Genomic DNA, 115,099 nt, shown 5'->3' with positions numbered 1-115,099 from the left:
GTCGGCGGCGTCGACCGCGTTGGTGCCAATGCCGATCGTCCATCGACCGCCGACACCCCCGCACAGATCGTCGGCCAAGACCGGCCCCAGGAAGGCGACGTCGACCAGACCACGCGCGAATTCCTCTGCAACGAGGGCTATTTCGACCCCGGAGGCACCATCGGAACGCAGGTCACGCCACCCCGCGGTCACCACCGCCTTCTCGAGCCGGGCGATCCGGCTCGCATCGTCGAGCTCGGCGACCGAGCTCGGACCGAGCTCATCGGCCAGCCGCGCGGCGGCCGCCCGCAGCTGACGCTGCTCACTGGTCAGTCGGACGTCCATGACGCTCCTCGAGTACTCGTCGGAGCACCTTGCCCGAAGGCAGGCGCGGGATCTCGGGTACGAACACGATGCGGCGGAGCCGCTTGTAGGAAGCCAGCCGGTCGCCGACCAGGGTGATCAGTTCGTCGGCGGTGACGCCGTCGAGCACGGCGACCGCGGCCACCACGGCCTCGCCGTCACGTGGGTCAGGGGTGCCGAACACCGCGCAGTCGATAACCTTGGGATGGCCGTGCAGAATCGCTTCGATCTCGGCGGGTGCGACCTGGAAACCGCGCACCTTGATCATTTCCTTGGCCCGGTCAGTGATTCGCACCCAGCCGTCGGCATCGATGTGCCCGACATCGCCGGTCCGGTACCACGCGCCGTCGAAGGCGTCCGCGGTCGCCTCGGCAGGCAGGTAGCCGGCCATCAACGACTGCGACCGGCACTGGATCTCGCCGGTTTCGGTCGGCCCCAACGGTTTTCCGGTCTCGAGGTCAACCACGCGCAGGTAGACTCCGGGTGCCGCCTTGCCGACCGAGTCCAGCCGCGCGCCTTCGAGCGGATTGCACGCGATGACCGGCAGTTCGCTGGCACCGTAGGCTGGCAGCCACCGGACCCCACTGCGCGCGGTCACCGTTTCGGCGACACTCGCCGTCACCGGGGTGGCGCCCCACATGATGTAGCGCAGCGAACTCAGGTCGTAGCGTTCGAGATCGGGGTGCGACGCGAGGGCGATCGCGATCGGCGCGACGGCCATCTCGATGGTGATGCGGTCGTCCTGGATGCAGTCCAGCATCGTGTTCAGATCGAAGCGCCGATGCAGCCGCATCCAGGCCCCCGCCCGCAACGCGGTGAGAATATTGAGCAGGCCCAGGATGTGCGAGGGCGGGGTCGCGACCTGGATCCGGTCGGTGCCGGACAGGCCGAGCACCTCGGTCCACTGCCGCACGGCAACCGCCACCGAATCGTGGGTGTGCCGCACCGCCTTTGGCAACCCCGTGGTGCCGGAGCTGAACACGAGCACCGCCTCGGACGCCGGATCATGCTGGACCGCACCGGCTTTCGCCGGTTCGATCGGGTCGCCCAGATACCGCATCGGCAGCAGCTCGCCGAGCACCGCGCAGTCACCGAGTGCGTGCGCGGCGCCGGTGACGGCGAGCGCGTGCGCGACCTCGTCCCGTTTCCAGGCGGAGCTGATCAGGACGACGCAGGCGCCGAGCCGCCACACCGCGAGGACCGCCACCACGAATTCGGGCCGGTTGGACGACATGAGCGCCACCCGCTCGCCCGCCCGGACGCCGCGACCGGTGAGCTCGTCGGCCAACCCAGCTGCCAGCTCGTCGAGTTCGACCCTGGTGTAGGCCCGCCCCTCGAACACGAGCGCGCTCTGCACAGTGTGGGACATCTTGGAAGGTTCCCGTCTCATGAGAGAGAATACTATTCTCATTTCGATAGAATCTTAATACCAGGAGGAGGTGGACCATGGCGACACTCTCGTCATTTCTGCGCGCGACAGTGACCAGGGTCGTGACCGAGAGCGCGGACGCACGGACCTTCGTGCTCGATCCGCACGACGGGCCACTGCACTACCGGGCCGGGCAGTTCTGCACCTTCCGGGTCACCGTGGACAGCACCGTGCTCTTCCGGTCCTACTCGATGTCGAGCGCACCGGAGACCGACGGCGAGCTCATGACCACGGTCAAACGCGTGCCCGGTGGTGCCGTGTCCAACTGGATGCTCGACACCCTCACCGCGGGCGACGAGGTGGAGCTGTCCAAGGCCGCGGGGCGATTCTGCCTGCGCGACACCGATGTTCCGCTGCTCGGCTTCAGCGGTGGCAGCGGCATCACACCGATCCTGTCGCTCACCAAAGCGGCACTGGCCGGAACCACCCGCCGGGTCCGCCTGCTGTGCGCGGACCGCGACCCGGCGTCGGTGCTGTTCGACGACGCGTTCACCGAGCTGCTCGCCCGCTATCCGGACCGGCTCGAGGTGGTCCGGCATCTGGACAGCGAGCGCGGATTTCTCGACCGCGCGGCCGTTCGCGCGTTCGTCGGCGCCGATGCGCACGGCGACCACTACCTCTGCGGCCCAGAGGCATTCATGGACCTGGTGGAGCAGTCACTGCCCGGTCCCGGCATCGTCTTCAGCGAGCGCTTCGGCACACCCGTTGACCCGCCGATATCGGCGAACGACCTAGAACCCGAGGCGGATTCGGGTGGCACCATCACGGTGATCCTGAACGGCAAGAAGAAGTCGGTACCGCGCAAGGCCGGTGAGACACTGCTGGAGAGCGCCCGACGCGGTGGCCTGGCTCCGCCGTTCTCCTGCGAGCAGGGAAACTGCGCGACCTGCATGGCGAAGATGACCTCGGGCAGCGCGACCATGCGCCACAACAACGCCCTGACCGACGACGAGGTCGCCGACGGCTATGTGCTGACCTGCCAGGCTGTCCCGGACTCCGACGGCGCCGTCGTCGAATACGAGTGAACCCGGCGGCCGCGTCCCGCCGGGATGCGGCCGTCAGCGCGCCAGGTCGGCGATCATCTCCCTGGTTCGCCGCTTGGACGCGACCAGGGCGTCGCGATCGTCGCCGATCGGCAGCAAGCGCACGGAGATGTCGGTGGCACCGGCGTCGGCGTAGCGGCGCAGTCCGGCCGCGATCGCCGGCTCGTCCCCCGCGATACACAGATCGCCGATGGTGCGCGCGTCGCCTTGATCGAGCAGCCGCTGATAGTTGGGCGAGACCTCCGCCTCGCCGAGAATCCGGTTCGCCCGCGCCCGCGCCTCGTCCACCTGTCCCGCCGTGCACAGACACACCGGCAACCCGACGACCACGCGCGGCGCGGCCCTGCCCGCATCGGCGGCGGCCTTGGTGATCTTCGGGACCACATGCTCGGCGACGGCGCGTTCGTCGGCCATCCAAAGCACGGTGCCGTCGGCCTGCTCCCCCGCGATCCGAAGCATCACCGGCCCCAGCGCGGCGACCAGGACCGGAACCGGCGCCACCGGACCGAGATCGAGCGGATTGTGCACGGTGAAGGTGCTGTTCTCGACGTCCACCGAGCCGGTGCCCGCGAGTCCGGCGGCCAGTACCTCGAGATAATCGCGGGTGTAGGCCGCCGGCTTCTCATACGGCAGACCGAGCATGTCGCGGATGATCCAGTGGTGCGACGGCCCGACACCGAGCGCGAGCCTGCCGCCCGCCGCCGCGTGCACCGACAGTGCCTGGCGCGCCAGCGCGATCGGGTGCTGCGCCTGCAGCGGGACCACGGCGGTACCCAGTTCGATCCGCGACGTGGCAAGTCCCATCGCCGTAATGGTGACGAGCGCGTCGAAGTCGTTGGGCACCTGCGGAATCCAGGCCGTGTCGAGCCCCGCACCCTCCGCCCACGCGATATCGCGCAGCATCCGTTCGAGCTTGCGCCCCGAGTCGCCCTTCTCCGGGCCGATCATCACGCCGATGCGCACGGTTCCTCCAAGTAGTTCGAAGTCGGATTCGGATATGCTACTTGCGTAGAATGAGAACACCAATACCATCTGCAGAGAATGAGCCAGTTGCCGCCCGTCGGCACGCGAGGAGCACCATGCCCGACCAGGACCACCCGCTGCGCGATCGCACCGTCCTCATCTCCGGCGCCAGCCGGGGTATCGGCGCGGCGATCGCCGTCGCCGCCGCCGAGCAGGGCGCCAACGTCGTCCTGCTGGCCAAGACCTCCGAACCACATCCGCGGCTGCCCGGCACCGTGCACACCGTCGCCGCCGAGGTCGAGGCCGCCGGTGGCCGAGCCGCCGCGGCTGTCGGCGACGTCCGCAGCGAGGACGATGTCGCGCGGGCCGTCGCGATCGCGATCGAGCGGTTCGGCGGGATCGACGTGTGCGTGAACAACGCGGGCGCCATCGCCACCGATCCCACCGAGAAACTCGGCGCCAAACGCTTCGACCTCATGCAGGACATCAACATTCGCGGCACGTTCCTGCTCACGGCGGCGTGCGTGCCGCACCTGCGCGACTCCCCGAATCCGCATGTGCTCACCATCTCGCCACCGATCAACCTCGACCCCCGCTGGCTCGGCGCCCATCCGGTCTACACCCAGTCCAAATACGGGATGACCTTGCTCAGCCAGGGCTGGGCGGCCGAATTCGCCGATGCCGGAATCGGATTCAACTGCCTGTGGCCGCAGACGTACATCGCCACCTCCGCCGTCGCGGCCCTGCTCGACGGCGACAACCAGCTCACGACCGCGCGCAGCCCCCGGATCATGGCCGACGCGGCCGTCGCGATCACCGCCCAGCCGGCCAGGAAGGTGACCGGCAACTGCTTCATCGACGCGGACGCGGTCGCGCGGTTCGCCGGGATCGACGACCTCTCCCGCTACGGCGGTGGCGACAACCCGACCCCGGATCTGTTCCTGGACTGACCTGCCCCACTCACCTTCCGCGACAAGGACCGACCATGGCCTACGTCATCACGCAGCGCTGCTGCAACGACGCCAGCTGCATCGCCGAATGCCCGGTCGACTGCATCCGACCGCTACCCGGTCAGCCGGAGTTCGCCACCGCCGAGATGCTGTACATCGACCCCGAAACCTGCATCGACTGCGGCGCGTGCGTCGATGCCTGCCCGGTGGGCGCGGTGTTCTCCGTCGAGGATCTCAGCGCCTCCTTGCAGCGCTACAGCGCGATCAACGCCGACTATTTCGCGCACCATCCGCTCGAGCCGGAGTTCGCCCCGCCTGTCGTGACCCCGCGCATCCCGAAGGAACACGGCACCCTGCGGGTGGCGATCGTCGGAGCGGGCCCCGCGGCCTGCTACGCGGCGGACGCGCTGCTGCGCCGCGGCGACACCCAGGTGGAGCTGTTCGACCGGCTGCCGACGCCGTGGGGTCTGGTGCGCGCGGGAGTGGCGCCCGATCACGCGGAGACCAAGGCGGTGACATCGATGTTCGAGAGCGCGTTCCGCCGCGACACCCTGCAGTTCTACTTGAATGTCGACATCGGCAACCACCTCACCCACGACGAACTCCTGCGCCACCACCACGCGGTGATCTACGCGGTGGGCGCCTCGGCCGACCGGCGGATGGACATTCCCGGCGAGGATCTGCCCGGCAGCCATTCGGCGACAGAGTTCGTGGCCTGGTACAACGGGCACCCCGACTTCGCCGATCGAGTCTTCGATCTGTCCGGCGAACGCGCGGTGATCGTCGGCAACGGCAACGTGGCACTAGATGTCGCTCGAGTACTCACCATGGATCCTGACGAGCTGGCACGCACCGATATCGCCGATCACGCACTGAATGCTCTGCGTGACAGTCGGATTCGCGAAGTAGTCGTACTCGGTCGCCGCGGGCCGCTACAGGCTGCGTACACCTCGCCGGAGTTCCTCGCCCTCGGACACCTCGACGGCGTGGACGTGGTCGTGGAGTCCGCTGACATCGAACCCGACGACATCAGCAGCACGGCGTTGGCGGACCCGGCCCTCGAACCATCGGTTCGGCTGAAATACACCCTGGCCCAGGAATACGCCACGGCACCGCGACAATCGGGCAACAAACGAATCGTCTTCCGATTCCTCGCTTCACCGACCGAGATACTCGGCGAGCAGCGCGTCACCGGTCTGCGATTCGCCCACACCGTACTCACCCAATCCGACGGCCGGGTGATCGCCGAAACCACCGAGCGCACAGACGATATCGCCACGGGGCTGGTCCTGCGGTCGGTCGGCTACCGGGGCGAGCCGGTCCCGGCACTGCCGTTCGACGAGCGCAGCGGGATCGTCCCGAATCACGAAGGGCGAGTGGTCGATAGCGCAGGCACGCCGATGACCGGGGTCTACGTCAGCGGCTGGATCAAACGCGGTCCGCGCGGAGTGATCGGTTCGAATCGCCTCGATGCCGAGCAGACAGTGGAACACCTGATCGCCGATTTCGTCGCGGGCACACTGACCCCACCGCACGCGGGCCGAGATGCCTTGCGCGAGTTGGTCGTAGCACGACAGCCCGACATGGTGGACCGCGACGGATGGAAGGCCATCGACATCGCCGAGAAGGCAGCGAGCGCGTCTTCCGGGCGCCCACGGATCAAATTCACCACCAACGACCAGCTCACCGCCGCCGCTCAGGGGACCGATCTCGCGGTGCGCTGAGCTCCGCCGGCACAGGAGACAGCGGCGGCGGAGCTGTCCGCCGCTGATCCCGGCAGTCTCAGAGCTGAGCCCAGACCGACTTCGACTTCATGTACGCCTCAACACCTTCGCGCCCGAACTCATGGCCCCAGCCGGACTGCTTGTACCCGCCGAAGGGCACCCCGTGGTCGAACACCAGCTGGCAGTTCAGCGACACCGTCCCGGCCTGCAACCGCTTCGCGAGCCGATGCCCGCGGCTGAGGTTGGTCGTCCACACGGTGGCGGCCAGACCGTAGGACGTGTCATTGGCCATCGCGATCGCCTCGTCCTCGTCGTCGAACGGCAGCACGGTCACGACCGGGCCGAAGATCTCCTCCCGGTAGAGCCTGCTCGTCGCGGGATCCACATTGGTCAGCACCGTGGGGTGGACGAAGTAGCCACTGCGGTCGAGACGGTGTCCACCGGTGACGACTTCAGCACCGTCGGCCTTACCCTCGTCGAGGTAACCCATCACCCGCGTCAGCTGTTTGGCACTGATCAGCGGGCCGATCATGGTGCCTTCTTCCTTGGGCCCACCGAGCTTGAGGTTGTCCGCCACGGTCGCGATGCCCGCAACAACCCGCTCGTACGCGCCACGCTGCACGAAGATCCGGGAGCCACAGACGCAGCCCTGCCCGGAGTGGATGAAGATGCCCATCGACGCCATCATCACCGCCATATCGAGGTCGGCGTCGTCGAAGATCAGCACCGGCGACTTGCCGCCGAGTTCGAGCATCACCTTCTTGAGATTGCCCGCCGAGGCCGCCACGATCAGCTTGCCGACCTCGGTGGAACCGGTGAACGCCACCTTGTCGACGTCGGGGTGCGCGGTGATCGCGGCACCCGCGGTGTGTCCGAAGCCGGTTAGCAAGTTCACGACACCCTCCGGCACGCCGGCCTCGGCGATGAGCCGCGCCAGCAGCAGCGCCGACAGCGGTGTCTCCTCGGCGGGTTTCACCACGGTGCTACACCCGGCGGCGAGCGCGGGGGCCAGCTTGGCGCAGGCGTTGAAGACCGGCCCGTTCCACGGGAAGATCAGCCCCACCACACCGTAAGGCTCCTTGAGGGTGTAGGCGTGCATATCGGCGTAGGCGCCGGAAACGCCACCGGTCATCTGTACCTCGTACGCCGAGCCGTTGAGTTTGGTACACCAACCCGCGTAGTAGCGGAAGAACTCTGCGCATGTCGGAATGATCATCTTCGCCTGAGCGAGTGGCATTCCCGTATTGAGCGAGTCGAGTTCGGCGAGCTCGTCGAGGTGCGCATCCATGAGGTCCGCGATCCGCCACATGATCTTGGCTCGTTCCCGCCCGGGCAGACCCTGCCAGACACCTGCGTCGAACGCGGCCCTCGCCCGGGCGACCGCCTCGTCGACAGCCTCGGGTCCACAGTCGGTGAACTCGGTGATCTGTTCTTCGGTTACCGGGTCGATGATCGGGATGACCTCGCCTTTTCCGGGCCGTTCACGGATTTCATCCAGAATAGATTGCAGCGTCATCGCGCATCCCCTTCAACGTCAAGGTCGTCGTGCCTACCAGTCCTCGACCTGCTCGGCACCAGACCCGGAGCGCGGTCAAGAGCCTCATTCTAATATGAGGTAATCACATTCTCGCATCCGAGAACAGAAAATGACACCCGACGAGCCTGTCTCGTGCCGCCGCTACCCCGTCGCGTGGCTTCGGCAACTTCGCCGCGCGTCGAACGCGGTTGTAGTAGGACTGCTGATAACGCTTCGATCTCTCGGAATGGACATCTCGTGAATGTTGCCCAGGACGCTGGTCTGGTCACCAATTGGTGGGCCTACGCACACCAACACCCGTTGCGGTACCGGCTGGCAGTCCTGGCGACGAACGCACGCGAGGTCGTCGAGTACGCGGGCGGCTGGTTGTTCGACCGCTCGATGGCCGGGTGGGACGTGAACGTCGTCCTGACCGATGTCACCGACCTGGTGCCCCTGCAGATCCTCGGCGTGACCGTGCTCGAGCTCGAAGGCCCGCTCGCGGTCCCCGTCCACCACACCTGGCCCGACGCCATCGCGGTCGCACCCGATCTACTGCTGTCCGACAGCCGAGTGCGCGACGGCGTCCTCAACTGCCTCGAGAACGATCTGATCGAAGTCGTCGTGTGGGGCAACCCGCTGCCCGCGGAGTTCGAGAGCCGGGTCGACGGTATGGATCATCGCCTCAGTGCCGCGGCGCACGCGTTCAAGGCACGCGCGCTGGCCGCGACCGACGCCATACCCCACCCTGTTTCGCTGACCGAAGGTTTCCGCTGCAACGCCAGATCCCTGGCCGCGGCCGGGCGCGAGGTGAATCTGTCACGCAGACGGTGAATGCGGGGTCGCGTTGCGTTCGAGCCACTGGGTGAGCGAGCGGCCCGCGTCCAGTACGTGCCGCTCACCGATCTCGCGGGCCCGTGGCGCGTCCCGCTCGGACAGCGCGTCGATGAGCTGGTCGTGATCATCTAGGGAGTGCTGCTCGTGTTCGGGGAACAGCCGCAGGAAATTCGATGGGACCACCCGGACCGCTTGCTTGATCTGGGTCAGCAAGCGCGGTGAGTGCGCGGCGCGATGGACTTCCTGGTGCAACCGCCAGTTGGCCTCGCCGATGGAGTCCTCACCGGATCGCGAGGCGACCTCGGCGGCGAGCTCGCGCAGCCGCTGCAGCTCGGGGGTGCTGGCCCGCTGCGCGGCCCAAGCAGCGGCCTGCCCGGTGAGGACGCCGAGGATGGTGAAGCTGTCCATGATGTCGGCGGGGCTGATCCCGATCACCGTGATCCCACTGCGCGGCGCGACCCGGACCAGGCCCTCATAGGAGAGCTCCAGCAAGGCCTCACGCACGGGCGTGCGACTGGTGGCGAACTCGTCGGTGATCGCGTCCAGGTCGATGCGGGCACCCGCGGGCAACGCCCCGGTGAGGATGCGATCGCGCAGTTCACGTGCGGCCCGTTCGCGAACGGTGCCTGCGACGTCGACCGAGTTGGTTGCCATCGGGGAAGTTTAGCAGGCCAGAGGTACCAGGTTTGAAATCTGATATGTCAGATGCTAGATTCCAATTATGGCGATGAGGAACGGCGACCGAATGACGTTGGTCGCATTCATGCAAGCGGGCAACACCTCGGTCTACTCGGGTTCCTGGCGGCACCCGGCCACCGAGCACGGATATCTCGACGCGTCGTACTACGCGAAAGTCGGGCGGCAACTGGAGGAGGGTTGCTTCGACCTGATGTTCTTCGACGACCGCCTGGCGATGCCGGGGATCTACGGCGGCTCCGTCGCCGAGGCGGTGCGCCACGGCGCCCGACCGGTGAAGCTGGATTTAGGGGTGGTCCTCGGCGTCCTCGCGCAGAGCACCTCACGCATCGGTCTCGGCGCGACCTACTCCACGACGTACTACGCGCCGTTCCACGTCGCGCGCACCTTCGCCACCCTCGATCACCTGTCCGCAGGCCGGGCCGCCTGGAATGTGGTGACCTCGGTCAACGACAGCGAGGCACAGAACTTCGGCATGGACGCCCACCTCGGCCACGACGAACGCTACGACCGCGCCGACGAATTCCTCGATGTGGTCAGCGGCCTCTGGGACACCTGGGACGACGACGCGATCCTGCACGACCGCGCCGCAGGCATCTTCGCCGATCCGGGCAAGGTGCACGAACTGCGCCACTCGGGCCGCTTCTTCTCCGCCCGCGGACCGCTGACGGTACCGCGGACACCGCAGGGCAGACCGGTGATCATCCAGGCGGGCTCCTCCGGCCGGGGACGCGAATTCGCCTCGCGCTGGGCGGAATTGATCTTCACCGGCGACCCCGGCCTGGAAGTGGCCCGCAATCACTACGCCGACCAGAAGGCCCGCATCGCCGACGCGGGCCGCGATCCCGCCTCGGTCCGCATCTGCCCGATGGCCTACGCGGTCGTCGGCGAATCCGAGCAGCACGCCAAGGAGCGCGAGGCGATGCTGCTCGAGGATCTGGTGCACCCGATGGCGTCTCTGACCTTGCTCTCGGAGTTGATGAACTACGACTTCGCCCAACACGATCTCGACGACCTCGTCACCGACGAACTGATCGCCTCGGTCTCGGGCATCCGCGGTCTGGTCCAGAACCTGCGCACCCACATCGGCGGAAACGTCACGGTACGGGACCTGGCCGGACATCGCGCCACCCTGCTGCAGGGTCCGCGGTTCGTCGGCACCGGCGACCAGGTCGCCGACCAGATGGCCGAATGGTTCCACGGCGACGCTTGCGACGGATTCGTTCTCGCCGCGACCCACATGCCCGGCTCCTTCGAGGACGTCGTCCGGATGGTGGTGCCGCGGTTGCAGCAACGCGGGCTGTTCCGCACGGCCTACGAGGGCACGACCCTGCGCGAGCACCTCGGTCTGTCGCGGCCGTCGCCGGTCCGCGGCGCCGCGCACACGGGCACCGTGGTGTGACATGAGCGCAGCCATGCTCGAGGGCCTACGAGTGCTCGACTTCGCCACCCTCGCGGCGGCGCCACTGGCCGCCACCTATCTCGGCGAGTTCGGCGCCGAGGTGATCAAGATCGAACAGCCCAACGGTGGTGATCCGATCCGCACCTGGGGTGCGCAGCGCGACGATGTGGGTCTGATGTGGAAGTCGGTGTCGCGCAACAAGCTTTCCGTCACCCTGGATCTACGCCTCGCCGAGGGTCAGGAGCTGCTTCGGCGGCTCGCGGCGACCGCGGATGTCGTGGTGACCAACACCAGGCCACAGACATTGCGAAAGTGGGGCCTGGACTACCCGAGCCTGCGCGCGGTCAACGAGCAGATGGTGATGCTGCACATCACCGGCTTCGGGCTGACCGGCCCCAAGAGCGAGCGGCCCGGTTTCGGCACGCTGGGTGAGGCGATGAGCGGATTCGCCCACATCACCGGCGAGGCGCACGGTCCACCGACACTGCCGCCGTTCATGCTGGCCGACGGTGTCGCGTCCCTCAACGCCGCCTACGCCGTATTGATGGCGCTCTACCACCGCGACGTGCACGGCGGGCCCGGGCAGTTGATCGATATCAACCTGGTCGATCCGCTCACGCGGTTGCTGGAACAGACCCTGCTCAGCTACGACCAGCTCGGCATCGTCGCGCAGCGAGCGGGCAACCGCTGGGATATCTCCGCGCCCCGCAACACCTATCGCACCGCCGACGACAAGTGGCTGGCCATGTCGGGCAGCTCACCCGCGCTGGCGCTGCGCGTCTTCCGCGCGATCGGGCGCGAGGACCTGGTCACCGACGCCGAGTTCTCCGATCCGCAACGCCGGCTGGCCCGGGCCGCCGAAGTCGACGACGTCGTCGCGGCGTGGGTGTCGAAGCAGACCCTCACGGAGGCGATGGCCGTATTCGACGCCGAACAGGTCGCCGCGGCACCCGTCTACGACATCACCGACCTGCTCGCCGACGAACAATTGCGCCACCGCGAGGTGTTCGTCCCGGTCGCCGACGACGAACTGGGCGCCATGACGGTGCAGGCACCGGTGCCTCGCTTCTCCCGGGCGCAGGGCCGCGTAGCCCACCTAGGCCCCCGCCTCGGCGAACACAACGCGCAGGTCTACGGACAAGTACTCGGCCTCAGCGACAACGACATCGATGACCTCCACAGGCGCGGCGTGCTGTGAACCTCCTCCCCCACCGAAGGATTCGACGATGACCATCCTGATCCGGCGCTCCGAGCTCGCGCTGCCCGCCTGCAACGACCACATGTTCGCCAAAGCCCTTGCCAGCGGCGCGGATCTGGTGTTTCTCGACCTCGAGGACGCGACACCGGACGCACTCAAAGAGCCGTCGCGGGAGAAGGTGATCACCGCGCTGACCACGATGGACTGGGGAAACACCGTCCCCGCGATCAGAATCAACGGCCTCGACACCCGCTGGTGCCACGACGACATCATCGAGGTGGTCTCCCGCGCCGGGTCGCACCTGCATACGATCGTGGTCCCCAAAGCCCGCACCGCGCGCGACGTCTGGTGGGTCGACGTACTGCTGACCCAACTCGAGGAGAAACTCGGCCTCACCCACCGCATTCGCCTCGAAGTACTGATCGAGGAAGTGGAGGGACTCGCCAACGCCGAAGCGATCGCCGTCGCCAGCTCGCGGATCGACGCGCTAATCTTCGGTGTCGGCGACTTCTCGCTGTCCCAGGGTGCCCGGGTGGACACCAACTTCGAACCGCTCGGCGACTATCCCGGCGACTTCTGGCACTACGCCCGCAACAAGGTGCTGGTCGCCGCGCGTATCGCGGGCATCGACGCCATCGACGCACCCTTCCCCGACTACGGCAACCTCACCGGCTACGAACGCGACGCACGGCGCTCCTCGCTCCTCGGCTACACCGGCAAGTGGGCGATCCACCCGAACCAGGTTCCGATCGCCAACGCCGTCTACTCCCCCACTCCAGAGGAAATCGCGCTCGCCGAACGCAATATCGCCGCGTATCGCGAAGCCGAAGCCAACGGACGTGGTGCCGTCGGCGTCGACGGGGTCCTCGTCGATGCCGCACACATCAAGATGGCGCAGGCAACACTCGCCCGCGCCACCGCAATCGACCCGCACCATCGCGCGGACCACGCGATATCTGCCCGGAGCTGATCGGCCATGACGCTTTCCGCATCTCCGCAAGGATTCACCGAGGTCCCCACCGATCCGCCGTCGCTTCGGCAGGCGTTCGCCACCTTCCCGAGCGCCGTCGTCGCAGTCTGCGCACAGGTGGGCGACACGGCACACGGGATGGCGGTCAGCACCTTTGTCCCTGTCTCCTTGACTCCACCCATCGTCTCCTTCTGTGTGCAACGAACATCGCAAACGTGGCCGCCGTTGAGCAGAGCGACCCGACTGGGGTTGAGCCTGCTCGGCGTCGACCAGACAAGCGCCGCTAGGTCCCTCGGAACCAAGCATGGCGATCGCTTCCGGGACCTGACAATGTTCGCGGGCACTGACGGGGCGCTCTTGGTCGGCGGAGCCTCCGCGTGGCTGGAAGCGACACCGTCGGCCAGCGTCCCTGCAGGGGACCACCTGGTAGTGCTGGTTCACCTCACCCGCGTCGCGGTCGGAACCGAGGCGGAACCGCTGGTCTTTCACGACAGCCGCTTCCGCCGCCTACACGACGCACATGAGGGGACCGGCGGTCGGCACCCGTAACCGCACATCGATGCCGTCAATTCGACTTAGGTCCGTGCATCCACCTCATAGCTCGAGGGCCGCGAGGTCGAGTTCGTAGGTGTGGGCGTGGCTGGTTCAGTTTCGCGAATAGGCGCAAGGCGTCATCGTCACCGCTGACAACGGCCTTCGGTTGTACTCGCCCTTGAGCAGGCGGCGTTGAGAGTGGCCAGCTGTAATTCATGCCCCAGCGACGATGTTGCGGGGCAGAATCAGTGGCAGGTCGTTATAGGTTGCGATACCGGGCGCGGCCGCGACGACCACTGGTATCGCGTGGATGGGCGGCATCGCGGTCATGATGTGGCCCAGGACCATGAAATCGGCGATCGTCTCGGCCTGAAAATCGGGCGGCGGGAGGAAACCGACAGCCATGTTCACGGTCGGCCGGCCCGCGACGGTGATCTTCCAGCCGTCGCCGTCGAGTTTCCAGTCCGGATCCAGCGTCTGGCCCTTACACCAGCGGACATTGATGTCAATGACGACACGATCGCCGACGCGGCCCTGCCAGCTCGCAGCCACGCCGGCCACGCAGCCCTTGGCAATGGTCCACGACCCGAGGTCCAGATCCTCGGTTGTCTGAGTGTATTCGGCCTGGCACACGACATCGTCGAGTTCGACTTTCAACGAATCCGCCACCAGCCGAACGGCTTCGGCGAACACGGCGGTACCGCGGGCGGCCATGCCGGGCAGGTCCGGATCATCGATCGGGGTGCCGAAGCCCACCGGACGTTCGGTGGCCGGGGAGTCGTAGAACGTGGTGTCGGCGGACTCGGCGATGGTTATCTTGTCGACCCGGTCGCACACGTTCGCCGCGACGATCGCGAGCAATTGCGCGAAGCCCGGACTGACGCCGGAGCCGAATATCGTCGACCCGCCGCGGCGGCACGCCTCTTCCAGCCGTTCGCGCCCAGCGCCCAGGTTGTGGCCGGTGATGAACGACGCGGTGGTCACGACGTTCGCACCCGAGGACAGGATGCGTACCGCTTCGTCGACGTCGAACCACATCGGGTTGTAGACAACGCAATCGGGTTCGAGCGCCAGGAGTGTCTCGACGTCGTCGGTGGCAGTCACACCCAGCGGTTCGCCGCCTGCGAGCTCACCGGCATCGCACCCGACTTTCTCGGGTGACCACGCGAAACATCCCACCAGATCGATAGCGGGATCGGCGGCGAGCGCTCGTATGGAACTCGTTCCTACGTTCCCGGTTGTCCACTGGACGACCCGGTATTCGGTCGATGACATCGGTACCTCTTCCGTGCTGAGCGTGCCGCGACCAGGCGCGACGGTGGGCGATGAGGCCCGTCGGTATACATCGCTGCTCGTACGGGTCTTGTCTACTCCGGCGATCGCCTGCGCGGAGCGTTTTGGACCAATATTTTCCCTGAAACGGGAATAATCATTCTCACCTACGGGAATCAGGATCATGAAGATTCAGCGCAGCATTCTCGCTTGCGTAAGGGTTGGAGCGCCCTGCGGTCGGTCGTCGACTTCGTGGGGGTATCTAGGCTGAGCCGGTGAGCGGAGAAAAGTTCGGTGTCCCCCGGGCGAACGAACGATCAGGGCAGACTCGGGGCCGTGGCCGACCGCATAAGATCAGCCGCGAACAGATCATCGGCGCTGCGCGGGGTTTCGCACCCGAAGCGCTGACGATGCAGGCCGTCGCTGACGTGCTCGGGGTCGATCCCACCTCCCTCAACTATTACGTTGACGGCAGGGAGGGCTTGCGCGAACTGGTTGCCATGGATGTCTTCGAGTCCGAGCTGCGTCGCATCACGCTGCCGGCGGAGGGAGATTGGCGCGACATAGCCACCCTATTCGCGACGGCGTTGCGTGATGCCGTCGTGATGGTGGGGGCTCTGGTGCCCTATTTGCAGCCCCCACACGCAGGCGGCTGGGATATGTTGGCTCCGGTCGAGCGCGTCCTCCAGGAATTGGTGGACGCGGGCTTTTCGATCGAAGAAGCAAGAGGCGCATTGATGTTTATCACCGACACCGCCGCCTCGGCTGGACGCGCCGTGCTCATCAGTCGACGCGGCGGGGATCCCAGTGTGGCGGAGCTGGCAGCAACGCTGAACCGGGTCCCCGACACGGACTTCCCGATGCTCCGCGAAGTGGTCGTCGCCGCCAGCCAGGGTGCTGACGAGGATCGGCTCCGGTTCGAGCTCACGGTGATCATTGCTGGACTGCAGCAGATGCTCATAGCCAAGACGTCCTGAGCGGCATTGTTATCGGTAACACCGACAGGTTCGCAGGGTTCGAAGAGTCACGCGCGCCGAACAGCATCACGTGGACCAGACCAGCTATCGGTCGACGATGATGACAGGCTTGATAACGCTCTGTTCGCAGCTGCGCATCAGTTCGAGGCTGTCGCCGACCTTGCCCCAGCCATGTAGCACATGGGTGGCAAGGGGCGCGGTGTCGAGTTTACCGTTGGCAATTAGCAGTAGCAGGCGTGCCATGTAGTCGCGGCCCTGCGTCGCCTGAGCGGCGGTGAGGAACTTCTCCATCACTCCGTAGTTCCAGACCACCATGGGGATGCTGACGGTCTCGTCGTCGAAAAACCCAGAGACGCAGGAGACCTGTCCGCCGAACGTCCCGTGTTGATTTGATGGGTCCGGTCAGCGCGGCGAGATGATGACGGTGGCGGCCTTGGGTCCGTCGCCTGTCATGATCGGGACCGCAGAGCTGCCCGGGTACTTAGCCTCGTAGGCGGCGTCGATTGCCGCCGCCGGGGAATCGTCTGCCGCGGCGAAACTCACGTCGTAGAAGCTGCCGCCGATGCGGACGCGGCCGGCCTTCTGAGTGATCGCGGCCTGGTACCAACTGGACTTCTGGCCGTTGGCGGCGCGGACGTACACGTTGCCGTCGACTACGAGTGCCCATGTCTGGGTGGGGTTCCGAAGGTCTTGCCATCCTCGTGGAAAGGCGAGACGAACAGGTCGTCGGTGTCGGCAATCTTCTTGAGCTGGTCAGCAGACCAATTGGGCATGATTTTCTCCTCTGTGATGCGAAACGAATGGGTGGTGATGGTGGCGGGCGGCATCCTCGCCGGCGCCAGGGTGGGATCTATTCCCGGTGAGCTGGATCAACCACATAGATATGAACGGCGTTGTACCACCGGCGACAGTGTTGGCAACATTGTTTCCAATGCAATCCCCCTGTGTCAGCTCAAGAAAACACCTCGGCCACAAACGAATCCAGCTGGTCATCCGAGCCGACGTCGGTCACGGAAATCCATGCCCGCATCGTTTGGAGGGTCGCAACCGAACTCGAGCGGCACGCCGACCTGGCAAACTACTACCAGATGCTGACTTCACTCAGAATTTGAGGACGAACCGTCCTCTTGTGCCACCTGCCTCGAGCCGACGGTGCGCTTCGGCGGCAGCGGCGGCCGGTACTGCTTAAGCCAGCCGAGGCGTTAGGACGCACGCCTCGACGAGCGCGCGGAGTGTGTCGAGTTTGCCGGACGAGTGGTACTCGGTGTTCACGAGAACGGCCTCGAACCGGATCCGCCGTGTCGGTGCACCCTTCCGCAGTCGCACCGACACGAAAACGCCATCGTCTTTGACAGCGGGCACGACCCGCTCGTGCAGGAGCGCAGCGTCAGCGAGTGCGTCGTCGCCGTCAGGGAAGATCGCGCGGATGTTGTCGGCGACGTCGTCGCCTCGAGCGACGATGTGGTCCGCACCGAGCGACTCGACGAGTGGCACGTCGTCGCGAACGGGTGTTGTGCTGCTCATCAGATGATTTCGGAATACGGGTCGAGGAAGGGGAACGGCCAAAGTTCGCTGGATGCCTCTGCTGGATGACGTCCCCCGACTACGACCACGCATGCGATCGACGCAGTGCGGTGCGGTGTCTGGGCGGCGCGCTCACCCACCAACAGCGACTTGGAGCTGGGTCGCGCAGCCACCGCTGTTCAGCTAGCGCGGGAACGCTACTCGACAATCGCCATGTTCGCCGGGTCCATGCGCTCGCCGTGCACAGTGATGGTGGAGAACTCCCTGTCGATCTCGCGGAGATCGTCCGAGGACAGTTCGAGGTCCAAGGCGCCGTGGTTCTCGTTCAGATGATCGATATTGCGGGTGCCCGGAATAGGCACGATCCACGGCTTCTGCGCCAACAGCCAAGCCAGCGCGAGCTGTGCCGATGTCACGTTCTTCCTGTCGGCCAACCTCTTCACCGCATCGACCACGGGCCTATTTGCTGCCAGCGCCTCAGGAGTGAAGCGCGGGAAGCGGGAGCGAAGATCGGTCGCGGGGTCGAACCTGGTTTCCGCCCCGATTTTGCCGGTCAGAAATCCCTCGCCCAATGGCGCCCACGGAACGAACCCGATCCCCAACTCTCCACAGGTATCGAGGACGCCGTTGCGTTCGGGATCTCGTGTCCACAGCGAGTATTCGCTTTGAACTGCAGCCACCGGTTGCACCGCGTGCGCGCGCCGGATGGTTTGCGCCCCCGCCTCCGACAACCCGAAATGCAGTACCTTCCCCTCACCGATCAGGTCCTTGACCGCACCTGCGACGTCCTCGATCGGCACGTTCGGGTCGACACGGTGCTGGTAGTACAAATCGATCCGGTCGGTCCGCAACCGCCGCAGAGACCCCTCGACCACAGTCTTGATGTGCTCGGGTCGGCTCAACGGCGCACCGGAGCCCTCGACATCGAACCCGAATTTGGTGGCGATCGCTACGGAGTCGCGGAACGGTGCCAATGCTTCTCCAACCAGTTCCTCACTGGTGTGGGGCCCGTATACCTCGGCCGTGTCAAAGAATGTGACACCCCTGTCGTGTGCCGCACGCAGCGTAGTGATCCCCTGGCCCTTGTCGGCCGGCGGACCGTAGTTGGCGCTGATGCTCATAGCGCCCGCCCCCACCTGTGAGACTTCCAAACTTCCCAAACGTCTTGATCGCATGCTGGTGCCCTTTCCACTGTGTTCTTTCGGCTCATCCGAACAGGCGGCTAGCAACGTAGGGCCGACGACCAATCCCGCGCCGATCAGAGCGGTTCGTGTCGCGAAGGCGCGGCGGCTGATACCTCGGACAGATCGGCTGTCTGACATGTGGTCGTCCTTCTGTTTGCTGGGCGGCGACGTCGGTGAATCGTGATGTCGTTCGTCGGGGAATCCCGACGGTGACCTGAACAGGCTGATGCCGCATCGGCAAAATCTGACGTCACGATCCGTTTGGCGTCGGTGACTGGTTCCAGCGCTTCGGCGGCTGATGAAGAGTCTTGTCATGGTCGGCCGTCGGAGCGTCGACCCGCCGCGAGTTACGACCGTAGAAGCGATCAGCGGTCGATACTGGACATATTCGCCTCGTCATGGCGGGCGCCGACGGCCGGTGCGAGCCGGTCCAGCCGCGCGAGTTGGTCGGTGGACAAGACGACACCATCGGCGGCGGTGTTCTCCTCGACGCGGGCGACGCGACGGGTGCCAGGAATGGGAGCGATATCGTCGCCTTTGGCCAGCAGCCAGGCCAGCGCAACCTGCGCGGGTGTGGCGCCGACCTCGTCGCCCACAGCCCTGACCTCGGCGACCAGCCGCAGGTTCTGGTCGAATGCCTCCCCGACGAATCGGGGATTGGTCTTGCGCCAGTCGTCGTCGGGGATATCGGCGGGCGACCGCAGCTGACCGGTCAGGAATCCGTGGCCCAGCGGGGAATAGGGCACGAACCCGATACCGAGGGTGCGCAGCAGGGGCAACAGCTCGTCCTCGGGGTCACGTGTCCACAGCGAGTATTCGGTCTGCAGTGCCGCCAACGGGTGCACCGCGTGGGCTCGGCGGATGGTCTCCGGCGACGCCTCCGACAACCCGATGTGCAGTACCTTGCCCTCAGCGACCAGTTCGGCCAGCGCGCCGATGGTCTCCTCGATCGGCGTGCCCGGGTCGACGCGGTGCTGGTAGTACAGGTCGATCCGATCGGTGCCCAGTCGCGTCAGGGAACCTTCGACCGCGGCCTTCACACTTGCCGCGCTGCTGTCGATAACGCCGGGCCCGCCACCGGAGTGCGAGACCAGCCCGAATTTCGTGGCGACGACGACCTCGTCGCGACGGCCCGCGATGGCCCGGCCGACGACTTCTTCACTGTGGAAGGGACCGTAGATCTCGGCAGTGTCGATATGGGTGACACCCAGATCGAGCGCGCGGTGGATGGTGCGGATCGACTCGGCGTCATCCAGACCGCCGCCGGAGGTATAGGTGCCGGCCATGGTCATGGCACCCAGACCGATCCTGGACACCTCCAGAGTTCCAAGAGAAGCGTATTTCATCAGCTGACTCCTTCTTCGACGATGGTGGCGGTGGCGGGAACGGCCAGATCGGTCGGCTGAGGATCAGTTGGCTCGGTGTTCCCTGACTCCAGCGAACACCGTTTCGTGCGTGCTAGACAGGGCCTGCCAAGAGGAGGTACTGATAGTGACCCTTTAAACGCCTCACCGGTGTCTACGCTCGATGTCATGGACGACAAGGAGGCAGCGCGTACAGCGGTCCGCGAATTCCTCAGCACACGCCGCGACCGAGTCTCACCCACCGACCTCGGTCTTCCAGCGACCAGCACCCGACGACGCGTGAAAGGGCTGCGGCGCGAGGAGGTAGCTCTGCTGGCAGGGGTGAGCGCGGAGTACTACATCCGCCTAGAGCGCGGCCGAGCCACCGGCCCTTCGCCTGCCGTTGTGGAGTCCATCTCCGCGGTTCTGCGACTCGACGACGACGAACGCGCGCACCTCGACCGACTCCTCGCGGCACTCACCCCCGAGGCCCGCAAACGTCGCACTGCCGCGCCGGTCAAGGACACCGTCAGTCCAGGCATCCGAGTGCTGCTGGACTCGATGGGTCACCTGCCGGCCGTTGTATTCAACAGCCGTCTCGACGTCCTCGCCGCCAACGATGTCGGACGAGCCCTCTACGCGACCATGTTCGACACCCAGGGCCCGCACAACACAGCACGCTTCATGTTCCTCGACGAACACGCGGCCCGCACACTGTTCCCTGATTGGGAACGCATCGCCAACGACACAGTGTCGATGCTGCGCATCGCCGCCGGTCGACACCCCGACAACCCGGAGTTGGTCGCCTTGATCGGTCAACTGTCCACCCGCAGCCAGCCATTCCGCACCCTCTGGGCCGCCAATGATGTCAAAACACACCGGGCAGGCGCAAAAGTGTTCCGGCATCCCCTGATCGGGGAACTCACCCTGCCGTTCGAGAACTTCACTGTCGACGCGGCTACGGATCAGTTCTTGACCGTCTTCACCCCGTATCCAGGCTCACCGGAACACGACGCGATCCGGCTGCTTGCCAGTTGGACCGCTCACGTCTTGAGCCCCGTGGAAATCGAGAGCTCCTCAGATATCTGAGCCGCATCACGAAATGATTCGAGTCGGACGCGGCCGCGATATGCGCGACCTACAGCGCGCGGAGCGCTGACATAGCGCGCGGCGAGGCAGCCACCGCGAGTCGATCGCGCCTATTGCGGCTCAGGGGCAGAACGGCGTAACGAGCGCCGCTGCCGCGCCGTTCAGAACGAGCGATAGGACTGCTCACTGTCACCAACAACAAGCATCCAAATTTGCAGTGCCACAAGACTTTCCAGCAAGATCGCGAGACTGAACTCCGCGAACAGGCCAGCAGAACCAGACAGCGGGGACTGAGTCAGGTTGCAGTATGGGGTATGAACCGCTGTTGGCAGGCGGCCCAGGACGCGAGGATCCGCAGCGCATCATGGGATGGAGTTCCCGGGGCGGCAGTCAGTACGACAAGTCGCTGCTCGGGGTCGATGCTCGAGCTGAGTGTCTCCCATTCGAGGGTGAGCTCGCCAGCCACAGGATGGCGAAAAGTCTTGGTGCCCATCGTATGGGCCGCGACATGGTGGGCACCCCACCATTGCCGGAAGTTTGGGTCCCGCACGGACAACTCACCGACAAGAGCGACCAACCGGGGGTCGTCCGGATTTTTCGCGGCTTGCATGCGCAGCTGTGCCACGGCCGTCCGGGCGACGCCGTCCCAGTCCTTGTACAGCGTCCGCATCGCCGGATCAGTAAAGAGGATCCGCGTGTTGTTTCTTTCCTTCTCCGGAATGTTCGCGTAGTCGGTAATCAGGGCTGCGGCCAGAGAATTCCAGGCGAGAATGTCCGAGCGGCACCCCACAACGAGTGCTGGCGTATTGGACAAGTCGTCGAGCAATCGCTGCAAGGTGGGCTGGACCTTCTGGACCGCGCGCCGTCGAGGCTTGGAATGTACCTTGCCCGCGAGTTCGAAAGATAGTCACGCTGGTCGTCATCCAGATGCAGAACCTGCGCCAGGGCGGTCAGCACCGGCGCGTATACCTGCATGCGCCCCTGCTCGATGCGGGTGTAGTAGTCGGTGCTGATAGCCGCGAGCTGGGCAACTTCCTCACGTCGCAGACCGGCCACCCTCCGCAGACCTCCCGAGTCGGGCAAGCCAACAAGCAAACGTGGGAATCGGTCAGTTCTGGTGGCAGCTCCGCGGATGTTTCCGACCCGCGAATAGTGTCGCGTCACGCCGTCCATCGGTAGAAATAGCCGGATGCGCCCAAGCCTTGCTCGATGGCCCCAGACCTACAGTCGCAACGGAGGTTCGGGCCGAGGGTGACGTGGCGAGGATCCTGCAAACGTAGCTATACTCGATAGCGGAAGAGCCGCTGACCGGGAACCTAGCATGTAAGTGACCCGTGATTGCTGTGCAGCCCCTCCATTCATTCTCGACTTTCTCGTCGCCTTGCGTGGTTCACACGCTCCATCACATCAAGCTGTTCAGATGGGTGAGGCGCCGGATTCGACTCGCGCTCAACAACACTCATCCCGATACGCCGCTGACAGAGATGTCTCGGCATGCCGGATGACCCGTTGGCCCGGCAACATCGTCCCGGCGATCCCTCCTCGCTCGAAATCATCTGCCCGAGCGCGCCACCGGAGCTCAACAGGTCGGCCACGCTGACGTTCCTGCGCCTGCTCGCTCACCACTCACAAACTGGCCAATCGCTGGAAGCACCCGACAGCAAGGAGTCCTGATGTCGTCCGATCAGACCGAATGGGCCGTCCTCGACGATCTCCTCGGATTGGAGAAGGCCACCACGTTCGACACGAGCCGCGAAGATCTGGCCTTCTACGGACGTTGTTCCACCGAAGACAACCAGGACCCCGAAACCTCGTATCAATGGCAACTCGGCAACGCCGAGAAGTTCGTCGACGGCACGATCGTCACCAGCTACTTCGATGTCGGACAATCACGTTCGGTCCCTTGGCATCGCCGCACCCACGCGAACCGACTGCTCGAGGAGCTCCGCAACCCCGACCGGGGGTGGACCGGAGTCGTTGTCGGAGAGAGCACCCGCTGCTGGATCGGCAACCAGTTCAGCCTAGTCGCTCCCCGCATCCACGCCTACGGCGTCTCGATCTGGGTGCCCGAACTCGGCGGCAGGTTCGACCCGAACAACGTCACCCACTCGACGATGATGAACATGCTCGGCGGGCTCAGCAAGTCCGAACGACAGCACATTCAGCTACGCACCCGCGCCAGCATGGATGCCCAAGTCCTCAACGAGGGACGCCACGAAGGCGGACGTCCACCCTACGGCTACCTCGTCGTCGACGGCCCACCACACCCCAACCCGAACCGGGCCGCTGACAACCTGAAACTGCGGATCCTGTCCATCGACGCCGCCGCGGCACCGGTGGTCCAGCGAATCTTTCGCGCCTATCTCGACGGGCGCGGCGACAAATCCATCGCCAACGAACTCAATCGCGACGCCATCCCCTGCCCCTCCGCACACCGGCCCGAGCAGAACCGGCACCGCAGCGGCGACGGCTGGCGGGCCTCCACCGTCGCAGCCATCCTGCAGAACCCCCGCTATACCGGCTACGCCGTGTTCGGGCGCTGGACCAAGACTAAACAGCTCCGCGACCCCGACGATGCCGCCGCAGGCAGAATCGTCAAGTTCAAACGCTCACCGCCACAACGCATCATCAGATCGCGCAGACCCGCTCATCCCGCGATCATCTCCGTCGAAACGTTCACACGGGCCACTCTGCAGCGCCAGGAACGCGGCGGGAGGAGCACCGCAGCGCATCCCACGCCGGCGCGCATCCGCTCAACGCCCAACGCCCAACCTCGGCTGTTCCGCGGCCGCATCCGCTGTGCTCTGTGCAACCGGAAGATGCAGGCCGAAACTATCCGGGGATCCGTCTACTACCGCTGTCGCGCCTCGACCCTGCCACCCGGCAGCCCGCACCGCGAACAACACCCGGCCACGGTGAACCTGCGCGAGGACCATCTCACCAAACCTGTCGACGACTGGATAGCAACCATGTTCGATCCCCAACAGCTCGACGCCACCGTCGCCACACTGCTCGAAGCAAGCAGCGACGAGAACACCGATACCCGACGGTCCGCGCTGCGCCGACGGATCCACCAGTCTCAGACCAAGGTCGACCGCTACCTCGCCGCAGTCGAAGCCGGAGTAGACCCTCAGGTCATCGGCGCGGCACTCGATGCTGCTCAGGCAGAGAAGGCTGCCGCGCAAACAGAAATCACCGTGCTGCCCGAGATCGAGCAATTGACCGCGACCGAGCTCCGCGAGCTCATCGAATCGCTGGGCAACTTGCGGTTCGTCCTGGCCAACCAGACACCGGAAACCAAGCTGGAACTCTACGAAGCGCTGACACTCCAGGTGAGGTATTCGCACGTGGAGCGTCGGATCGTACTAGCACAACATAGTTCGAGATAACGCTGAAGTCTGGGGACCCATCCGTTCTCCCCTACCGCAGGACTTGGGCCGCTGCATGGGTGGCGCCGATTCCCCTGAGAATCGCTGCGGCAGGCCAAGGACGCCGCTCGCCGATGCCACCCGATCAGCGTGGCGACGGTTCGACGGAACTGATGAATGGCGCAGTCTCCGAGATCGTCACTGCGGGTATCCCCCGGAGGTCGCAGCGGGGACTGCGGCCTCTGGGGGAACCTCCCCACCATCGAGGCCGGTCGGCCTCAGGGCTGAGATCGCTGACAGCCTCGAGTTATTCGGGTCGTTTCGGTGCCCATGGGTGCGGCCACGCGGTGAAGTCTTCGACGGGAGTAGTCAGTAGGGGCCATGATTTCGAGGCTTGGCTGCGTCCAGCAGCTCCCGCGCACAGGCCAGGACTGTCGTACCGGAGGGACGAAACGGGTCCGTGGCGGCCACGACCCAGGTCCGGGCGACCTGGTGGCCGGGTCCCAGTGACGGCAACGCGATGTCGACGTCGCGAACCACGACCACGCGTGCACTCCACAGTTGAGCCACCACGGCGGGGTCGCCGATCGGGTGCATGTCGGCCCGGATGAGGTAGGACCATGTTCCGGCGCGGGGTGGCCGATGATCGGGCACGGTCCCACGTTGCGGCGGTGCACTTCGATCTTGACCCGTTGGGCGAGATCGGCGGGCATCATGACCGCCCCGGTTGATCCGGCCGACATCATGATTCGTCCCGTTGCCGGGTCGACGAAGGACGGCAGGCCACAGACCTTGCGGTAGAACAGGCTTCGTGACTCCAGCGAAGCCTGCGTGGCCGCTGGCGTGTGCGCGTGCGTCACGACCTCACTCCTGCGATGAGGTGTGGCCGGGGATCGCGGTAGCGAGCCCGACGATCCGGTGGATGTCGGTGACCTCGCAGCCGAACCCGGCGGACCCCAGCAGGTCGGTGAGTTCGCCGATAGTGAGCGGCCATTCGCCGTAGGTCGACAGCAACCCGACGGCATCGGCGTCAGGCAGGCGTGGGTAGAACGTTTCCGCCACGGCCGCACGCATCGCCTCGACCGACAGGAGCGGGTCGGGTTGGATCTGGTCGGCCAGAATCAACCGGCCGTCCTCGGCCAGGACGCGTCGGAATTCGGCCAGCACTACCAACTGTTGGGTGGGTGGAACATGGTGGAGTGTGAACGTCGACACGATTAGATCGAACGCGTCGTCATCGAACGGCAAGGCGCACAGTCGGCGTAGACGAACGCCAACCGGGTCTGTGCCGACACCAGGTTGTAGATGTCGACGAGGGGGTTGATGCGGGGCAGTCGACCGCCGCGGTGCAGCAACCGCAGCAGCGTTTCCGGCGCGGCGACTTCGCTGTTCGCTGCCTTGCCGAGTTGGGCGTGGACGGCGAGGAAAGCTTTGAACTCGGGTTCGTTCTCGAGGGTCTTCGGGTCCGTCGCCGCCACTAACGCCTTTTCGGCGGTCTCGATGATTTCGTCGAGCTCGGGGCTCGATTCCTTCGGGACGGCGATACCACTGGCGACTAACGCGATGGCCTGGATACCGAGGTCACTGACCTGTTGATCGATGCTGAACGCGGTCACTACATCTCCTGACTGGGTTGGACGAATCACCGAAAGAGGCTCGCTCAGGTTCGGTTGATCCGACTGGCACGCGGGGTCCACGGCAGCCGATACAGACGGTCGAGCACCGAATGTTGTTGTGGTGCAGTGGCCGTAATGGTGATCCATGGCGGCAGCAGGACGGAGGCCGCGCCGGAAGGCATTGGTTCGTCGGACCTGTCGTGGTGGTCACCGATGCCGGGAGACGATTCATCCCGGCACCGGGACGGTTGTGTGGCCCATTCGCGGACAGCGGCGGCGACTCGGGACAACTCCTGCTCGGGAGCACCGATGTAGCCGGATGGGGCGGGACCGAAACCGGCGAGGTGGCGGCCGGGATCGCGCTTCGGCAGCAGGTCTGAGTGGATCAGTCCGAGGCTCTCGAGGTCTGCGAGCGCCGAAGCAAGCTCGCATGCGGCTGTGGATCCGGCTGATTCGTCGGAACATCTCATCTGCGGGTCCTCCTGGTGGCGCACGTTGCAGCGGTGCGGGGTCTCGATCGACGGAGTGCGACGGATTCCCCTGTGACGGGCTCTGATTCACATCGTGGCTGTCCGTCGGCCCCGCTAGGAACCGCGTAGTGGTGGGGTAGCGTGGGCGTATCGTGTGCATTTCCCAGGTCAGAGGTGCTGAGAAGCAGGAAGCGGCGATGATACGAGGGTGGGGCTGGACCGGATTCGAAGCGGCTGCGCTTCAAGAGGCGATGCGCCTGTCGATACGGGATTACGCGGGATTACTGGGTGTCGAGACGACCACTGTCACCAATTGGCGCGCAGGCCTCACCGGCGTGAAACCCAGGTCCGCGGCACAGTCGATCTTGGATACGGCTTACTTACACAAGGCGACCCCAGAGGACCGAGCCCGATTCGATCAGATTGTGGCTGAAGGAGAAGCCGCTTGGAGAAACCGGCATCTCCCGGCACCGCGTGCGACTCCGGAACCACCGCTGGACTCACACGCCGGCCGCGCCGATGGTCGGATTCTGTCTGAAATCGGGAACGGCGCGGACCGATTGCCGGAGCTCGATTCCCTGCCGGCCACATCGCTGATGCGCTCGCGAGCGGCGTCGGAAAGGTCCATTGCCGGTTTCGCGGCCGTCACGGATCTGTTGGCCGGCCAGCGCCAAAGCATCGCTCCCGGCGCGCTGATCGGACCGATCGAAGCTCATCGAGATGCATTAGCGGCCCTGTTCCGTGCTGCATCGGACGAGCGCAGCAAGAAGCATGCGGGAGCGCTCCTGGGCGAAACATCAGTGGTGGCGAGTCGGGTTTGGAGTGCTCTCGGTGACAGGTCGATGGCTCTCACACACTGCGCATTCGCCCGAAAGCTTGCAGATCAGTTGCAGGACAAGACGATGGGCGGGATCGCGCGCATCTTCGAAAGCAACTTGCGATCCGATGCCGCAACGCTGATCAGTTCGGATGGCGATGTCGTTATCGGGCTCCGGATACTCAAGGAAGCTGCCGACGTCACCGATTTCCTGCCACCCGCCGCGCGAGCGCGCATCGGTGCCGAGCAAGCCCAAGCCTTCGCGGTGCTGGAACTACGGGAGGAATGCGAGAAAGCGCTCCTACGTGCGCAGCGCGCCGCGGCAGAGATCGATGACAGCGATCGCTCGGGATTGTTCAGCGACTGGAACACCTCCCGCATTCAGGTCTATGTCGGCACGTGCCAACTCCTTCTCGGTCAGCCCAAACGCGCGATCGCAGCACTCACCGAGGCGTTGAACGCCTCGGACAGCGACAGTCCCAACGTCGCCCTCGCCGCGAGAGTCGATCTCGCCAGCGCCTACGCGCTGTCCGGCGAGTTGGAAGAGGGATGTCGAATCCTCGGCGACACCTACGACGCGCTGGCAGCTATGCAGAACCATCGCGGAATCGAACGCGCACAACGAGCCATCGAAAGGATGGCTCCCTGGCAGCATGAACGTCCTGTCCTCGCGATGCGGGAGCGGGTCGACAGTATCGAGGGCTATTGATCGGCTCTCGACCTCATGGTTGCGTGGATCGCCTTCAATACCGTGTCCGGGTCGAGTCGATCGACAATCGCATCGGGTGAATGCTCCGCCAGCTCTTCGGATGTCAGTCGGTGCGCTACGGCGACTACCCCGAAGTCCGCATGGCGAGCGGTTGCGATGTCGTTCGGAGCATCGCCGATGATGACGGTTCGTGCCGGATCGAGCGGATACCCGAACCTCGCTTCGTATCGGTCTGCCACGAACGCGGGCAGACCGAACCTGTCTCGCGCGTCTGAGCCAAAGGCGCCGATGTCCAGGTCGAGCTGTGAATCGAGACCTGTGACAGCAAGTTTGAAGGCAGCTGAAACCTTCAGATTGCCGGTGAGCGCGGTCTGAATGTACCCGTGTTCTGCCAGCGCTGCGATCGTACGAGCGGCACCTGGGTAGGCGGCTTGGTCGCGGACGAGCTCTGCCTCACCGCGTGACATGACATCCATCAGCACGTCCGGGTAGTGGTTGAGTCCGTCTTCTGCCGCTTCTTCGGTGACGCCGGATGCGATGGCGGTGTCTATCACGATGGATTCGTCGGTGTAGCCGTGTACGCGCGACGTCGGGAAGACGACTGCGGACTCGTCGAGCTGGTACGTCCCGGCCACGGCCCTCCGCAACCAGCGCAAGTCCGCGGGGATCAATGTGCCGTCGACATCCCAGACAACGAGGCCTGCGTGCGTCTCACCCATGCTGTCGGATTCTTGCAGACCGTGTTGCCGTCCGCACTGCGCGCGCCGATATCGACAGCCTTCTCGACGGACATGGCGTCAAGGCCACCGCGCAGTCATCGGAGGTCGTCGAGAGGTCGCGGCCGGTCGCCGAGAACCCTTCACCCAGTTCGTTCGCCATTTGCCAGTGATCCTTCGCGGCGCCCTTCCGCGACAATCAAAACCCTTTGGAGGCAGCATGACCCACCTCAAATTCGCATTCGCCGGCCGCGTGTCGACCGAAGACCACCAAGATCCCGAGGCCTCACGCAACTGGCAACTCGCACGTGCCAGGACCCTGATCGAACGCGAAGGTGAGATCGTCACCGAATTCTTCGATATCGGTCAGTCACGGTCGATCCCCTGGAAGCGCCGACCCGAAGCGAACCGATTACTCGCCCAGCTCGCCGACCCGAACCGAGGGTTCGACGCCGTCGTCATCGGCGAACCCCAGCGTGCCTTCTACGGCAATCAGTTCGGACTCACTTTCCCCGTCTTCGTCCACTACGGCGTCCAACTCTGGGTTCCCGAGGTCGGCGGACCGATCGATCCCGATTCCGAAGCTCACGACCTCATCATGTCGGTGTTCGGCGGCATGTCCAAAGGCGAACGCAATCGCATCAAGATCCGCGTCCGCGCATCGATGGCAGCCCAAGCCCAGGTCGAGGGCCGGTACCTCGGTGGCCGTCCGCCCTACGGCTACCGGCTAGCCGACGCCGGACCCCACCCGCACCCCGGCAAAGCCGCCGACGGCAAACGACTCCACCGCCTCGAACCCGATCCCGTCGCGGCACCGGTCGTCCAGCGCATCTTCGACGGATATCTCTCCGGCGTAGGCATCTTCGCCATCGCCCAGCAACTCACCGCCGACGGAATCGCCTGCCCGTCCGCGCACGATCGCGCACGGAACAGCCACCGGAAAGGACTCGCCTGGTCGAAAAGCGCCATCCGGACGATCCTCACCAACCCTCGGTACACCGGCTACGCCGTCTGGAACAGGCAGCGTAAGCAGGAATCGCTGATCGACGTCGAGGACGTCGCCCTCGGACACCAGACACGCCTCACGTGGAACCCCAAGTCCGAGTGGGTGTTCTCCGATCAACCCGCCCACGAACCACTCGTTGACCGCTCCGACTTCGACCGGGTTCAGCGTCGTCTGGCATCTCGCGGACCCGGATCCAGCGGCCGCGCAGTCCGAAAGCGCAAACACCCCTACGCCTACAAAGGATTGATCACCCACGAAGGATGCGGTCGACTCATGCAAGGAACGTGGAACCACGACAGAGCCCACTATCGCTGCCGCTACCCCTCCGAGTACGCCCTCGCCAACCACATCGACCACCCGCCCTCGGTCTACTTGCGAGAGGACCATCTCACCGAGCCGATCGACCGATGGCTGGCCCAGGCCTTCAGACCGGACCAGATCGAGCAGGCAATCACTGCGCTCGAAACTGCGCGCACCGATCGATCGGCAGAACTCGTCGCCGCAAGGGAGTCGATCGGCGAACTCGATCGACGACTGGCCCGCTACCACGAAGCTCTCGACGCGGGTGCGGATCCGTCGACAGTCGCTGGCTGGACTCTGCAGACCCAGGCTGATCGCCGACTTGCCGTGAGCTATCTGCAAGATCTGGAGGAACGAACTGATGGACAGGACTCTCGGCCGACTCGCGAGGAGATCTATGAGATCGTCGAGGCGGGTGAAGAAATTCTGGCGGCACTTCGTGGAGCCGACCCGGAAGAGAAGAACCGGCTGTACCGGCAGCTCGGCCTCACAGTGATCTATGCAGATAAGACTCGGGAGATAGTTGTCGAAGCAACCATCTCCCGTGGACGTCCCGTTCGTGTCCGGAGCACCCGGCCTCTGCTGGTGGCCGACCGGCCGGTGACCTGTTCACGCCGCTCCCAGCGGAAACCGTCATCGCGGATGCAGAGCCAACGCTTTGCCTCTCAATGGTGCCCGCCAGCGGCCACGAAAGGTGGCCAGAATTCGTATCGCGAACGCCAGGCCGATGCCATGTTGTGTCGCCAACCCGACTTGAAGATCTTCCGCAAAGACATACGCCCACGGGGTGGTATCGCTGAAGCGATACCACCCCGTGGGCGTACTGTTTGTGTCCGGAGGGGGACTTGAACCCCCACGCCCTAATACGGGCACTAGCACCTCAAGCTAGCGCGTCTGCCATTCCGCCACCCGGACTTGCTGGTGTGCCAAAAGATTATCCGACGCACCGTCGGAAACCAAATCGCCTAGCTGACCTGCTGTTTGTTCAGGTTCTGCATCCCATCCCGCATGGCTCTACAGCACTCGCGTAGTTCATTGAGCGCGTCCCGAAGCCGGTTGAACGGCACCGCATCTGTGGATCAGCACACGGGTCAAGCCGGCGGCTATTTCCCCGCAGCTACCGGCAGGCTGAGGCTGGTGACGGCGACCGCGACCTCGCGCGGCACCAATCCACTACGGAAGCCTCGAGCGGCCCCAGCTACCTCGACCCGCACGCGGTGGCCCGGCTCGAAACGGTGCACGGCAGCGGGCACCGTCACCTCCACGGTGGCGTCGGAGTTGATCCGCGTAGGAACGGTGTTGCCGATGCGCGTTGCGGTGCCGTCAGGGGCGAGGTCGTACACGGTCACGAACAGCACTGGAGCTTCGGCAGCGGTCGCCGCCGCGGCGCCGGACACCGTCAGGGTTACTCGTGGCGCCCCTACCTGCACGAGGGTGTCGGTGAGCGGCTCGCCGGTCCAGGCCGCCGCGACCTCGGGCGATGCACCGGGGCCTGAACGTAGGGACACGACACCGGCGCTGAGCGGAAGATCGGTGCGAGTGGCTGCCTCGTCGAGACTGGGTGCGGTGGCGTACGCGGGTTCGGCGTTGCCCGCGTAGGAGACCCAGTCGCGGAACCAGGAGAACTCGGGAGCCGGTGCGACGGGTTCATCTTTGAGGTGGCGGTCGAACCAATCCAGGTAGCGCGAGACCAGGTAGTCGGAGTCACGGCTCGGCGCCAGTTCGTTCAGCTCACCAGGAATCGGGTCGGCGCCGTGTCCACGGTAGTGCCAGATCATGCTCACCTCGACGCCGCGCTGCTTCAACCCGTCGTAGGTGGCGGTGGCCTCTTGCAGATCGAACAGGGAATCACGTTGCGCCTGCATGAGCAGCACCGGCACCCGCACCTTATCGATGTAGTCAGCGACCGAAGTCGACTGCAGATACTCGGCTTCTTCGGCCCCGGCATAACCCTGGGCGAGCGAGACACTCAGTGCCGGACATACCGAGTCGGAGAAATTGGGGCACGGGAATATCCGCGACGGGTCAGCGAGGTAGCCCTCGACACCGGGAGACAACACCCCGATGGCCGCAAGGCCGGTCACCCACGTGGACTTGGTGGCGCCGGTTCCGCCCCTGCCATGTCCGCCGGGGCCGACAGCGCCGTCGGGTGACAGCGCGTAACTCAGATCGTTCCAGGTGATCATCGGCACGATCGTGTCGATGCGCGGATCGGTCGCGGCCGCGGCGAACTGCACTGCGCCACCGTACGATCCGCCCAACATCCCCACCCGCGGGTCGTGAGCGAGCGTTTCGCCCGACGCGCCCCGCCGGTCGGTCTGAACGAAGTCGACAGCGGCCGCCGAATTCCTCAGCGCCGGATCGGTATACGCAATCCCCGCCGCGCCACCCAGAAAGCTCACCAATTGCTGCGCGGCACGGCCGTCCCACTCACGATTGTCGAGACCGACTTCGCAGGTCGAATCACCGAATCCCAGACCCGAATACATCAGCGCCGCGTATCCCTGCTCAGCGAGCATCGCCCCGGTTCCCGACAGACCTTCCTTGGATAGACCGAAGCCGTTGGTCGAGAGAACGGCCGGGACCTGCGTGGCGGTCGAAGCACTGGACGGCCGGTATAGATCACCCTCGATCGTGCACCGCTGGGCGCCGTCGGGACCGGTCACGATGTCGAACCACAGCGGTGTCACGCTGATATCGCCAGGCGCAGCGACCGCGGCCCCCGGGACTACCGCAGCGGACAAAGCCAACACCGATACCACGACCGCGGTCAGCGCCCTCGCAACCCGAACCCGCTCGAATTCCACGTCCCATTCCCGCCTCTGCTCACAACAAGATCCGATCGAGTGTGGCATAGGCGACGATGCAAGGCAAAGCTGGCTTAATTACCGTTAAGTAAGCTCCTGGTTCAGGCCGGTGGCATCGAAAGACCGAATTGATTGGCAAGCAGGCCGGTGAATGTTCGCATGCCCGCGACCATGTCGAAGTTCTCGTCCAACAGCCACAGATGTTCCAGCCCGACGAGAGTCGCGATGATCAGATCGGCCATTCTCGTGATGTCCGCCGACTCGACTGCCGCCACCTCGCCGTTGCGCAATGAACGCTCGGCCACGACCTCCGAAGCGCTGCGCAGTCGGTCCAGCCGCAAGCGCGACCATTGCGCGGCCATCTCCGAACTGTCACCGGGAGCGAGCGCGCACAGGTGCTCCAAGCGAATGACCGCGCGGTCGTGCACGTTTTCCGCAACGGTGCGCACCATGAGTTCGAGCGCGTCGGTCAGGGTGAGGTCCTCGTAGCTGATGTCTTGCTCGTCCGCTACCAGCCTGCCCCGATCTTCCAACACCGCCATCAGCAACGTCTGTTTGTCCGGGAAGTGGTGCAGGACACCAGGTGCGGAAAGTCCGGCCGACTTCGCGACAGCGGTGATCGAGGTCCCCGCGTAGCCCCGCTCGGAGAACAGTTCGAGCGCTGCCTTCAGGATCCGTGCGCGAGTCTCGCGGCCGGCTTGATCGGAGACCAAGGTACGTGCCATCTCAGGCCCCCTTTCTCGTTGTCGCGGCCGCACAATCGTACTGGCGGCCGAATACCCCCGTCACCAGCCTGTCGAGCGCTCAGTAGGCAGGCCAGGTACGGGATTGACGTTTGCGGTGCCTCCCCGATCCGGGCATCCCCCGGCACCAGCGACCTCCAGCCCCTCTCCAACCTTCAGTTACACTGAAGGTTGTGAAGCCTCTCCCCCTGCCTCGCCTCCGTGTCGCGCCGGGCGCCCCTCTCCTACGAGAAGAGAGGTGCTGGGCGTGAGCTTCCGTCATTACCTACGCCGGCCCCCGGCCATCAGTGCCGCCGAGGCGGTGCGCCTGGTCGCGGAGGGCGCGGTCATCGTGGACGTCCGCCGTGACTTCGAGTGGAATCGAGCGCACATCCCGGGTGCCGTGCACATGCCGCTCGAGGTGCTCCCCGCGCGCTACCTGGAACTCCCCGAGGACCGGCTGCTCATCACCTTCTGCACCGGCGGTCTTCGTTCCGCGGGCGCGGCGAACCTCTTGGTCGAGAACGGCTTCGAAGCCGTCAACATGAGCCGTGGCCTGATCGACTGGCGCGCCGCCGGTGGGCCGCTCACCCCGTGAGAACGGCGCCCCAGCACGTGCTCATCGTCATCAGGGGGTCAGGGCGGCCGGCTCGGCTCGGCGCGTGCGGTAGGCCTTGTCGCTGCGGATTGTCGAGCCGGAAAGCGAGTCGGGCGTGATCAGCGCGGGCGGGCATCCAGCACACAGTCCGGCGCGGCCGTGGGCACCGTCCGCAGCAGCGTGAAACCGCCGCGCGCGAGCAGCTCGCGGAACTGTGCCTCGGTGCGTTCGTGGCCGCCGTCGGTATTGACCAGCATCTCCAGGTCGATGAACTTGCCCGCGTGTGGACGCTGATGATCGGGCAGCACCAGTTCGACCACCAGCAGCCGGGCAGACGGGTCCATCGCGGCGTGGATCGTGCGCAGGATCTGCTCGGCCTTGGCGTCGGACCAGTCGTGCAGGATGTGTTTGAGCAGGTAGGCGTCACCGCCTGACGGGACCTCGTCGAAGAACGACCCATCGCGCGCCGCGCAGCGCCCCGCCAACCCGTGCGCCGCGAGTTCGCTGTCCAGGTTCGCGACCACGTCGGGCAGGTCGAACACGATGCCCTTCGCGTCCGGGTAGCGGTCGAGGATCTCCACCAGCAGGCTGCCACGACCGCCGCCGACATCCACCAAGGTATCGAACTGGCCGAAATCGTAAGCGGCCAGCAGCGGTTCGATGGACAGCGTGCTGATGCTGGTCATCGCGCGGTCGAACAGGTCGCCGGTCTCGCGGTGCGTCGCGGCATACTCGAAGAAGCTCGCACCGTCGAGGGCGGGGCCGACGGCTTCGCCGGTGCGTACCGCGTCGGTCAGGTGGGTCCAGTGGTTGCGGTGATACGGCGAACCGAAGAACAGCGACGTATCGCGCAGCGTCACCGCGCTGTCGGAGCGCAGCGACTCGCCCATCCTGGTGAGCCCGTAGGAACCGTCGCGGTGCTGAGCGAACACCCCGAAACTCACCAGCAGGCGCATCAGCCTGCGCACGCCGTCCTCGTCGGCGCCCACCGCCGCGGCCAGCTCGGCCGCCCCGCGCCGCCCACGGGCCAGTTCGTCGGCGATACCCAGCTCGGCCGCGGCACTGATCGCCTGCGAGAGGAATCCGGCGATCTGTAGTTCCAGTAGCGCGATATGGCCGGGAACCAGTCGGCGATGCAGCGCCGAGAGCGCGTCGCGCACTCGTTCGATGGCTCGCAGAACCGGTGTGGGTGGTGGCTTCTTCGGTGCTGTGGACGTCATGGCGGCTCCATCGTCGGCCGGTTGACCTGCACGTACGCGACGAAGCTTACGGGAATCACGCGTCGGGATACCGGAACCGGGTCAGGTCGGGGTTGCCAAGGCGAACGGCAGGACCCAATAGCGCCTGATACCAAGTTCTTTCGCGAAACGACTCTCCAGGAGGAGCTTTTCGCATCCCATACCGCGCCAGTTCGACCGCCTCAGTCGGTAGGCCTGGTCTGCTGTCGATTTGGCATCGACCGTCGCGGTCGGCTCCCCATCGTTCATGAGGGACAACGGCAAAAGCTTCGATGCCGACCTCACACAGCACTGCTGTCGTCCGATCACGCTGTTGATCGCGGTCAGTGACCGCGACGACGTCGAGCACGACCCGGCGCAACCGGGACTGCTCCCAACACCGACGGCACGATTTGGGGGGTGTGTCGGCCGGTGTCGCGGTTGAGGTCGGTGCGAGTGAAGCCGGGTTCGCCGGCGTTGATCCGTACGTGCGGGAACGCTTTCGCAGACTGGTCGGTCACCATGTTCAGGAGGTCTTCGAGCGGCTGTGATCAGGCCATCGTCGTCTTGCTACCGTGGTGCGACAGTTGCCGTACGCGAGCGAGGTTGCCCGATTGTTCTTCCGAGCTTTTCACCCGGCCCCGCGGTCCCCTGACCGCGTCGTCCTCGAATGCTTCGGAGAGTGCCATGCCAACCCAGATCACCGCGCTCGCGGTCAGCAAGTCTTTCGACGGCGATCCCGTTCTCACGGATGTGACATGTTCGCTTGACGTCGGCGAGCGCACCGGGATCATCGGCGAAAACGGCTCCGGCAAGACCACTCTGCTGCGTTTGTTCGCCGGTCGGGTGCAGCCCGACAGCGGCGAGATCGTCGTCCACGCCGAGGGTGGCATCGGCTACCTCGCGCAAGACGAGCAACTCCCCCAGCACCTCACTGTGCAGCAGCTCATCGACCAAGCTCTCACCGAGCTGCGAGCGGTCGAGGCCCAGATGCGCCGCCTCGAGATCGCGATGGCTGACGGCGACGAGTCCGGAATCGACGAATACGGTGATCTGACACTACTTTTCGAACATCACGGCGGATATGACGCCGACGCGCGAGTGGAGCAGGCTTTCCACGGACTGGGGTTGGGCCTGGTAGCTCGCGACCGCACGATCGGCGAGCTATCGGGCGGTGAGCAGGTCCGACTGCGCCTAGCCGCGGTGCTGGCGGCAGCTCCGGAACTGCTGTTGCTGGACGAACCGACCAACCACCTCGACGACGTCGCCCTGACCTGGCTCGAAGACCACCTGATCAGCCGGCGCGGCACGACGGTGGCGGTCTCCCATGACCGGGCCTTCCTCGAACGGGTGACAACCAGTCTGCTGGAGGTCGACGCGGACCGGCGGCGCGTCGTCCGCTACAGCGACGGTTACCCAGGATTCTTGGCGGAAAAGGCGGCCGAGCGAGCGCGATGGGTGCAGGCGCACGCGCAATGGCTGGCCGATACCGCACGATTCCGCGAGGCCGCCGACACCACCGCCCGCAGGGTCGCACCGGGCCGGGCGATGGCCGACAACAACAAGATGGCGTACAGCCGGGCTGGTGGACGGGTGCAGCAATCGGTGGCCAGCCGGGTTCGCAATGCGCAGGAACGGCTGCGGCGCCTGCTCGCCAACCCGGTGCCGGCACCGCCGCAACCCCTCCGATTCGCGCCCACCCTGGCGACCGCCGGCGGAGACGGGACCGGGCTCGAGGCCACCGACATCTCCGTCGCGGGCAGACTCGAGCCGACCAGCGTGACGCTCGCCGCGGGCGACCGCCTGCTGATCACCGGCCCGAACGGCGCGGGCAAGACCACCCTGCTACGCGTGCTGGCCGGTCAACTCGCACCCGACACCGGCACCGTCGCCCGGACCGGCAAGATCGGCTACCTCGCGCAGGAACCACCGCCCGCCGTCCGCGGACGCATGATGTTCGTCGCCTTCGCGCGCGATCGCCCGGGTGACCCAGAATTCCACGGCGACCAACTGCTCTCACTCGGTCTGTTCGACGTCTCCCAGTTCACGACGCGTGTCGAGGACCTGTCCACCGGCCAGCGCCAGCGCCTCGCCTTGGCGCGCTTGGTCACCGAACCCGTCGACGTGCTGCTTCTCGACGAGCCGACCAACCACCTGTCACCAGGTCTGGTCGAAGAGCTGGAAACCGCGCTCACCCATTTTCCGGGAGCCATCGTGGTCGTCAGCCACGACCGGCGACTGCGGAGCCGCTGGGAAGGCACCCACCTCGCCTTACAGGCGTCCGCCGCCGTGTGAACGACGTAGCCCATAAACCAGCCACCACCCTATTCATCGCAGCCGATGCGAGAACGTCAGTTGACCACGACGCGCAAGAGCAGACCACGACCACGGCGGCACGGGTGCGCACGAACATGGAGCGAAACCGGAACGGCCCCTGGCTCGGGGCCGCCGAGCTAGCTCGCGCCGCTTATCGATCAGCGCACCGTGTATGCGGCAGCTGCTGCGCGGCGAAGGCACCAGTCAGCGCCGGATCCAGGAGGAGATTCTTCGCGACCGTGCCGTCGGAGCGTTGGGTGCACGGCGACGAGTCGATCGCGGCTCTCGCCGCCCGCCTCGGTTACTCCGAGACCAGCGCTGTTCGCCGGGCATTCAGTCGAACCTGATCGCGCGAGCGACGACCTCCTTCCCACTCGCCTACCTGACCTTCACCATCGCCCGCGACACACTCGCCTCGGCCTGGTACCCCCTACCTCGCGGGCTCGGGGACTTCGGATGGCAGCGGCAGTGGTCGAATCGCCCTCCGGACACGCGAAGAAGGCCCCGATCAATGATCGGGGCCTTCTCTCACTTCGACCCGCGCCTCGCACGCTGAACTCGGCCGGGCATCGTATTCGCGCGGGTGAGGTCGCCGTCGTAATGCGCCAGGACCCGGTGATCCATAGTGCGCCGCCACAGCACCGGCACCGACGCCACGACAATCATGGTGGCATAGCCTGCGGGCAGCTGCGGCGCCTCGGGCACGGTGCGCAGGGTCTGATATCGGCGCCCGGGATTGGCGTGATGATCGCTGTGCCGCTGCAGATGAAACAGGAAGATATTGGTGACAAGGCGGTCGGAGTTCCAGCTGTCGGCCGGCGAGCAGCGCGCCCATCGACCGTTCGGCAATCGACCTCGCAGCAGGCCGTAGTGCTCGACGTAGTTCACCGTCTCGAGCAGCCAGACGCCGATCACCGCCTGAACGGCGAGATAGGGCAAAATACCGGGCCCGAACGTCGCGACGAGCCCGCCGAACAGCACCAGCGTCATAGCCCACGACTGCAGAATATTGTTGCGCGGGCTCCACCACGAGCGTCGCTGGCGTCGCAACCGTTCCCGCTCCAGTTCCAGCGATGACCGAAACCCCCCGATCACGCTGCGGGGCAGGAATTCCCACAACGACTCACCGAACCGCGCGCTAGCCGGGTCCTGCGGCGTGGCGACTCGAGCATGATGGCCCCGATTGTGCTCGACGTAGAAATGCCCGTACCCCGATTGCGCCAGCGCCGTCTTCGCCAGCCACCGCTCGAGTCGCTCGACCCGGTGACCGAGTTCGTGTGCGGCGTTGATACCGATACCCGCCAAGAAGCCGATAGTCACGGCCAGGCCCAGCTTGTCGACGAATCGAAGTTGGGTATCGGCCCACAGGTAGCATGCGATCACCAGGGCAGCGACCTGCACCGGGAGGAACAGGTAGGTACACCACCGATAAAAGCGGTTGGCACCCAGCTCTTCGTAATCCTCGTCGCGGGGATTGTGGCCGTCTTCACCGACACATCGATCCAACACGGGAATCACGAACAGCACGACAATCGGTTCGATCCACCAGAAGACCGTCAGCCCGGTACGCATCACCAGCTGTGAGGGAAGTAGCGCGCAAACCGGCGCCACTAATCCGAATACCCAGAGAAATCGTTTCGGATCTGCCGACGGCACCAAGTACCGCTCGAGCAGGTGCCGCGGCCGCGGCACCCGCATCGACATCCTCATCGAAAAGTTGGGGATCGGCGCGGCTAGGGCAGCGCCGCGCAGTTCACCGGAGCGGGCACACCGGCGAGACGATCGGCCATCCAGGGCTGCGAACTCGTCAGCGACGGGAAGAAGGCCAGATTGTGGGTGCCCAACAAGCCCGACATCGCGGGCACCGTGCTGTCCGCATCCAGTTGTACCGCCGCGCCGCCGCCACACCATCGCGCGACCAGATCGCGCGCGGCGGGGTAGGTCGCCTTCTCGTCGGCCCTGGCCGAGTAGACGCGCACGGGCGCCGCAGGAGCGGCCCCGCCGAGCCGCTGCTCGTCGAATGCCCGCTTCAATTCGGGGGAACCGTCGATCACGGCCGTGAGCGGCAGTCCGCTGGTCGTCCACCGCGCCGTGTCCTGGGGCTGGACGAAAGTCTCGGAGAGACCGCCCCCGCAGCCGCCGACGGAGTCGTGCAGGATCGCCTTACCGGTGTCGTTGAGCGCGGCGTCGAGTACCGGGCGGGTCTCGGGGTAGTCGGCGGCGATTCCGTTGAGCACCCACGCGATGGCGGGCGCGACGCCGGGGTTGCCGTCGCTACGCGCGATGAAATCCTGTGGCCCCGCCACCGGCCCGCCCACGTGCGCCCCGCGCACGTCGAGTTCGGGTGCGTACTCGGCCTGCAGTTCGGCGGCGGCAGCGGCGGCCGTCCCGCCCTGGGAGTAGCCGTAGATGATGACCGGTGAGTCCGGGCCGAGCCCCGAATTGGGCAGCCGCAGCGCGGCCCGCGCGGAATCCAGCACCGCGTATGCCTGCGTCCTGCGGTTCAGGAAGTTGTGCACTCCCGGTACCCCGAAGTCGTGATAGTCGGTCATCACCACCGCCATCCCGCTCGCCAGGAGCTGATAGATCGCGACGATGTCGTATTCGAAGATCACGTCGGCAGGCGGCTGGTACCGGATCACCTGCGCCAGCATCGCCGACGGCGAGCATTCGGCGCTCTGCCCCTGTGCGCCGCCCGCGTATGCCACCAGCGGTCGCGGGCCCGGGCCGGTCCAGGGCTGACTCGGCTCCAGATAGGTGCCGACCACCGTGTTCGGCGCGCCGTGGGTGTCGTTGCTGGTGTAGACGAGGCGGGTGGATCGTGCCGGTATCGGCCCGGCCTGGCCGGGAATCGTGACCGCCGTCGCCGAACCTTCGGCATGGAAAATGTCACCCCCCGCCACCTGCGACTGCGGCGGCTGGGCCCCTACCGTCGGTGTGGCCACGACCCCAGCGCCGACGACCACGAGGGTTCCCGTGAGTGCTGCGATCCACGCGCGTTTTCCGTTCTTCATACCGATCCTTCGTGCGAGGTTGTCTGTCCAGGGCAGCTATCGAACCGAACAGCACAATCGCCACGGATGGAGCGCAACACCGCTTGTCAGCGGATCGTGAGCAGAAGAGCGTGATGTTCGACCCGAGAGATCTAGATCAAAACTGCGGGCATCTCCGTCGAGCACAGAACCAGGCACGGATAGATATCACGGTGCCGGGGCCACAGCTTATGTCATGAGGCCGACGGCGGTGCAGAGGGTGCTGTTTCGGCGTGACGACTTCGCGATCGGGAGGCTTCCGTCTGTTCCTGATTCGGTGTAACTCCCTGTAGGACAACTGATTTCGCACACTGCGTTGCCGGATGGCCGTCGCGTCGCGGGCGCCGGGTCGACCTTCATGCCATCGGCCACGAACTACGGGCTGGTGCGGGGCGCTGACGGGCTCGGAGCGGTCGCGACGGGGTTCTCGCCGGCACACGCCACCATCGAACAGATCAACGCGACCCCCGCCAGCACCGGAAAGCCTTTCCGTGCTGAAATCATCTACGGAGACCAACAATTCAGACAGAACTTCATTCTGCCGCGTTGCCCGCGAGGCAGCGAACACGTGGATTTCCAGATCGACGCCCGGCCCGAGCAACCGGGGTTACCGTGGAGTGAGGTGTCCAGGAAAGGACCGTCGCCATGTACCCGCCCGGCCCCCGACTACCCGCGATCGCGCAGACGATGCGGTATGTGCAAGCGCGGGAGCGGTTCTTGACCGCCACCGCTCGCCGTTACGGCGACACCTTCACCCTGCGCATGGTGCCGCCGTACGCCCGCCATCTGGTCGTGTTCACCCGCCCCGAACACGTCCGCGAGATCTTCGCCGCCTCCCCCACCGACCTGCACGCCGGTGAGAGCAACGGCATCCTGCGTCCGCTGCTGGGCGATCATTCGGTGCTCATCACCGACGAGGCCGAGCACGCTCGCGCCCGCCGCCTGCTGATGCCCGCCTTCACCGGGCACGCTCTGACCGGTTATCGCAAGATGATCGAGCAGATCGCCGCCACCCATGTGGAGACCTGGCAGGCTGGGTCGACCATCCGCAGCCTGGACGCGATGACCGGGATCACCCTCGATGTCATCGGCGAGGTGGTGCTCGGTGTCGCCGATCCGCGCCGCCGCGACCTACTCGGTCCACCCATGCGCCGCATCACCGACATCGCCCCGCTCACCCTGCTCGGTTCCCGCTACCCGGCCCTACAACACCGCGGACCCTGGAAACGGTTCCACCACGACCGGGCCGGTCTGGACGCCCACCTCTACGCCGAGATCGAGCAGCGCCGCGCCGGCAACGACGCCACGGGCGCAGATGTGCTGTCGCGACTGATGGCAGCGGGCAGCGGCAACTACACCCCGCTCACCCCCGACGAACTCCGCGATCAGTTGGTCACCCTGCTCGCCGCCGGGCACGAGACGACCTCGGCCGCACTGTCATGGGCGCTACGCGAACTGGCCGCCAACCCCATCCAGCAGGACCTCGCCCGCCGGGCCGCGCTCGACGGCGACACCGTCTACCTCGAAGCGGTGATGAAGGAGGCACTGCGCTACCACTGGGTCATCGGAGGGGTCGTGCGAAAGCTCACCCGCGACATGATGATCGGCGGCCACGACCTGCCCGCTGACACCGTCGTCGCGACCTCGATCCTGCTCGCACACAAGCGGCCCGAAGCCTTCCCTGACGCGGTGTTCCGACCCGGTCGCTTCCTCGACGGCAGCGTGGCGCCGAATACCTGGCTGCCGTTCGGCGGTGGTGTGCGCCGGTGCATCGGCGCGGGTTTCGCACTGATGGAGGGCGCGGCGGTGCTCCAAGAGATCCTGCGCCGCCACGTCCTGTCCCTGCCCGCGGCAGCGACGACGCGGGGCCGGGTCCGCAATATCACGCATGTGCCGTCCGACGGAGCACCGATTCTGATCAGCTGAACAGCGCACCACCCACCACGAAACGCGAACTGCCCTCTTACATGCATGTCGAATTCGGGCGACAGAACCATCAATCCGTCGTGCTGGCGTGTGCTGCGATAATCCGCCAGCCATGCGTATCGTCGTGCAACCAGGAACGGGTGTAACGCATTCTGGCTCCGAAAGGTTCGCCGTTGACGGTCCCCTCGACGGTCCCGAGAAACCAGGTCACCCCGGCACGCCCGTCGGTAAGTACGCTCAGTTCTTCCTCGACCATGGCCGTCACCACCTGCGTCCGGGTGCGGTGAAGCTCCAGGTCATCCGTCTTGGTGTAGACGTCTGCGCCGAAGGTGAAGATCAACCGGTCATCGAGCAGACGATCCAGCGCCTGCACATCCCCAGCAAGTTGGGCGGCCTGCAACCGCCGCTCAGCGTCCCGCAAGTTCTCCATGCGCCTCACCCTGCCAGCCGATGTCGCACTCACGCCACGATGTTCGCGTTCGGCTGAGACTGTCAGGATGCCGACCGGCGCGTGAAGGGGGTTGTGGCCGCGGGCGGGCGCGCTCCGTGAGCCCACCGAGGAACGCACCGACACCCGCCGCGACGCCGACCGCGAAACCAAGCCTCAGGAGTATTCCCAGCCACGACCGGTAAGCCAGGAGCCCCTCCGAGGTGAATCACATCAGGGCGAGACCGAGACTCGCTCTTCTTTGGAGTCGATCGGCGCGTTCACTCACGGTCACGCCCCGACGCTAACAAGCGCCCGACCGCGGGTGCACACACTGCACTGGATCTCTGATGAAGCTCCACACGATCTCCACACGCCGTGGTGTCCTTGTCGGCGGCAGGATTCCCTGATCTGCGTTGTCAGATTCTGGGGTGACTCGGCAGTGTGTCGAGCGCGTCGCGCAGTGCTGCCCGTGAGCTGATGCCGAGTTTCGGGAACGTGCGATACAGGTGGGCTCCCACCGTTCGGGGCGAGAGATAGAGCCGTTCACCGATTTGTTTGTTGGTCAGACCCGCCGCGGCGAGATCGGCGATTTCGCGCTCTTGCGGAGTCAGTAGCGCGGCGGTTGCCGCGGATCGGTGGGCGGTAGGTGTCCCGCTCGCACGGAGTTCGGCGCGACATCGGTCCGCCCAGGGGACCGCGCCGAGCCGGTCGAACGTGTCCAGGGCTGCCGTCAGTTGGAGTCGGGCCTCGGGCGTGGATTTCGCCCGGCGCAGCCGTTCGCCGTACGCGAGTTGGATCCGCGCGTGGGCGAAAGGCCAACGGCTCGCTCCCGGCGTCGCGAGCGCAGCGTCGAACGCAGCGCGGAAGGTGTCCGCCGGCGCGGTCATTCCGGTCGCGCCGGCGGTGATCATCGCCAGCCGCGGTGACAGGGCTGCGACCGCCGACTGTTGGATGTCGGCGACATGCGTTCTCGCCTCCGGCATCCGCTCGGCGCGCACGGCCGCCTCGACCAGATCCAGCAGGACCCACAGCGCCGTGGGCTTGTGGGCAGGCACCGTCTCGGGCGAGCAGATCGACAATGCGTGCTGGTAGGCGGTCTCGAATTCCCCATGCCCGAGTGCGTCGACGGCCTTGGCGTGCGCGGCGAGTTGGAGCACGAAACCGATGCGGTTCGGCGCGGCCCACCCCACCAGTTCGTCGGCGAGAACCCGCACGGTCCGGCGGTCGCCGCGACCGGCAGCGACCATCGCCTGGCTGTACTGCAAGAAGCCGCCGAGCAACCGGTAGTGATGGCGGGTCGTGAACCCGAGACCTTCGTCGGCGAGGCTGCGTACGCCGTCCCAGTCGCCGCTGAGCACGCCGTCGAAACCCAGCAGCGTGAAGGCCTTGATCGCCGACGCGACCGCTCCACCACTACGGCCGTGCTCGACCACCCGCCACAGGGCCTCGCGGCACCCGGCGACCCGATCCACATACAGCGCCGCGATGGCGAGCCGCACCGCGTGGACGTGGTCGGATCGGCCACCGATGCCCGCAATGGCCTCATCGAGCCGAGGCAGCGACATCCGTGCCGATCGGGCAGGTTCGAGAAATGTTGCACCGACCAAGGTCATGATCTCGGGCGGCTCGAGGCCGAGACCGTCGACCGCGGTCCGGTAGTCGTCGAGCAACTGGGCACGGGAGCCGAAAGCGCAATTCGCCTGCAGCACATAGACGATCTCGCTCAACGGCTCGTCCCACTCGGTAGTCGGCCGAGCCCGGTTGCGTAATACACCCAGCAGCAGCCGGTGGATCGTGTCGATATCGCCGCCACTGTTCACCATGTACGCGGCCGCGGCGACCGCGGCGGCGGCTGTCGCGCCCTGCCCACCGCGCTCGGGATCGATAGCCCGAGGGTCGGTGAGATCGCCTGTCACGTCGGCGCCGAGATAGGTCGCGAACATGGCCCTGCGATCGTGGTCGGCGGGGTCCGGGCTGAGCTGGGCCGCCCGCAGCAGCAGCTCGATGGCGCCGATCGGGTCACCACGCCCCTTCGTCTTCAGCGCGGCGTCCTCGAGTAGCTGCGCGATCGATTCGTCCGGCCCCGATGCCGCCTCCGCGAGGTGGCGGGCGCGACGTTCGGAGTCGCCCGGATATCGTGCCGCCAGCTGTCGATGCGACTCACGACGCTCGTGATCGGTCGACAATTCCACAACGGCGGAGCGGGTGAGTGGATGCCGGAACTGGATGCCACGGGTGACCGGATTGACCCGGATCAGGCGGGCGCGCTCGGCAGGCTCGAGCTCGTCGATCGAGACCGCGGGGAACCGCTCGCCGGTGCCGTCGAGCGCCGCGAGCAGTAGCTGGGCGCGAGTGTTCACGGGGAGCGCTTGGATGCGTCGACCGAAAGTCAGCCGCAACCGGCGACCGACTGGCGTGCGACCGAGGCCGGGATCAGCGGGTCCGTCGTGCGTCGGAAGCTCGATCAGCGCGAGCGGATTACCCTGAGCCTCGCCCAGAACCTGACGGGCCTCCCCAACAGACAGTTCGGGAAAGACCTCGAGCAACAGCGTCGCCGCGGCCTCGTCATCAAGCGGCCCGATGACGAGCTCGCCGAGTCCGGCCTCTTCGAACACGCTGCCCTCGCCGGTGCGCACGACACCGAGCATCCCGATGCCGGTGTTGGCCAGCCGTCGCGCGAGGATGCCGAATATCGTCGCGCTCGCGCGGTCGAGCCACTGCAGGTCATCGACCACCACCAGCACCGATGCCTCGCGAGCCGCTGCGGACAGCAGGGCGAGCAGGGCATTGGTCAGTGCGAGCTGATCGGGTGCGGGCCCCTGCGTGAGGCCCACGGCGACGCCGATCGCCCGCCGGTAATCGGCCGGGATCGCTGACAGCTCCGCAGCGAGCGGGGCGACCAATTCGTGGACTCCGGCGAAACTCACCTCCGCCTCGAACTCGACACCGGCAGCCCGCAACACGCGGGCACCGAGGTCGGCCGCGTGGGTGGCCGTCGCGCCGAGCAGGGCGGTTTTGCCGACCCCTGCCTCGCCGACCACGAGCAACGCCCCGCCGTCGACCATCGCCGTGTCGACGAACTCCGCCAGCAGGCTCAGCTCGCGCGCACGTCCCACCAGCCGTCCGATCGACGCCCAATCCCGCACACGCAGACTTTACTCCCGGCATAACCCCTCCGACGGGAAGAAAGCAGTCATTTGACTGATTCGTCGCGACCTCGCGAATCCGTAGATTCGCTGGTAGCCAACAGATCTAGAGGAGAAATACATGAGTGCCACCATCGTTCTCGTGCACGGCGGCTTCGTCGACGGCGCCGGTTGGCGCGGGGTCTACGACGCGCTGACCGCCGATGGTTTCGACGTCCGCATCGTGCAGAACCCGACGAAGTCCCTCGCCGACGACAGCGCCACGACCCGCGACGTCCTCGACACCATCGACGGTGCGGTCGTGCTGGTCGGCCATTCGTACGGCGGTGCGGTGATCACCGAGGCGGGCAACCACGAAAAGGTCGGTGCGCTGGTCTATGTGACGGCCTTCGCGCCCGACCAAGGCGAGTCGGTCGAAACCCTGCTCGGCACCTTCCCCACCGACGGGCCACAGCCGCCCATCCTCCCGCCGGTCAACGGCTACCTGTTCCTGGACCGCGCCGAGTTCGCCGATTCGTTCGCCGCCGATGTTTCCGCGCAGGAAGCCGCGTTCATGGCCGACTCGCAGGTGCCCTGGGGGCTGGAGGCACTCGGTGGCGTAGTGACCAAGGCCGCCTGGCACGCGAAGCCCAGCTGGTACCTGCATGTCACCGAGGACCGGATGATCCCGCCGGTCGCGCAGGCCTCGATGGCACAGCGCATCGGCGCGACAGTCGCCGAGACGCCGGGCAGCCACGCGATCTACGTCTCCCAGCCCGGGGTGGTCGCCGATCTGATCAAGAAGGCCGCCGCGACCCTCCAGTAACGACTGGGTGTGCCGCTCACCCCGCGCGGGCGGCACACCTCGGTCCGACGCTGCGTCGCGGGCGCACTCGGATCGACTGTCCCGCAGGCCTGATCGCTGCTACCGCATGACGCCCGTGTGGCCGGTGGAATAGCGGCCGGGCTGCGGCCACACCGTCAGCCCGTGTGGTCCATGGTCAACGGGGATGCGCGCCAACAGAGTCCAGTTGACGATGTCGACCGCGTACACCTCGTTGTTGTATCGGCCCGACACCCAGAACACCCGACCGTCAGCGGTGATGTTGCCCATGTCGGGGCTGCCGCCCCCGGGAACGAACCACTTGTGCACCAACGCGTTGCCGGCGAAGTCCCAGACCGAGATACTGCCCTCGTGGCGGTTGGTGATCAGCATCTGCTTCGAATCGCGGGTGACGTAGAGGCCGTGTGTCCCTTTGCCGGTGGGGATGAAGCCGGTGTTCTCGAAGGTGTGCGCGTCGATCGTGTAGACGCCGTCGGCCATCATGTCGGCGACGAAGAACACGTGTCCGTCGGGTGAGAGTTTCACATCCTGCGGCATCCCACCGCGCCCGCCCGGTAGATCGATCATCTTGATCAACGTGCGCTGCGCGACATCGAAAACCGCCATGCGGCCGATGAATTCACAACTGGCCACCGCGAAGCGACCATCGGCGGTGAAGTCCATGTGGTCGACGCCCGCGCACTCGGGCACCGCGAGCGCGTGCAACTTCTGCCAGGTCACCGGATCGTAGAAGTCCAGCGACTTGTCCGCTTCGGCGACGACCAGAGCGAACTTCCCGTCGGGCGTGTAATACATGTTGTAGGGGTCTCGGACCGGAAAGGACGGTCCCGCGGGCGCTCCCGAGCGCGGGTCGATCGGCAGCAGGCTGCCGCCGCCGATCGGCAGGTCGTTCGTGGCGTACAGCGTCTGCATGTCGTAGGACGGCACCACATGCTGCGGCTCCACACCGCCGGTCGAGTAGTTGTCGACGACCTGGAAGGTGTTCTGGTCGATCACCGTCACCGTGTTGGACTTGCTGTTGGGCACGTAGACCAGCGGCCGGTGATCGGCGACAGCGGGGCTGAGTTTCCGGTTGGCGGCGTAGATATCGGTGGGCGAGAGCGGCGGCGGCATGCCGGGCAGCAGATCGGTCATGTGTGCGGGCATGACGGTAGGCGAGGCCGTCGGCGGGGGCGCGGTGGTCTCGACTGTCACTGCCTCGCTGTTCGCACAGCCCGCGGTGACGGCGATCAGCAAGGACGCAGCAACTTTTCCGATGCGCGACATTCGGTGGTTCACCCGCAGCACGGTTCCACCCTCAGGTGTCATCCGAATGACATGCTTCGAAAGGCTAGAACCCAACCTGGCTAAAAGCGGGCAATCCCGCCTCCCCACGTCTTTCGGCCAGACGCTCCCCCCACCTCTCCGCGCACGTTCGCCGAGCCGCCGTTCGATGCCCCCGCGTCAGCCTTGCAGCCGCCGTAGTGGATTGCACGTCGACCGAGCAATCTGTCCGAGATGAATCACGAAACGCACGAACCGAGACCCTCGAGTGCGCAGGTTCGCGGACTTGTCCGCTATCGAACAGAGTTCGCGGCCTCGACGATGGTCTCGGCGACGGTGACCGGCTGGGACACCAGGGAGGCGTGCGACGAACTGATCTCCCTGGTCGTACCCGCAGCGGCGCGACTGGCCATGAATCGTTGTGCGGCAGCGGGAATGACGCGATCCTCGCCCGAGACCAGATACCAGCTGGGCGTGGTCGCCCACGACGGTGAGCCCGAGGGTTCCAGATTGGCGTTCAGTGCAGCCGAGAGTTGATGGGCGTACATGTCCGCGGCAGTCTCGATACTCACATCCTGGGCGAAAATCGTGCGGAAGTACGGCGCGTCGATGTAGCCGTCGACATTGCGGCCCGCGACGCCGGTGGGGTCGTCCACGACCCGAACCTGCAGTGCGGGCGGCAGGAGTTGACTGCCGGGGAAGCGGATGGGGTCGAGCAGTCCTTGTACGAATTCGCCCTGCGCCGGCGCGAAGGCCGCGATGTAGACGTTGGCTTTGACCTTGGGGTTGTGGGTGTTGGTGATGACGGCCCCGCCGTAGGAGTGCCCGACGAGCACGACCGGCCCGTTGATGCCGTCGAGAACACCTTGCAGGGCCGCCGCGTCGTTGCGAGGTCCGCGCAGCGGATTATTCACTACGACAACAGGATAGCCGCGGCCACGCAGCTCGGCGGCGACTGCGTCCCAGCTGGTGGCGTCGGCGAAAGCGCCGTGCACCAGCACCAGTGTGGGTTCGCCGGGATCGGCGGTCGCGATTGCCGGGACCACCGCTGGACCGACCGCGACAAGTGTCGCGGCCAAGATGCTCAGCGACCGACGCCGACGCGGATTCGGGACGTGAATAGACGACATGATCGATCACCTTTTCGGTAATGCTCAAGGCGCGAGCGGTGTAATGGGAGCAGGGAATTCGACCGGCTGTCCGAGCGGAAGCCACCGCACCCGGTGGTGCACGCCCTCGGACTCCTCGAGCAATCGCACGCGAGCCCGGTCGTGGCTTTCACTGAAGTGGGTCCAGCCTTCGTAGTGCACCGGCAGTGCGATGCGCGGTTCGAGGAGCCTGATGAATCGGGCAGCATCGCGGGCATCCATCGTGTATTTCACCCGCCCGGTGAGTCCGAACCGGACCGCGCCGATATGTACGAGCGCGATATCGACGTCGAGGCGGCGAGCGACTTGCTCGAGTCCGCGGAAGTAGACCGAGTCTCCCGACATCCACACCGCCACATGCGATTCCGCCGGACGCTGGATAGCGAACCCCAGGTTCTCGCCCACGAGCAGCCGACTGAGTGGCGGCCCGTGACGGCTCGGTGTGGCGATCACCGTGAGCGGTTGCCGGCCTGGTTCGGTCAGGACGGTCTCCTGCCAAGGCACCATCGGCTCGGCGTGTGCGAGACCGAGCCGACGACTGCCACTCGCCGTGGTGATGACCCGCGGCACGGTGCGCAGCAGTGCGCGGCCGGCGTGATCCAGGTTGTCGGCATGGTGGTCGTGGGATAGCAACACGACGTCGATCGCAGGCAGGTCGGATACTCGCACCGCCGGGCCGATCGTCTTCACCGACGAGGTACCGAGGGCGAAGTCGTAGCGCTGTCCCGGATCGTCGAAGGTCGGATCGGTGAGGATGTTCCATCCGTCCACCTCGACGAGCACGGTCGGCCCACCGATGTGGGTGATTCTGACGCCCGCCACGGTAACCGCTACGTCGCCTGGGGAAATCGGGTCGCGGCGTGCCGAAGCGACCAGTCGAGCGCGTAGTCGGCGATCTCCTCCCAACCGTCCTGGCTCACGAGCCGGTGCGTGCGGTCCGGGAACTCCACCCGCTCGACCAGAGCGGTGCCCTGCGCGTACTTGCGCAGAGCGGCCTTCTGAATCGCGGGCGGCGCGACGTGGTCGATGCCACCGGAGATGAGCAGCAGTGGTGCTCGGTCGGGCTTGCGGAAGTCGACGGCGGTGATGCCCGACTTCTTCGGCAACGACAGCACACCCTCGAAGAACACCCGGTTGGACGAATTCACCGCGCTCGCAGCCCATTCCACGTCCGAATCGGCGCGGCTGAGATCGTTTCCGAACGTGTAGTGGAAGTGGCGCTTGGAGATCGGGCTGGCTTTGCCGAAACGGAACGGGTTCGACAGCACCGGCAGTCCCGTACGCAAGGTCGAGAACGGCAGTGTGAGAACGCCGGCCGGTTGCCCTGGTGCCACGCCGACACCGGCGATGCCGAGGCCGCGATCGAGCAGCATCTGAGTGAAGATCCCGCCGAACGAATGGCCCATGATCACGGGCTGCTCCGGCAGCGACGCGATGAGATCGGCGTAGAAGTCCACGATCTCCACGATGCCGACACCTTCGAGCGCGCTCGGATCCTCCCTGACATCGGCCGGGGCGCGATCGCCGATGCCGGGCCAGCCCGCGGCGACGACCTCGTGTCCGAGGTCACGGTAGCGCTGGGCCCAGGTGTCCCAGCTCCGGGGTGTCATCCAGAGGCCATGGATGAGGACGATGGGCGGCTTGGTGGTGTGTTTCGGCTGGTTCATTTCGGTGTTCTCCGTTCCGGCGATCACGACTCGATGAAGTCGAGCAAGTCCTGGGAAAGTCGCTGTTTCTCGGTGTCGGGAAGCGCGTGACCAGCGCCTTCATAGACCTTCAGTGCCGCACCGGCGATGAGCTTCGCCGAGCGCAGGCCACCGACTTCGATCGGGACGATCTGGTCGTCGTCGCCGTGGATGACCAGCGTCGGCACGGTGATCTCGGCGAGATCGCCACGGAAGTCCGTGGCCGAGAACGCGGCGATGCACTCGTAGGCGCCGCGATGGCCCGACGCGAGTCCTTGTAACCAGAACGCGTCACGCGTGCCCTGGGGCACGTCGCCGCGCCGGTTGTGTCCGAAGAACGGGCCGTCGGCGAGGTCGCGGTACAGCTGCGAGCGTGAGGCACGTTCGCCGGCGCGGATCGCGTCGAACACCTCGGCGGGCAGGCCCTCGGGATTGTCGTCGGTGCGCAACATGAATGGCGGCACTGCCGAGACGAGAACCAGTTTCGCGACGCGCGCGCAGCCGTGGCGGGCGGTGTAGCGCACCACCTCGCCGCCGCCGGTCGAGTGCCCGACCACAGTGACGTCGGTCAGGTCGAGGGTGTCGAGCAGTGTCGCGAGGTCGTCGGCGTAGGTGTCCATGTCGTTGCCGTTCCAGGCCTGCGTGGAGCGGCCGTGTCCGCGACGGTCGTGGGCGATGACACGGCATCCGTGCTCGGCGAGGAAGAGCGCCTGGCTCTCCCACCCGTCGGAGTTCAGCGGCCAGCCATGGCTCAGCAGGACCGCGTGCCCGTCGACCGGACCCCAGTCCTTATAGAAGATCTGTATCCCGTCATCTGCGGTGATCGTGGGCATTGCGGCCTCCTCGCGGGCGGGTGCGGAGCACTGTGTTCACGATGGGCCATGAAGGACTACGTGCGAACCACGTATCGCACGTAGTCCTTCAGGTCAGCGCGTCATCGGCGGCAGGTGCTCGCGGAGCTGGCGGCGCGAGGATATGCCCATCTTGCGGAAGACTTTGCGCAGGTGATAGTCGACGGTGTTGGCGCTGAGGAACATGGTGGCCGCGATTTCGGCATTGGTATGGCCCGCCGCCGCCAGCGCCGCAACCTCCGATTCCTGGGCGGTCAAATCCACCGTGGCGGCCGGGCCGCTGACTTGCGCCCGCTCGCCGCACGCGCCGAGCTCGCGCGCCGCGCGCTCGGCGAAGGCCACCGCGCCGAAGCGAGTGAATCCGTCAGCGGCAGTGCGCAATTGGACCTTGGAATCGGCACGGCGACGTTACCTGCGAAGCCACTCGCCATACAGGAGGTGGGCGCGAAACAGATCGATCGGAGTGTCCGTTTCGGTCAGCGCGGCGAGAGCGGCCAGGTAGAGCTGCTCGGCGTCCTGGGCCGGTGCGATCAGCGCGCGGCACCGCACCGCGACGCCACGTGCCCAGGGCGAGCCGATGGCATCGGCGAACGCGACGAATTCGATCGTGACCCGCTCGGCGTCGGCGGCGTGGCCTGCGCGCGCAGCCGCTTCGATGTATTCGGGGAGCTGGTGCGGAGTGACTTGCATGAATCGGTCGGCTTCGTACGGCGTCAGCAGGTCGTAAGCGTCCTGGTAGCGCCCCTCGGCCATGTTGCGGATGGCGAGCGCGTTGATCGTGGCGGTGTGCGCGCCGCCGAACCCGCCGGCCAGGATGAGCTCGGCGACCTGGTTGATCGCCGGCGTCGGTGCCCCTGTCCAGGCGAGATAGGCGCCGTTGACGACATGTTCGGCCGGATATCCCATCGCTTGCCGCAGTTCCCGAACTCGCGCTATCGCCCGGCCCGCGGCGGTGACATCGCCTCGATCGAGATCGGTCAGCGACCGCATCCACAGCAGCGAATCCAACTCTCTGAGTGCGCCCGCCCGTGCGGCGATGCGCTCGCTGCGGTCGAGCCAGTCGTTGCGGGCCCGTTCGTCCCAGAGGGCGCTGGTGAGCACCACCCCGGCCACGGTGAAATCCAGCACGTGCCGATCGTCGAGTTCGGCCAGCATTCGCACTGCCGCCCGATTCGCGGCCGCCGCCTCGCCACATGGTCGAAGGATCAAGCCGCACAGACCCAAGAACACCGCGCGAATGCCCGGTTCAGCGTCGGTCGCCGCGACACGCATGCGTAACCCGAGCTCAGGGAAGGTACCTCGGGCGACCGAGCGTTCGGCCGCGAGCGCCGCGTCGAAGGCGCGGAGCAGTGCGAGGTGCTCGCGGCGCGAGTCGTGGCCGTGGAACAGCTCCGCCGCCGCGCTCAGCTGATTCGATGCGAGCGGAATCGCCGCTGGGTCGCCGAGAAACATGGCAAGCGACGCACGCACGAACAGGCGACGCCCTGCGGCGACCGGCGCGAGGACGGCCGGGTCAGGGATGCGATCGGTCAGGTCGAAGGCGAATCGCGCGGCGCCTGCCGCGGCGGCCGATTCGGCACCGGCGAGCAACCGATCGTCGCGCAACCCGGGGTCCTCGCTCAGCTCCGCGGCACGTGCCAACAGGCTCGCGCCGGCTATGAGACCACCGCGGCGTGCTGCCCTCTCCGCGGCGTTGGCCAAACGCTGCGCGACCGACGCGTCCGGGCGTGCGGTTGCCGCGGCGGCGTGCCACGCCTCGACATCGATCAATCCCGAAGCCTGCGCCGCTTGTGCGAGCGCGCCGTGCACACGCCGCCGCGCGGCAGCCGTCGCGCCACCGTAAACAGCCGCGCGGACCAGCGGGTGCCGAAACCGCACCGCTGCGTCGATGACAACCAGTCCGGCGAAGTCTGCCGCCTCACCAGCGCTTTCGTCGATATCGAGGAGCGCGGTCGCCCGATCCACCAGCTTCAGGTCTCCCGTGGACTCCGCCGCCGCCACCAGAATCCATTCTCTGCTGGCATCTGGCAGCGACTCCAACGTGCGTCGATAGAACTGCTCCAGCCGGGAACCCGCACCGAGCGGTGAGGGAACAAAGCTCGAATCCATGAGCTGCCTGGCGGTGAGTTCGCGAGCCAGGTCGGTCAGGACGAGCGGGTTACCCCCGACCTCATCGACAACGTCGGCGGCCACCCGCGGCTCGAGCACCCCGTCGACCCAGTACGTCAGCAGCTCGATGGCAGCCGGACGCGCCAATTCCTCGACCGGCAGCACCGGCACTCCGCCGAGCCGGATATCGACATCATCGTCGGCTCGCGCCGCGAACACCACCACCGCCGCTTCGGCGTGCAATCGGCGCGCCACAAACCCCAACGCGTCCAAAGACTCCCGATCCAACCACTGCGCGTCATCGACCGCGCACAGGACCGGCCTCCTGCGGCCGACGATCGCCAGCAGGCCGAGTACCGCCCGACCGACCAGGAACCGGTCCGGCGCCGCACCCACCGAGATACCCAGCGCGACCCGCAGCGCATCCCGCTCCGGTTCGGGCAGCTGCGTGGCGTCGACCTCGAGCGATCCGACCAGGCGCTGCACACCTGAGTACGGCAGGTTGGCCTCGGCCTCGTAGCCGTCCGAACGCAAGACCCGAAACCCGTGAGCCGACCCGATCATGGACTCGATCAGCACCGATTTACCGACTCCCGGCTCGCCCCGCAGCACCACCGCGTGACCTAGACCGTTGCGTGCGGCGGCGATGAACCTGTCGAGGCGGTCGAGCTCATCCGCTCGTCCCAGCGGCTGGACCACGGAAACCTCCTACCTCGGGGCCCACGCACAGGCACTCCGCTGAGCGTAAGGCGCTCCGACCAGGCAAACTGGACTCGGCGTGCACGATTTCTAGGCTGATAGTGCCACCCGGATCGTGCGATCCGACGGAGTATTTCCGGTCGAACTGGAGGGCGGGATTGTGGCTGTTGTTTTCGATACCGGCGCGGTCGCAACCAGCGAACGAGCCGACGCGATCACCGCCGCTATGCAGGAAGCATCCGCGCCGTGCAACGTGGTGCACGAGAACCCGGATGGTCCCGCACACGCCCAGTTCGATGTGTGGGAATTCGGAGATGCCAACATCTTTCGCGCGGATATGTCCGGCATCCAGCTGATCCGTACGCCGAAGCAGGTCCGGACGAGCCCGTCGCCCATGCTGGCCATCGCGGTGCACCGCAAAGGCGCGGCCCGCTACGAGCAGGGCGGTCTCCAGCGCGAACTCGCCGTCGGCGACCTCCATCTGATGGACCTCAACGCACCGTATGACTTCCGATGGGACGGCGATGGCGGGTCGACCTGCCTGCACGTCCCCCTCGACCACCTCGATCATCCGGTAGAACGCATCCGCAAGGCCGCAGCGCATCTGCATCGCAGCCCGTACTACCGGCTCGTCGCCGGTCACATCACCGAAATGACCCGGCAGGCAGATGCCCTCAGCGCCCATCCGACCGCGCGCCTGACCGGCTCGGCCAGCATCGACCTGATCCGGGGGCTGTTGCTGACGACAACCGAACCCGATCACCACGACGGCGCGGTTCTACCGGCGGAGATCATGCTCGCCGAGATCCGCAGCTACGTGCACCGCAATCTCGCCGACCCCGAACTCGACGCCGCCCGCATCGCCGTCGCCCTCAACATCTCGGTACGGCATCTGTACAAGATCTGTGCCGCCGCCGACTACAGCCTCGCCCAATGGATCATCGGTCAACGGCTCGACCGCATACGCGACGATCTCGCCAACCCACAGCTGCGTCACTGCTCCATCGCCATGATCGCCCTTCGGTGGGGCTTCCGCGACGCCTCGCACTTCACCCGACGATTCCGCGTGACATACGGCATCACGCCCCGCGAATGGCGCCGCACCACCGCCGAAGACCGCGGCCCGATGTTCTCGGCGACCCTTAGATCTGACCGGCGCTCGGGATCCGTTCGATAGCTGACACCGTCCGAGCGCGCTGGCACGACCTCGGCATCGATCAGCAGGTCCCAGATCTCGGCCTGCTCGACGACCTGGAGTTCTCAACGCCGGGTCCCATCCTCTCGTTGCGTCTCGTCAAGCAGAACTCGCTTTTACATTCCAGCTCTGCCGGAGGGAGACGAACTATGCCTATGTGGTCGTTGCTCTCCGTGAACTTCCAGATTGACACTTCGTTTCGATACACATTGCGCCTGAGGGTGGCCACAATTCTATGCCCTTGTGGGGGCATCCACACAGTGGGACGATGTGGATGATGTCGCGTTGAGCGAGGGACGGATATGAATCAAACATCGGGTGACGGACAGGAAAGTGGCGCCAAGAAGAAGGGTGAAGGGTCTCAGAAGAGGCCGAAGAAGGAGCCGTGGAAGCCTCTCGAATGGAAGCCGGACACCATCCTCAGAAAGGAAGCGATAAAAGACCTCGCAGACCGCATTCTGCGCCGAAAAGGAGATGCGGGATCTCAGGCAACCGTCGAGTCCAATGAGTGACCAGGGTACCGAGTGGGCAAAGTTCGTTCAGAGTCAACTCGAGCACGAGTACGCCCGTCGAAACGCGGCGGACACCCGCGCAGCCGCCACCGTTACGGGTTCAACTGGGCTGGTCACAGTAGTTTTGGCAGTGATCGCCATATTGAGGGGGAAGGATTTCGTCCTGCCCTGCGTGGCCGCAGTCGCACTCGTTATCGCACTGAGCGCACTTCTGTTGGCGGCTTGTTTCGGCGTTTGCGCCGGCTGGGCTCGGGGAATCGAGGTGCAGGGGATCACAAATTTGAGACGTCTATCCGAGGACGCCAACTGGGCCCGTAACGAGGAAGACAGCCGGCGAAACGCAATGTTTTGGAATATCGATACCATCGATTCATTGCGGAGCGACACGGGGACGAAGTTTCTCTTCCTACGCCTCGGCGCCCTAGCGCAACTAGTTGCGGTAGTAGCTCTCGCGGCTTGCGCATTTTCCGCCATTTGACCAAATAGCTTACAACCCGTACAGAACCTAGAAGCAGCGGCACCAGGCCGAAGCCCTCGGCCGATTCCTGCGATGGTACGACATTGACCATTCCCGCCGCAGATCCCCGGCTCCGCAGAGCTCGCCGCTTGACCAACGTTCCCGGTCGAGCTGCTCGATGCCGTCATCCGCAGCGGCGGCACACCGATCTCCATGATCCGACGGCGGTCGGGACCTCGCCGCCCCCTGAGGTCGCGCACGCCCATCCCGGCCACGCCCGCCTCATCCTTACAGGCCGGTCCCCCACTCGAATCCCTCGACCCGCCAGACTCTTTCGTTTTACTAGCGAAATTCAGCCCGCCCTGACCAGCACCTGTTCAAGCCAAGCCCCACCCGCACCGCCGGATTGATAGAAGAAAACAATACCTTTTCAGTAATTCTGCGAAAACACGACAAACGTGACAAATCGCCAATACCGTCCACACCATTCGGCGGCCTGGGTTGGCCGTCGCATCGATGTGGGAGCGGCATGCTGGAAGTTCGCAACCTGGAAGTGGTGTACGAGGACGTCATCCTGGTCTGTAAGGGAGTGAGCCTCGACGTGGCTCCCGCACAGATCGTGACCCTCCTCGGCGCCAACGGAGCAGGAAAGACCTCGACACTGCGGGCCATCACCGGCCTGCTCGATACCCATCGCGGCCGCATAGCCGCGGGCACGATCAGCGTCGACGGCACCTCGATCACCGACTTCGAACCTGCCAAAGTGGTTCGCTCGGGCATCGGACAAGTCATGGAGGGCCGAAGAATCTTCGTCGACTTCACGGTCGAGGAGAATCTGCTCGTCGGCGCGCACACCCGCAAACGGTCGGCGATCGCACCCGATCTCGAACGCGTCTACGCCATGTTCCCGATCTTGAAGGATCGCCGCACCGGTCGTGCGGGGTTCCTCTCCGGTGGCGAGCAGCAGATGCTGGCGATCGGGCGGGCGCTGATGGCCCACCCGCGCCATCTGCTGCTCGACGAACCGAGCTTGGGGCTGGCGCCGCTGGTGGTGGCGCGGATCCGCGACCTCATCGTCGAGATCGCGGCGGCGGGCACGGGGGTGCTGCTGGTCGAGCAGAACGCCGCGATGGCGCTCTCGATCGCCGATCACGGGTACGTGATGGAGAACGGCAAGATCGTGATGGACGGGCCCGCAGCGCAATTGCGCGAGAACTCCGACATCCAGGAGTTCTACCTGGGACTGGGTTCGGAGTCGGGCAGCTACCGAGACCTCAAGCGCTACAAGCGCAGGAAGCGCTGGATCGCATGAGCATCCTGACTGTCGAGAACCTGAGCCTGCGCTTCGGTGGCACCCACGCCCTGACCGGCGTCGGTTTCGAGGTCACCGAGGGTGAACTCTTCGCGGTGATCGGCCCCAACGGCGCGGGCAAGACCTCCATCTTCAACTGCCTTTCCGGGGTGTACCGCCCGCAGGAAGGCTCGATCACGCTGGCGGGCACACCGCTGCTCGGTCTGCGGCCCGATGCGATCGCCCGCCGCGGGGTAGCCCGGATGTTCCAGAACATCGAGCTGTTCGACAACCTCACGGTGCTCGACAACATCAAACTCGGGCGCCATATCCACTTGCGCTACAGCACTTTCGAGGCCGCCCTGTTCCTGGGCCGGGCCCGCCGCGCCGAGCTGGCGGCCCGGCGCTTCGCCGAGGGACTGATCGAGTTCCTGGAACTCGAGTCGGTGCGCCACCACCCGGTCGGCATGCTGCCCTACGGCATCAAGAAGCGGGTGGAGCTGGCGCGCGCGCTGGCGATGGAACCGTCGCTGCTGCTGCTCGACGAGCCGGTGGCCGGCATGAACGTCGAAGAGACCGAGGACATGGCCCGGTTCCTCTGCGACATCCGCTCCGAGATGGGGATCTCGATGATCATGGTCGAACACGACATGCGGCTGGTGATGGACCTCGCCGACCGAATCATGGTGCTGGACTTCGGCAAACGCATCGCCCTCGGCACGCCCGAGCAGGTACGCCGCGATCCGGCGGTGATCGCCGCCTACCTCGGCGGCGCCGACACCGACAGCGCCGCCGAGGCCGAAGCCCTGCTGGAGAGCCGATGAGTACCCCACGCCGCCTGCCCCAGCTGATCGCGGCCCGCGCCGCCGCCACCCCCACCACGGTGGCCCTGCGGGAGAAACAACTCGGTGTCTGGCGTCAGATCACCTGGGCCGAGTACGACACCCGGCGCCGGGTCGTCGCGCACGCGCTGGCCGCGCTCGGCGTCGGCGTGGGCGACCGCGTCGGCGTGCTGTCGGAAAACCGGTGCGAATGGCTCTACGCCGATCTCGGCGCGCTGTCGCTGCGGGCGGCGAGCGTGGGTTTCTATCCCACCAGCCCGGCGGCCGAGGTCGAGCATCTGCTCACCGATTCCGGGGTGAAGGTGCTCGTCGTCGAGAATCAGGAACAGCTGGACAAGGCCGTCGCGGTCTGGGATCGCTGCCCGGCCCTCGAGGCGATCGTCTACCTCGACGGTCGCGGCCTCGCCGACTACACCGACGAGCGGCTGCTCTCGTGGGAGCAGCTCTACGAGCGCGGCACCGCGCATCTGGCGGGCAATCCGGATCTTCTCGACGAGATCGCCTCGGGCACAAGCGATGACGACCTCGCCACGCTGGTCTACACCTCCGGCACCACCGGCCCGCCCAAGGGCGCGATGCTGACCGTCGCCAACATCGACTTCTTCCTCGCGCAGTCGGGCGAGGGCATCGGGTTGTTCACCACGATTCCCAGCGAGCGCGATGTGACGCTGTCGTACCTGCCGCTGTGCCACGTCGCCGAACGGGCGTTCACCGTCTGGTACAACGCCGGGCACGGTGTGGTCGTGCACTTCGCCGAATCGTTCGACACCATCTCCGCCGACCTGGCCGAGGTGCAGCCGACAGTGTTCTTCGGCGTGCCGCGGGTGTGGGAGAAGATGCAGGCCACCGTCGAATCGAAGATGGCCTCGGCCTCGCCGATGAAGCGGCTGGCGTGGCGGATCTCGCGGCGCATCGGTGACCGCGTCGCCGCGCGGCGGCTCGACCACGGCGGCTCCCACACACTCAGCTCCCGGTTGTGGCATTCGATCGCCTGGGTTCTGGTGTTCCGTGCGCTACGCGAGCGGCTCGGCCTGCGCCGGGTGCGGACCGCGCTGTCGGCGGCGGCGCCGATCTCGCCGCAGGTGCTGCGGTTCTTCCTGGCGATGGGCGTACAGGTCACCGAGGCCTACGGCATGACGGAGAACACCGCGCTGGCCTCCGCCACCCGCCCCGGCAGGCAGCGGCTGGGCACCGTCGGTGAGGTCCTCGACGGCATCGGCCTGCGCCTGGACCCGCAGACCCAGGAGATCCAGACCCGCCACGCCGGCAACTTCGCCGGCTACTGGGGCAATCCGGCCGCCACCGCCGAGGCCTTCACCGAGGACGGCTGGTTGCGCACCGGCGATCTCGGCGAGTGGGTCGGCGACTCGCACCTGCGGCTGATCGGGCGCAGCAAGGACATCATGATCACCGCGGGCGGCAAGAACATCTCGCCCGCCGAGATCGAGAACGAGCTCAAGACATCGCCCTTCGTCAACGAAGCCGTGGTGATCGGTGACGCCCGCCCGCATCTCACGGCGCTCATCGCGATCGACTACGCCGTGGTCGCCGACTGGGCCTCGCGCCACAACCTCCAATACACCACCTACCACGACCTCTCCGGCAAGCCCGAGGTGGCCGAACTGATCCGCGCGGCCGTCCTGGCCTGCAACGACAAGTTCGCCCGCGCCGAGCACATCCGCAAATTCCGGATGCTGCGCAAGGAACTCGACCATGAGGACGGCGAGCTGACCGCGACTCGAAAGGTCAAGCGGGCGGTGATGATCACCGCCTACGACTCCCTCATCGGCGACATGTATGCCAACACCACCGACCACGCGGGCGGCGACCTGCTGTCGGTGCACACAGAGAAAGCGGACGCATGAGCCAGCCATCCTCGCGCACCCGGCGCGCGCACCGAGCCGGGGCGGTGCACCGGTGATCGAGTTCGTCGAATCCCTGGTCCGCGGAACGGGTCTGGGCGCAATGTATTCGCTCATCGCGGTCGGCTTCGTCATCATCTTCCGGGCCACCGGCGTGATGAACTTCGCCCAGCCGGTGTTCATGATCCTGGGCACCTTCATCAGCTACACCCTCGCCGGCGCCGCCGGGCTGCCGTTCGCGGTGGCCGCTCTCGGCGCGGTCGTCTCGGTGGCCGCGATCGCGGCGGCGACCGAGCGGATCGCCATGCGGCCCATGGTCGGGCGGCCGCCGTTCTCGGCGACGCTGGTGACCGTCGGGCTGTTCGCCGCCGGACTCGTCGTAGCCAACAAGCTCTTCGGGCCCGATGTCATCACCTCCGGTGACCCGTGGGGCCTTGGCAGCTTCTGCCTCGGCGGCACCCGCGCCGAGACCGGCACCGTGGCCGGGCTGGCCGCGCCGTGCGTCGGTGGCGTCACTGTCGGCTACGTCGACATCTTCAAAGTGGTGGCGGCCGTGGTGATCGTCGGTGCGCTGCTGCTGTGGCTGGACCGCTCGCGCTACGGGCTGGCGATGCGGGCCACCGCCGCCGACCAGGAGACCGCGATGGCCCAGGGCATCAGCGCCGGCACGATCTTCTCCCTGTCGTGGGCACTGGCGGGCGCGCTGGCCGCCTGCGGTGGGATCCTGCTCGGCACCGCGCCCGGTGGCGTCGCGGCCGCGGCGGCACTGGTGGCGTTGAAAGCCTTGCCCGCCACCATCATCGGCGGACTCGACTCGGTCAAGGGCGCGGTGGTCGGTGGGCTGATCGTCGGCTGGGCCGAAGCGCTCACCAAGACCTACCAGCCCGATCTGGCGCCGTGGCTGGGCGCCAACTTCGACGTCGTCATGCCATACGTACTGATGTTCGCCGTCCTGCTCGTGTCCCCGCACGGGCTCTACGGCACCAAGGAGGTGCAGCGAGTATGATCACTACCCGCGAAGATTCGCCCCGCAAGGTCCTCGCGCCCCGCACGGTGCTGCGCGGCAGGCCCCGGCTCTACACCACCTACGCCGCCGACCAAGCCATCTGGAACACCCCCGCCAAGGCATGGTGGACCGGCGGCCTGCTGGTGCTGGCGGTGCTGGCACCGTTCCTGGTCACCAGCGACGTCACCAATCTCCTCGCGCTGGTGGCGGTGTACGCCATCGGCGGGATCGGGCTCAACCTGCTCACCGGGTTCGCCGGGCAGGTGTCGCTGGGGCACGCGTTCTTCGTCGGCGCCGGCGCCTACACCGCGGCGGTGTTCGGCGGCACGCAGACCCGCACCGTCATCGGCTTCGGCTGGGACATGGCGCTGTGGCTGCCGATGGCCGCGCTGGTGCCCGCGTTGCTGGGACTTGTCGTGGCGCCCTTGGCATCTCGGGTGCGCGGCCTCTACCTGGCCACCCTCACGCTCGGCCTGGTGATGCTCGGTGAACACGTCTACCAGGAGTGGACCAGCGTCACCGGCGGCGCGGGCATCGGGCGGCGCCCGGCCGAACCGACCCTGTTCGGCGTGGACCTGACCAAGAAGTACAAGGTGGCCGGCGTGATCGTCGACGAGACCATCACCCTCTACCTGGTGTGCCTGGCGATGCTGGTCCTGGCGGCCCTGGCCGCGCGCAACCTCGCCCGCTCCAAGGTGGGCCGGTCCTTCGCCGCGGTGCGCGACCGCGACATCGCCGCCGAGGTGATGGGGGTGCCGTTGCAGCGCACCAAGACCCTGGCCTTCGTCATCTCCTCGGCCTACGCGGGCGTGTGCGGCGCGCTGCTGTCGGTGGTGGTCGGCCAGATCAGCGCCGAACGCTGGAACCTGCTGCTGTCCATCGACTTCCTGGCCATCGTGCTCATCGGTGGCATCGCCACGCTGTCCGGCACGATCATGGGCGCCGCGTTCGTTGTGCTGCTGCCACGCATCCTCGAAGAGCTCACGCGGGCCTTCCCGTTTCTGGTCGATGCCGAGGGCGAGATCCTCGGCGTCACCCTCGAGCAGTTGCAGCTGATCCTGTTCGGCGTGCTCATCGCCGCCGTCATCGTGCTCGAGCCGCGCGGCATGTTCGGGCTGTGGCTGCGCGCGCGCAACTACTTCAAGGCTTGGCCCTTCAGTTACTGAGCCTTTCCACTGCACGTCCGCCGACCTCTCGACCCTGGATTCACCCGCTCAAAAGGAGATTCACATCATGAGTGCCGCACTGCGCCGCCCTCGGGGCGCCTACCGTCGGTTGGTCCGCGTGGCCGCCCTACCCGTCTTGGCAGCACTGCTGCTTTCGGTGGGCTGTTCGAGCGTCGAGGAGGAGACCGGCGCCGGTTCCACCGGCCCCGGTGTGACCAAGGAGCCCTGCCCCAACGCCATCGACAAGGCCAAGGGCTGCATCTACCTCGGCGCGCTCAGCGACCTCGAGGGTGGGCCCTTCGCGGTGATCGGTCAGGCCGTCAACGCGGGCCAGACCGATTTCTGGAAGAAGGTCAACGAGTCCGGCGGTATCGGCGGCAAGTACGAGGTCGACCTGGCCACCAACACCAAGAACACCTCCTACGACGCGCAGAAGCATGCCGCCGGGTACAAGGAGATCGAGCCGAAGATCCTCGCGCTCGCGCTGAGCCTGGGCACCGTGCAGACCCAGGCCATCCTCGACGACATGGATTCCGACAACGTCGTCGCGGCCGCGGGCACCTTCTGGTCGGGCTGGCAGTTCCCCGAGACCGACAAGGGCCTGGTGCTCGAGTCCGGCTACTCCTACTGCACCGAAGCCGTGATCGGCCTGGACTGGCTCGCGGCCAATAAGTCCAAGCCCACCAAGCTCGCCTCCGTCGGCTTCCCTGGCGACTACGGCGGGGACTACGCCGAGGGCGTCAAGCGCTGGGCCGACGCCAACGGCGCCCAGGTGGTCGCCACCATCAAGACCGCCCCCAACCAGGTCGCCGGTAACCAGGACGGCCCGGTGCAGCAGATCGTCTCCGCCGCACCCGATGTCGTGACGCTGGCCACCGGCCCGGCCGAGACCGCCGAGATCATCGGAAAGGCCGTCGCGGCCGGCTACAAGGGCCGCTTCATCGGCGCGGGCCCCACCTGGAACGGCGCGCTGCTCAAGACTCCGGCGGCGCCCGCGCTGAAGGCTCTCTACAACAGCACCAGCCCGTTCGACGGCTGGGACGGCAGCAGCGCGGGCATCGCCGAGGCCAAGGCTGCCACCGCGGGCAAGGTCCCCTCGAATTGGGCCTACATCGCGGGCTGGACGATCTCCAAGCCGATCAAGCAGCTTCTCGACAAAGCCGCCGAGCAGGACAAGCTCAACCGCGTCGACATCCGCAAGCTCGCCAACTCCCTCGAGGTGAACTTCGACGGCCTGGCCCCCAACCAGATCTACGGCAAGGCGCCGGTCGCCAAGTCGTTCACCGGCAGCATCGCCGTGCCCGACGATGCCGCCCCGATGGGTACCAAGACCGTGGAGGCCAACTACAAGGCGCCGACGCTGGAGAAGATCAAGTACGACTCTCCCTGTGTAATGCCCTGATACGCAACAGCTCTCGGCCCCCGCATCGAACTTCGGTGCGGGGGCCGAGTCGTCTCCGGGCCCGCTTGATCGAGGAGATCGCTCGATGTCATGGCGGGCCGGCAGCCCCTATGATCAGCGCCCCTGTGCAACCAAGATGCCCTCCAGGTTCGGACGGGTGGCGATCAGGAGCGTTGCGGTACAGCGTGTCCGTCGGCACCAGCACTGCCCCAGACAGAGAATCCGCACATCCGGCTGACAGGATTCGGATCTGGAACTTCTGGCCCTTCCATCGACAGATCATGCATCAAATCGGCGACGAGCGACGCGACACCTTGCTACAGTCCCAGACAGCTGACTACGGGTGCGTAGATATGAGGTATACATCCGTGTAGATCAGGGGTCAGATTCGGTCGAGCAGCTCGGCGACCGGCATTGAACACGGGGTGATTGCCATGACGTCGATAGACAACAAGATAACTGCACCAACCGATTTCGAACTCGTAGTCAGCTTCTGCCTCGACTGGTGGCGCGATCATCCGCGACAGTCGGTCGAGACCGCCGGCCGACAGGTCACCATGGCGTGGCAGGCCATGGCCGAGTTGGTGCGTTCCTTGATCCACCGCCGCTTTCCACTGACGGAGTTCCTTCGCCAGGCCTCATTCATGGCGGGTGTCTCAGTCACGCCCACACTGCTTGTCGCCATCCCGATCGCCGCCATCGTCTCGATCCAGATCGGGTCACTGGTCAGCCAGGTCGGCGCAACCACCTTCATCGGCGCGGTCAACGGCCTCGGCATCATCCGCCAGGGCGCACCATTGGTCACCTGCCTGATGATCGCCGGCGCGGTCGGCTCGTCGATCTGCGCCGATCTGGGATCGCGGACCATCCGCGAGGAGATCGACGCGATGCGGGTGATGGGAGTGGATCCGGTGCGCAGGCTGGTCGCTCCGCGGCTGCTCGCCGCGGTGCTGGTGAGCATTCTGCTGTGCGGGTTCGTGGTGTTCGTCGGGTTCGCCACCGGCTACATGTTCAACATCTTCGTCCAGGACGGCACACCGGGCTCGTACATCAGCACCTTCGCCTCGTTCGCGGTCGCGAGCGATCTGGTAGTCGCGCTGGTGAAGGCCGCCGTATTCGGCGCGCTCACCGCGATCATCGCGTGCGACTGCGGCCTGAACACCAAGGGCGGCCCGGGCGGCGTCGCCAACTCGGTGAACTCCGCGGTGGTCAGCTCGGCGATCGTGCTGTTCGCGGCCAATATCGCGCTGACCCAGATCTACAACACTCTGTTCCCGTCCAAGGTGGTCTGAGATGTCGAACTATCTGCCGCCAGTGCTGCGCCCGCTTCGCGCCGTCAAGGCCGCGACCGACCCGCTCACCGAGGCGAACGCGAGACTGGGACATCAGGGCGTCGTCTTCATCGAAGCGTTGCTGGCGATCCCGTTCGTTCTGCGGCACTACCGCAAAGAGCTGGCCCGGCTGATCGTCGATGTCACCTGGGGCAACGGCGCGCTGATCGTCGGCGGTGGCACCGTCGGCGTCGTGCTGATCCTGTGCGGATTCGGCGGCATCACCGTCGGCATGGAATCGCACACCGCGCTGGATCTGCTCACGATGAGCCCGCTCACCGGCGCGATCTCCGGCTTCGCCACCACCCGCGAGCTGGCGCCACTGCTCACCACGATCGCCTTCGCGGCGCAGGCCGGATGCCGGTTCACCGCGCAGATCGGATCGATGCGGATCGCCGAAGAGATCGACGCACTCGAGTCGATGGCGATCCGGCCACTCCCCTATCTGATCACCACCCGCATGCTCGCCGCGGCCGTCGCGATCCTGCCGCTCTACAGCATCGGCATGGCCAGCGCGTACCTGTCCACCAAGGTCACCGCACTCTTCCTGAGCGGCAACGGAATCGGTACCTACGACCACTATTTCCACCAGTTTCTCGACCCGGGCGACATCGTCTATTCGGTGCTCAAAGCGGTCGCGTTCGTGCTCGTCGCCACCTTCATCCAGTGTCATTTCGGCTATATCGCCGCGGGCGGGCCGGAGGGTGTCGGGGTCGCCGCCGGTCAGGCTATCAAGATGACGATCATTGTCGTCGTCTTTCTCAATCTGCTTCTCACACTTGCGATCTGGGGCGTCGACTCCGGCATCCGGATATCGGGATAGGAGGACCGGCATGTATCCGGACCCCAGTGGGCGCGGCTGGTCGCGCGGACGACTCAATCTGGCCGGAGTGGCCATGACGATGAGCCTGTCAGGTGTCGTCGCCTTGCTCGGGCTGCGTTATGCGGGCCATTTCGACGACACCGTGCCGGTGACCGCGCTCATGACGAGCACCGGCGACGGGCTTCCCGCCCGCGCCGATGTGCGCTTTCGCGGACTGCTGGTCGGTGCGGTCTCGGCGGTGGAAATCGCCGAGCAGGGCTTGCGCCAGCGCGTGGAGCTCGAGCTGAAACCCGATGCCGCGGCCGCGATTCCGGCGTCGGTGACCGCGCGCGTCGTCCCGGCCAACATCTTCGGTGTCACCGGGATCGAGCTCGTGGACAACGGTTCGGCCGCGACATCATTGCGACCGAACGCGGTGATCGAACAGGATCACAGCCGCGCCACGGTTGCCTTGCAGACCACGCTGACCACCCTGCGCGATGTCCTCGACCGCATCCAGCCCGCCAAACTCGCTCGTGTGCTGGCCACCCTCGCCGAGGCGCTCGACGGCGACGCCCGGCTCCCCGGTTCCACGATCGAACGCCTGGACCAGTGGATCACCGAGGTCCGCGCCCTACCCGGGGTCGGCGACCTGCTCGGTGATCTCGGCGCGGCCACCGCGGCGGTCAATCAATCGGCGCCCGAACTGGCCGACGCCCTGGGCAGATCAGTGCAGACGGCGCGCACTATCACCGAGCGCCGGGCCCAGGTGATCGAACTGCTGACTTCGGCGGGAACCGCCACCGATGCGACCCAGGCCCTCTTCGCCCGGAACCCGGATGCGGGAAAGGAGCTGGTGGTCGGACTGGACGAGACATTCGGTGCGCTCGCGGCAGATCCCTCCGCACTGAGCGACACCGTCATCGGGCTCGGCGAATCGCTGAGTCGCCTTGCCACCGTTTTCAATTGGGGGTCCAGCAAACAGATGCAATGGGATGTCACTGTCTCGTTCACTCCGTTCCGCCAGTACACCGCAGCCGACTGCCCGCACTACGGCGGCCAGGCCGGTCCACGCTGCGGCACCGCCAGTGTGCCGGATTCGCCCGCACCACAGTCATATCCGGCGCAGCTGATACCCGGCTGGCTGTCCGCCGCGGGCCCGAGCCCCGTACCCACCCTGCCCGGCCTGCCCGCCCTGCCCGGTATTCCGTCGTTGCCGAACATTCCGGGGCTGTCCCTACCCGGCCTGGTCGTTCCCGGTATCACCATCCCCGCGAATTCCACTCCGCAACAGACTGTTCCCCACGTACGACCGATCGCGCTGACCGGCCCGGACGCGGTGGCGGCCTTCCTCGGCACCCGCCCGAACACCACCCAACTGCTGCTGCTCGGCGCCGCGCTCACCGGCGCAACCGTGACCGCAGAGCCCACTCACACCGGGGGGCACTGAGATGCGCTCGCGCACTGTCTATTTCGGCCTGTCAGTCTTCGTCGTGCTCGCCCTGATCGCGACATACACGATCTGGTCGACCCTGCAACGCTCGGTCCCCGGTGACACTCACCGCTACAGTGCGACCTTCACCGATGTACTCGGCCTGCGCACGGGCGATGACGTGCGGATCGCCGGGGTGCGCGTGGGCCGGGTCGACGCGATCGAACTGGTCGACCGACGGCACGCCGAAGTGACTCTGTCTGTGCAGTCCCGTCAGCACCTGAGCACCACCACGAAAGCACTGATCCGGTATCAGAATCTGATCGGCCAGCGCTACGTCGCACTAGCGCTGGGTGACTCGGTGGGTGAACCCCTGCCCGCCGGCGGCTCGATTCCCCTCGAGCGCACCGAATCATCGTTCGATGTCTCGACGATGCTGTCGGGGTTCGAGCCGCTGTTCAGCCTGCTCCAACCCGACGAGGTGAATTCGCTGTCGGAGACCCTGGTACAGGCGCTCCAGGGCGACGGTGTGTCACTGTCGGCCTTGATCACCCAGGCCGCCGCACTGGCCACGACCTTCTCCGAACGCGACGAGATCCTCGGCGCGGTGATCAGCAACCTCAGCGACGTCATCGCGAGCTTGGCTCATCGCAGCGGTGAGCTGGAGACCCTGATCACCCAGTCCCGCGCCCTGGTGAGCGGCCTGTACGAACAGGGCGCGGTGCTGCAGGGCGCCGTCACCGGGATCGCCGAGTCCACAACGAAACTCACCGACCTGATCGCCGAGGTCGCGCCGGGAATGGCGCAGGCACAACAGCAGGCCGGTCAAGGAGTCGAACTGTTGCTCGCGAATGGGGAGCGCCTGGACCGGTCAGCAATCGAACTGCCCCTGATACTTTCCGGGCTGGCCCGGATCAGCGGCAACGGCACCTACGTCAACACCTATATCTGCAGCCTGGACATCTCGTTGTGGGGCGTGATCTTCCCCCGCGACGTCTTCTCACAGGTCGGCGGCAACGTGCACTCGGAGGTCTGCCGATGATCAGGTTCCTGTTCTCCCTCGTCCGCACGACTCTGAGCGATGCGTTCCGCAACCGGAACTTCGCCCTCGGCATCGCGGCAGGTGTCACTGTGCTGGTGCTGGTCCTCGGGTCGGGGGTGCTTTCCCGAGTACATCTCGGCGAGGACACCCTCCACGCGGAGTTCACCCAGTCGGCAGGACTGCGAACCGGCAACAGTGTGGACGTGGCCGGGATCGAAGTCGGCACAGTCACCTCGGTGCGGCTCGAACGGGACCGCGTCCTGGTCACGATGAGTGTGCGACCCGACCTCAACGTGGGTCACGACGCGAAAGCGGCGATCAAGATGTCGACCATCCTCGGCAAGATGCACGTAGAACTCGATCCCGGGACCGATGGCGAGCCGCCCGGTGGCCGAATACCGCTGACGGCCACCACTGTTCCCTACAACCTCGCCAAGGTCGTCAACGATCCGAAGTACCGCAATTCCTTCGAGCACCTCGAACGGCTCGATCCGAACGCGCTGCGCGCGAGCCTGGACGCGGTCAGCACTCAGCTCGGCGATTCGCCGCAGCTCACCGCCCAAGCGCTCGACAGTGTCGGCGCATTGGCCGGAGTGATCGCGTCCCGGCGTGAGGAGGTGGACCGGCTGCTCGCCGGCATGGATCAGGTGTCGGGATTGATCTCCGACAACCAGAACAGCGTGCTGGTTCTGCTGACCAGGGGCGAAGCGATCGGCGACGCCGTCGTCAAGCGCCGCGACTTGATCAGGGAACTGCTCGACAATATCGCGGCCGCCTCGAAGATCCTGCAGGACATGGGCATCGACGACGGGGGCAGGCTGGGCCCACTCATCCAGAGCCTGAACACGATGTCGCAGGGTCTCGAGAAGAACCGCGAACACCTCGACGCGCTGTATCAGGTGATGCCGGTGGCCGTGCGCCAATTCAACAACTCCTTCGCGCAGGGGCCCTACGGCGACATCTATATGCCGTGGCTGTTCCCGGACAACTGGCTGTGCCTGGCAAACGCGGTAGAAGGGTGCAAATGATGCGCAGATTGCTCCAGTGCCTCGCGTTGGTGATCATCACCGGCATCGGCGCGGGCTGCTCCTCGATCCCGGTGTCTCTGCGACCCGATGCCATTCACCTCTCCGCCGACTTCGAAGGCGCCGCGGGCCTGTTCGTCGGCAACGACGTCGCGGTCCTCGGAGTCCCGGTCGGCCGGATCGACGCCATCGAACCCAAGGGTGCATTCGTCGAGGTCAGGATGACCATCGAGCCGGGCATCGAGCTGCCGGCCGACGTGATGGCGGCACTGGTCTCCCCACAGCTCATCACCAACCGCCACGTCGAACTGACCCCCACCTACACCGGCGAGGGGCCGACCCTCACCGACGGCGCCCACATTCCGCTGGCCCGCACCAGAACCCCGGTCGAACTCGACCGCATTCTGCGCAATTTCGAACAACTCGGTGAAGCGTTGAAGGGCGACAACGCGAACGGCCCGATGGCCAGCCGGGTGCTGTTCCCGATGCTCGACGGCAACGGCGACCGAATTCGCGAGTCTCTCGCCGCGCTCTCCACCACGCTCGAGGTGTCGCTGGCCAATCGTGACCAGATCTCGCGCACCATCGTCGAACTCAACGACCTCACCACGATGATCGCCGGAAACGACCAGACCGTCCGAGATTTCAGCGGTCGACTGACCGAACTCGTCGCCCTGCTCGGCGAACAGGCTCCCGGCTTGGCCGCGGTACTCACCCAGGTGAACGACTTCATCGCCAACACCTCCACGGTGCTGGACGAGAACCGCGCACCACTCACCGACGCGGTGAACCGTCTGGTCACCATTACCGGCCAGATGCGCGACAACGCACGCGGCCTCACCGAGATCGTCGACGTGACACCGCTGCTGGGCGACAATTTTGCCCGCGCGGTCAACACCGACCAGCGGGTCCTACGACTGCATCTACTGACCGACAAATCGTTGCTGGACAACGAAACTCTGTCGTTGCTGTGTTCGAGGCTGGCATTGCGCGCCGACGGGTGTCGGACGGGAAAACTCATGGACTTCGGTCCGGACTTCGGTCTGACCGCCGCACTGCTGGGACTCACCGAATGAAACGGACCACCCAACTCACCGTCACCGCACTGACCGCACTCAGCATCAGTTCGTGCACGGTGACCGTCGACAATGTCCCGCTGCCCCGCCCCGGCGTCGACGGGCCGACCTACCGGTTGCGCGCGGTGTTCGACGACGCGCTCAACCTGCCCGAGCGAGCCCGAGTCAAGATCGGCGGCACCGATGTCGGGGTCGTCACCGGTATCGATACGACGAACTTCCTCGCCGATGTCGAGCTGGAGGTGAGCCGCGACGTCTCGCTACCCCGAGGCACCCGTACCGAACTGCGACAGCCGACCCCGTTGGGCGACATTCACGTTGCGATCATTCTGCCCGAGCACCGTCCCGGCACGCCACTACTCGCCGACGGCGATGTGATCGACCGCGAACACACCTCGGCGGGTGCCTCGGTGGAGGAGCTCATGACGGCCATGTCGATGTTGCTCGACGGCGGTGCGATGAACCAAGTCGCTCGCATCACCTCGGAATTGAACGCGATCGTCGGCGGACGAGGGCCGCAGCTGTCGCACCTGCTGACCGAACTCACCGCGGCCCTGAGTGCGTTGAATCAGCGCACAGGGCAGATAGATTCGGTCCTGCACGGGCTCGACGGACTCACCGCGACGCTGCGCTCCCGCAAGGCCGAACTCGGACAGGCCGCCGACACCTTCCCTGATCTGATCGCGGTGATCGCCGAGAACAATCGTTCCATCACCGATCTCACCACCAAGGTGTCCACGGTGACCGCAGCGCTCGGCGACTTCACATCGACCACCGGTCCCGAGTTTCTCAGCCTCTTCGACAGCGTGCAAGGCCTGATGACCGGATTCACTCGGATGGGCGACAACCTGGGCACCACCCTGGATCGGCTCAACACCTTGAGCCCGACGGTTCGGGCGACCATGGAGGGCTCGAGTCTCGCAGTCGCGGCGCGGATCTCGTATCTGGACATCGGCGCACTCACCGATGCGCAGGGCAGCAGATTGCCCGACGGCACGGATGCCACCGCGTTCATCGGCAGTCTGGCCCAAGTGCTGGCCAGGGTCCTCGGCCGACTGCAGGGAGGGCACCGATGATCGGGCGCGCCGCCACACTCGTCGTCCGGCTGGCACGCTGGGCGTACGGCCACCGCACCCTCGGGGCCATGCTCGGCATGGTCGGGATGCTGGTCATCGGAGCCGGCTACATCGCAGTCGACGTCGTCGGAGTACGACCACTGCGCACGACCTACACGGTGCAGGTCCAGCTGAACAGCTCCGGCGGATTGCTGCCGCACAGCAACGTCACCGTGCGCGGCGTGCGGGTAGGCATGGTCCGCGCCATCACGCTCAACAGCACGGGCCTCCTCGCCGACGTAGAGATCGACAGCTCGACGAGGATCCCCCTCGGCACGCCGATCGCGGTGGGGCGCCTGTCCGCCGCTGGCGAGCAGTATCTGGACTTTCGGCCGACCGGCAGCGAGGGCCCCTACCTCGCGGCAGGTGCGACCGTGCCCGCCGATCAGGTGAGCGCGCCGGTGACGATCAACTCGTTCTTGGACAACACCGGCGCACTGATCGCCGGGATGAACCCGGATCGGCTCACCGTGATCGTCGACGAACTCGACCGTGCCCTCGCCGGCGGCCCCGAGGTGCTGCGGAACGTGATCAGCGGTCTGAGCCAGGCGATGACCGGACTCACCGGGCTGCTCCCGCAGACCACAGAGCTGATTCGCAATCTGCGGGTCATCGCCGATACCACCTCGCACGCCCAACCCGACCTCACCACCCTCGTGCGCGGGTCGAGCGCGCTGTTCGATCAGATGAACGCTGCCGATCACGAGGTCCGTGAACTCCTCGACCTCGGACCGGGTCGGCTCGCCACCCTCGGTGGAGTACTCACCGAGACCAGCGATCCGCTCACGAACCTGGTGACCAATTTCGTCGCCATCACCCGCGCGGCCCGTCTGCGGACTCCGGCCATGTCAGCACTGTTTCCCGCGTTGCGCGCAGGAGTGGTCGCGCTCGGAATTCCCGCCCACGACAACGCCTTCCACACCATGGCCGACATCTGGCCACGGCCCACCTGCGAGTACGAGACCATCCCGGTTTCTCCCGCCCAGGTCTCCGACGGCCGTAACCGCCTCTACAACTACTGCGTCACCAGCCATCCGGACCTTCAGATCCGCGGATCAGCCAACGCACCACGCCCAGCGGGTCCAGACAACGGATCAGGTCCGCCACCCGGCGTCACCGGCGACGAGCTCTCAGTTCCGTTGCCCGCCAACTGACTCGAACCTACCCAGGAGATACCGATGAGCACCGAACTCGAACCATCGCACGCCGACTCCGACGACGCCAGGACCGAGACCGCCGAACCTGCGATCGCCGCGACACGACTCCCACTCCGCCGCATCACGATTCCAGCAGCCGTAGTGGTCACCATCATCGCCGTGGTCACAGCGAGTCTTCTCGCCGTGGACAACCACCGGATCCGGTCCCGCGAGCAGGCGCGCGACGCCGCGCACCAGGCCGCGTGCGCCTACGCCCCGACTCTGGCTCGCTACGACGCCAAGGATCTGGACACCTATTTCGCCGCGGTGCTGGCGGGTGCCACCGGCGAATGGAAGACCGAGTTCGACGCCACCAGCAGGGATCTGCGCGATGTACTCACACAGGGTCAGGTGGTCTCCACCGTCGGCAATGTCAGTTGCGCCATCGAGTCAGCCGACGAGACCTCCGCACGGGCGGTGGCCGTCATCAATCAGACCATTACCAGCCTCGGCACCAAGGGCGCCCCGGCGCCCGGACAACTCTCGGTGAGCATGACGCTGCGCAAGGACGCCGACCGCTGGCTGGTCAGCGAGGTCAGCACCCCGTCACTTTCCCACTGATCGGCAGGATGCCCGATGACCGACCAGACTACGTTCCCCCGCACCGACTCCGAATCGCTCCTGGTAGGCGCGCTGCGCAGCTCCGCCGCGCGCCGAGGCCGACGCAGGGCCGCCCGCCTCGCGACCGCGCTCGCGGGACGGTTGCGACTCGCTGTCGCGGCCGGGCTCGCGGTGGCCGTAGCGGCCGTGACCTCAACTCTCGGTGGAGTATTCGCCCTGGCGGCTCTGGTCCGTGGGCTCGAACAGCTGCTGCCCGTCTGGGCCGCCTACGCCGTAACTGCCGCGCTCCTACTGACCTGTGCGGCGGTAGGGCTCGCGACCTGCGTGTGGTTACTCGCCCGCGCGGTACGCGCTGTCCATTCCTAGCACGCCTCGAGAATGTGGGTCGCGCAATTCATCGGGCATCTTCTTTCGTTCGGATTCCGGCCGCAGATACCGCGATAGCCGTAGCGGTTCAGGATAGGCACTGCTAATATCTTACTCAATATCTACACGCGCGTAGTAATTGACAACACGGATCGTCACAGCGACCCGACAGCACGAATTCTGGGGAGAAGCGCATGGCAACATTACGCACATGGTTGTCGCTACCGGAGGTGGCGCCCGCCGAGGACTACGGGTTCTTCGGACCCGATTCCGTCGCGTGGCGGGTATGGAGTTATCCGACCGGGCTGACCATCGGCTTCCAGCGAGCGGTCGTCATCGAGGAACTCGACCCCGCGTTGATCGCGGCGGTGGACACCACGAGTGCGATCTACAGCCGGCCCCGCACCCGCTACGACCGCACGTTGCGATACTTCGCGATGGTGATGTTCGCCGACAGTCGGTCGACGGCGAACGCGGCCGACATCCTGGTCAAGATCCATTCCAAGGCCGTGGGAATCGATCCGGTGACCGGCCGGGACTACGACGCGAACGATCCGCAGTCACAGCTGTGGATCCACCTCACCGCGTGGCATTCCTTGCTGGTCGCCTACGAGAAGTTCGGACCCGGGCGACTCGGCCCGGATGAAGAATCGCAGTACTGGCACGAATGCGCCCGCGCCGCCGAGCTCCAAACCTGCGATCCTGCCGATGTTCCCCGTACCCGCGAGGGTGTCGCGCAGTACTTCGAACGCATGCGGCCCCAACTCATCGGATCCGATATCGCCAAGAAGGCGATGAATCACCTCCTCGACGCCGAGGTGATGCTGCCACCGATGCCCCTCGTGCTTCGACCACTGTTCAAAATCGTCGCCGCATTCCTTCGGCGCGGAACATTGGCCACGATGCCGCGCTGGATGCGGGAAATGGCCGGGTTGCCGACCGGGCGGGCGCTGGACATCCTCGTCATCCCCTGGTTGAGCGCGGCGATGACATTGGTCAGCTTGAACACCCGGCTGCAATTGCTACTGCTGCAATTGATCTCCCCCACCACCGTACCGGTAGCGGCGCCTGTGTTGCTCGGAGTAGTGCCGAAGAACCCGGTGACGACGACGCCCCGGCAGGCACAGAAAACATATGGGTACGACATCCCGTCGCAAGCCCATCACGCACTCCGCGAGAAACAACGCAACCGCGTTTTGGGCGAACGTCTACCCCCTTCGGACGAGGGGCTCATCGAGTCGCAGCCGATCCTCGGCGACATCGCCTGAACACAGAATAGAGAGCAAGAATGTTGACAAAGCTCATGGAACGACAGATCAGTATCCGTCAGATGATGTATCTGGCAATCGCCGGTGGTGTCCCATATTTTGCGATCGGTGTGATCTGGTTGATCACCCACGACAGCCATCTGGGCGAATTGCACGGGCTCGACCGATTGTTCTCCACCATCGGCGAGGTGATCGCCTGGCCGGTATTGATTATCGCCGACATCGACCTTCGGTAAACGACCGGCACGATCCGCTCACCGCATGCGGTGAGCGGATTACCGTCGGTTAATCGATACGCAGCCCAGCTGGGCCGAACACCGTTGTCTCCGTCCCCGCAGTTGCGGCGCCCGGCTCGTTGGGCAAGGTCCGGACCATGGATCGGACGGTGGCGCGCAACCTTTCGGGCGGAAAGCGTTGCGGATCCGACAACACCATCCGTCCCAGCACTTCGGTGAATCCGAGCATGACGTGGGCGATCAGTTCGACATCGGCCTCATGCGGGCCGCCGCGCACAGCGAAACCGGCGGCCAACAGCTCGACACACTGATCGAGGAGCTTGTCGCGGGCAGCGCTGAGCAATTCGCGATAGTCGGACGGCGCACCGTCACTGTGCAGCAGGATCAGACGCCAGCGGGTCGGTGCCGCGGCGACAGATTCGAGAAAGGCCATCACCGCCGCGACGTACTCGCGATCAGGGTCAGATTCGTGCAGGTCACGCGGCATAGCCGTGAAGACCTGCCCCATTCCGCGTGAGTGTTCCCGGTGCAGCAGGTGCGCCACCAGCTCCGGCGCGGTGGGATACATCGCGTAGAGCACCGGTTTGGCGACGCCGGCTTCCTTGGCGACTGCCTGCATTGTCAGGTTCGCGAGCCCGGCGTCCCCGACAACACGGAGCGCGGCGTCGAGCAACTGCGTTCTACGCTCGTCCGGCGGTAGTCGGGGCCCGTTGCGGCGCTTCGGGCGAACGTTCGCCGGCATGCTCTCGGTACTCACCACTACATCATCTCCCATTCCGGTAGCGGTCGTCAGCGATCCCCTGTAAGAAGTTTTCCGATTCTCGCCGCCTCAAATGTCGTCAGTGCCCCGATAATTCGTATCGCAACCCGCCCGGACATTCGTCAGCGCGCAATCCCCGGTTCAGTTCCGCGCAGTACCGACTCAGCAGATATTCGAGGGACGAATCATGAGCCGAGATGTCCGTTAGAATCAAAGGGGGTGCGAGGAGTAGAACGATGAGTACCACCAGTGTGATTGTGATCATCATCGTCGCGGTCGTTGTTGTCATCGCGCTCGTGGCCGGCGCTGTGGTGTTGATGCGTAAACAGCGTGCGCACCAGCGGGTCGAGGCCGAGGGCATCCGCGCCCGCGCAACGGAACAGGAATTCGAGGTCGGTCAGCGAGAGGCGCGAGCCGACGAGATCGCCGCCCGCAGCCGCGCCGCCAAGGCCGAAGCCGAGGCCAAGGCCGCGCAGGCCGAGCAGCTAGCCCAGCAGGCACACGTGCACCGCGGTGATGCCGCGGATTCGCGAGCCGACCTGGACAAGGAATGGGAACGTGCGGACAAGGTCGATCCGGACACGAAATCGGGTCACGCATCCGAGTGACCCGGACCGGCCGACCCGGGGACGCCGCTATCGGCCTTCGCCAAACGTCACATATCGAGGACGACCGATCCACCGCAAGGCGCGTCGCCACGGCATCGCGGTGCGAACAGTCGTGAGCACGATGGCAGTCCCGGTAACAGCCATCCACGCCGGGAGCGGGTAGAACACGAGCCGTTCGGTCACGCCGACCCGAAGCCCGATCATCAGCAACACCGTCCCGGTCAACCCAGCAGTAGCGCAGAGCCCTGACCAGATGGTCGCGAGGCTGTCGTCGAACATCGCCGACTCGGCGGCATACCTATGCGAGACTTGGCAATTGCTCGTTCCGACACGTAGACGAACCTGCACATCGGTGGATCGAGGCCGAGTCTGCGGACTCGGCGGGACGGTTCACACCGCTCATCGGCTTCGGACATACATTCGTGGAGGGAGTCCGACATGGACCGCACGCTCAAAGTAGTCGCGAGCAAATCTGAGCAGGCCGCGCTCGCGCAGGACCACACCGTGACAGCCAACTACGACGCGTTCGCGTTGGTACAGGTCAATGAGGCCGAAGTTCGCGAGTTGAGCCGGCGCTATCTCGTCGAAGACATCACCGCGCAATACGAGATTCCACTCGGACCGACCTCGACAGACTCGATCGACACCGATCTGCCTCGGATCACCGGCGCACGGCGGCCTTCAGCTCATCCCGCCTACCAGCGCACCCGGCGCCTGGACGCCGGACCGCACCACTACCTGATCCAGTTCGTCGGTCCGATCAAGCCGCAATGGCGCTCAGCCGTGGAGAAGGCAGGTGCCTCGATCGTCGATGCCCGTTCTGGTTTCACGCTGGTCGTGCGCGCGACGGCCGAGCAAGTCGCGGCGATCGCGGCGTTGCCGGAGGTGCGCTGGGCCGGTCATCTGCCCGACCGCGCACGCCTGGACGTGACCACCGAACCCACACTGCCCCGAACAAAGTTGCTCCCCGACGTCCTCACGGTCGAGTTCTTCACCCCGGCCACCGCACGCGCCGCCAAGGCGAAGATCCGCAAACTCGGACTCGAGATCATCGGAGACGGCCCGGCGACGCTCATCGTCAAGGCACCCGAAGGCACCGATGCCGCTCGGCGCAAGCAACTGGCCGCCCTGTCGGCTGTTCATGGTGTGCGCATGGTGCGCAACCGGCCGATCAATCGCATCAGCAACGACGTCGCCGCGACGATCATGCGCGGGACCCCGACCACGCTGGGTGGGGTTTCCACTCTCGACGGCGACGGTGAGACGATCGCCGTGTGCGACACCGGATTCGACACCGGCACCACCTCGCCCGTACACCCCGATTTCAGCGGCCGCGTCAAAGCAGTCATGAGTTTTCCGATCACCTCGGAATTCGCTCCCTACATCAACAACGCCGGCGGCGATGACGGAGCGTCCGACCTCGATTCCGGCCACGGCACCCACGTCACAGGATCGGTGCTCGGCGACGGCGTCGCGAGTACGGCGGTGCCGGGGCAACCGGCGATCCGCGGTCTGGCCACCAAAGCGAAGTTGGTGTTCCAGGCCGTCGAGCAAGCCCTGGACTGGAAGAACCCCGCATTCGTCGCGAAGTACGGGCGCTATCTGCTCGCGGGAATTCCGGTGGACCTCGCCGACCTGTTCACACCCGCGTACAACAAGGGCGCGCGCATCCACACCAATTCGTGGGGTGGGGGCGACCCCGGGGTCTACGACGACCAGTGCCGTGCCGTGGACAAGTTCATGTGGGAGCACCCGCCGTTTTGCATCCTGTTCGCCGCGGGTAACGACGGCAGCGACTCCGACGGTGACGGCGAGATCAACCGCGGCTCCGTCACCTCGCCCGGCACCGCCAAGAACTGTCTGACGGTCGGGGCGAGTGAGAACCTGCGGCGTTCCTTCGACAGCGAGCGGTACGGCGACTGGTGGCCAGGCGACTACCCGGCACCGCCGTACAAGAGCGCTTCGATGGCCGACGACCCGGATCAGGTGGTCGCGTTCTCCAGCCGTGGTCCGACCGCGGACGGGCGCATCAAACCCGACGTCGTTGCCCCGGGCACATGGATCCTGTCGACGAAGTCGACGATGCTCAGCCCCACCGCAACCGGCTGGAAGCCGTTCCCTGGCTCCTCGAAGTACTTCTACATGGGCGGAACGAGCATGGCCACGCCGCTGACCGCCGGCGCGCTCGCGCTGCTGCGCCAGCACCTCCGCCGCGACCACGGCATCGCGACGCCGTCGGGTGCGCTCCTCAAAGCGGTGGTGATCGCCGGTGCTCGTCGCCTGCCGGGCACGGCGCCCGCAGCCACCGTGGCCGACGACCACCAGGGCTTCGGCTGCGTCGACGTGGCTGCGGTCGTTGCCCCGACAGCGCCGTCCACGCTGCTGGTTCGCCAGGGCAAGAAGGCGTCGACGGGACAACTCCACACCCTCGAGATCGAGATAACCTCGGCAGCTGTTCCGTTGCGGGTCGTGCTCGCCTACAGCGACTTCCCCGGCGAGACATTGGTCAACAACCTCAATCTCGTTGTCCGGGGACCGGACGGAGCACCCCGAGCCGGAAACAGCGGGCAGGGTGCCGGGCTCACCATGGACTCGACCAACAACGTCGAGGTCGTCGAAGTCGGCACACCCACAGCCGGTACGTGGAAGATCGATGTCATCGGCTCGAACGTCCCGCAGGGACCCCAGCCTTACGCGCTGGCGATCCTCGGCGCGGCGGCCGACTAACAACGAAAGGTCGAACGGTGCCGCGATCGATCCGAACCGATCATTCAATCACATTGCGATGCTTGCCTTTTCAAGCAAGGATGCGCAGATGTCTCGACGTCGACGGTGAACCCTGCTACGCGCCGCTGTCGCTGTCCGCGTTGGCCGAGTCGATCTCGGCCATGTGCACCTCGGCCCAGGCGCGCAGCGCGGCCAGCGGGATCTCCAAGGACAAGCCGAGTTCGGTGAGTTGATAGTGCACGCGCGGCGGCACGGTCGGCTCGACCCGGCGAGTGGCCAGGCCGTCACGGATGAGGCTGTGCAGTGTCACCGACAGCATCTTCTGCGAAACTCCCGGCATCCGCCGCCGCAAGTCGGCGAACCGCACTTCCTGCGGCGCGGCATCCGCGAGCACCTTGACCGCCATCGACGTCCACTTCGTCCCGATGCGGTCCAGTAGCTGACGCGTCGGGCATTGCGGATCGAACACGTCGCCACGCTCTGATCGGGTGGTCACCTCGACCTCACCACCTTTCGAGAAAGTGCCCTCTTGGCACCCCAGCAAAGGTTTCCTACCGTTTCCTGGTAACTAATCGTAACCAGGGAGGCCTTCATGCTCGACACCCCGCCTACAGGCATCGCCCTCCACAAGATCCCCACCAACGGCATTTACGCCAACGTGGCGACAGCGGGTTCCGGTCCGGCTGTCGTACTCCTGCACGGATTTCCACACACCTGGCAACTGTGGCACCAGATCATCGGCCCGCTGGCCACAGACCATCGAGTCATCGCACCGGACCTGCGAGGGTTCGGCGACAGCAGCCAGGCGACGAACGGGTACGACGCGGGCACCCTCGCCGCCGATATCGACGGAATCCTCGATGCTCTCGACGAACCGTCTGCTGCCGTCGTCGCCATCGACGCAGGCACCCCGGTCGCATTCTTGCTCGCCATGCGACGCCCGGACCGGATCCGACGTCTGATCCTCATGGAATCGCTACTCGGCCGCCTTCCGGGCGGCGAGGGATTCCTGGCAGCGGGCCCACCGTGGTGGTTCGGCTTCCACGCCGTCCCCGGCCTCGCCGAGTCCGTGCTGACCGGAAACGAAGCCGAGTACATCGACTGGTTCCTCGACACGGGAACACGCGGAAACGGCGCGCCACAACATCTTCGGGAGGCGTTCGTCGACGCTTTTCGGCGACCGGAAGCCCTGCGCTGCGCCTTCGAGTACTACCGCGCACTCCCGATCAGTGCTCGACAGATCGACGAAGCCGCGGCCACCGGCCGACTCGTGGCACCGACGCTCGCGATCGGCGCGCACCCGGTCGGTACCACTCTCGAACGTCAACTCCGCCCGATTGCTGACGATCTGACCGGCCACCTCATCCCCGACTGCGGGCACATCATCCCCTTGGACCGGCCTGCGGAATTGCTCCGTCTCGCCGCGCCGTTCCTCGCCCTCGACTGTCAGCGCCCTGGGCTCTCGCGCGGTTACCGATCAGACGCCGAACACAATGCCTGACACAACAGGCCTGGTGACAGTTGATCAGTCGGGTGGTTCTTGCGCGCCCTCGGTTTCGGCTATCTCCGGGGCGAGTTCCCGGGTCGCCATCCCGCCGTCCCTTCCCTGATCGCTGGGGCCCGGTCGACCACCCTTCGGTTCGGTGGATTCTTCGTCGTCGTGATTTTTCGTTGCTGACATGAAGTCCTCCTTTGTTCTCGCTTCGCAATACCCATTTCCGGCCGATCCATCGCGACAAAGGCGCGCTCGACCGCACCGACTGATCGATGGTCGGGTAGTTGTCCGAAGTCAGAAAACGAGGAAAACTGCGAGCGTGCCCACAGATGTCGAGTTCCAGGAGCTGCTGCGGGGAGTTTCGGTGCGCGTGACGGCGCCGCGGGTGGCCGTGCTGAGGGTGGTTCACGAACACCCGCATGCCGACACCGATTCGATCATCCGTGCCGTGCGGTCCCGCCTGTCGGTGGTGTCACACCAGGCCGTCTACGATTCATTGCGCACCCTCACCGCCGCAGGCCTGCTCCGCTGCATCCAACCTCGCGGCATGCTGGCCCGTTACGAGACCCGAGTCGGGGACAACCACCATCACCTCATCTGCCGGACGTGCGGGTTGATCGGCGATGTCGACTGCCAACTCGGCGAAGAGCCCTGCCTGACCGCTTCCGACGACCTAGGCTTCGCGATCGACGAAGCCGAAGTCATCTACTGGGGCTTGTGCCCTGACTGCGCGAACTGAACGCCCACCGAACACAACGCCGCTCGCAGCCCGTCCAGGAAGGAACATCGTGACCTCCGATAGCCGCCCGCCTGCTCCTGACAGCGACACGCACAGCACCAGTGAGAGCGAGAACCCGGCGATCCCCTCGCCCACTCCGAAGACCGACCAGCGCCCCAGGACCAACAAGGACTGGTGGCCGGAACAGATCGACGTCTCGGTCTTGCACGCGCACTCGTCCAAGTCCAACCCGCTGGGCGAAGACTTCGACTACGCATCAGAGTTCGCCGGGCTCGACGTCGAAGCCCTCAAAGCCGATATCGCCGCGGTGCTGACCGATTCGCAGGACTGGTGGCCCGCTGATTACGGCAACTACGGTGGCCTGTTCATCCGGATGAGCTGGCACGCGGCGGGCACCTATCGGATCGCCGACGGTCGTGGCGGCGGCGGTCAGGGAGCGCAACGTTTCGCCCCGCTCAACAGCTGGCCCGACAACGCCAATCTCGACAAGGCTCGTCGGCTCCTGTGGCCGGTCAAGCAGAAGTACGGCAACAAGATCTCCTGGGCCGACCTGCTCGTTTTCACCGGCAACGTCGCCCTCGAGTCGATGGGGTTCCAGACCTTCGGTTTCGGCTTCGGCCGACCCGATATCTGGGAGCCGGAGGAAATGTTCTGGGGGCCGGAGGACACCTGGCTCGGCGACGAACGCTACAGCGGCGAGCGTGAGCTGTCGGGACCACTGGGCGCGGTCCAGATGGGTTTGATCTACGTGAACCCGGAAGGGCCGAACGGCAGGCCGGATCCGGTGGCCGCGGCCCACGACATCCGCGAAACCTTCGCCCGCATGGCGATGAACGACGAGGAGACCGCCGCCCTGATCGTCGGCGGTCACAGCTTCGGCAAGACCCACGGCGCGGGCGACGCCAGCTCGGTCGGCCCCGAGCCCGAAGCCGCCCCACTGCAGCAGCAGGGTCTGGGCTGGAAGAGCGGCTACGGCACGGGTAAGGGCAAGGACGCGATCACCAGCGGCTTGGAAGTCGTCTGGACCGCCACCCCGACCGCCTGGAGCAACGGCTTCCTGCAGAACCTCTACGGTTTCGACTGGGAACTCACCAAGAGTCCCGCCGATGCCTGGCAGTGGAAGCCGAAAGACGGTGCGGGCGAAGGCCTCATCCCCGATCCATTCGGTGGTCCCGCCCGAACCCCGACGATGCTGACCACCGACCTGGCCCTGCGCGAAGACCCGGTCTACGCCGAGATCACCCGCCGCTGGCTCGACCACCCGGAGGAGCTGTCCGAGGCGTTCGCGAAGGCCTGGTACAAACTGCTACACCGCGATATGGGTCCACTCAGCCGCTATCTCGGCCCGTGGGTACCCGAGGCGCAGCTGTGGCAAGACCCGGTTCCCCCCGTCGACCACGCACTGATCGACGAGCAGGACATCGCCGCGCTGAAGAGCACTGTCCTCGCGTCCGGTCTGTCGATCGCGCAACTGGTCAAGACAGCATGGGCGTCGGCGGCGAGCTTCCGCAGCACCGATAAGCGCGGCGGTGCGAACGGCGCCCGGATCCGGCTCGAGCCCCAGCGCAACTGGGATATCAACGAACCCCCCGAGCTGGCGAAGGTGTTGCCGGTCCTCGAGCAGATCCAGCAAGACTTCAACGCCTCGGCCACCGGCGGCAAGAAGGTGTCACTGGCCGACCTGATCATCCTGGCCGGCTCGGCGGCGATCGAGAAGGCGGCAGGCGACGCCGGTCATCAGGTCACCGTGCCGTTCTCCCCCGGGCGCACCGACGCCACCCAGGAGAACACCGATGTCGACACCTTCGATGTGCTCGAACCTCGGGCCGACGGGTTCCGCAACTACGTGCGCCCTGGCGAGAAGGCTCCGCTCGAGCGGCTGCTGCTCGACCGCGCGTACATGCTGGACCTGACCGCGCCGCAACTGACGGTGCTGATCGGCGGCCTGCGCGCGCTCGGCGCCAATTACGGTGGCAGCGCGCACGGTGTCCTCACCGACCGGGCGGGCGTGCTCTCGAACGATTTCTTCGTGAATCTGCTCGATCAGAACACGCAGTGGCAGGTCTCGGAGTCGTCGGAGAACGTCTACGACGGTGTCGACCGACGTTCCGGTCAGAAGCGGTGGACGGCCACGGCCAACGATCTCGTCTTCGGCTCGCACTCGGTGCTGCGCGCGGTGGCCGAGGTCTACGGGCAGCAAACCGCAGGCACGAAGTTCGTGAACGATTTCATCGATGCCTGGGTCAAGGTGGCCGACAACGACCGGTTCGACCTGCACTGAGCTGTCTCGCACCCCGGTCGATCATCGGATCGGCCGGGGCTCGAACCGTTTTCAACCTTCAACAAAAACCTATCGTCGCAAACTTGAGGCTATCTTCTATGCGGTCCGGGCGAGCTGACCGAGCAACTGAAAGTCGCGCTGACCAATCGCATTACCATCGAACAGGCCAAAGGTGTACTCGTACACGCGAGAAACCTTGATATGGACCAGGCATTCCAAGCATTGCGCAACTACGGCCGTCGACGAAGCACACGCCTCTCCGATATCGCTCGTCAACTGGTCACCGGCGCGACCACAGCGCGCACAGTTCTCGACGATTGACACTCGGCCGGACAGCCTCAGCGACCCGGGCGAGCGACCGCGATGAGCAGGCCGCGCAAACCTGGCACGTAGAGACCTCCGGACTAGCTGCGTGGTCCGGCCTCGTGCCCAGGACGACCATGGGAGCGGCGGGCCTCTTTCATCTCCGCCTCGTACACGTGGGTGCGGCCGTCGACGAGTTCGTCGCGGATCTCGCGCTCGATCTGCCGGAACTGCGCGTAGTAGCCCTCGTCGTATTCCTCCACGATCTGGAAGGTCCACCGGTCGGGCAGCACGTTGCGGCCTACCAGCTCGACGGCCAGCTTCTCGGCGAGCTGATGATGACCCGCGGCGCGCAACATGTCGACCGCCTCGCCGAGCGCGAGATCGGCGCCACCGGTGAGCTGGTGGAAGCTGTAGAGGTGCCCGCGAGCACGTTCGGTCGTCTCCAACGCCTCCGACAGTTTGCCGACCGCTGCCACTGTCGAAGAGTGGACGCCGACGGGCCGTCGATGCCTCTCGGCAGGCTGATCGTTGTCAGTCATACTCCGAGGCTATCGCCAAACGCTCCCGCACGTCGATTTCGGCGATTGTCTGATTGCCTGCGCGGCGCCGGGGTATGCCGCTGCCGAGCGCCCGTACCGGATGCTCGCCAGCACATTTGAATGATAGGAGTAGACCATGCTCGGTCTCGGCATTCTCGGATGGATCATCATCGGCGGACTGGCCGGATGGATCGCCAGCAAGATCATGAAGACCGACGCCCAGCAAGGGATTCTGCTCAACATCGTCGTCGGTGTCGTCGGCGGCCTCCTCGGCGGATTCCTGCTCACATTCCTGGGTGTCGATGTCGCAGGCGGCGGACTGTGGTTCAGCTTCTTCACCTGTATCGCCGGCGCGGTCGTCCTGCTGTTCCTCGTCGGGTTGGTCACCGGGCGTCGCGGCGTGTCGCGCTAGCCGCTACCGGACGGGCACGACCCAGTACACGGCCCGAAGCCTCCATGGCTTCGGGCCGCTTCTGTCTCGACGTGTTTCATACTCGAAATTCGCCGCTGCATAGCTGTCACAGCAAGGTGTTTCGACGTGCGATATCCGATTCGTCTCCGAAAACGCGGGCATTCGAACAATGACACCGCCGTGTTCCAGATCGAAGGAGAGCCCCCTGTTCTCGAGACGACCGCGCCACCGCATGGGTCGCGTCGCGTTGTTGGGTGCTCTCGTATCGGCGGGTGTTATTGCCTTCGTGACGACTACCGAGTCGCGGGGCCTCGGTGGGGGCGCTGCTTCGGCGGACGCACTTGTCATCGGTCCAGCCGCCGGTGCGCAGTTGTGCGAGACGATGTGGGCCGATCTCGATAGCTGGCGCCGACAGGGCAGCGCCATTGCTCGCGTGAGGTTCAACGGTGTCGTCCACATCTGGGCGCTGCGCAACGGTGCGATCAATATCGCCCTCGCCCGTCATCGCGATGCGATCGACGTGGTCACTCGCGACCAGTGTCCCAACGCACGCCGGCAGACCACACAAATCATCGACACCGTGGATCTGGCGTCGGGGCTCGTCGGTTTCTGATTCCGCGAGCACGGCTGTTCAGGAACTGGTTTCCGCGGTAGCACCACAGTGGCGGCCCACCCACGGCCACCGACCAGCCCGGCCCCGGAACGGAGAACCATGTCGATGCAGGTAGCGGACTACGTCCTTGCGCGACTGCGGGGATGGGGTGTCCAGCAGGTCTTCGCCTACCCCGGGGACGGCATCAACGGCTTGGTCGCCGCTTTCGGGCGAGCCGAGAACTCGCCGCGGTTCGTGCAGAGCAGGCACGAGGAGATGTCGGCCTTCCAGGCCTGCGGCCTCGACGACCGGCCGATTGAGGCACGACGCAATGGGTATGGCCCAGCAATACCCACTCGAAGGGAGATATCCAATGGCATATTCGGATCGACAGCGTGGTGCCGTGCAGCGTCAACCGGACCAGGCCAGTGGTGAATTCCCCGATCACTCCCGAACGACGCGCAGTCACGCGGGCGAAGGCCTCGAGGACGGATACAACTTTCCCGGAATCATCCTGTGCGCCATGGGAATCATCGCGCTGGGCTTGTTTCTGACCGCCACCGGCTACGGATTCGGCGGCTGGGCAGTGATCGCCGGCATCGCGGCGGTCGTGCTGGCCGGTGCCGGTGTCACCTGGCTCCTGCTCGAACATCGACGCGTGAAAGCCAAGGAAGGGCTGAAGCTCACCGATCAACGCGGACACTGAGCGGGAGCCGGTGGGTGGCAAAGGTTTCCACGCCGAGCGGGTCGTCATCGCCCAGCAGCGGCATGATGTCCTCGGCCCATCTAGTCCTCGATCTGGGGATCGATCTCCACGACCCGGCCCTCGCACCGGGCGTCATCACCTCGGCAGTCCGGCGGCGGTCCCCGCCCTGCGTGGGCAGCGAACCCGACGCCCTCAGACCAAGCCCTCGACCTCGGCCACCGAGGGGGGATCCCGAGTCGTCGCCGCGAACACATCGATGAGCAGATCCGCGTCGTCGTAATGGGCCGAGGCTGACAAGCCAACGGTCCGGTGGGCGATTGCGTGGACGTCGTCGCCGGTCAGTGGGTAATCCGTTACGACGTGGCGCCAGTGCGCGCACAGCAGGGTGCCCCCTGGCTCGAGGTGCGCCACCGCTTGTTCGAAGACGTCTCGCAGACGCGCGGCGTCGAGGTAGTAGCAGACTTCACTGAATACGATGAGATCGAAATCCTCTGTCTCCCATGGCTGTCCCAGACCCCACAGCCGGAATTCCACCGGTGCGTGGAGCAGGCGCGACCGCGCGGCGTCGAGGGCACGCTCGGCGATATCGGTACTCACCAGGTGATCGCAGCGACCGGCGAGTTCCTCGGTGAGCACACCGATGGAGCAGCCGGGCTCGAACCCCCTTCGATAGTGCGCCCTCGGCAACATCGCCATCGTCAACGCGCGTTTGCGCTGTTCGTACCAGCGGGTGGTGAAGCGCCACGGATCGTCGTCGTTGGCATACATCCGATCGAAATACCCTGGCGGCATCGACATTTCGTTCACTGGAAGAAGACCTCGTCCGGTGCGGTGAACCGCTGGAGGACATGCGCGGGCAGGACAGGCCGGTCGGCTGGATGATCCGACAGCGGGCTGATCTGGGTGCGGTGTTGTGCCATCGCCCGCGCCTTGGCCGCGACTGCCGACGGCGACAGTGGCAGTGCGAAGGCATTCTCCGGGGTCACTCTCGGATGCTCCGGATTGCCCCAGTGCCACATCCACACCGGGTACTCGAGCAGCTCGGTCGCGGTGTTCCCACAGGCCGCGGCGGCGGCGCGGCCGACGGCTTCGTGGTCGGGGTGACCGTCGTGGCGCCAGGTGGCCGCGCACCGCACTCCTGGACCACCGAGGCGGCACAAGACATAGCTGAGCAGATCGGTGAGCTCGATCTCCCGCTCGGCGATACCGCCGTCAGGCATGCCGAGCCGCATCGGCGCTCCGGTGGCGAGTTCGTAGGCCGCGTTCTGCGATTCCTCGATGCGCAGAGCGGCCAGCTCAGCAGGAGCGTGGGTGGGTGAGCCCGGATGCGATGCTTCACCGTCGGTGACCGCGATCAGCGTGACCGGGATGTCGGCGGACCGCAACAGCGCGATGAGCCCGCCCGCTCCGAGCACCTCGTCGTCGGGGTGCGGCGCGACGACCACGAGATGGCGCCAGTCCTGGATCCGCAGTTCGGGTCGACTCGCCCGCCACTGCGCCCAGACACCTTCGCACGCGCCGGGACCCTCGGTATCGATCAGCGGCTGAGCAGCCACGAGAACTCCTTTTCCGCCTGGTCACGGCCGAGGTCGGCCAGATCGCGTTCGGCATGGCTCTGGCGCAAGTACACGGTCAGATCCGCGACCCGGCGAGCATGGGCACTATCGCCGCACAGCGGCCCCGCGCCGAGCGCGCGCCCGACCCGATCCAAGGTCTCGGTCGCCGCGTTCTCGACCACCGCACGGACGGTCCGGGCACGGACCCGACCGTCACCGGTGATGTCTCGCGGATCGGCGTCGATCGCGTGCGCGGCGGCGGAAAGGCTCGCGTGAGCGGCGGACAGCACTGCGGTGACCGCGCCCAGGTGAGCGAGCGCATGGTCGTCGGCGCGTCCGGCGGCCGCGTACCGATGCAGCGCTGCGGCGACCGCGCACGCGCTGCCGTACCAGCAAGCGGCCACACCGATGGCACCGTGCCAAAATCCGGGGCGGCTCAGATACTCACCGGGGACACCGACCATCCGCGCTGCGGCGTTGTCGAAATCGACCGCACCGGAGTCGGATTCGCCCATACCGACCGCAAGCCAGGTCCCGGGCACCGGCTGGGCGACAGCACGGTCGAGCGGCACCGCGAACAACGCTCGCTGCTCATCCGCGACCGCCGTGACCAGCGCGTGCGTGCACAGGCTCGCACCTGAGCACCACAGCTTGCGTCCATCGAGCACCCACCCACCGGAGACCCTGCGTGCTCGCAGCACAGAGGAAGGCGTTTCCGCGGCCCACACGCCCCAGATCTCGCCGGGCGCTGCTGTGAGACGAGCGTGGGCGTCAGTCGGCAGCTCCGGGACGCCAGAAGGGGGCGCGGCGTCGCCACTCAGCTCGGCCACAATCGCTGCGGCATCGGCGTGCGCCTCGGCCAGGCGGCCGAGAACTGTGTCCTCGTAGGCGATTTCGGCCAAGGCACGCCATCGCTCGAGAGTTCGTCCCGAGCCCGGCAACGGCAGATCCAGTCTTCCCGACCTCGCCAGCGTCGTCATGGCGACCGCGATCGGCGTCTCGGCTTCCGCACGTGAGCCGACGACGGAACTGTCCACGGACGTCACGAGACCTCCTGCGGCTCGTCACGTCCCAGCCTGCGCAGATGCTCGGCGAATCCGTGCGGCGCGCGACCCCTCCGCCGGGCAGAGGTGGTGACACGGACGTCCTCCGCCCAGGCGATCCTGGCGCCGGCGGCTAGCAGCCGATCGGCCAGGTCCACGTCCTCGCCTGTGCGTAGTGCGCGAAAACCACCGATTCCCCAGTACGCGTCGGCCCGGAAGCCGAGCGCGGCGCCGTGGAGATGGCCGTGACCGTCGGGCCCGTGGATGCGGTATTCGTGCTCGTAGATCCGTCGAGTCTGCGCCGAGTGTGCCGACCATCGGCGCACCCCCACCACGCCCGCTACCACCTCGAAACCCCTCCGCGCATAACTGAGCTGGGCGGACAACCAGGATTCGTCGACCTCGGAGTCGGCGTCAGTGGTCGCGAACCAGGTTCCGGCATCACAGCCCGCGCCCGCGTGCTCGAATCCTCGCCGCCGGGCGGCCCCGACATTGCGCTCGCAGACCGTCAGTACCTCGGCTGTCGAAGCGATCCGTGCCGAATCATCAGTGCAGGCGTCGAGCACGAGTTGCACACGTACCGGAACATCGACACGACTCACAGCGCGTTCCAGAGCTGCGAGACACCGAGGAAGCAGTCGCTCCTCGTTACGGGCGGGGACCACCACGACGACCCTGTCGATGTCACCGATCATGACCGGGCACTGCACGTCGCGACCGACGACTGATTCATGAGGTACGCCTACCCGCCTCTACTTCTGGCAAACAGCCACGACGAGTTCGCCGGTGCTCCTCGAGAACCCCAGCCTCCGGCCGTGTCGCCGCGAGGCGGCGATACGGCCGCGCGGGCAGGGACCTCCCGCGGCTCGTTGCTTAGCACAAGTAATGTAATGTATAGTTGCATTCTGCAAGTAAATATTCTCGTCTGGGAGTAGTCATGGCAGTGTCACCCGATACGGCTCAGAGCCTGATCAGAGAGCTCTATTTCATGGGCCGAGCCATCCGCGCTGCCCTCTCCCATCCAGACGAAGGGGACCTGCTCCCCGGCGGCATCGGCGTGCTGGGCTCGCTCGAGGCCAGGGGTCCGTGCCGACAGGTGGATCTCGCGGTGGACTTGTGCATCAGCCCATCGACGCTGAGCAGGCATGTTGCCGAGCTGGTGCGCTCGGGCAACATTGCCCGCCACGCCGATCCCAGCGATGGCCGGGCCACTCTCATCCAGGTCACCGACAAAGGAAGCGATCTGCTGCGGCGCGTCCGGATATCGCGAGCACGGGGATTGCAGACCGCTCTCGCCCATTGGAGCGAGGACGAAGCCGAACAGGCCACCTCGGTTGTTCTGAAGCTCAGGAATTCACTGGCCACAGTTGCGCACCACAGCGCGGTGGGCGCACGCCGGCCGGATTCGACAGGAAGTCAGGAAGCGGATGTCTAATTCAGTCGAGGCGGGGACGCGGCGGGCCCCGGTCGCGATGACCCATCGTCAAATCCTGGAAGCCATGACCGGGCTGCTGGCGGCGCTGTTCACAGCACTGCTCAGCACCACGATCGTGGCGACCGCGCTGCCCACGATCATCGGCGACCTGGAGGGGTCGCAGACCGCATACGCCTGGGTTATCACCACAGCACTGCTGGCCAACGCCGCGTCCACCCCGATCTGGGGCAAGTTCGCCGATCTGTTCAACAAGAAGCTGTTGGTCCAGTCGGCCATCGTCATCTTCGTCATCGGTTCGGTGATCGCGGGCGTCGCGGGCACTGTGCCCATGCTGCTGGCGGCACGAGTCATCCAGGGCATCGGCATGGGCGGCTTGACCGCGCTCGTGGTCGCGATCATCGGTTCCATCGTCTCGCCGCGTGAACGCGGACGCTATTCCGGCTACATGGGCGCCGTGATGGCGGTGTCGATGTCGGGTGGACCCATCCTCGGCGGCGTCATCGTCGACAGTCCGCTCGGCTGGCGCTGGTGCTTCTTCGTCTGTGTGCCCCTGGCCGTGATCGCCCTGGTACTGCTGCAGCGGACCCTGCGACTGCCGACCGAACGCAAGGAGGGGGTATCGATCGACTGGCTCGGCGCCGCCCTGATGACGGCCGGTGTGTCGGTGCTGCTCATCTGGGTGTCGTTCGCGGGGAAGGCGGATTACTACGCGTGGTTCTCTCGCGAATCGGCGTTGTATGTCGGCGTGGGCGTCGTGCTGCTGCTCGCGACCCTGCTGGTCGAATCCCGTGCCAAGTCGCCGATCATCCCGCTGTCGATCGTCACCGAGCGCACCACCGGTCTGGCGATCATCGCCTCGATCGCGGTCGGAATCGGCATGTTCGGAGCGACCACCTTCCTGGGCCAGTACTTCCAGACCGCGCGCGGATTTTCACCGACGGTGGCCGGAGTGCTGACCATCCCGATGGTCGCGGGCATGCTCGTCGCGTCGACCGGTTCGGGACAGCTGATCACCCGGTTCGGGAAATGGAAGGCGTTCGTCGTCACCGGCGGTGCCCTGTTGGTGGTCGGGTTCGGGCTGCTCTCGACGATCGATCACGCCACCAACCTGTGGCTGGTCGGCACCTACATCGCCGTTGTCGGGCTCGGTGTCGGCATGATGATGCAGAACCTGGTGCTGGCCGTGCAGAACACCGTGAGCGTGCACAATATCGGCGCGGCATCGAGCAGCGTCGCGTTCTTCCGCACCTTCGGTGGCGCGATCGGTGTCTCGGTGCTGGGGTCGGTGCTGGCTACCCGGGTGAGCGCGCTGTCCACAGAAGGTTTCGCGAAGATCGGTGTCACAACCAGTTCCTCCGGCGGCAGCAATCTGAACCTCCACGGACTACCCGCACCGATCGCGACGATCGTGCGTGCCGCCTACGGCGATGCGACCGGTCGGATCTTCCTCATCGCCGCGGGGGCGGCGGTCGTCGCCCTCCTCGCGACCGCGTGGCTTCCGAACCGACCGCTGCGCAGCACGATCGATATCGATCCGGCCCTCGACCCGACCGCGAAAGATTCCGCGTCGCAGGATAATCCGACCGATGCCGACGGAATGGCGGCGCTGGACGCCGAATTGGCCGTACTCGCGGAGTCGAGGTGGGAAGAAGACCCGGTCTGGGAAGGCGCTGAGCGAGTGTTGTCCGAGTCAGAGCTGGTGCCGACTGCTTCGGCCGGACGGCATGCGCCGGTAGATCAGAACGGTCATCGGGCGTACCAGGTCGACGCGTCGTCGCAGTCCGCTCCGTCCACCGGCGAGTTGTCCGGGTCGGGCATCGGCGGTGGATCGGTGGACGGTCACGTCCGCCGCGAGGATGGTCATCCGTTGCCGGGTGCTGTGTTGACGTTGATCGATCAGGGTGGCCGTCAGGTCGCACGAGCGAGCAGTGCCGCTGATGGTGGTTATGCGATCAGTGCGCCGGAGTCGGGTGGTCATGTGTTGATCGTGTCGGCGATGGGGCACCAGCCGACCGCGGTCAATGTGTCGGTCGGTCAGCGGACCCAGCGGATTGATCTGACCCTGGTGGGTTCCGGTGAGGTGTCGGGTGTCGTCCGTACCGCCGCCCACGGTTCGCCGTTGTCGGGTGCGACGGTCACGTTGACCGATATGCGCGGTGAGGTGGTCGGGGCCGCCGTCACGGGCGGCGACGGCACCTATCTGTGCCACGGCGTGGTGTCGGGTGTCTACACCTTGGTCGCGGCAGCGGAGCACATGCGTCCCAGCGCGATCACCTTGACGGTGCCGGACAGCGGTGTGTTGCGTCAGGACATCAATTTGACCGCGATGGCGGTACTTGCCGGATCCGCGCTGGCCGACGGCGGCCGGGCGGCACCGGACGTGCTGGTCAGCGTGCTCGACGCGGCGGGTGAGGTGGCCGCGACGGTACGCACCGATGAGAACGGCCGCTATGTCGTCACCGATCTTCTCGAGGGGCAATACACCGTGATCGCTCGTGGTTATCCGCCGGTGACCGGGCAGGTCACTGTCTCCGGTGGCGAGGCCGCCTACGACGTGCAACTCGGCTACGAGCGCGGGGATCGTTGATGAGCGGGTTGACCGGTCGTGTTCGCACCGCGGAGGGGTGGCCGGTGCCGGACGCAGTGTTGACGGTGACCGATATGAGGGGCAGCCAGATCGCCCGTGCGGTTGCCGACGAAACCGGAGCGGTGACCACCAGCCTGTTGCCCGCGGGAGTTCACACCGCGGTGCTCACCGCGGTCGGGTTCGAGCCGGTGGCGCGGATCGCGCAGATCTCTTCGACGGGGACGGGCGTGCTCGGTGAGGTGCTGTTGGTGCCGGCGATGGGGGCGGTGGCGGTGCCGCCGCCGGGACCGTGGACGATCGATCCCGCACATTCGACGGTGATCGCCACCGCGCGTCATCTGGGAATCGCGAGTATCAAAGCCCGATTCGCCGAGGTGAGTGGGCGACTCGATATCGCTGAGTCGTTCGAGCGATCCACCGGGCACGCGGAGATCAAGGCAGCGGGTATCGATACCGGTATCTCGATGCGTGACAATCACCTGCGCTCGCCGGAGTTCTTGGATGTCGACAGGTATCCGATGATCACTTTCACCGGTCACGGATTGCGTCGTACCGGAGGTGACACCTGGGTGATGGCGGGTGAGCTGGCCATGCACGGGCAGCGTCGCTCGGTCGATCTCGAGGTGGCCTACGGTGGGTTCGGGCCAGATCCGTGGGGTGGGGTACGCGCCGCGTTCCACGCCGAAACACTCTTGCACCGCAACGATTTCGCGATCGATTACAACGCGGTTGTGCGCGCGGGAGTGGCCGCCGTCGGCACCACCGTCAAAATCGAACTCGACATCGAAGTGGTACAAGGCGAGCAGCTACCCGCCATCTAGCGGGTCACCCACACCGGGCCCCGTCGGCCTTGTCCAACACTGACCGCACCAGCCAGGAGTGTGTATGTCGGGCGCTTTTCCGCGCCCACTCCCCCGGCATGACCACACGCAACATGGCGAACCCTCACCGAGTAAACGGCAGTACCGCGGCCAGCGCGCGTAGCGCCTCGAGGTAGTCCTCGTTCAACGGCTGGATCGCGACATGGTCGGCGCCCGCGTCCAGGTGCGCCACCAATCCGGCCGCGACTTCGGCGGGCGTGCCGTTGACGGCGAGAACATCGATCAGCCGATCGCTTCCCGGCTTGGTGATGTCTTCCTCGGAGAAGCCGACGCGGCGCAGATTACCCAGGTAGTTCACCAGCCCCAGATACATCGAAACCGTGCCCCTGGCGAGCTCGCGCGCCCGCGCCACATCGTCATCCAGGACTACCTTCTGCTCCGCGACCAGAAGCGCTTCCGCACCAAGCGTTTCGCGGGCAGTCCTGGTGTGCTCAGGCGGGGTGAGGTAGGGCAGCGCGCCCGCGGTCCGGTCACGGGCGAGTTTCAGCACGCGCGGTCCGAGCGCCGCCAACGCCCTGCGCTCCTTCGGCACACCCGCGGCGTCGAGTTCGTCCAGGTAAGCCACCAGCGCTTCGTACGGCTTGACTGCCCCCGCGCCATTGGCCTCCCGATGACCCACCCCGATGCCGAGCAGGAAGCGCCCAGGAAATCGCTGGTCGATACGGTGAAAGGACTCCGCGACGGTCTCTGCCGGCGCCGTCCAGATATTCACGATGCTGGTACCGACAATCAGCGATTCCGTTGCCTCCAGCAGCGATTCGGCCACCAGCAAATCGGCAGGCGGCGATCCGCCGAGCCACAACGCGCCGTATCCCAGTTCTTCGATCTCGCGGGCCGCCGCCGGGGCGAACCCCTTGTAGTGGCGCCACACACCGAATTTCCCGAGATCACTGTTGGTCATGCCGGAGGCAACGCGAGTCCCGTCGCGACTATTCCGAGGCCAACTCGCCAAGCACTGTTGTAGACGACTCACCACCGGGTCGGCGAGAAGGATCCGGCTTCCGCCGGGGCCGGTGACGGTCAGAAGCTCTTAGACCAGCGAACCATCGGTGACATACGTGCTGGCTGAGAGGAAGATCGATAGCGAACCAACTGGTCGCAACCAAGACGCGCTGGCGCGTGACATCGCTACCGCCCACTCTCGCTGAATCAAGAGTCTCCCCCAGGAGGTTGCGGTGACAGATGGCGCCGTGCCAGCCGAGACGTCCGTTCGGGTAGAGCGCTGCGACGTCTGCATTGTCGGAGCCGGCATCGCCGGAATCAATGCCCTCTTCGTCGCCAGTCGGTACTTGTCTCGTTCGCAGAAAATCATCCTGGTCGATCGCCGCGATCGTTCCGGCGGGATGTGGGTCGACACCTATGCGTACGTACGACTGCACCAACCGCATGGCCTGTTCACCGCGGGCAACATCAAGTGGACACTTGGCCAGGATCGCTCCTACCTGGCAACCAAGGACGAGGTGCTCGCCCACTTCGAACACTGCCTCGAGATTGTCAGACAACGAGTGCAGGTGGAGGAATACTTCGGCTGGGAGCTGGAGTCACAGGACGATTCCGACAGGATTGTGCGCGTCACCTGCAAGTCGTCGGGCGGCCGACGAATGGTTGTCGAGGCGAAGCGACTGATCAAAGCCGGCGGATTCGGGGTTGTGCCCAACGCCCCGCTCGAGATTTCCAGCGCACGGATCGTGTCGGTGTCACCCGACTTCTGCGATATGCGGGGTGACGAGATGCGGGCGAGCGACGCCCCTGTGTGGATCGTGGGCGGGGGAAAGACCGCGATGGATACCGCTCACACGCTGATCACGGAATGCCCCGGTCGGGAAGTGAACCTGGTGGCAGGTTCAGGCACGTTCTTTTCGGACCGTGACCGTTTGTTCCCGGTAGGCGGCCGACGCTGGTGGGGCGGCACGCTGGCATCCGGGGTTTTCACGGAACTGGGTCGGCGCTTCGACGGGACCAACGAGACCGATGTCGCGACTTGGTTACGCACGACCTACGGCACGTGGTTGACCCCCACCACAGGCAACTACCTGCTGGGCTTGCTGTCGGCATCGGAGAACAAGACGATCGCCGACGGCCTGAACGAGGTGATCATGGATCACGTCGTCGATGCCGTCGACCGCGACGGCGACATCGACTTGGTGTTCCGCAGCGGATCAGCGAAGAAGATTCAACCGGGCAGCTGGATAGTGAACTGCACCGGATATTTGCTGCGCGGCGACCCGCCACCGCCCTACGAACCCTATGTTTCCGACAGCGGTGCGGTCGTCTCGGTGCAGCCGCGCTCCGCCACATTCCATCTGACGTCGTACATGGGCTACTTCTTGACCCACCTACTGTTCTTGGACAAGCTCGAGGAAGTCCCGCTGTATGAACTCGACGCGCTGGACCTACGGACGAAGTCGAGTGCGGCACTTCCGTATGTGCTCGGCTCGCTGGCCATGCACAACCTCAGCCTCGTCGTCGACGCCATCCCGAACAAAGTGTTCCTCGATTGTGGATTCGATCTCGATCGCTGGTACCCGCTGCCGCGCCGCATGATCGGAACGACGCGGTTCATGCTCACCCACCGCCGCGGACGCGAGCACCTCCGGCAAACCCTGGACACTGTGCGCACACGCTTCGATGTTCGCTGCGGCCCACTGGGCCGGGCGCAACCATCGGGACCTCATCTCAGCGCCATTGGATCGCCGGAGACCACCGCCAATTCAAGAACTCCAGCGAGAACGTCCCCGCCTTCGGTGCGGTCGGGCAGGTCACGGTGAAGGTGCCGTTGCGCGGGATGTCGGCTTGGACCTCGCCGAGATAGTTCGTTTTCCAGCTGTGGGTCGCGTCGGTCGAGTTCCAACACCGGATCGCCCGCGCGCCGGCCCCTGCTGCGTCGACGACGGTCACGGTGACAGTCTTCGCACCCGATTGGGCGATGGTCACCGGCTCATGGGTCGACGGCGCCGGAGCGGTCGGCGCCGATGGCAACGACGGGTTGCCCGGCAATTCAGCGGGTGCGGGGCCCGGATCGACCCGGGCAGCAGGGCGGATGACCTGTGCGCCTTGCACACCCACCCACGTTGCGATGTCCTTCTTGCTCTCGAACACGTGGTTTCGATACAGAGCGTGCATCCATTGATTGGTTGCCGGTTTGAACTTTCCGTCTTGTCCGCTCAGATCCTGACCGTCGCACACGGGGTCGCCGTACACGCAGATCGACACGACCGGATCGGTCTTCGCGAATGCCGCGCGTTGACCGAGCGAGCCGCCGATCTTCCAATGGTCCTGATCCTGAGTGAGCTTGTCCTTGTCGAAGATCGCTTCGGTGGTGCGCGGCGAGCTCCCGTTGTAGGCGGGGTCCGCGATCAGGATGACCGCGCCGATGCGCGTTCGGTCCACGGGTCCGTTGCCGTGGAAAACCGACTGCGCGAGGTCACCCATGATGTGAGCGCCCTGCGAGTATCCGACCAGCGTGAACTTGGCCGAACTGCACGCCGCTGCTCGCTTTTTCAGCTCGTCGTAGGCGCGCGAGTAACCAGTATCCTTACTCAGCTTGTATGCCGACGCGTCGTAGGCCACTTTCGCGACGACCGCGCTGCCCCATTTGACGCCGGTCGCCGGATAGTTGATCGGGGCCAACAGCGCTGGCCCCCCGAGGGTGTCGGTGAACGCGGTGATCGCCGTGGCGACTTCGGCACCGAACTGCGCGACGCGGTCGTTGCTGTCGAGAGCGGGCGGAATGTGTTGCGGACCTTGATCAGTACCCGCAGCGCCGATCACGACCGTCGATAGGCAGTTGTCCTCGGCCGACGCCGTGCCTGCGCCGTTCACCACCGCGAAGGACACCAGCACAACGGCGCAGACCAGGACTCGCTCGACCAGCTTCGAGGTGGATGGGCGTGAGTGGAGTACGGATATCATCGCAACCCTTTCGGCGATCCGCCGTCGCGACGGCCTAGCGTTGACCACGTCCGAAGACTCAACATAACAGACGTTATGGTCGGTGGACCGCGAAATAGTCGGCGCTGCTGGCGATCCCACCTGTCGGCGGCGACGGGTCAGGTGCACTTGCTTCGCTGTTGGTTCCCACAGAACGCGGCCTGCTCACGCCGTTCCACGGGCTGCGCCGGGCGGCCTTCGATAGCTTCGACGCATGGTGAGACACAGACGATGGACTCGACGGCAGACTCTGTCGATGGGAGCCCTGCTGCTCGGTGGAGTGTTCTCGGGTGCGGGCGCCTCGGCCGTGTCCCGTGCCGAGGAAAACCCCGGCGTCCGATACCAGGGGTACTCCGCCGACGATCGGGCGAAGCCCTATGCGAGGTTCATGGCCACACAGACGAGCCCCGCACCGGCATCGGTGCTCAGCACCTACGACGGTCCGCCGGTGCCGCCGAATACCATTCCGGACTTTTCGGCACTTTCGCGTGATCTCGCGCCCACTGGCTACTCGACGGTCGAAACCGGATATGGACAGACCGCGAGCGGGATGGTGTGGGCGGCGGTACACACCGACATGCCGAATGTCACTGCGGAGATGTGGGATTGGTGGTTCGGCTGGCATTCGGCGGAATCGGCGAGATACAAGCTGTGGCATCCTGACGCACACCTGTATGCCGGAATCAGCGTGGACAAGACCAGCCACGCTGTAGCGGACCGAGCGAAGTACGTCGGCAACATCTCCTATGTCGATGAGTATGTCGGCCCGAAACTGCAACAGCTCGCCATCGCCTTTCTCGATCCACAGGACCACGGATTCGACGTACCCGACGGTCACACAGTGATATTCGGACGGGTAGGCAGCAGCGTGGCGCCGGTCGATCTGGGCTGGCTGGCACATCAGGTTCGGCCGGTTCCCGGCGGATGTGAAATGCGCAGCCGCTTCTATCTCAACCACTACGGGCTACACAGCCCCGACCTGGTCCGCGCCGCACAGGCAGTCAGCCGGGGTGCCGCGGTCGATGTAGCGGATCTCGTCCTCGGCACCGATCTCGCCCGCGATCTCCTGCTGCACTGCGGGCAGGAGATGCACCACTTGGCCCAATTCCTGCCTGATCTCCACGACGAAATCGCCAATTCGCAGGAAACGGAACCCGCTGGGCGCTGAGGCGTCATCAGAGGCCGAAGACGGTCGCTGGATCGGACAGATGGCGAGCTCGAGCAGTTAGGTGCGCTGGCCTACCTGGTCGTGCCCGCCCACGCTGGTATCGAGGGCGCCGAGTTGGAGTTGTGTGGCGAGGGCCTGTAGCGCTTCGGGGTCGTGTGGTGGCACCCGTTCCATCGCGCTGAAAGCCAGGTGGTCAGCGATCAACATGGTGCGTACCTCGGTGTCGGCGAGCTCGCCGGTCAGCGCACCTTCGGGCAGGGTCTGCACCATCGCGAAAGTGGTGTCGACGATCAGCGGCACCAGCGAAGTCGGCATCGACAGCGGGTCACCCACAACGAGCGCCTCGGTCGCCTTGTTCGTACCGTCGGCGAACTCCGGTGCGACGTCCAGCATTCGGTGGACCGCCACGTCGACACTTCGCCGCACCCGATCCAGCATCTTGGTCCAGTACTTCGACGAGGACGCCGCAAGGAGCGCGGCGCCGACCTTGCGCCGGAAGGGCGGGGGCGCGTCGACGGCACCACACAGGAAAGCCGTCGTGGTGATGGTCATGTGCGCCATCGCCGCCCGCGCACCAAAACTCGGCGTGGCGGGACCGAGCCTGGCCAGCAGGGCGAAGCCGCCCAGCGCCGGTACCAGGAGCTGGAGCATGACCTTCCGCTTCAGCTCCTCGCGGTCGGCGACGCCGTAGATCTCCAACTCGTTGTCACGCAGGTCGTTGGCGGACTGAGCGATGATAGCGAGACAGCCGGCCAGTTCGCGCAGATCCGCCTCGGGCACAACGGCTTCGGAGGCGAGTTCACACGCGTAGTAGGTGACCCGGCCGAGCACACCTTCGCTGTAGGCGACCCGCGACAGCGGTGAGTCGATATTGCGGGCCATCACCGCTGCGACATCGCTGACCACCGCGCCGACACGCTTGCGCCCGGCTGGCGACAGCGCTACGAGCAGAGCCCTGATGTCGCCGATACGCTCGGCCAGGAGCCGGTCGACCGCTTCGCTGTCGCGGGCTTCTGCGCTGACCGAAGGCAGCGCAGGAGGCTTGATGTCAGTGTTGCCATTGAGGTAGTCCGCAGCGTCCAGCACGGCGCAGCTCGCGATCGCGCGGTCGCTGAGATCCTCGAAGGCGTCCAGAACTCGGCAGGCCAGCAGAGCGGCGGTGGCCTCTGCCTGCAGGTGCGTGGGCAGGTAGCTCACCGCGATGCCCAGGTTACGACCGGCTGGGATCAGTGCCAGCCGGGCCAGCTCCGCAGGTGAGGAGGCGGCCCGTAGCGCGGCCATGTCCGGTGCGCGGCGCAGGTGCCGAAATCCATGGGCGAGTGATCCGATTCTGGTCTGCCTCATCGGGTGATCACTTCCTGTAGCAGTTCATGGAGGTCGTCGCGGGCAGGCGATGCCGGGAAGATGTTCAGTGCAGCGCTCGCCTTCTGCGTGGCGTCGAGGGCAACCGCCCGTGCGGCTTTGGTGGCCCCGCTGTCGATCAGGTCGGTTTGCAGGGTCGCGCTCGAAGTGTCGGCAGACAGCCACATCTCCCGCGCGCCGGGGCGCAGCTCGAGCCATTCGATCACCGGCCAGGTCGGAACCCGTCGTTCCAGGTCACCGCCTGCGTCCTTGCCCAGCTCGGGACCGCCCTCGATATCGCGGACGTCGTCCATGATCTGGAACGCGAGTGCGAGCTCGTCGGCGTATGTCATCAGTGCTCGCAGGCGATCGTGATCGGCACCGCCCGCGGTTCCCCCGTAGGAGCATGACAATCGGAACAAAGTACCTGTCTTGGCGCCGGCAACGAGTCGGTAGTGACGGCGCAGCGCGGTCGCATCGACCGCGGGCGGCAGCATCTCGATGAGCTGACCGAATGACAGATCCGACAGCCCGTCGGAATACGTCACACCGGGTACCTCACCCAGGCGAGCGAACACGCTCGGGTCGGCGGCAAGCACCTGAGCGATCAGTTGTACCGCGGCACCTGCCATGTGGAACCCCGCTCTGGCGGCGATGCGCACGCCGAACGCGGCGGGCACCGAGGTTGCGCCGCGGCGCAGCAGCGAGCCGTCACAAATATCGTCGTGCATCAGCGAGGACTCGTGCAGCATCTCCATCGCGCAGGCCAGATCGAGGGCGGCGCGACTGGGTTCGGACGCGGTGGTGACAAGCAGGCCCGCGCTCGCCAGAACGAGACGTGCCCGCACGCGCTTGCCAGGAGCGGCGAGAACGTGTCTGCAGATGTCGTCGAAACCACCACCGCTGACGAGGATTTCGTACAGGCGCGCATTGACCAGCGGAATCAGTTCGAGCGTTTCGAAGCGCTGGTACTCGGCGACCGGCTCAGTCGCACTCTGGTGTCTGAGCAACAACGCGACCGGTTCGCCCTGGTGCTGTGGGTTACCTGTCGGACGAGCATCGTTACGGCGGACTTCGGGTAGCGCGGGATTGTCCATAACGCTGAATTCCTTTGGTGCGGCCACATGGCGGTGAGATCCCCTGATGGTTCACTGGGGCTGACAGGATTCAGGCGGAGGCGTCGTTCGCGGTGTCCTGCCACAACGACAAGGCCGACGCCGACTTCAGTGGGGAGTAGCACGTAGGCATACGGTGAGCTGATCTTGCGCTGGAAAACAGTGATGTTCGGACGTCGATGGTCACGTCGACACGACGGGGACAATGTGGGTACGGCCGGGAAAACCTGCACAGACCGTTCACGAAAACGCCATTGTCCGGCGATCGGTCATCGAAGGGAGCGACTTCGCTGTGTCGACGATTCTACAGCGGCAATCACGTTGCCGCACAGTAGATTCGGCGCTTCGTGAGACTTCCACGGGCACAGATCTCAGATATTGTGGATTCCTACCAGCTTCCAGGCCATAACCGGGCCGTGGCCATGTCCGTCCGGGGGTGCTCATATCATCTGACACCCCCGCGGATTCCTCGAATACTGTTGCGCCACAGTGTCTTCGACCAACACCTCGGACAGGGGCTGTGGACAGATGTCAACGGCGAGGATGCGCACTGTCGAGACCGAAATGAAGCGGTCTGGGTGCACCAGTGGTGAGACCGCCCCTGGCACGGCTGACTCCTGACCTGTCTCGATGAACCGACCGAGCAATAGTTCAGCAAACCCTGAGCCGATCCATAAAGATTGTGGATGGATCGCTTGTCCGAACGATCAGATCAACGACACCGGCGATATCGTCACGGCAGCGCCGTCAGTCGGGTGCTCGCTACGGAAGGACGGCCTGTGACCGAAACATCGACCCAAGCCTCATCGGCCCCGACCGGACACGGAACCGGGCGTGAAGCCGTGCGCCTGGCGGCGATCGTCGCCGCACTGGGCGTGGTGTTCGGTGACATCGGCACCAGCCCGATCTACACCCTGCAGACGGTGTTCAATCCGGCCGATCCGCATCCGGTGCCGGTGAGCCAGGACAACGTGTTCGGGATCGTCTCGCTGATCTTCTGGTCGGTGACGGTGATCGTGACGATCACCTATGTGATGCTGGCGATGCGTGCCGACAACGACGGCGAGGGCGGCATCATGGCGCTCATCACGCTGCTGCGGCGCTGGAGCGCGCCGGGCGGCAAGCGGACCGCGGCTTTCCTCGCGGCACTGGGGATCTTCGGCGCCTCGTTGTTCTTCGGCGATTCCATGATCACCCCGGCGATCTCGGTTCTCTCGGCTGTCGAGGGATTGAAGATCGTCGAGCCGTCGTTCGAGGAGTTCATCATCCCGATCACCGCGGCGATCATCGTGATCCTGTTCCTGGTGCAGCGCAAGGGAACCGCGGTCGTCGGACGGGTATTCGGGCCGGTGATGATCGCGTGGTTCACCGCGATCGGGATGGCCGGGATCGGGGGCATCAGTGACAATCCGGAAATCCTGAAGGCGATCTCACCGACCTACGCGCTGGGATTTCTGTTCGGCCACTTCGAAATCGCGTTCTTCGCGCTTGCCGCGGTGGTCCTCGCGGTGACCGGCGCCGAAGCCCTCTACGCCGACATGGGTCACTTCGGGCGGCGACCGATCGCCCGAGGCTGGCTGTTTCTGGTGTTCCCGGCATGCATGCTCAGCTACATGGGCCAAGGCGCGCTGGTCCTGTCCGACCCAGCGAACATCACCAGCCCGTTCTTCCTACTCGTTCCCGGCTGGGGTCGACTCCCGATGGTGCTGCTGGCCACCGCCGCGACGGTCATCGCCGCCCAGGCCGTGATCACCGGCGCGTTCTCCGTCGCCTCCCAAGCCGCTCAACTCGGTTACCTGCCGCGACTGCGGATCGTGCACACCTCCGACTCCACCATCGGTCAGATCTATGTCCCGTGGATCAACTGGCTGCTCATGGTCTCCGTCTTGGTCCTGGTCTTCGCGTTCCGCAGCTCCCACGCCCTCGCCTACGCGTTCGGGATGGCGGTCACGGGCACCATCACCATCACCACGCTGCTGTTCTTCTACGTCGCCCGCGCCCGGTGGCGTACCCCGTTCTGGCTGCTCGCGCTCGGTGCGGTGCCGCTGCTGGGTATCGATCTGCTGTTCCTGGGTGCGAACCTCACCAAAATCGTGCACGGGGCCTGGCTACCACTGCTCATCGGCGTCATCGCGTTCACGGTGATGACCACCTGGGAACGCGGTCGCGACATCGTCACCGCGGCACGCGAACAGCGTGAAGGTTCGCTGCAGGAATTCGTCGACGAACTCCGCGACGGACAGCCGAGGACGGTCGAGGTCCCCGGCACGGCGATCTTCCTCAACCGGGGCAAGAAGACGACCCCGCTGGCCATGCGCGCCAATGTCGAGAACAACCACGTCCGACACGAGCATGTCGCGATCGTGAGCATCGCCACCGACCCAGTTCCCCGTGTCCCGTTCACGGAAAGGCTCACCATCGACCACCTCGGGCACGGCGACGACGGCATCATCCACGTCACCGCCCGCTACGGCTACGCCGAACGTCCTGATGTCCCCGCGGCGTTGCGGCATCTCGATGCCTCGGCGACAGAAGGAAGGCTCGACCTCGATCGCGCCTCCTACTTCGTCTCCAAGATCGAACTCCGTCGCGGCGACCAACCGACCATGGCGACGTGGCGCAAACGACTGTTCATCGCCACCTCCCACATCACCGCCGACGCCGCCGACTACTTCTCCCTGCCCCGCGATCGCACCGTCATCATGGGCTCCCACATCGACGTCTGAACCTCGGACATCGATGCCAGAACCGGGACTTCGACACCATCGAACTCGCCAGGTGTCAGGGTCCTGCCTTCATATGACCATGTTTCGAATATCCGGTCCTGGTCAGCGCTCGCTCAACACACCTCTCCAGTACGCCCCGCGCGAGGAAATACCCGCCCGATCCGCGAGTAGACGCCGAGCATAGCTGGATTATTCAGGGCGTCAGGATATTTGGTTTGTCGACGGAGACACTCAACGCGCAACGGCGCGCGCATCAGGTAGACTCCGTGGCCATGCAGGGACATCTCATTTCTACGACGACGCCGGTTACTTCCGGCGACTTCGTGATGGACTGATCTCCCCCAGACCTCTCGAGCCCCGGAACAGTGTTCCGGGGCTTCGTTGTTTCCCCGCCTGTTCCGGTACAAACCACCAGGAGCAGACACTATGGTCGCCGACCACCGGGATCTCAATCTCGACATGGACATCTTCGCTACCGATCCGCTTGCCGGATCCGGTCTCCCGATGTGGCTCCCCGCCGGGGCCGCGATCCGGGAGGAGTTGCAAAAGCTGGCCAGGGAACTGGCGTCGGCCGATGGCTGCCTCGCCGTGTTCTCGCCGGTCCTCGGGAAGCGGGCGCTCTACGAGCGTTCCGGCCATCTGAGCAAGTTCAGCCAGGACATGTTCCCCGCCATGCGGATGGGCGAGGACGAGCTGATGCTGCGGCCGGCGAACTGTCCTCACCACGCGTTGATCTACGCATCGGCGCAACGCTCCTATCGTGAACTGCCGCTTCGCTTCAACGAACTCGCCGCCATGTTCCGAGCCGAACGTTCCGGTGTCGTCTCCGGTTTGAGTCGCGTCCGCCAGATCAACCTCGACGACACTCATTCTTCTGCAGACCCGACCAGGTCCTGCACGAAGCCGAACTCGGGCTGCGGGCAGCGCTGCGCGCTCAACAGATCCTGGGACTTCCCGTCGATTACGTCCGACTGTCGACCAGAGACGACGCCTCCTCGGCATGGCTCGGTACCGACGCCCAGTGGGAGCACGCCCAGGACAACCTTCGCGCCGCCGGTCAGTCCGTCCTCGACGAGCACGGACTGGAACTGATCGAAGCCCCGGGCGAGGCAGCGTTCTACGGCCCCAAGTTCGATCTGCAAGTTCAGGACGGACGCGGCCGCGAGGAAACCATTGCCACCGTGCAACTCGATTTCAATCAGCCCCAACGATTCGGTCTCACCTATGTCGGCGCAGATGGCGGCGAACACCACCCCGTCATGATCCATCGAGGGACAGTCGGGTCGATGGAGCGCGTCACCGCAGCGCTACTCGAACGCTACGCGGGGCGCCTGCCGTTCTGGCTCTCTCCGATTCACCTCACCGTCCTGCCGGTCGGCGCCGACCAGGACGGAGCAGCGCGCGCACTCGCCGACAAAGCTCGCCACGGAGGACTTCGCAGCCGCGTCGACTATGACGGGTCACTGGGAGCGCGCGTTCGACACGCCCGCAAGCTGAGAGACCACCTCATCGCGGTCATCGGGCCGACCGAAATCGCGCAGAACAGCGTTCAGATCACCGACATCGCCAGCGGTGTCCGCACCCAGGTAACCCGAGAACATCTCCTCGAGCTGATGGATGAGGCCTACGTCAACCGCCGGACAACACTGAATTGGTCTCTGTGAAGAGTCGCGTACTCGCTCGGCAGTGGCGGGACGGATGAGCGGGACCAGGTATCGGGCCGCGAATTCGTGTAGCTCGTCGTCGGTTTCGAGGCGGGGCGGGCGTCGGACCCCGGCGTACCCCCGATGGCACGACCGGCGACAGATCAGATCAGGTTCAGTTGACGGAGGTCGGTGCTGTACTTGCGAATGAGCGAGGCCGACATGAGGGGAATGTCGATTTCGGCGGCCTGGATGGCGGCGCGGAAGCGGTCGGTGGGGAATTCGGGTCGGTCGAGGGTTTCGCGGGTGTTGCCGAATGCCTGGAGTAGCGGCTGCAGTGAGTGTCGGCGACGGCCTTCCGGCATGGCGCGGATGGCGGTTTCGAAGCGGGTGAACCACTCGTCGTAGTCGTCGATTCGCGCGAGGGGGTGGCCGGCGTCGACGAGCCAGTCGACGATCACGTCGAGCGAGACGCTTCGCGGATCGAGGACGTTGTAGGTGCGATATCCCGTCATGGTCTGCTCACTGAGTGCGGCGATGGCCGCGGCGGTGACATCGACTGGAAGACCACCGTGGTGGGTGCGTCCTGGATCCTCGGTCGGATAGAACGATCGCGGCGCGATGCCGGTGGCGATGAGGCTGAGCAGCAGGCGGGTGAAGACGTCGGGCACATTCAGCTGCCCTGCGTATCTGCTGTGCGCGAGGATCATGTCCGACCGGAACACCGAAACCGGCAGAGCGAAACGTTCGTGTGCCGCACGCAGGAGCACCTCGCTCGCCCATTTACTCGTCGAGTAGCCGTTGGCGTAGTTCCCGTCGAGTTCGCGAACCGGGCTGGTGAGCCGGATATCGGCGTCCTCGTCGGCGGACGATGTCCGCGTGGCGACCACCCCCATGGTCGAGACGTGGCTTACTCGTTTGATCCGCGCGGTGAGTGCCAGCCGGATCAGCTCGGCGGTGCCGATGACGTTGGGGCCGAACAGTTCTGGATAAGGCAGAACGTGGTTGACCAGCGCGCCCGGGTGGACGATCAGGTCGACGGTATCGGCCAGCCGGTCCCATGTCGGCTCGTCCAGGCCGAGGCCGGGCGCGCTGATATCGCCCGCGAGGACCTCGAGACGGTCCGCGGCCAGATCGTTGAAGCGGCGGACCAGGTCGGGGTCGCCCCGATCGAACGCCGCGGCGAGCCGCAGGCGGGCGGTGGCGGGCGTTGCGCTTCGGACCAGACAGATCACGGTGGCGCTCGTGCGTGTCAGCCATTCCAGGCACAAGAACCGGCCGAGGTAGCCGTTCGCGCCGGTCAGCAGCACCGTGTTCGTCGCGCCGCTCGGCGGCGGTAGGGCACGTGCCGCGTCGAGAGTCGCGGTGTCGATGAACTTGTCCAACGTGAGGTCACCGGCCCGGACTCGGGTGCTGCCGGCGCCGTGCACTGTCGCGAACGTCGGCTGGCGCGGCCCGCCGAGCAATGTTGTCTCGATGTGTCCGGCCAGTTGCCGAAGGTTGTTCGCGGGGTTGATGATGACGCTCACCGGCACCTCGATCTCGAAGATCTCCCCGAGCAGGCCGGCCAAGGACAGCGCCGACAGGGAGTCGCCGCCGAGGTCGGTGAAATGCGCCTCGGCGAGCAACCCGCCGCCCTCACCACCCAGCAATGCCTGAGTAGCGCGCAGGACGGCCTCGGCCACCGGCTGGTTTCGGCCGGCGTGACGCAGCGCGCTCAGCTCACCGGCCTCCCGCTCCGCCAGCTCGGCGTACATCCGCTCCAGACGCTGGCCGTAGCGGTCTTTCAGCTTGGGGCGCAGCAGTTTACGGACGTCGGAGAGCAGGCCGTTCGCCGTGCTGAACGGCTCGGTCTCGATCAGCCAGTCGCGCGGGATCTCATAGCGTGCCAGGTCCGCGTTCTTCGCGATCGTCCGCAACGATTCGCCGATCAGCGGTTTCAGGTCCGCGACGGCCGCACCGACGCGGTCGAGCGCCGCCGGGGTCGGCACCACGACCGCGAGCGGATAGGCGCGCTCGCTGTTGCCATAGACAAAGATCTGGCTGACCAGCGGGCTGGTGACGAACAGCGCCTCCAACCGCGCGATGCCCACGAACTCGCCGTTGGATAACTTGAGCACATTCGTGCGGCGATCGAGGTACACCAGCTCGTCCGGCCCGATCTCGGCCATGATGTCGCCGGTCCGGTAGTAGCCCTCGCGGTCGAAGATCTCCGCGGTGGCCTCGGGACGTTTGTAGTACCCGGGAATGACGGCGTCGGTCTTGACCAGCAACTCGCCGCGCGGGTACGGCGAGTCGGTACGCGAGTAGCCTAGTTCGGGCACGTCGACCAGCTTGTAGTCGCGCACCGGCGGTCGGCACACCTTCCCGTTGACCATGATCCGGCCCGCTTCGGTCGAGCCGAAACCGTCCTGGAGCGGAAGGTCGACACAGGATTCGACGAAGGCGGTCATCTCCGCGGACATCGGCGCCGACCCGGTGCCGACCCACACCACGCGGCCGCCGAGAAACTGTTCACGCAGTTCCTCGCGCACCCGTGCCTCGGCCGCGACCCGGTCGCCGGCCGCTTGGCGGTCCAGTTCGCTGTGAAATCGCTGGAAAAGCATGTCGCACACGCGCGGCACCAGTCGCAGTGTCGTCGGCCGGACCAGGGCGATGTCCTCGAACAGTGTCGACATGTCGCTGTTCGCCGTGAAGTAACCGATGCCGCCGGCCGCGAGAGTGCCGGAGAACGCGGCGCGTCCCGACACGTGGCTCATGGGCAGGCAGTGCACGCCGATGATCGGCAGCTCGTCGGTCCCCGGCCAGAACCCACGCCACGCCGGGATGACCATGCGGTCGGTGTACATGGCACCCTTGGGCGCCCCGGTACTGCCCGAGGTGTAGATGAGCATGGCCAGTCGCTCACTCGCCGGGTCGGCTTCGAACTGCGGTATCGGCGGTAGAGCAGCTCCGCGCGCGAGCACCTCGGCCAGTGTGTCGAGTGCGATCGGGCTGCCGGCCAGGCGACGGCACGCAACCTCGACCTGCTCACGATGCTCGTCGACGGCCGCCTGATAGTCGAAGACCACCAGGCGGCGCACCGACGTGCTCGCCAGTGCGCACTGGACGGCGGTGGTCAGCCGTTCGACGCTGGTGGCCAGCACGCGTGGTCCGGTCTCGGCGATGATCGGCGTGAGCTGGTCGGCGGACGGACCGGCGGGCAACGGCACCGACACCGCGCCGAGCCGGACGCAGGCCAGCTCGATAGTGGCGTAGTCGGTGCTGGTGAAACCGACGACGGCGACGAACTCGCCCGCACGCAACGGCGACCGGGGATGGTGATGCCATTCGGTCGCGACAGCGCCCGCCCGCGACCACAGTTCGCCATAGGTGATGGTCTCGAAGGCCGGCAGCAGGCGAAGTGTCGTACGGCCGGTCGCCGGGTCGGTGCTCGTTTCCCGCGCGCGTTCCCCGACGGCGGGCCGGTCCGCGTAGCCCTCCATGATCGTGGCCACGATCCGCCCCAGCGACAGCCCCGGCTTCCGGATCGCCGCGGTGACCGCCGCGTTCGGCTCGGTATCGCGGAACTGCCGGTCGGCGGCGTGTAACTCAGCGATACGCCGCGCGCGCCGAGCGCCGAGATCACTGGTCTCCGAGCGCGAAACAGTCACCACTGCCAGCCTCCGTAAGCAATTTCCCCGTTCGCCACACGCGACCCGGGATAGGGACTCTACGGCGATCAACTGATGTGCATTCAGCGGCGAAAGTCGATAAATCGCTTTCCTATCAACCGATTCGACTATGCGACCAGACCACACGAACTCGGCTGTCTTCCTTAATGTTTCGATTCAAACGAGGACGAATCAAAGGATTTGACGTGAATGAACTCGGAGCAGTGGAGGAACTGGAGGCGGCGGCCTCCGGCCTCACCGGGCTCACCGACTTCGGCCCGACGGAGTACCGGGCTGGGCTCGGGGTGCTGCTGTCCTCTTACCAGGAGGAGGCCGACCTGAGCCCGCGAGGCATCCAGGCGGTCCAGGGCGAGCTGACCGGCATCCTCGCGTCCCGGCTGATCAGCCAGGCCCAGTGGGCGGCGCGCCCCGAATACGCCGAGGTAGCGATCGAGCGGCCGGTGTTCATCGTCGGCATGCCGCGCACCGGGACGACGACCCTGCACCGGATGTTGACCGCCGACCCAGCGCACCAGGGCCTGCAGATGTGGCTCGGTTACGCGCCACAGCCCCGGCCGGCGCGCGCGGACTGGGAGACCGACCCGGTCTTCCAGATGGTGCAGAAAGGCATCGACGGATTCGTCGAACAGGTCCCCGGCTACCTGGGTATTCACAATCGCAGAGCCGACGAGGTCGAGGAATGTTGGCTGTTGACCCGCCAATCGATGCTTTCGGCGTATTTCGAGTTCACCGGGAACCTGCCGACGTACTCGGCGTGGCTGGCCGAGCAGGACTTCACCGAGACCTACCAACGGTACCGTCGTAACCTGCAATTGATCGGGTTGCCCGACGCGGGCAAACGCTGGGTGCTCAAGTCATCGAGTCATCTCGTCTGCTTGGATGCGCTGCTGGCGACGTTCCCGGACGCCCTGGTGATCCAGACCCATCGTCGACCCGCCAGTGTGGTGCTCGGCTCGGCGTGCAGCATGGTGGACAAGATGGTCGCGGGCCGGTCAGCGAGTTTCCAGGGCGAGGCGATCGGGCCCATCCTGCTCGATTTCGCCGTTCGCTCGCTCGAGCGCTACGCCACGGACCGGGCCGCATACGACCCGGCCGTTTTCTACGACGTCGAGTTCGACGACTTCACGGCCGACCCGCTGGCCGTCGTCACCGACATCTACCGGCGCCTGGGCCGCGACCTCACCGACGAGGTCCGCACCGCGATGCTCGCGGTGGTCGCCGAGGACGACCGCCTCCGTTCGCACACCTACGACCTGACCGACTACGGCATCACCGCCGACGAGGTCGACGCCCGACTCAGCACTCTGCTCTGAAGGGAACGATCATGGCGACGCAGTCCTCGGTCTCGGCATTGGATCGCTGGGGTTTCTCCACCTGGCTCGAAAGCGCGCGCGAGAGCGGCGAATTCATCACGTTGCCCGAGCTCGACGGCATCAACGACGCGGTCGTGAGCATCGACGGCAAGAAACTGGTCAACTTCTCCGGCATCGGCATCCTGGGCTGGCAGCACGACCCGCAGGTGCGCGAGGTCTTCGCCGAGACAGCGGCGGATTACGGCCTCGTCGTCGGCGGCTCCCGGATCATCCAGGGCGTCTCCCGGCCGCACCTCGAGCTGGAGACGCTCGTCGCCGAGATCACCGGCAAGGAGCGAGCGCTCACCTTCGCCACCGGAATGCTGGCCAATCTCGGTTTCGTGAACGCGATGAGCACCCGTTTCTCGTTCAACAACAACCACGGCGTCGACAATACCGACACTGTGCTCGTGCTGGACCGGGAATGCCACTGGAGCATGTGGAAGGCAGCGGAGCGATTCAAGTTCGGCCGCAACCTGGTCATGTTCGACCACAACGACACCGCCAGTCTCCGACGCGAGCTGGAGCAGCTGGCGGGTCGCAAGATCATCGTCGGATTCGAGGCCGTGTACTCCGCCGACGGGTCGCTCGCCCCGGTCGCCGCGATCCTCGATCTGTGCGAGGAGTTCGGCGCGATCAGCTTCGTCGACGACGCCAACGGGTTCATGGTCTACGGCAACGGCGGTCACCGGTTCGCCGCCGAGTACGCGGCGCTGCGCCGGGCGACCTTTCTGATGGTGTCCTTCGGCAAGGGCGTCGGGCTCAGCGGCGGCGCGCTCGCCGGACCGGCCGACGCCCTGGACGCGTTCCGCTTCCTCTCCGGCACAACGGTTTTCACCACCAACATCCAGCCGCCGACCGTCGGCGCCATCGTGCACGTGCTGCGTCGGATGCGGCGTGACCCCTCGATCATGGAGAACTATCTCGACCGGGTCGACCGGTTGCGGGAACGGCTGCTCCGGATCGGCTGCACGATCAACCCGACACCCACGTACGTGACCTCGATCCTGGTGGGCGCGAACGACACCGCCGTGCGGGTGCGACAGGAGTTCATCGACCGCGGCTACCTGGTGCCGATGTTCGGCTACCCGGCGGTGCCGAAGGACCGCGCGGTGATCCGCCTGCTGGTGAACAACCGGATCTCCGACGAGCAGCTCGACGGCTTCGTCGACACCCTCGCCGAGCTCCGGGAGAAGTACGGGTTCTGATCATGACCGCCACGCCGGCGATCTCGCTGCCGCCTGGTTCCCGACTACCCCGTTCGGTCCAGGGACTTCTCTACCTCACCGGTCGCCGCCGGATGATGCGGCGCTCACGCCGGCGGCTCGGTCCGGTGTTCACGCTGAATCTGCCGGTCATCGGACCGGCGGTCTTCGTCGGCGACCCGGTGCTGGCCCGTCAGGTGTTCGCGGCCGGCCCCTCGGTCGCCGGGAAGGCCGAACCCAACCTCGGCGCCTTGCTCGGTCCCGGGTCGTTGTTCAGTCTCGACGACGAGCCCCATCGTCGACGTCGCCAACTGCTGTCCCCGCTCTTTCACGGCAAACGGATGCGCGAGTACGAGGCCCTCATCGAACGGGAGTACGCGGACGAGGCGGCGACGTGGCCGGAGAACACCGAATTTTCGATCCTGCCCGCGACTGTCCGCATCACGCTCAACACCATCCTGCGCGCGGTGTTCGGCGCGGACGGCGAGGAGCTCGCTGCCTTGCGTCGGCTGATGCCGACCCTCGGTGAGGCCGGCTCGCGGTTGGCGGCCGGCGGTGCGATCGGGTTCGGTCGTGGCCGTTCGGCGCGGACCCGACTCGATTCGCTTCGCAGCGAATACGACGCGCTGATCGCGAAGCTGATCAGCCGCGCACTCGCTGATCCGCGCCTGGCGGACAGAGGCGACATCCTCGCGCTGCTGCTGCGCAACCACTACGAAGACGGAGAGCCCATGTCGCACAGCGAGATCGCCGACGAGTTGGCGACCTTGCTCACCGCGGGCAACGAGACCTCCGCCAATACCCTGGCCTGGACGCTGGAACGCCTGCGCCGACACCCGGACGCGCTGGCCCGGCTGGTGGAGGACCTGAACGCCGGAAACGACGAGGTGCTCCAGCACACGATCTGGGAGGTTCAGCGCGTTCGACCGGTGATCGGCACGGTTTCCCGGCAGGTGAAGGCGCCGAGCTTGGCGTTGGGCGAGTGGGTGATTCCGCGCGGCCACCGCATCATCGTCTCGATCGCACTGATCCACGGCGACGAAGCCGTCTATCCCGACCCCGAGGCCTTCGATCCCGACCGTTTTCGCGGAAGCCGACCCGACCTCATGTCGTGGCTTCCCTACGGTGGCGGGAATCGTCGCTGTATCGGTTCGGACTTCGCCGAGACCGAGATGAAGGTCGTCCTCCGTTGCCTGCTCAGGGATTTCGAGCTGTTGCCAGCTACCGCGACCGGGGAGAGAATGCGCGATCGCGGTATCGCCTACATGCCGGGCAAAGGCGGTCGTGTGGCCTTGCGCCGTCGACAGTTCAGTCCAGAGCGCGGCACTGCTCGATGAAGTGGACCAGCTCGTCGAGCCGGTCCGAGCGCACGTCGACCGCGCGGTCGACCACCTTGACCAGGTGCGCGTAGGCGGCGGTGTGGTCGTAGTCGGCGACGTCGGCGATGCGCAGGGCCCAGCGCCAGTAGCCGCGCATGGTGTCGGCCAACGGCATCCGGAACCCCTCGATGACCTCACGGATCGGTTCGACCACCGCGTCGCCGTGCACCCGGATATACCGGCTCACGACGTCGGCCATGAAGGTGAAATGCCGGGCCTCGTCACGGGACAGACGAGTCAGCACCGCGCCGAGTACCGGATCGGCGACCACATCGCGTAACTGCTGGTAGTAGATCTGGGTCGCCTTCTCCTGCACCAGCGCGTAGGCGAAGAACTGCACCGGATGCCGGTAGGGCAGATCGAACGGCTTGCGACCCTCGACCGCGAGATCGGTCCGCAGTGTTGCGCGGTCGGCGATTCCGGCGGCCTCCTGATAGCGCGCGAGCGCCCGCGCGTGGGTGTCCTCCTCGGCCGCCCAGCGCACGGTGAAGTGATACAGCTCGCGATTGTGAACGAAGGTCTCGGCGTCGACCGAGTCGTCCACGGGGAAATACCGGTGATAGACGTCGAAATAGCCGGGCAGGTGATCCTCGATATAGGTGATGAACTGCACGGCCGAGCGCTGGCCCTCGGTGAGTCGACCCGCGTCGGCCAAGTCCCAGTCGAAGGCGGTTTCCACGTCCCAGCCGCGCGCGGCCGGGGAGGCGGCGAAGAATCCGTCGACGGCGGCACCGACGTCGCCGGCCGGGATCATCTCGGCTCCGACGATCGAGCGTTCGGTCGAAAGGCGTTCGGGCATCGACTTCTCGGACATGGGGACTCCTCCCGGTCAGCGGGCATTGCGGCAGGTCAGGGCGTAATGCTTGGTGGTGTAACCCCAGCCGGCGTTGGCGATCTCCAGATACCGCCGCAGCGTGGCGGCCAGTCCAGGTCCGTGCGCGTCGATCCG

At 65.8% G+C, this 115,099-nt stretch carries 101 protein-coding genes, 1 tRNA gene and 4 pseudogenes (2 of these 106 only partly in view); 58 read left to right on the top strand and 48 right to left on the bottom strand.

The window, feature by feature from the left end; translation table 11 throughout:
* A protein-coding gene (locus ACFVJ5_RS04730; protein ID WP_379218516.1) for an acyl-CoA dehydrogenase family protein crosses the window boundary here: on the bottom strand, positions 1-324 show its 5' end (the start). The gene continues 573 nt to the left of window position 1, outside the view; only the first 324 of its 897 coding nucleotides appear in the window; it begins with the start codon at positions 322-324; its stop codon lies beyond the left edge, outside the window.
* Positions 302-1,732: a class I adenylate-forming enzyme family protein gene (locus tag ACFVJ5_RS04725; protein ID WP_379218515.1), complete on the bottom strand. Its 1,431-nt coding sequence runs from the start codon at positions 1,730-1,732 to the stop codon at positions 302-304. The genes ACFVJ5_RS04730 and ACFVJ5_RS04725 overlap by 23 nt, the downstream gene beginning before the upstream one ends.
* Positions 1,733-1,788: 56 nt before the next feature.
* Here ACFVJ5_RS04725 and ACFVJ5_RS04720 point away from each other — a divergent pair, with 56 nt between their 5' ends.
* A complete protein-coding gene (locus ACFVJ5_RS04720; protein WP_379218514.1) occupies positions 1,789-2,796 on the top strand; it encodes a 2Fe-2S iron-sulfur cluster-binding protein in 1,008 nt (335 codons plus the stop codon).
* Positions 2,797-2,829: 33 nt separating this feature from the next.
* Here the strand turns inward: ACFVJ5_RS04720 and ACFVJ5_RS04715 are convergent, their stop codons facing one another.
* Positions 2,830-3,777, bottom strand: a complete 948-nt coding sequence (locus tag ACFVJ5_RS04715) for a TIGR03564 family F420-dependent LLM class oxidoreductase (protein WP_379218513.1) — start codon at positions 3,775-3,777, stop codon at positions 2,830-2,832.
* 116 nt (positions 3,778-3,893) lie between these two features.
* Here ACFVJ5_RS04715 and ACFVJ5_RS04710 point away from each other — a divergent pair, with 116 nt between their 5' ends.
* Both ACFVJ5_RS04710 and ACFVJ5_RS04705 read left to right on the top strand, forming a co-directional pair.
* Complete coding sequence (locus ACFVJ5_RS04710; protein WP_379218512.1) at positions 3,894-4,727, top strand: SDR family oxidoreductase; 834 nt, start codon at positions 3,894-3,896, stop codon at positions 4,725-4,727.
* A gap of 35 nt (positions 4,728-4,762) precedes the next feature.
* The gene (locus ACFVJ5_RS04705) at positions 4,763-6,451 is read left to right on the top strand and encodes an FAD-dependent oxidoreductase (protein ID WP_379218511.1); all 1,689 of its coding nucleotides are present in this window, start codon (positions 4,763-4,765) and stop codon (positions 6,449-6,451) included.
* Between the two features lie 58 nt (positions 6,452-6,509).
* Here the strand turns inward: ACFVJ5_RS04705 and ACFVJ5_RS04700 are convergent, their stop codons facing one another.
* Positions 6,510-7,967, bottom strand: coding sequence for an aldehyde dehydrogenase family protein (locus ACFVJ5_RS04700; RefSeq protein ID WP_379218510.1), 1,458 nt, complete (start codon positions 7,965-7,967; stop codon positions 6,510-6,512).
* Positions 7,968-8,225: 258 nt separating this feature from the next.
* Between ACFVJ5_RS04700 and ACFVJ5_RS04695 the strand changes: the two genes are divergently transcribed.
* Positions 8,226-8,801 carry a hypothetical protein gene (locus ACFVJ5_RS04695; protein WP_379218509.1) on the top strand — a complete coding sequence of 192 codons (576 nt, stop codon included), beginning with the start codon at positions 8,226-8,228 and terminating at the stop codon, positions 8,799-8,801.
* Here ACFVJ5_RS04695 and ACFVJ5_RS04690 read toward each other — a convergent pair.
* A complete protein-coding gene (locus tag ACFVJ5_RS04690) occupies positions 8,787-9,458 on the bottom strand; it encodes a GntR family transcriptional regulator (RefSeq protein ID WP_379218508.1) in 672 nt (223 codons plus the stop codon). The genes ACFVJ5_RS04695 and ACFVJ5_RS04690 overlap by 15 nt on opposite strands.
* A 73-nt stretch (positions 9,459-9,531) precedes the next feature.
* Here ACFVJ5_RS04690 and ACFVJ5_RS04685 point away from each other — a divergent pair, with 73 nt between their 5' ends.
* The 4 genes from ACFVJ5_RS04685 to ACFVJ5_RS04670 are packed head-to-tail and all read left to right on the top strand — an operon-like array spanning position 9,532 to position 13,619.
* Positions 9,532-10,902 carry an LLM class flavin-dependent oxidoreductase gene (locus ACFVJ5_RS04685; RefSeq protein ID WP_379219778.1) on the top strand — a complete coding sequence of 457 codons (1,371 nt, stop codon included), beginning with the start codon at positions 9,532-9,534 and terminating at the stop codon, positions 10,900-10,902.
* 13 nt (positions 10,903-10,915) lie between these two features.
* Entirely contained in the window at positions 10,916-12,100 is a 1,185-nt protein-coding gene (locus ACFVJ5_RS04680) for a CaiB/BaiF CoA transferase family protein (RefSeq protein WP_379219777.1), read from the top strand.
* A 28-nt stretch (positions 12,101-12,128) separates the two neighbouring features.
* Positions 12,129-13,070, top strand: a complete 942-nt coding sequence (locus ACFVJ5_RS04675) for an HpcH/HpaI aldolase/citrate lyase family protein (RefSeq protein ID WP_379218507.1) — start codon at positions 12,129-12,131, stop codon at positions 13,068-13,070.
* A 6-nt stretch (positions 13,071-13,076) separates the two neighbouring features.
* Positions 13,077-13,619, top strand: coding sequence for a flavin reductase family protein (locus tag ACFVJ5_RS04670; protein WP_379218506.1), 543 nt, complete (start codon positions 13,077-13,079; stop codon positions 13,617-13,619).
* 198 nt (positions 13,620-13,817) lie between these two features.
* Here the strand turns inward: ACFVJ5_RS04670 and ACFVJ5_RS04665 are convergent, their stop codons facing one another.
* Positions 13,818-14,879, bottom strand: coding sequence for a dihydrodipicolinate reductase (locus ACFVJ5_RS04665; RefSeq protein ID WP_379219776.1), 1,062 nt, complete (start codon positions 14,877-14,879; stop codon positions 13,818-13,820).
* Between the two features lie 272 nt (positions 14,880-15,151).
* On the opposite strand from ACFVJ5_RS04665, the gene ACFVJ5_RS04660 reads away from it, so the two are divergent.
* The gene (locus ACFVJ5_RS04660) at positions 15,152-15,853 is read left to right on the top strand and encodes a TetR/AcrR family transcriptional regulator C-terminal domain-containing protein (RefSeq protein WP_379218505.1); all 702 of its coding nucleotides are present in this window, start codon (positions 15,152-15,154) and stop codon (positions 15,851-15,853) included.
* An 84-nt stretch (positions 15,854-15,937) separates the two neighbouring features.
* On the opposite strand, the gene ACFVJ5_RS04655 is transcribed toward ACFVJ5_RS04660, so the two are convergent.
* From ACFVJ5_RS04655 to ACFVJ5_RS04635, 5 genes and pseudogenes are all read right to left on the bottom strand, one after another.
* Positions 15,938-16,168, bottom strand: coding sequence for a hypothetical protein (locus ACFVJ5_RS04655; RefSeq protein ID WP_379218504.1), 231 nt, complete (start codon positions 16,166-16,168; stop codon positions 15,938-15,940).
* Between the two features lie 87 nt (positions 16,169-16,255).
* Positions 16,256-16,513: pseudogene (locus ACFVJ5_RS04650) on the bottom strand (DUF2255 family protein); the annotation flags it as partial.
* 525 nt (positions 16,514-17,038) lie between these two features.
* Complete coding sequence (locus ACFVJ5_RS04645) at positions 17,039-17,377, bottom strand: hypothetical protein (RefSeq protein WP_379218503.1); 339 nt, start codon at positions 17,375-17,377, stop codon at positions 17,039-17,041.
* 197 nt (positions 17,378-17,574) lie between these two features.
* Positions 17,575-18,552 carry an aldo/keto reductase gene (locus ACFVJ5_RS04640; RefSeq protein WP_379219775.1) on the bottom strand — a complete coding sequence of 326 codons (978 nt, stop codon included), beginning with the start codon at positions 18,550-18,552 and terminating at the stop codon, positions 17,575-17,577.
* 374 nt (positions 18,553-18,926) lie between these two features.
* Positions 18,927-19,907, bottom strand: a complete 981-nt coding sequence (locus ACFVJ5_RS04635) for an aldo/keto reductase (protein WP_379218502.1) — start codon at positions 19,905-19,907, stop codon at positions 18,927-18,929.
* Between the two features lie 186 nt (positions 19,908-20,093).
* Here ACFVJ5_RS04635 and ACFVJ5_RS04630 point away from each other — a divergent pair, with 186 nt between their 5' ends.
* Positions 20,094-20,993 (top strand): helix-turn-helix transcriptional regulator, encoded by a 900-nt coding sequence (locus ACFVJ5_RS04630; protein WP_379218501.1) that lies wholly within the window; start codon positions 20,094-20,096, stop codon positions 20,991-20,993.
* Between the two features lie 295 nt (positions 20,994-21,288).
* On the opposite strand, the gene ACFVJ5_RS04625 is transcribed toward ACFVJ5_RS04630, so the two are convergent.
* Positions 21,289-21,819: a hypothetical protein gene (locus tag ACFVJ5_RS04625; protein WP_379218500.1), complete on the bottom strand. Its 531-nt coding sequence runs from the start codon at positions 21,817-21,819 to the stop codon at positions 21,289-21,291.
* On the bottom strand, positions 21,732-22,166 hold the full coding sequence (locus ACFVJ5_RS04620; RefSeq protein WP_379218499.1) for a helix-turn-helix domain-containing protein: 435 nt from the start codon (positions 22,164-22,166) through the stop codon (positions 21,732-21,734). Before ACFVJ5_RS04620 ends, ACFVJ5_RS04625 begins: the two co-directional genes overlap by 88 nt.
* Positions 22,167-22,666: 500 nt before the next feature.
* Between ACFVJ5_RS04620 and ACFVJ5_RS04615 the strand changes: the two genes are divergently transcribed.
* A complete protein-coding gene (locus ACFVJ5_RS04615; RefSeq protein ID WP_379218498.1) occupies positions 22,667-24,382 on the top strand; it encodes a recombinase family protein in 1,716 nt (571 codons plus the stop codon).
* A 348-nt stretch (positions 24,383-24,730) separates the two neighbouring features.
* Here the strand turns inward: ACFVJ5_RS04615 and ACFVJ5_RS04610 are convergent, their stop codons facing one another.
* From ACFVJ5_RS04610 to ACFVJ5_RS04600, 3 genes are all read right to left on the bottom strand, one after another.
* A complete protein-coding gene (locus ACFVJ5_RS04610; protein WP_379218497.1) occupies positions 24,731-25,015 on the bottom strand; it encodes a hypothetical protein in 285 nt (94 codons plus the stop codon).
* A gap of 210 nt (positions 25,016-25,225) precedes the next feature.
* Positions 25,226-25,609, bottom strand: a complete 384-nt coding sequence (locus tag ACFVJ5_RS04605; protein ID WP_379218496.1) for a class I SAM-dependent methyltransferase — start codon at positions 25,607-25,609, stop codon at positions 25,226-25,228.
* A complete protein-coding gene (locus ACFVJ5_RS04600) occupies positions 25,579-25,977 on the bottom strand; it encodes a hypothetical protein (protein ID WP_379218495.1) in 399 nt (132 codons plus the stop codon). Before ACFVJ5_RS04600 ends, ACFVJ5_RS04605 begins: the two co-directional genes overlap by 31 nt.
* Before the next feature lie 622 nt (positions 25,978-26,599).
* On the opposite strand from ACFVJ5_RS04600, the gene ACFVJ5_RS04595 reads away from it, so the two are divergent.
* A complete protein-coding gene (locus ACFVJ5_RS04595) occupies positions 26,600-27,973 on the top strand; it encodes a hypothetical protein (RefSeq protein WP_379218494.1) in 1,374 nt (457 codons plus the stop codon).
* On the opposite strand, the gene ACFVJ5_RS04590 is transcribed toward ACFVJ5_RS04595, so the two are convergent.
* Positions 27,967-28,692: an HAD family hydrolase gene (locus ACFVJ5_RS04590; protein WP_379218493.1), complete on the bottom strand. Its 726-nt coding sequence runs from the start codon at positions 28,690-28,692 to the stop codon at positions 27,967-27,969. The genes ACFVJ5_RS04595 and ACFVJ5_RS04590 overlap by 7 nt on opposite strands.
* 217 nt (positions 28,693-28,909) lie before the next feature.
* Here ACFVJ5_RS04590 and ACFVJ5_RS04585 point away from each other — a divergent pair, with 217 nt between their 5' ends.
* Positions 28,910-30,844 (top strand): recombinase family protein, encoded by a 1,935-nt coding sequence (locus ACFVJ5_RS04585; RefSeq protein ID WP_379218492.1) that lies wholly within the window; start codon positions 28,910-28,912, stop codon positions 30,842-30,844.
* Here ACFVJ5_RS04585 and ACFVJ5_RS04580 read toward each other — a convergent pair.
* The 3 genes from ACFVJ5_RS04580 to ACFVJ5_RS04570 form a co-directional block, all read right to left on the bottom strand.
* Positions 30,826-30,910: transfer RNA gene (locus ACFVJ5_RS04580), tRNA-Leu, on the bottom strand. The genes ACFVJ5_RS04585 and ACFVJ5_RS04580 overlap by 19 nt on opposite strands.
* A 188-nt stretch (positions 30,911-31,098) precedes the next feature.
* Positions 31,099-32,685: a CocE/NonD family hydrolase gene (locus tag ACFVJ5_RS04575; RefSeq protein ID WP_379218491.1), complete on the bottom strand. Its 1,587-nt coding sequence runs from the start codon at positions 32,683-32,685 to the stop codon at positions 31,099-31,101.
* Between the two features lie 218 nt (positions 32,686-32,903).
* Positions 32,904-33,527: a TetR/AcrR family transcriptional regulator gene (locus ACFVJ5_RS04570; protein WP_379218490.1), complete on the bottom strand. Its 624-nt coding sequence runs from the start codon at positions 33,525-33,527 to the stop codon at positions 32,904-32,906.
* A 265-nt stretch (positions 33,528-33,792) separates the two neighbouring features.
* On the opposite strand from ACFVJ5_RS04570, the gene ACFVJ5_RS04565 reads away from it, so the two are divergent.
* A complete protein-coding gene (locus ACFVJ5_RS04565; protein WP_379218489.1) occupies positions 33,793-34,122 on the top strand; it encodes a rhodanese-like domain-containing protein in 330 nt (109 codons plus the stop codon).
* A gap of 119 nt (positions 34,123-34,241) precedes the next feature.
* On the opposite strand, the gene ACFVJ5_RS04560 is transcribed toward ACFVJ5_RS04565, so the two are convergent.
* Complete coding sequence (locus ACFVJ5_RS04560) at positions 34,242-35,342, bottom strand: methyltransferase (RefSeq protein WP_379218488.1); 1,101 nt, start codon at positions 35,340-35,342, stop codon at positions 34,242-34,244.
* A 684-nt stretch (positions 35,343-36,026) separates the two neighbouring features.
* Between ACFVJ5_RS04560 and ACFVJ5_RS04555 the strand changes: the two genes are divergently transcribed.
* Positions 36,027-37,634, top strand: coding sequence for an ABC-F family ATP-binding cassette domain-containing protein (locus ACFVJ5_RS04555; protein ID WP_379218487.1), 1,608 nt, complete (start codon positions 36,027-36,029; stop codon positions 37,632-37,634).
* A gap of 549 nt (positions 37,635-38,183) precedes the next feature.
* Here the strand turns inward: ACFVJ5_RS04555 and ACFVJ5_RS04550 are convergent.
* Positions 38,184-39,353, bottom strand: a complete 1,170-nt coding sequence (locus ACFVJ5_RS04550; RefSeq protein WP_379219773.1) for an alkane 1-monooxygenase — start codon at positions 39,351-39,353, stop codon at positions 38,184-38,186.
* A gap of 35 nt (positions 39,354-39,388) precedes the next feature.
* A complete protein-coding gene (locus tag ACFVJ5_RS04545) occupies positions 39,389-40,669 on the bottom strand; it encodes a lipase family protein (protein WP_379218486.1) in 1,281 nt (426 codons plus the stop codon).
* Positions 40,670-41,332: 663 nt separating this feature from the next.
* Between ACFVJ5_RS04545 and ACFVJ5_RS04540 the strand changes: the two genes are divergently transcribed.
* On the top strand, positions 41,333-42,613 hold the full coding sequence (locus ACFVJ5_RS04540) for a cytochrome P450 (protein ID WP_379218485.1): 1,281 nt from the start codon (positions 41,333-41,335) through the stop codon (positions 42,611-42,613).
* 70 nt (positions 42,614-42,683) lie between these two features.
* Here ACFVJ5_RS04540 and ACFVJ5_RS04535 read toward each other — a convergent pair whose 3' ends face one another.
* Together ACFVJ5_RS04535 and ACFVJ5_RS04530 are read right to left on the bottom strand one after the other, a co-directional pair.
* Entirely contained in the window at positions 42,684-43,043 is a 360-nt protein-coding gene (locus ACFVJ5_RS04535; RefSeq protein WP_379218484.1) for a nuclear transport factor 2 family protein, read from the bottom strand.
* A gap of 416 nt (positions 43,044-43,459) precedes the next feature.
* Positions 43,460-46,189: an AAA family ATPase gene (locus tag ACFVJ5_RS04530; protein ID WP_379218483.1), complete on the bottom strand. Its 2,730-nt coding sequence runs from the start codon at positions 46,187-46,189 to the stop codon at positions 43,460-43,462.
* A gap of 121 nt (positions 46,190-46,310) precedes the next feature.
* On the opposite strand from ACFVJ5_RS04530, the gene ACFVJ5_RS04525 reads away from it, so the two are divergent.
* Positions 46,311-46,994 carry an alpha/beta fold hydrolase gene (locus ACFVJ5_RS04525; RefSeq protein WP_379218482.1) on the top strand — a complete coding sequence of 228 codons (684 nt, stop codon included), beginning with the start codon at positions 46,311-46,313 and terminating at the stop codon, positions 46,992-46,994.
* A gap of 99 nt (positions 46,995-47,093) precedes the next feature.
* Here the strand turns inward: ACFVJ5_RS04525 and ACFVJ5_RS04520 are convergent, their stop codons facing one another.
* From ACFVJ5_RS04520 to ACFVJ5_RS04490, 7 genes are all read right to left on the bottom strand, one after another.
* The gene (locus ACFVJ5_RS04520) at positions 47,094-48,320 is read right to left on the bottom strand and encodes a hypothetical protein (protein ID WP_379218481.1); all 1,227 of its coding nucleotides are present in this window, start codon (positions 48,318-48,320) and stop codon (positions 47,094-47,096) included.
* Between the two features lie 248 nt (positions 48,321-48,568).
* Entirely contained in the window at positions 48,569-49,405 is an 837-nt protein-coding gene (locus ACFVJ5_RS04515) for an alpha/beta fold hydrolase (RefSeq protein WP_379218480.1), read from the bottom strand.
* Between the two features lie 24 nt (positions 49,406-49,429).
* Positions 49,430-50,245 (bottom strand): MBL fold metallo-hydrolase, encoded by an 816-nt coding sequence (locus ACFVJ5_RS04510; protein WP_379218479.1) that lies wholly within the window; start codon positions 50,243-50,245, stop codon positions 49,430-49,432.
* Between the two features lie 8 nt (positions 50,246-50,253).
* Entirely contained in the window at positions 50,254-51,090 is an 837-nt protein-coding gene (locus ACFVJ5_RS04505) for an alpha/beta hydrolase (RefSeq protein WP_379218478.1), read from the bottom strand.
* A gap of 23 nt (positions 51,091-51,113) precedes the next feature.
* Positions 51,114-51,941, bottom strand: coding sequence for an alpha/beta fold hydrolase (locus ACFVJ5_RS04500; protein ID WP_379218477.1), 828 nt, complete (start codon positions 51,939-51,941; stop codon positions 51,114-51,116).
* Positions 51,942-52,034: 93 nt separating this feature from the next.
* Entirely contained in the window at positions 52,035-52,340 is a 306-nt protein-coding gene (locus ACFVJ5_RS04495) for a helix-turn-helix transcriptional regulator (protein WP_379218476.1), read from the bottom strand.
* A gap of 27 nt (positions 52,341-52,367) precedes the next feature.
* Positions 52,368-54,767: an AAA family ATPase gene (locus ACFVJ5_RS04490; RefSeq protein ID WP_379218475.1), complete on the bottom strand. Its 2,400-nt coding sequence runs from the start codon at positions 54,765-54,767 to the stop codon at positions 52,368-52,370.
* Positions 54,768-54,927: 160 nt separating this feature from the next.
* Between ACFVJ5_RS04490 and ACFVJ5_RS04485 the strand changes: the two genes are divergently transcribed.
* From ACFVJ5_RS04485 to ACFVJ5_RS04395, 19 genes are all read left to right on the top strand, one after another.
* Positions 54,928-55,944: a helix-turn-helix domain-containing protein gene (locus ACFVJ5_RS04485; protein WP_379218474.1), complete on the top strand. Its 1,017-nt coding sequence runs from the start codon at positions 54,928-54,930 to the stop codon at positions 55,942-55,944.
* Between the two features lie 1,516 nt (positions 55,945-57,460).
* Positions 57,461-58,243, top strand: coding sequence for an ABC transporter ATP-binding protein (locus ACFVJ5_RS04480; RefSeq protein ID WP_379218473.1), 783 nt, complete (start codon positions 57,461-57,463; stop codon positions 58,241-58,243).
* On the top strand, positions 58,240-59,046 hold the full coding sequence (locus tag ACFVJ5_RS04475) for an ABC transporter ATP-binding protein (RefSeq protein ID WP_378931196.1): 807 nt from the start codon (positions 58,240-58,242) through the stop codon (positions 59,044-59,046). The genes ACFVJ5_RS04480 and ACFVJ5_RS04475 overlap by 4 nt, the downstream gene beginning before the upstream one ends.
* Positions 59,043-60,929: an AMP-dependent synthetase/ligase gene (locus ACFVJ5_RS04470; protein ID WP_379218472.1), complete on the top strand. Its 1,887-nt coding sequence runs from the start codon at positions 59,043-59,045 to the stop codon at positions 60,927-60,929. The genes ACFVJ5_RS04475 and ACFVJ5_RS04470 overlap by 4 nt, the downstream gene beginning before the upstream one ends.
* Positions 60,930-60,981: 52 nt before the next feature.
* Complete coding sequence (locus ACFVJ5_RS04465) at positions 60,982-61,932, top strand: branched-chain amino acid ABC transporter permease (RefSeq protein ID WP_379218471.1); 951 nt, start codon at positions 60,982-60,984, stop codon at positions 61,930-61,932.
* The gene (locus ACFVJ5_RS04460) at positions 61,929-63,098 is read left to right on the top strand and encodes a branched-chain amino acid ABC transporter permease (protein WP_379218470.1); all 1,170 of its coding nucleotides are present in this window, start codon (positions 61,929-61,931) and stop codon (positions 63,096-63,098) included. The genes ACFVJ5_RS04465 and ACFVJ5_RS04460 overlap by 4 nt, the downstream gene beginning before the upstream one ends.
* 67 nt (positions 63,099-63,165) lie before the next feature.
* Positions 63,166-64,500 (top strand): ABC transporter substrate-binding protein, encoded by a 1,335-nt coding sequence (locus tag ACFVJ5_RS04455; RefSeq protein WP_379218469.1) that lies wholly within the window; start codon positions 63,166-63,168, stop codon positions 64,498-64,500.
* 434 nt (positions 64,501-64,934) lie between these two features.
* Positions 64,935-65,792, top strand: coding sequence for an MlaE family ABC transporter permease (locus ACFVJ5_RS04450; protein WP_379218468.1), 858 nt, complete (start codon positions 64,935-64,937; stop codon positions 65,790-65,792).
* Position 65,793: 1 nt separating this feature from the next.
* Positions 65,794-66,654, top strand: a complete 861-nt coding sequence (locus tag ACFVJ5_RS04445; RefSeq protein ID WP_379218467.1) for an MlaE family ABC transporter permease — start codon at positions 65,794-65,796, stop codon at positions 66,652-66,654.
* Between the two features lie 10 nt (positions 66,655-66,664).
* Positions 66,665-68,083 (top strand): MlaD family protein, encoded by a 1,419-nt coding sequence (locus tag ACFVJ5_RS04440; RefSeq protein WP_379218466.1) that lies wholly within the window; start codon positions 66,665-66,667, stop codon positions 68,081-68,083.
* Between the two features lies 1 nt (position 68,084).
* On the top strand, positions 68,085-69,107 hold the full coding sequence (locus ACFVJ5_RS04435) for an MlaD family protein (RefSeq protein ID WP_379218465.1): 1,023 nt from the start codon (positions 68,085-68,087) through the stop codon (positions 69,105-69,107).
* Positions 69,104-70,135: an MlaD family protein gene (locus tag ACFVJ5_RS04430; RefSeq protein WP_379218464.1), complete on the top strand. Its 1,032-nt coding sequence runs from the start codon at positions 69,104-69,106 to the stop codon at positions 70,133-70,135. Before ACFVJ5_RS04435 ends, ACFVJ5_RS04430 begins: the two co-directional genes overlap by 4 nt.
* Positions 70,135-71,208, top strand: coding sequence for an MCE family protein (locus ACFVJ5_RS04425; RefSeq protein ID WP_379218463.1), 1,074 nt, complete (start codon positions 70,135-70,137; stop codon positions 71,206-71,208). Before ACFVJ5_RS04430 ends, ACFVJ5_RS04425 begins: the two co-directional genes overlap by 1 nt.
* On the top strand, positions 71,205-72,284 hold the full coding sequence (locus ACFVJ5_RS04420; protein WP_379218462.1) for an MCE family protein: 1,080 nt from the start codon (positions 71,205-71,207) through the stop codon (positions 72,282-72,284). Before ACFVJ5_RS04425 ends, ACFVJ5_RS04420 begins: the two co-directional genes overlap by 4 nt.
* Positions 72,281-73,477 (top strand): MCE family protein, encoded by a 1,197-nt coding sequence (locus ACFVJ5_RS04415; RefSeq protein WP_379218461.1) that lies wholly within the window; start codon positions 72,281-72,283, stop codon positions 73,475-73,477. Before ACFVJ5_RS04420 ends, ACFVJ5_RS04415 begins: the two co-directional genes overlap by 4 nt.
* A 24-nt stretch (positions 73,478-73,501) precedes the next feature.
* Complete coding sequence (locus ACFVJ5_RS04410) at positions 73,502-74,080, top strand: hypothetical protein (protein WP_379218460.1); 579 nt, start codon at positions 73,502-73,504, stop codon at positions 74,078-74,080.
* Positions 74,081-74,095: 15 nt separating this feature from the next.
* A complete protein-coding gene (locus ACFVJ5_RS04405) occupies positions 74,096-74,446 on the top strand; it encodes a hypothetical protein (protein ID WP_379218459.1) in 351 nt (116 codons plus the stop codon).
* A gap of 194 nt (positions 74,447-74,640) precedes the next feature.
* Positions 74,641-75,714, top strand: coding sequence for an oxygenase MpaB family protein (locus tag ACFVJ5_RS04400; protein WP_379218458.1), 1,074 nt, complete (start codon positions 74,641-74,643; stop codon positions 75,712-75,714).
* A 20-nt stretch (positions 75,715-75,734) separates the two neighbouring features.
* Positions 75,735-75,950: a hypothetical protein gene (locus ACFVJ5_RS04395; RefSeq protein ID WP_379218457.1), complete on the top strand. Its 216-nt coding sequence runs from the start codon at positions 75,735-75,737 to the stop codon at positions 75,948-75,950.
* Positions 75,951-75,999: 49 nt separating this feature from the next.
* Here the strand turns inward: ACFVJ5_RS04395 and ACFVJ5_RS04390 are convergent, their stop codons facing one another.
* Complete coding sequence (locus ACFVJ5_RS04390; protein ID WP_379218456.1) at positions 76,000-76,707, bottom strand: TetR/AcrR family transcriptional regulator; 708 nt, start codon at positions 76,705-76,707, stop codon at positions 76,000-76,002.
* A 239-nt stretch (positions 76,708-76,946) separates the two neighbouring features.
* Here ACFVJ5_RS04390 and ACFVJ5_RS04385 point away from each other — a divergent pair, with 239 nt between their 5' ends.
* Positions 76,947-77,318 (top strand): hypothetical protein, encoded by a 372-nt coding sequence (locus ACFVJ5_RS04385; protein ID WP_379218455.1) that lies wholly within the window; start codon positions 76,947-76,949, stop codon positions 77,316-77,318.
* 27 nt (positions 77,319-77,345) lie between these two features.
* On the opposite strand, the gene ACFVJ5_RS04380 is transcribed toward ACFVJ5_RS04385, so the two are convergent.
* Positions 77,346-77,597, bottom strand: a complete 252-nt coding sequence (locus ACFVJ5_RS04380) for a hypothetical protein (protein WP_379218454.1) — start codon at positions 77,595-77,597, stop codon at positions 77,346-77,348.
* A 159-nt stretch (positions 77,598-77,756) separates the two neighbouring features.
* Between ACFVJ5_RS04380 and ACFVJ5_RS04375 the strand changes: the two genes are divergently transcribed.
* Positions 77,757-80,045 carry a S8 family serine peptidase gene (locus ACFVJ5_RS04375; protein ID WP_379218453.1) on the top strand — a complete coding sequence of 763 codons (2,289 nt, stop codon included), beginning with the start codon at positions 77,757-77,759 and terminating at the stop codon, positions 80,043-80,045.
* A gap of 115 nt (positions 80,046-80,160) precedes the next feature.
* Here the strand turns inward: ACFVJ5_RS04375 and ACFVJ5_RS04370 are convergent, their stop codons facing one another.
* Entirely contained in the window at positions 80,161-80,541 is a 381-nt protein-coding gene (locus tag ACFVJ5_RS04370; RefSeq protein ID WP_379218452.1) for a winged helix-turn-helix transcriptional regulator, read from the bottom strand.
* A 96-nt stretch (positions 80,542-80,637) separates the two neighbouring features.
* Between ACFVJ5_RS04370 and ACFVJ5_RS04365 the strand changes: the two genes are divergently transcribed.
* Positions 80,638-81,546 carry an alpha/beta fold hydrolase gene (locus tag ACFVJ5_RS04365; RefSeq protein ID WP_379218451.1) on the top strand — a complete coding sequence of 303 codons (909 nt, stop codon included), beginning with the start codon at positions 80,638-80,640 and terminating at the stop codon, positions 81,544-81,546.
* Positions 81,547-81,570: 24 nt separating this feature from the next.
* Here ACFVJ5_RS04365 and ACFVJ5_RS04360 read toward each other — a convergent pair whose 3' ends face one another.
* Complete coding sequence (locus ACFVJ5_RS04360; RefSeq protein WP_379218450.1) at positions 81,571-81,726, bottom strand: hypothetical protein; 156 nt, start codon at positions 81,724-81,726, stop codon at positions 81,571-81,573.
* A gap of 133 nt (positions 81,727-81,859) precedes the next feature.
* Here ACFVJ5_RS04360 and ACFVJ5_RS04355 point away from each other — a divergent pair, with 133 nt between their 5' ends.
* The 3 genes from ACFVJ5_RS04355 to ACFVJ5_RS04345 all read left to right on the top strand — a co-directional run bounded on the left by ACFVJ5_RS04355 (position 81,860) and on the right by ACFVJ5_RS04345 (position 84,881).
* Positions 81,860-82,279 (top strand): Fur family transcriptional regulator, encoded by a 420-nt coding sequence (locus ACFVJ5_RS04355; RefSeq protein ID WP_379218449.1) that lies wholly within the window; start codon positions 81,860-81,862, stop codon positions 82,277-82,279.
* 49 nt (positions 82,280-82,328) lie between these two features.
* Positions 82,329-84,560: a catalase/peroxidase HPI gene (katG, locus tag ACFVJ5_RS04350; RefSeq protein ID WP_379218448.1), complete on the top strand. Its 2,232-nt coding sequence runs from the start codon at positions 82,329-82,331 to the stop codon at positions 84,558-84,560.
* Positions 84,561-84,710: 150 nt separating this feature from the next.
* Positions 84,711-84,881 carry an ANTAR domain-containing protein gene (locus tag ACFVJ5_RS04345; protein WP_379219771.1) on the top strand — a complete coding sequence of 57 codons (171 nt, stop codon included), beginning with the start codon at positions 84,711-84,713 and terminating at the stop codon, positions 84,879-84,881.
* Positions 84,882-84,964: 83 nt separating this feature from the next.
* Here the strand turns inward: ACFVJ5_RS04345 and ACFVJ5_RS04340 are convergent, their stop codons facing one another.
* Positions 84,965-85,405: a hypothetical protein gene (locus tag ACFVJ5_RS04340; RefSeq protein ID WP_379218447.1), complete on the bottom strand. Its 441-nt coding sequence runs from the start codon at positions 85,403-85,405 to the stop codon at positions 84,965-84,967.
* Between the two features lie 136 nt (positions 85,406-85,541).
* Here ACFVJ5_RS04340 and ACFVJ5_RS04335 point away from each other — a divergent pair, with 136 nt between their 5' ends.
* The 4 genes and pseudogenes from ACFVJ5_RS04335 to ACFVJ5_RS04320 all read left to right on the top strand — a co-directional run bounded on the left by ACFVJ5_RS04335 (position 85,542) and on the right by ACFVJ5_RS04320 (position 87,115).
* Positions 85,542-85,817 (top strand): GlsB/YeaQ/YmgE family stress response membrane protein, encoded by a 276-nt coding sequence (locus ACFVJ5_RS04335; RefSeq protein ID WP_379218446.1) that lies wholly within the window; start codon positions 85,542-85,544, stop codon positions 85,815-85,817.
* Between the two features lie 232 nt (positions 85,818-86,049).
* Positions 86,050-86,430: a hypothetical protein gene (locus ACFVJ5_RS04330; protein WP_379218445.1), complete on the top strand. Its 381-nt coding sequence runs from the start codon at positions 86,050-86,052 to the stop codon at positions 86,428-86,430.
* 99 nt (positions 86,431-86,529) lie between these two features.
* Positions 86,530-86,709, top strand: a pseudogene (locus ACFVJ5_RS04325) (thiamine pyrophosphate-binding protein); the annotation flags it as partial.
* Positions 86,710-86,782: 73 nt separating this feature from the next.
* Complete coding sequence (locus ACFVJ5_RS04320; RefSeq protein ID WP_379218444.1) at positions 86,783-87,115, top strand: hypothetical protein; 333 nt, start codon at positions 86,783-86,785, stop codon at positions 87,113-87,115.
* A gap of 192 nt (positions 87,116-87,307) precedes the next feature.
* Here the strand turns inward: ACFVJ5_RS04320 and ACFVJ5_RS04315 are convergent, their stop codons facing one another.
* From ACFVJ5_RS04315 to ACFVJ5_RS04300, 4 genes are all read right to left on the bottom strand, one after another.
* Positions 87,308-87,907, bottom strand: a complete 600-nt coding sequence (locus ACFVJ5_RS04315; protein WP_379219770.1) for a class I SAM-dependent DNA methyltransferase — start codon at positions 87,905-87,907, stop codon at positions 87,308-87,310.
* An 11-nt stretch (positions 87,908-87,918) separates the two neighbouring features.
* The gene (locus ACFVJ5_RS04310; RefSeq protein ID WP_379218443.1) at positions 87,919-88,671 is read right to left on the bottom strand and encodes a PIG-L deacetylase family protein; all 753 of its coding nucleotides are present in this window, start codon (positions 88,669-88,671) and stop codon (positions 87,919-87,921) included.
* The gene (locus tag ACFVJ5_RS04305; RefSeq protein WP_379219769.1) at positions 88,653-89,651 is read right to left on the bottom strand and encodes an acyl-CoA dehydrogenase; all 999 of its coding nucleotides are present in this window, start codon (positions 89,649-89,651) and stop codon (positions 88,653-88,655) included. Before ACFVJ5_RS04305 ends, ACFVJ5_RS04310 begins: the two co-directional genes overlap by 19 nt.
* A 62-nt stretch (positions 89,652-89,713) precedes the next feature.
* The gene (locus ACFVJ5_RS04300) at positions 89,714-90,409 is read right to left on the bottom strand and encodes a glycosyltransferase (RefSeq protein WP_379218442.1); all 696 of its coding nucleotides are present in this window, start codon (positions 90,407-90,409) and stop codon (positions 89,714-89,716) included.
* A gap of 242 nt (positions 90,410-90,651) precedes the next feature.
* Between ACFVJ5_RS04300 and ACFVJ5_RS04295 the strand changes: the two genes are divergently transcribed.
* The 4 genes and pseudogenes from ACFVJ5_RS04295 (at position 90,652) to ACFVJ5_RS04280 (ending at position 94,557) form a co-directional block, all read left to right on the top strand.
* A complete protein-coding gene (locus ACFVJ5_RS04295) occupies positions 90,652-91,149 on the top strand; it encodes a MarR family winged helix-turn-helix transcriptional regulator (RefSeq protein WP_379218441.1) in 498 nt (165 codons plus the stop codon).
* A gap of 37 nt (positions 91,150-91,186) precedes the next feature.
* Positions 91,187-92,698: pseudogene (locus ACFVJ5_RS04290) on the top strand (MDR family MFS transporter); the annotation flags it as partial.
* Between the two features lie 48 nt (positions 92,699-92,746).
* Positions 92,747-93,736: a collagen binding domain-containing protein gene (locus tag ACFVJ5_RS04285; RefSeq protein ID WP_379219767.1), complete on the top strand. Its 990-nt coding sequence runs from the start codon at positions 92,747-92,749 to the stop codon at positions 93,734-93,736.
* Positions 93,736-94,557: a YceI family protein gene (locus tag ACFVJ5_RS04280; RefSeq protein WP_379218440.1), complete on the top strand. Its 822-nt coding sequence runs from the start codon at positions 93,736-93,738 to the stop codon at positions 94,555-94,557. Before ACFVJ5_RS04285 ends, ACFVJ5_RS04280 begins: the two co-directional genes overlap by 1 nt.
* Before the next feature lie 124 nt (positions 94,558-94,681).
* Here ACFVJ5_RS04280 and ACFVJ5_RS04275 read toward each other — a convergent pair whose 3' ends face one another.
* On the bottom strand, positions 94,682-95,518 hold the full coding sequence (locus tag ACFVJ5_RS04275) for an LLM class F420-dependent oxidoreductase (protein ID WP_379218439.1): 837 nt from the start codon (positions 95,516-95,518) through the stop codon (positions 94,682-94,684).
* A 274-nt stretch (positions 95,519-95,792) separates the two neighbouring features.
* Here ACFVJ5_RS04275 and ACFVJ5_RS04270 point away from each other — a divergent pair, with 274 nt between their 5' ends.
* A complete protein-coding gene (locus tag ACFVJ5_RS04270; RefSeq protein ID WP_379218438.1) occupies positions 95,793-97,385 on the top strand; it encodes an FAD-dependent oxidoreductase in 1,593 nt (530 codons plus the stop codon).
* Here ACFVJ5_RS04270 and ACFVJ5_RS04265 read toward each other — a convergent pair.
* Positions 97,294-98,529: a cutinase family protein gene (locus ACFVJ5_RS04265; protein ID WP_379218437.1), complete on the bottom strand. Its 1,236-nt coding sequence runs from the start codon at positions 98,527-98,529 to the stop codon at positions 97,294-97,296. The two genes, ACFVJ5_RS04270 and ACFVJ5_RS04265, sit on opposite strands and share 92 nt — an antisense overlap.
* Positions 98,530-98,803: 274 nt before the next feature.
* Here ACFVJ5_RS04265 and ACFVJ5_RS04260 point away from each other — a divergent pair, with 274 nt between their 5' ends.
* Positions 98,804-99,715 carry a DAPG hydrolase family protein gene (locus ACFVJ5_RS04260; RefSeq protein WP_379218436.1) on the top strand — a complete coding sequence of 304 codons (912 nt, stop codon included), beginning with the start codon at positions 98,804-98,806 and terminating at the stop codon, positions 99,713-99,715.
* Between the two features lie 57 nt (positions 99,716-99,772).
* Here the strand turns inward: ACFVJ5_RS04260 and ACFVJ5_RS04255 are convergent, their stop codons facing one another.
* Positions 99,773-101,059 carry a hypothetical protein gene (locus ACFVJ5_RS04255; RefSeq protein ID WP_379218435.1) on the bottom strand — a complete coding sequence of 429 codons (1,287 nt, stop codon included), beginning with the start codon at positions 101,057-101,059 and terminating at the stop codon, positions 99,773-99,775.
* Positions 101,056-102,153: a polyprenyl synthetase family protein gene (locus tag ACFVJ5_RS04250; protein ID WP_379218434.1), complete on the bottom strand. Its 1,098-nt coding sequence runs from the start codon at positions 102,151-102,153 to the stop codon at positions 101,056-101,058. The genes ACFVJ5_RS04255 and ACFVJ5_RS04250 overlap by 4 nt, the downstream gene beginning before the upstream one ends.
* 797 nt (positions 102,154-102,950) lie before the next feature.
* Between ACFVJ5_RS04250 and ACFVJ5_RS04245 the strand changes: the two genes are divergently transcribed.
* The 3 genes and pseudogenes from ACFVJ5_RS04245 to ACFVJ5_RS04235 all read left to right on the top strand — a co-directional run bounded on the left by ACFVJ5_RS04245 (position 102,951) and on the right by ACFVJ5_RS04235 (position 106,561).
* The gene (locus ACFVJ5_RS04245; RefSeq protein WP_379218433.1) at positions 102,951-104,897 is read left to right on the top strand and encodes a potassium transporter Kup; all 1,947 of its coding nucleotides are present in this window, start codon (positions 102,951-102,953) and stop codon (positions 104,895-104,897) included.
* Between the two features lie 426 nt (positions 104,898-105,323).
* A pseudogene (locus ACFVJ5_RS04240) lies at positions 105,324-106,159 on the top strand (aminoacyl--tRNA ligase-related protein); the annotation flags it as partial.
* Positions 106,157-106,561 (top strand): His/Gly/Thr/Pro-type tRNA ligase C-terminal domain-containing protein, encoded by a 405-nt coding sequence (locus tag ACFVJ5_RS04235; RefSeq protein WP_379219766.1) that lies wholly within the window; start codon positions 106,157-106,159, stop codon positions 106,559-106,561. The pseudogene ACFVJ5_RS04240 and the gene ACFVJ5_RS04235, both read left to right, overlap by 3 nt.
* A 143-nt stretch (positions 106,562-106,704) precedes the next feature.
* Here ACFVJ5_RS04235 and car read toward each other — a convergent pair whose 3' ends face one another.
* Positions 106,705-110,193 (bottom strand): carboxylic acid reductase, encoded by a 3,489-nt coding sequence (gene car / locus ACFVJ5_RS04230; RefSeq protein WP_379219765.1) that lies wholly within the window; start codon positions 110,191-110,193, stop codon positions 106,705-106,707.
* A 167-nt stretch (positions 110,194-110,360) separates the two neighbouring features.
* On the opposite strand from car, the gene ACFVJ5_RS04225 reads away from it, so the two are divergent.
* Genes ACFVJ5_RS04225 through ACFVJ5_RS04215 form a run of 3 tightly spaced genes read left to right on the top strand, consistent with a single transcriptional unit; the run spans position 110,361 to position 114,108 of the window.
* Complete coding sequence (locus tag ACFVJ5_RS04225; protein WP_379218432.1) at positions 110,361-111,527, top strand: sulfotransferase family protein; 1,167 nt, start codon at positions 110,361-110,363, stop codon at positions 111,525-111,527.
* Positions 111,528-111,538: 11 nt separating this feature from the next.
* Complete coding sequence (locus ACFVJ5_RS04220; RefSeq protein ID WP_379218431.1) at positions 111,539-112,774, top strand: aminotransferase class I/II-fold pyridoxal phosphate-dependent enzyme; 1,236 nt, start codon at positions 111,539-111,541, stop codon at positions 112,772-112,774.
* 2 nt (positions 112,775-112,776) lie between these two features.
* Positions 112,777-114,108: a cytochrome P450 gene (locus ACFVJ5_RS04215; protein ID WP_379218430.1), complete on the top strand. Its 1,332-nt coding sequence runs from the start codon at positions 112,777-112,779 to the stop codon at positions 114,106-114,108.
* Here the strand turns inward: ACFVJ5_RS04215 and ACFVJ5_RS04210 are convergent.
* The gene (locus ACFVJ5_RS04210; RefSeq protein WP_379218429.1) at positions 114,080-114,964 is read right to left on the bottom strand and encodes an acyl-ACP desaturase; all 885 of its coding nucleotides are present in this window, start codon (positions 114,962-114,964) and stop codon (positions 114,080-114,082) included. The two genes, ACFVJ5_RS04215 and ACFVJ5_RS04210, sit on opposite strands and share 29 nt — an antisense overlap.
* Before the next feature lie 15 nt (positions 114,965-114,979).
* On the bottom strand, positions 114,980-115,099 hold the end of the coding sequence (locus tag ACFVJ5_RS04205; protein ID WP_379218428.1) for an SAM-dependent methyltransferase. It continues 714 nt past the right edge of the window; 120 of the gene's 834 nt are visible here — the last part of the coding sequence; its start codon lies off the right edge, out of view — the gene reads right to left on this strand; the stop codon is at positions 114,980-114,982.

It is taken from the genome of Nocardia sp. NPDC127606 (genome assembly GCF_042671725.1).
Lineage (GTDB): Bacteria > Actinomycetota > Actinomycetes > Mycobacteriales > Mycobacteriaceae > Nocardia.
The sequence above is the reverse complement of the archived record's forward strand: the minus strand, read 5'-3'. Positions and strand labels throughout refer to the sequence as shown.

Bases quoted from the DNA above. Each gene is read 5' to 3' on its own strand.
- ACFVJ5_RS04630 (WP_379218501.1), top strand. From the start codon at position 20,094: ATGGACGACAAGGAGGCAGCGCGTACAGCGGTCCGCGAATTCCTCAGC.
- ACFVJ5_RS04395 (WP_379218457.1), top strand. From the start codon at position 75,735: ATGTTGACAAAGCTCATGGAACGACAGATCAGTATCCGTCAGATGATG.
- ACFVJ5_RS04265 (WP_379218437.1), bottom strand. From the start codon at position 98,529: ATGATATCCGTACTCCACTCACGCCCATCCACCTCGAAGCTGGTCGAG.
- ACFVJ5_RS04680 (WP_379219777.1), top strand. From the start codon at position 10,916: ATGCTCGAGGGCCTACGAGTGCTCGACTTCGCCACCCTCGCGGCGGCG.
- ACFVJ5_RS04570 (WP_379218490.1), bottom strand. From the start codon at position 33,527: ATGGCACGTACCTTGGTCTCCGATCAAGCCGGCCGCGAGACTCGCGCA.
- ACFVJ5_RS04620 (WP_379218499.1), bottom strand. From the start codon at position 22,166: ATGGACGGCGTGACGCGACACTATTCGCGGGTCGGAAACATCCGCGGA.
- ACFVJ5_RS04400 (WP_379218458.1), top strand. From the start codon at position 74,641: ATGGCAACATTACGCACATGGTTGTCGCTACCGGAGGTGGCGCCCGCC.
- ACFVJ5_RS04640 (WP_379219775.1), bottom strand. From the start codon at position 18,552: ATGCGATCAAGACGTTTGGGAAGTTTGGAAGTCTCACAGGTGGGGGCG.
- ACFVJ5_RS04285 (WP_379219767.1), top strand. From the start codon at position 92,747: ATGGCGGCGCTGGACGCCGAATTGGCCGTACTCGCGGAGTCGAGGTGG.
- ACFVJ5_RS04305 (WP_379219769.1), bottom strand. From the start codon at position 89,651: ATGACGACGCTGGCGAGGTCGGGAAGACTGGATCTGCCGTTGCCGGGC.
- ACFVJ5_RS04645 (WP_379218503.1), bottom strand. From the start codon at position 17,377: ATGAGCAGCACAACACCCGTTCGCGACGACGTGCCACTCGTCGAGTCG.
- ACFVJ5_RS04590 (WP_379218493.1), bottom strand. From the start codon at position 28,692: ATGGGTGAGACGCACGCAGGCCTCGTTGTCTGGGATGTCGACGGCACA.
- ACFVJ5_RS04585 (WP_379218492.1), top strand. From the start codon at position 28,910: ATGACCCACCTCAAATTCGCATTCGCCGGCCGCGTGTCGACCGAAGAC.
- ACFVJ5_RS04250 (WP_379218434.1), bottom strand. From the start codon at position 102,153: ATGGACAATCCCGCGCTACCCGAAGTCCGCCGTAACGATGCTCGTCCG.
- ACFVJ5_RS04220 (WP_379218431.1), top strand. From the start codon at position 111,539: ATGGCGACGCAGTCCTCGGTCTCGGCATTGGATCGCTGGGGTTTCTCC.
- ACFVJ5_RS04360 (WP_379218450.1), bottom strand. From the start codon at position 81,726: ATGTCAGCAACGAAAAATCACGACGACGAAGAATCCACCGAACCGAAG.
- ACFVJ5_RS04720 (WP_379218514.1), top strand. From the start codon at position 1,789: ATGGCGACACTCTCGTCATTTCTGCGCGCGACAGTGACCAGGGTCGTG.
- ACFVJ5_RS04535 (WP_379218484.1), bottom strand. From the start codon at position 43,043: ATGGAGAACTTGCGGGACGCTGAGCGGCGGTTGCAGGCCGCCCAACTT.
- ACFVJ5_RS04380 (WP_379218454.1), bottom strand. From the start codon at position 77,597: ATGTTCGACGACAGCCTCGCGACCATCTGGTCAGGGCTCTGCGCTACT.
- ACFVJ5_RS04280 (WP_379218440.1), top strand. From the start codon at position 93,736: ATGAGCGGGTTGACCGGTCGTGTTCGCACCGCGGAGGGGTGGCCGGTG.
- ACFVJ5_RS04440 (WP_379218466.1), top strand. From the start codon at position 66,665: ATGTATCCGGACCCCAGTGGGCGCGGCTGGTCGCGCGGACGACTCAAT.
- ACFVJ5_RS04415 (WP_379218461.1), top strand. From the start codon at position 72,281: ATGATCGGGCGCGCCGCCACACTCGTCGTCCGGCTGGCACGCTGGGCG.
- ACFVJ5_RS04435 (WP_379218465.1), top strand. From the start codon at position 68,085: ATGCGCTCGCGCACTGTCTATTTCGGCCTGTCAGTCTTCGTCGTGCTC.
- ACFVJ5_RS04475 (WP_378931196.1), top strand. From the start codon at position 58,240: ATGAGCATCCTGACTGTCGAGAACCTGAGCCTGCGCTTCGGTGGCACC.
- ACFVJ5_RS04705 (WP_379218511.1), top strand. From the start codon at position 4,763: ATGGCCTACGTCATCACGCAGCGCTGCTGCAACGACGCCAGCTGCATC.
- ACFVJ5_RS04675 (WP_379218507.1), top strand. From the start codon at position 12,129: ATGACCATCCTGATCCGGCGCTCCGAGCTCGCGCTGCCCGCCTGCAAC.
- ACFVJ5_RS04685 (WP_379219778.1), top strand. From the start codon at position 9,532: ATGAGGAACGGCGACCGAATGACGTTGGTCGCATTCATGCAAGCGGGC.
- ACFVJ5_RS04670 (WP_379218506.1), top strand. From the start codon at position 13,077: ATGACGCTTTCCGCATCTCCGCAAGGATTCACCGAGGTCCCCACCGAT.
- ACFVJ5_RS04635 (WP_379218502.1), bottom strand. From the start codon at position 19,907: ATGAAATACGCTTCTCTTGGAACTCTGGAGGTGTCCAGGATCGGTCTG.
- ACFVJ5_RS04545 (WP_379218486.1), bottom strand. From the start codon at position 40,669: ATGAAGAACGGAAAACGCGCGTGGATCGCAGCACTCACGGGAACCCTC.
- ACFVJ5_RS04295 (WP_379218441.1), top strand. From the start codon at position 90,652: ATGGCAGTGTCACCCGATACGGCTCAGAGCCTGATCAGAGAGCTCTAT.
- ACFVJ5_RS04470 (WP_379218472.1), top strand. From the start codon at position 59,043: ATGAGTACCCCACGCCGCCTGCCCCAGCTGATCGCGGCCCGCGCCGCC.
- ACFVJ5_RS04300 (WP_379218442.1), bottom strand. From the start codon at position 90,409: ATGATCGGTGACATCGACAGGGTCGTCGTGGTGGTCCCCGCCCGTAAC.
- ACFVJ5_RS04430 (WP_379218464.1), top strand. From the start codon at position 69,104: ATGATCAGGTTCCTGTTCTCCCTCGTCCGCACGACTCTGAGCGATGCG.
- ACFVJ5_RS04480 (WP_379218473.1), top strand. From the start codon at position 57,461: ATGCTGGAAGTTCGCAACCTGGAAGTGGTGTACGAGGACGTCATCCTG.
- ACFVJ5_RS04665 (WP_379219776.1), bottom strand. From the start codon at position 14,879: ATGTCATCGACCGAATACCGGGTCGTCCAGTGGACAACCGGGAACGTA.
- ACFVJ5_RS04555 (WP_379218487.1), top strand. From the start codon at position 36,027: ATGCCAACCCAGATCACCGCGCTCGCGGTCAGCAAGTCTTTCGACGGC.
- ACFVJ5_RS04235 (WP_379219766.1), top strand. From the start codon at position 106,157: ATGATCCATCGAGGGACAGTCGGGTCGATGGAGCGCGTCACCGCAGCG.
- ACFVJ5_RS04385 (WP_379218455.1), top strand. From the start codon at position 76,947: ATGAGTACCACCAGTGTGATTGTGATCATCATCGTCGCGGTCGTTGTT.
- ACFVJ5_RS04560 (WP_379218488.1), bottom strand. From the start codon at position 35,342: ATGACGTCCACAGCACCGAAGAAGCCACCACCCACACCGGTTCTGCGA.
- ACFVJ5_RS04455 (WP_379218469.1), top strand. From the start codon at position 63,166: ATGAGTGCCGCACTGCGCCGCCCTCGGGGCGCCTACCGTCGGTTGGTC.
- ACFVJ5_RS04330 (WP_379218445.1), top strand. From the start codon at position 86,050: ATGGGTCGCGTCGCGTTGTTGGGTGCTCTCGTATCGGCGGGTGTTATT.
- ACFVJ5_RS04700 (WP_379218510.1), bottom strand. From the start codon at position 7,967: ATGACGCTGCAATCTATTCTGGATGAAATCCGTGAACGGCCCGGAAAA.
- ACFVJ5_RS04540 (WP_379218485.1), top strand. From the start codon at position 41,333: ATGTACCCGCCCGGCCCCCGACTACCCGCGATCGCGCAGACGATGCGG.
- ACFVJ5_RS04515 (WP_379218480.1), bottom strand. From the start codon at position 49,405: ATGTCGTCTATTCACGTCCCGAATCCGCGTCGGCGTCGGTCGCTGAGC.
- ACFVJ5_RS04275 (WP_379218439.1), bottom strand. From the start codon at position 95,518: ATGACCAACAGTGATCTCGGGAAATTCGGTGTGTGGCGCCACTACAAG.
- ACFVJ5_RS04255 (WP_379218435.1), bottom strand. From the start codon at position 101,059: ATGAGGCAGACCAGAATCGGATCACTCGCCCATGGATTTCGGCACCTG.
- ACFVJ5_RS04405 (WP_379218459.1), top strand. From the start codon at position 74,096: ATGACCGACCAGACTACGTTCCCCCGCACCGACTCCGAATCGCTCCTG.
- ACFVJ5_RS04420 (WP_379218462.1), top strand. From the start codon at position 71,205: ATGAAACGGACCACCCAACTCACCGTCACCGCACTGACCGCACTCAGC.
- ACFVJ5_RS04225 (WP_379218432.1), top strand. From the start codon at position 110,361: ATGTTTCGATTCAAACGAGGACGAATCAAAGGATTTGACGTGAATGAA.
- ACFVJ5_RS04260 (WP_379218436.1), top strand. From the start codon at position 98,804: ATGGGAGCCCTGCTGCTCGGTGGAGTGTTCTCGGGTGCGGGCGCCTCG.
- ACFVJ5_RS04655 (WP_379218504.1), bottom strand. From the start codon at position 16,168: ATGGTGGTCTGGAACTACGGAGTGATGGAGAAGTTCCTCACCGCCGCT.
- ACFVJ5_RS04320 (WP_379218444.1), top strand. From the start codon at position 86,783: ATGGCATATTCGGATCGACAGCGTGGTGCCGTGCAGCGTCAACCGGAC.
- ACFVJ5_RS04525 (WP_379218482.1), top strand. From the start codon at position 46,311: ATGAGTGCCACCATCGTTCTCGTGCACGGCGGCTTCGTCGACGGCGCC.
- ACFVJ5_RS04375 (WP_379218453.1), top strand. From the start codon at position 77,757: ATGGACCGCACGCTCAAAGTAGTCGCGAGCAAATCTGAGCAGGCCGCG.
- ACFVJ5_RS04690 (WP_379218508.1), bottom strand. From the start codon at position 9,458: ATGGCAACCAACTCGGTCGACGTCGCAGGCACCGTTCGCGAACGGGCC.
- ACFVJ5_RS04315 (WP_379219770.1), bottom strand. From the start codon at position 87,907: ATGCCGCCAGGGTATTTCGATCGGATGTATGCCAACGACGACGATCCG.
- ACFVJ5_RS04615 (WP_379218498.1), top strand. From the start codon at position 22,667: ATGTCGTCCGATCAGACCGAATGGGCCGTCCTCGACGATCTCCTCGGA.
- ACFVJ5_RS04365 (WP_379218451.1), top strand. From the start codon at position 80,638: ATGCTCGACACCCCGCCTACAGGCATCGCCCTCCACAAGATCCCCACC.
- ACFVJ5_RS04410 (WP_379218460.1), top strand. From the start codon at position 73,502: ATGAGCACCGAACTCGAACCATCGCACGCCGACTCCGACGACGCCAGG.
- ACFVJ5_RS04550 (WP_379219773.1), bottom strand. From the start codon at position 39,353: ATGCGGGTGCCGCGGCCGCGGCACCTGCTCGAGCGGTACTTGGTGCCG.
- ACFVJ5_RS04445 (WP_379218467.1), top strand. From the start codon at position 65,794: ATGTCGAACTATCTGCCGCCAGTGCTGCGCCCGCTTCGCGCCGTCAAG.
- ACFVJ5_RS04340 (WP_379218447.1), bottom strand. From the start codon at position 85,405: ATGACTGACAACGATCAGCCTGCCGAGAGGCATCGACGGCCCGTCGGC.
- ACFVJ5_RS04710 (WP_379218512.1), top strand. From the start codon at position 3,894: ATGCCCGACCAGGACCACCCGCTGCGCGATCGCACCGTCCTCATCTCC.
- ACFVJ5_RS04725 (WP_379218515.1), bottom strand. From the start codon at position 1,732: ATGAGACGGGAACCTTCCAAGATGTCCCACACTGTGCAGAGCGCGCTC.
- ACFVJ5_RS04210 (WP_379218429.1), bottom strand. From the start codon at position 114,964: ATGTCCGAGAAGTCGATGCCCGAACGCCTTTCGACCGAACGCTCGATC.
- ACFVJ5_RS04215 (WP_379218430.1), top strand. From the start codon at position 112,777: ATGACCGCCACGCCGGCGATCTCGCTGCCGCCTGGTTCCCGACTACCC.
- ACFVJ5_RS04425 (WP_379218463.1), top strand. From the start codon at position 70,135: ATGCGCAGATTGCTCCAGTGCCTCGCGTTGGTGATCATCACCGGCATC.
- ACFVJ5_RS04450 (WP_379218468.1), top strand. From the start codon at position 64,935: ATGACGTCGATAGACAACAAGATAACTGCACCAACCGATTTCGAACTC.
- ACFVJ5_RS04500 (WP_379218477.1), bottom strand. From the start codon at position 51,941: ATGCCCACGATCACCGCAGATGACGGGATACAGATCTTCTATAAGGAC.
- ACFVJ5_RS04505 (WP_379218478.1), bottom strand. From the start codon at position 51,090: ATGAACCAGCCGAAACACACCACCAAGCCGCCCATCGTCCTCATCCAT.
- ACFVJ5_RS04520 (WP_379218481.1), bottom strand. From the start codon at position 48,320: ATGACACCTGAGGGTGGAACCGTGCTGCGGGTGAACCACCGAATGTCG.
- ACFVJ5_RS04335 (WP_379218446.1), top strand. From the start codon at position 85,542: ATGCTCGGTCTCGGCATTCTCGGATGGATCATCATCGGCGGACTGGCC.
- ACFVJ5_RS04460 (WP_379218470.1), top strand. From the start codon at position 61,929: ATGATCACTACCCGCGAAGATTCGCCCCGCAAGGTCCTCGCGCCCCGC.